Annotated in this window: 109 protein-coding genes, 1 tRNA gene and 1 pseudogene (2 of these 111 cut by a window edge); 87 read left to right on the plus strand and 24 right to left on the minus strand. The window is 68.1% G+C overall.

Translation table 11 applies throughout. The features are described 5' to 3' along the window. Both thrS and AB0E56_RS10740 read left to right on the plus strand, forming a co-directional pair. Positions 1-1,409: the 3' portion of a threonine--tRNA ligase gene (thrS, locus tag AB0E56_RS10735; protein ID WP_359800042.1), read on the plus strand. The gene continues 517 nt to the left of window position 1, outside the view; 1,409 of the gene's 1,926 nt are visible here — the last part of the coding sequence; its start codon lies beyond the left edge, outside the window; it ends in the stop codon at positions 1,407-1,409. Further along, on the plus strand, positions 1,406-1,969 hold the full coding sequence (locus AB0E56_RS10740; protein WP_359798794.1) for an HIT domain-containing protein: 564 nt from the start codon (positions 1,406-1,408) through the stop codon (positions 1,967-1,969). Before thrS ends, AB0E56_RS10740 begins: the two co-directional genes overlap by 4 nt. A 1-nt stretch (position 1,970) precedes the next feature. Here AB0E56_RS10740 and pdxY read toward each other — a convergent pair whose 3' ends face one another. Together pdxY and AB0E56_RS10750 are read right to left on the minus strand one after the other, a co-directional pair. After that, positions 1,971-2,822: a pyridoxal kinase PdxY gene (gene pdxY / locus AB0E56_RS10745; protein WP_359798796.1), complete on the minus strand. Its 852-nt coding sequence runs from the start codon at positions 2,820-2,822 to the stop codon at positions 1,971-1,973. 45 nt (positions 2,823-2,867) lie between these two features. Continuing rightward, entirely contained in the window at positions 2,868-4,175 is a 1,308-nt protein-coding gene (locus AB0E56_RS10750) for an aminotransferase class I/II-fold pyridoxal phosphate-dependent enzyme (protein ID WP_359798798.1), read from the minus strand. Positions 4,176-4,266: 91 nt separating this feature from the next. Here AB0E56_RS10750 and pdxS point away from each other — a divergent pair, with 91 nt between their 5' ends. Both pdxS and pdxT read left to right on the plus strand, forming a co-directional pair. Continuing rightward, complete coding sequence (pdxS, locus tag AB0E56_RS10755) at positions 4,267-5,157, plus strand: pyridoxal 5'-phosphate synthase lyase subunit PdxS (RefSeq protein WP_359798800.1); 891 nt, start codon at positions 4,267-4,269, stop codon at positions 5,155-5,157. Continuing rightward, entirely contained in the window at positions 5,147-5,758 is a 612-nt protein-coding gene (gene pdxT, locus AB0E56_RS10760; protein WP_359798802.1) for a pyridoxal 5'-phosphate synthase glutaminase subunit PdxT, read from the plus strand. The genes pdxS and pdxT overlap by 11 nt, the downstream gene beginning before the upstream one ends. Before the next feature lie 45 nt (positions 5,759-5,803). On the opposite strand, the gene AB0E56_RS10765 is transcribed toward pdxT, so the two are convergent. Together AB0E56_RS10765 and AB0E56_RS10770 are read right to left on the minus strand one after the other, a co-directional pair. Beyond that, positions 5,804-7,147 carry an FtsX-like permease family protein gene (locus AB0E56_RS10765; RefSeq protein WP_359798804.1) on the minus strand — a complete coding sequence of 448 codons (1,344 nt, stop codon included), beginning with the start codon at positions 7,145-7,147 and terminating at the stop codon, positions 5,804-5,806. Further along, complete coding sequence (locus AB0E56_RS10770) at positions 7,144-7,884, minus strand: ABC transporter ATP-binding protein (protein ID WP_359798806.1); 741 nt, start codon at positions 7,882-7,884, stop codon at positions 7,144-7,146. Before AB0E56_RS10770 ends, AB0E56_RS10765 begins: the two co-directional genes overlap by 4 nt. Positions 7,885-8,008: 124 nt before the next feature. On the opposite strand from AB0E56_RS10770, the gene AB0E56_RS10775 reads away from it, so the two are divergent. Then, entirely contained in the window at positions 8,009-9,289 is a 1,281-nt protein-coding gene (locus tag AB0E56_RS10775; protein ID WP_359798808.1) for a sensor histidine kinase, read from the plus strand. Continuing rightward, positions 9,270-9,932, plus strand: coding sequence for a response regulator transcription factor (locus AB0E56_RS10780; protein WP_359798810.1), 663 nt, complete (start codon positions 9,270-9,272; stop codon positions 9,930-9,932). Before AB0E56_RS10775 ends, AB0E56_RS10780 begins: the two co-directional genes overlap by 20 nt. On the opposite strand, the gene AB0E56_RS10785 is transcribed toward AB0E56_RS10780, so the two are convergent. Together AB0E56_RS10785 and AB0E56_RS10790 are read right to left on the minus strand one after the other, a co-directional pair. Then, positions 9,908-10,861 (minus strand): aminoglycoside phosphotransferase family protein, encoded by a 954-nt coding sequence (locus tag AB0E56_RS10785; RefSeq protein WP_359798812.1) that lies wholly within the window; start codon positions 10,859-10,861, stop codon positions 9,908-9,910. The genes AB0E56_RS10780 and AB0E56_RS10785 overlap by 25 nt on opposite strands. 89 nt (positions 10,862-10,950) lie before the next feature. Beyond that, positions 10,951-12,342, minus strand: a complete 1,392-nt coding sequence (locus AB0E56_RS10790) for an aminotransferase class V-fold PLP-dependent enzyme (protein WP_359798814.1) — start codon at positions 12,340-12,342, stop codon at positions 10,951-10,953. Positions 12,343-12,482: 140 nt separating this feature from the next. On the opposite strand from AB0E56_RS10790, the gene AB0E56_RS10795 reads away from it, so the two are divergent. From AB0E56_RS10795 to AB0E56_RS10830, 8 genes are all read left to right on the plus strand, one after another. After that, on the plus strand, positions 12,483-13,244 hold the full coding sequence (locus AB0E56_RS10795; protein ID WP_359800044.1) for a YebC/PmpR family DNA-binding transcriptional regulator: 762 nt from the start codon (positions 12,483-12,485) through the stop codon (positions 13,242-13,244). Positions 13,245-13,289: 45 nt separating this feature from the next. After that, a complete protein-coding gene (gene ruvC, locus AB0E56_RS10800) occupies positions 13,290-13,874 on the plus strand; it encodes a crossover junction endodeoxyribonuclease RuvC (protein WP_359798816.1) in 585 nt (194 codons plus the stop codon). Between the two features lie 9 nt (positions 13,875-13,883). Continuing rightward, the gene (gene ruvA, locus AB0E56_RS10805) at positions 13,884-14,504 is read left to right on the plus strand and encodes a Holliday junction branch migration protein RuvA (RefSeq protein ID WP_359798818.1); all 621 of its coding nucleotides are present in this window, start codon (positions 13,884-13,886) and stop codon (positions 14,502-14,504) included. Beyond that, the gene (gene ruvB, locus AB0E56_RS10810; protein ID WP_359798820.1) at positions 14,497-15,522 is read left to right on the plus strand and encodes a Holliday junction branch migration DNA helicase RuvB; all 1,026 of its coding nucleotides are present in this window, start codon (positions 14,497-14,499) and stop codon (positions 15,520-15,522) included. Before ruvA ends, ruvB begins: the two co-directional genes overlap by 8 nt. Positions 15,523-15,599: 77 nt before the next feature. Then, the gene (locus AB0E56_RS10815; RefSeq protein WP_359800045.1) at positions 15,600-16,010 is read left to right on the plus strand and encodes a preprotein translocase subunit YajC; all 411 of its coding nucleotides are present in this window, start codon (positions 15,600-15,602) and stop codon (positions 16,008-16,010) included. A 55-nt stretch (positions 16,011-16,065) separates the two neighbouring features. Continuing rightward, the gene (gene secD / locus AB0E56_RS10820) at positions 16,066-17,814 is read left to right on the plus strand and encodes a protein translocase subunit SecD (RefSeq protein WP_359798822.1); all 1,749 of its coding nucleotides are present in this window, start codon (positions 16,066-16,068) and stop codon (positions 17,812-17,814) included. Next, a complete protein-coding gene (secF, locus tag AB0E56_RS10825; protein ID WP_359798824.1) occupies positions 17,814-18,803 on the plus strand; it encodes a protein translocase subunit SecF in 990 nt (329 codons plus the stop codon). Before secD ends, secF begins: the two co-directional genes overlap by 1 nt. Positions 18,804-18,870: 67 nt before the next feature. After that, positions 18,871-21,123, plus strand: coding sequence for a bifunctional (p)ppGpp synthetase/guanosine-3',5'-bis(diphosphate) 3'-pyrophosphohydrolase (locus tag AB0E56_RS10830; protein ID WP_359798826.1), 2,253 nt, complete (start codon positions 18,871-18,873; stop codon positions 21,121-21,123). Here AB0E56_RS10830 and AB0E56_RS10835 read toward each other — a convergent pair. Next, positions 21,110-21,661 carry a type IV toxin-antitoxin system AbiEi family antitoxin gene (locus tag AB0E56_RS10835; protein ID WP_359798828.1) on the minus strand — a complete coding sequence of 184 codons (552 nt, stop codon included), beginning with the start codon at positions 21,659-21,661 and terminating at the stop codon, positions 21,110-21,112. The genes AB0E56_RS10830 and AB0E56_RS10835 overlap by 14 nt on opposite strands. Before the next feature lie 63 nt (positions 21,662-21,724). Then, complete coding sequence (locus AB0E56_RS10840) at positions 21,725-23,077, minus strand: DUF349 domain-containing protein (protein ID WP_359798830.1); 1,353 nt, start codon at positions 23,075-23,077, stop codon at positions 21,725-21,727. A gap of 211 nt (positions 23,078-23,288) precedes the next feature. Here AB0E56_RS10840 and nirB point away from each other — a divergent pair, with 211 nt between their 5' ends. Genes nirB through AB0E56_RS10865 form a run of 5 tightly spaced genes read left to right on the plus strand, consistent with a single transcriptional unit; the run spans position 23,289 to position 29,260 of the window. Next, positions 23,289-25,868: a nitrite reductase large subunit NirB gene (gene nirB / locus AB0E56_RS10845; protein ID WP_359798832.1), complete on the plus strand. Its 2,580-nt coding sequence runs from the start codon at positions 23,289-23,291 to the stop codon at positions 25,866-25,868. Further along, a complete protein-coding gene (nirD, locus tag AB0E56_RS10850) occupies positions 25,865-26,227 on the plus strand; it encodes a nitrite reductase small subunit NirD (protein WP_359798834.1) in 363 nt (120 codons plus the stop codon). Before nirB ends, nirD begins: the two co-directional genes overlap by 4 nt. After that, positions 26,224-27,459 carry a uroporphyrinogen-III C-methyltransferase gene (gene cobA, locus AB0E56_RS10855; RefSeq protein ID WP_359798836.1) on the plus strand — a complete coding sequence of 412 codons (1,236 nt, stop codon included), beginning with the start codon at positions 26,224-26,226 and terminating at the stop codon, positions 27,457-27,459. Before nirD ends, cobA begins: the two co-directional genes overlap by 4 nt. Beyond that, positions 27,456-28,586: a uroporphyrinogen-III synthase gene (locus AB0E56_RS10860; protein WP_359798838.1), complete on the plus strand. Its 1,131-nt coding sequence runs from the start codon at positions 27,456-27,458 to the stop codon at positions 28,584-28,586. The genes cobA and AB0E56_RS10860 overlap by 4 nt, the downstream gene beginning before the upstream one ends. After that, positions 28,583-29,260 carry a CbiX/SirB N-terminal domain-containing protein gene (locus tag AB0E56_RS10865; RefSeq protein ID WP_359798840.1) on the plus strand — a complete coding sequence of 226 codons (678 nt, stop codon included), beginning with the start codon at positions 28,583-28,585 and terminating at the stop codon, positions 29,258-29,260. Before AB0E56_RS10860 ends, AB0E56_RS10865 begins: the two co-directional genes overlap by 4 nt. An 82-nt stretch (positions 29,261-29,342) precedes the next feature. On the opposite strand, the gene AB0E56_RS10870 is transcribed toward AB0E56_RS10865, so the two are convergent. Then, complete coding sequence (locus tag AB0E56_RS10870) at positions 29,343-30,266, minus strand: formate/nitrite transporter family protein (protein ID WP_359798842.1); 924 nt, start codon at positions 30,264-30,266, stop codon at positions 29,343-29,345. Positions 30,267-30,505: 239 nt separating this feature from the next. On the opposite strand from AB0E56_RS10870, the gene AB0E56_RS10875 reads away from it, so the two are divergent. Beyond that, positions 30,506-31,747: an FAD-dependent oxidoreductase gene (locus AB0E56_RS10875; protein WP_359798844.1), complete on the plus strand. Its 1,242-nt coding sequence runs from the start codon at positions 30,506-30,508 to the stop codon at positions 31,745-31,747. A gap of 18 nt (positions 31,748-31,765) precedes the next feature. Here AB0E56_RS10875 and AB0E56_RS10880 read toward each other — a convergent pair whose 3' ends face one another. After that, on the minus strand, positions 31,766-32,074 hold the full coding sequence (locus AB0E56_RS10880) for a hypothetical protein (protein ID WP_359798846.1): 309 nt from the start codon (positions 32,072-32,074) through the stop codon (positions 31,766-31,768). 105 nt (positions 32,075-32,179) lie between these two features. Between AB0E56_RS10880 and AB0E56_RS10885 the strand changes: the two genes are divergently transcribed. From AB0E56_RS10885 to aroQ, 11 genes are all read left to right on the plus strand, one after another. Further along, positions 32,180-33,565: a replication-associated recombination protein A gene (locus tag AB0E56_RS10885; RefSeq protein ID WP_359798848.1), complete on the plus strand. Its 1,386-nt coding sequence runs from the start codon at positions 32,180-32,182 to the stop codon at positions 33,563-33,565. A gap of 181 nt (positions 33,566-33,746) precedes the next feature. Further along, on the plus strand, positions 33,747-34,376 hold the full coding sequence (rpsD, locus tag AB0E56_RS10890) for a 30S ribosomal protein S4 (protein WP_183150062.1): 630 nt from the start codon (positions 33,747-33,749) through the stop codon (positions 34,374-34,376). 111 nt (positions 34,377-34,487) lie between these two features. Next, complete coding sequence (locus AB0E56_RS10895; protein ID WP_017202147.1) at positions 34,488-34,676, plus strand: hypothetical protein; 189 nt, start codon at positions 34,488-34,490, stop codon at positions 34,674-34,676. Between the two features lie 53 nt (positions 34,677-34,729). Beyond that, positions 34,730-37,390, plus strand: a complete 2,661-nt coding sequence (alaS, locus tag AB0E56_RS10900; RefSeq protein WP_359798851.1) for an alanine--tRNA ligase — start codon at positions 34,730-34,732, stop codon at positions 37,388-37,390. Further along, positions 37,387-37,860: a Holliday junction resolvase RuvX gene (gene ruvX / locus AB0E56_RS10905; protein WP_359798853.1), complete on the plus strand. Its 474-nt coding sequence runs from the start codon at positions 37,387-37,389 to the stop codon at positions 37,858-37,860. Before alaS ends, ruvX begins: the two co-directional genes overlap by 4 nt. A 2-nt stretch (positions 37,861-37,862) precedes the next feature. Further along, positions 37,863-39,350 carry an endolytic transglycosylase MltG gene (gene mltG, locus AB0E56_RS10910; protein ID WP_359798855.1) on the plus strand — a complete coding sequence of 496 codons (1,488 nt, stop codon included), beginning with the start codon at positions 37,863-37,865 and terminating at the stop codon, positions 39,348-39,350. Between the two features lie 4 nt (positions 39,351-39,354). Further along, positions 39,355-40,167, plus strand: coding sequence for a shikimate dehydrogenase (locus AB0E56_RS10915; protein WP_359798857.1), 813 nt, complete (start codon positions 39,355-39,357; stop codon positions 40,165-40,167). Between the two features lie 60 nt (positions 40,168-40,227). Beyond that, the gene (gene aroC / locus AB0E56_RS10920; protein WP_359798859.1) at positions 40,228-41,457 is read left to right on the plus strand and encodes a chorismate synthase; all 1,230 of its coding nucleotides are present in this window, start codon (positions 40,228-40,230) and stop codon (positions 41,455-41,457) included. Next, positions 41,441-41,962 carry a shikimate kinase gene (locus AB0E56_RS10925; RefSeq protein WP_359798860.1) on the plus strand — a complete coding sequence of 174 codons (522 nt, stop codon included), beginning with the start codon at positions 41,441-41,443 and terminating at the stop codon, positions 41,960-41,962. The genes aroC and AB0E56_RS10925 overlap by 17 nt, the downstream gene beginning before the upstream one ends. Next, positions 41,959-43,047: a 3-dehydroquinate synthase gene (gene aroB, locus AB0E56_RS10930; RefSeq protein ID WP_359798862.1), complete on the plus strand. Its 1,089-nt coding sequence runs from the start codon at positions 41,959-41,961 to the stop codon at positions 43,045-43,047. Before AB0E56_RS10925 ends, aroB begins: the two co-directional genes overlap by 4 nt. Further along, positions 43,044-43,478: a type II 3-dehydroquinate dehydratase gene (gene aroQ, locus AB0E56_RS10935; RefSeq protein ID WP_359798864.1), complete on the plus strand. Its 435-nt coding sequence runs from the start codon at positions 43,044-43,046 to the stop codon at positions 43,476-43,478. The genes aroB and aroQ overlap by 4 nt, the downstream gene beginning before the upstream one ends. Positions 43,479-43,489: 11 nt before the next feature. On the opposite strand, the gene AB0E56_RS10940 is transcribed toward aroQ, so the two are convergent. Beyond that, positions 43,490-43,864, minus strand: a complete 375-nt coding sequence (locus tag AB0E56_RS10940) for a hypothetical protein (RefSeq protein WP_359798866.1) — start codon at positions 43,862-43,864, stop codon at positions 43,490-43,492. Positions 43,865-44,005: 141 nt separating this feature from the next. On the opposite strand from AB0E56_RS10940, the gene AB0E56_RS10945 reads away from it, so the two are divergent. The 35 genes from AB0E56_RS10945 to AB0E56_RS11115 all read left to right on the plus strand — a co-directional run bounded on the left by AB0E56_RS10945 (position 44,006) and on the right by AB0E56_RS11115 (position 82,457). After that, on the plus strand, positions 44,006-44,359 hold the full coding sequence (locus AB0E56_RS10945; protein WP_359798868.1) for a hypothetical protein: 354 nt from the start codon (positions 44,006-44,008) through the stop codon (positions 44,357-44,359). 112 nt (positions 44,360-44,471) lie between these two features. Next, on the plus strand, positions 44,472-45,032 hold the full coding sequence (gene efp / locus AB0E56_RS10950; RefSeq protein ID WP_359798870.1) for an elongation factor P: 561 nt from the start codon (positions 44,472-44,474) through the stop codon (positions 45,030-45,032). A gap of 3 nt (positions 45,033-45,035) precedes the next feature. Then, positions 45,036-45,446, plus strand: a complete 411-nt coding sequence (gene nusB, locus AB0E56_RS10955) for a transcription antitermination factor NusB (protein WP_359798872.1) — start codon at positions 45,036-45,038, stop codon at positions 45,444-45,446. Positions 45,447-45,492: 46 nt separating this feature from the next. After that, on the plus strand, positions 45,493-48,453 hold the full coding sequence (locus tag AB0E56_RS10960; protein ID WP_359798874.1) for an SNF2-related protein: 2,961 nt from the start codon (positions 45,493-45,495) through the stop codon (positions 48,451-48,453). A gap of 81 nt (positions 48,454-48,534) precedes the next feature. Then, complete coding sequence (locus AB0E56_RS10965) at positions 48,535-50,112, plus strand: Rieske 2Fe-2S domain-containing protein (protein ID WP_359798876.1); 1,578 nt, start codon at positions 48,535-48,537, stop codon at positions 50,110-50,112. A 38-nt stretch (positions 50,113-50,150) separates the two neighbouring features. Next, positions 50,151-50,408 carry a hypothetical protein gene (locus tag AB0E56_RS10970; RefSeq protein ID WP_359798878.1) on the plus strand — a complete coding sequence of 86 codons (258 nt, stop codon included), beginning with the start codon at positions 50,151-50,153 and terminating at the stop codon, positions 50,406-50,408. Then, positions 50,405-50,785, plus strand: a complete 381-nt coding sequence (locus AB0E56_RS10975) for a PIN domain-containing protein (RefSeq protein WP_359798880.1) — start codon at positions 50,405-50,407, stop codon at positions 50,783-50,785. The genes AB0E56_RS10970 and AB0E56_RS10975 overlap by 4 nt, the downstream gene beginning before the upstream one ends. Positions 50,786-50,854: 69 nt before the next feature. Beyond that, complete coding sequence (pyrR, locus tag AB0E56_RS10980) at positions 50,855-51,385, plus strand: bifunctional pyr operon transcriptional regulator/uracil phosphoribosyltransferase PyrR (RefSeq protein ID WP_359798882.1); 531 nt, start codon at positions 50,855-50,857, stop codon at positions 51,383-51,385. Then, positions 51,382-52,347: an aspartate carbamoyltransferase catalytic subunit gene (locus tag AB0E56_RS10985; protein ID WP_359798884.1), complete on the plus strand. Its 966-nt coding sequence runs from the start codon at positions 51,382-51,384 to the stop codon at positions 52,345-52,347. Before pyrR ends, AB0E56_RS10985 begins: the two co-directional genes overlap by 4 nt. Further along, entirely contained in the window at positions 52,344-53,648 is a 1,305-nt protein-coding gene (locus AB0E56_RS10990; protein WP_359798886.1) for a dihydroorotase, read from the plus strand. Before AB0E56_RS10985 ends, AB0E56_RS10990 begins: the two co-directional genes overlap by 4 nt. After that, positions 53,645-54,157, plus strand: coding sequence for a hypothetical protein (locus AB0E56_RS10995; RefSeq protein WP_359798888.1), 513 nt, complete (start codon positions 53,645-53,647; stop codon positions 54,155-54,157). Before AB0E56_RS10990 ends, AB0E56_RS10995 begins: the two co-directional genes overlap by 4 nt. Further along, positions 54,154-55,332, plus strand: a complete 1,179-nt coding sequence (carA, locus tag AB0E56_RS11000; protein WP_359798890.1) for a glutamine-hydrolyzing carbamoyl-phosphate synthase small subunit — start codon at positions 54,154-54,156, stop codon at positions 55,330-55,332. Before AB0E56_RS10995 ends, carA begins: the two co-directional genes overlap by 4 nt. Then, complete coding sequence (gene carB, locus AB0E56_RS11005) at positions 55,332-58,619, plus strand: carbamoyl-phosphate synthase large subunit (protein ID WP_359798892.1); 3,288 nt, start codon at positions 55,332-55,334, stop codon at positions 58,617-58,619. Before carA ends, carB begins: the two co-directional genes overlap by 1 nt. Then, positions 58,616-59,461 carry an orotidine-5'-phosphate decarboxylase gene (gene pyrF, locus AB0E56_RS11010; protein WP_359798894.1) on the plus strand — a complete coding sequence of 282 codons (846 nt, stop codon included), beginning with the start codon at positions 58,616-58,618 and terminating at the stop codon, positions 59,459-59,461. The genes carB and pyrF overlap by 4 nt, the downstream gene beginning before the upstream one ends. Next, complete coding sequence (gene gmk / locus AB0E56_RS11015) at positions 59,454-60,365, plus strand: guanylate kinase (protein ID WP_359798895.1); 912 nt, start codon at positions 59,454-59,456, stop codon at positions 60,363-60,365. Before pyrF ends, gmk begins: the two co-directional genes overlap by 8 nt. Positions 60,366-60,430: 65 nt before the next feature. After that, positions 60,431-60,685, plus strand: a complete 255-nt coding sequence (gene rpoZ / locus AB0E56_RS11020) for a DNA-directed RNA polymerase subunit omega (RefSeq protein ID WP_017204385.1) — start codon at positions 60,431-60,433, stop codon at positions 60,683-60,685. An 88-nt stretch (positions 60,686-60,773) separates the two neighbouring features. Continuing rightward, positions 60,774-61,967 (plus strand): methionine adenosyltransferase, encoded by a 1,194-nt coding sequence (gene metK / locus AB0E56_RS11025; RefSeq protein WP_183150044.1) that lies wholly within the window; start codon positions 60,774-60,776, stop codon positions 61,965-61,967. 16 nt (positions 61,968-61,983) lie between these two features. After that, positions 61,984-63,942 (plus strand): primosomal protein N', encoded by a 1,959-nt coding sequence (locus tag AB0E56_RS11030; protein ID WP_359798896.1) that lies wholly within the window; start codon positions 61,984-61,986, stop codon positions 63,940-63,942. Between the two features lie 19 nt (positions 63,943-63,961). After that, positions 63,962-64,882: a methionyl-tRNA formyltransferase gene (fmt, locus tag AB0E56_RS11035; RefSeq protein ID WP_359798898.1), complete on the plus strand. Its 921-nt coding sequence runs from the start codon at positions 63,962-63,964 to the stop codon at positions 64,880-64,882. After that, positions 64,879-66,375 carry a transcription antitermination factor NusB gene (locus AB0E56_RS11040; RefSeq protein WP_359798899.1) on the plus strand — a complete coding sequence of 499 codons (1,497 nt, stop codon included), beginning with the start codon at positions 64,879-64,881 and terminating at the stop codon, positions 66,373-66,375. Before fmt ends, AB0E56_RS11040 begins: the two co-directional genes overlap by 4 nt. A 4-nt stretch (positions 66,376-66,379) precedes the next feature. Beyond that, on the plus strand, positions 66,380-67,060 hold the full coding sequence (gene rpe, locus AB0E56_RS11045; protein ID WP_359798901.1) for a ribulose-phosphate 3-epimerase: 681 nt from the start codon (positions 66,380-66,382) through the stop codon (positions 67,058-67,060). Next, the gene (locus AB0E56_RS11050) at positions 67,057-67,320 is read left to right on the plus strand and encodes a phosphoribosyl-ATP diphosphatase (protein ID WP_183150042.1); all 264 of its coding nucleotides are present in this window, start codon (positions 67,057-67,059) and stop codon (positions 67,318-67,320) included. Before rpe ends, AB0E56_RS11050 begins: the two co-directional genes overlap by 4 nt. 38 nt (positions 67,321-67,358) lie before the next feature. Then, entirely contained in the window at positions 67,359-68,201 is an 843-nt protein-coding gene (gene hisG / locus AB0E56_RS11055; RefSeq protein ID WP_359798903.1) for an ATP phosphoribosyltransferase, read from the plus strand. Then, positions 68,201-68,962, plus strand: coding sequence for an imidazole glycerol phosphate synthase subunit HisF (gene hisF / locus AB0E56_RS11060; protein ID WP_359798905.1), 762 nt, complete (start codon positions 68,201-68,203; stop codon positions 68,960-68,962). Before hisG ends, hisF begins: the two co-directional genes overlap by 1 nt. After that, positions 68,959-69,318 carry a phosphoribosyl-AMP cyclohydrolase gene (gene hisI, locus AB0E56_RS11065; RefSeq protein WP_359798907.1) on the plus strand — a complete coding sequence of 120 codons (360 nt, stop codon included), beginning with the start codon at positions 68,959-68,961 and terminating at the stop codon, positions 69,316-69,318. Before hisF ends, hisI begins: the two co-directional genes overlap by 4 nt. Next, the gene (locus tag AB0E56_RS11070) at positions 69,315-69,902 is read left to right on the plus strand and encodes a Trp biosynthesis-associated membrane protein (protein WP_359798909.1); all 588 of its coding nucleotides are present in this window, start codon (positions 69,315-69,317) and stop codon (positions 69,900-69,902) included. The genes hisI and AB0E56_RS11070 overlap by 4 nt, the downstream gene beginning before the upstream one ends. Positions 69,903-69,949: 47 nt before the next feature. Beyond that, positions 69,950-70,180, plus strand: a complete 231-nt coding sequence (locus AB0E56_RS11075; protein ID WP_359798911.1) for an HGxxPAAW family protein — start codon at positions 69,950-69,952, stop codon at positions 70,178-70,180. Beyond that, complete coding sequence (trpC, locus tag AB0E56_RS11080) at positions 70,180-70,953, plus strand: indole-3-glycerol phosphate synthase TrpC (RefSeq protein ID WP_359798913.1); 774 nt, start codon at positions 70,180-70,182, stop codon at positions 70,951-70,953. The genes AB0E56_RS11075 and trpC overlap by 1 nt, the downstream gene beginning before the upstream one ends. Continuing rightward, on the plus strand, positions 70,953-72,221 hold the full coding sequence (gene trpB, locus AB0E56_RS11085) for a tryptophan synthase subunit beta (RefSeq protein ID WP_359800047.1): 1,269 nt from the start codon (positions 70,953-70,955) through the stop codon (positions 72,219-72,221). The genes trpC and trpB overlap by 1 nt, the downstream gene beginning before the upstream one ends. Next, entirely contained in the window at positions 72,218-73,021 is an 804-nt protein-coding gene (trpA, locus tag AB0E56_RS11090) for a tryptophan synthase subunit alpha (protein ID WP_359798915.1), read from the plus strand. The genes trpB and trpA overlap by 4 nt, the downstream gene beginning before the upstream one ends. Before the next feature lie 10 nt (positions 73,022-73,031). Beyond that, positions 73,032-74,057: a prolipoprotein diacylglyceryl transferase gene (lgt, locus tag AB0E56_RS11095; RefSeq protein ID WP_359798917.1), complete on the plus strand. Its 1,026-nt coding sequence runs from the start codon at positions 73,032-73,034 to the stop codon at positions 74,055-74,057. A gap of 145 nt (positions 74,058-74,202) precedes the next feature. Next, complete coding sequence (gltB, locus tag AB0E56_RS11100; protein WP_359800048.1) at positions 74,203-78,726, plus strand: glutamate synthase large subunit; 4,524 nt, start codon at positions 74,203-74,205, stop codon at positions 78,724-78,726. Beyond that, entirely contained in the window at positions 78,719-80,185 is a 1,467-nt protein-coding gene (locus tag AB0E56_RS11105; protein ID WP_359798919.1) for a glutamate synthase subunit beta, read from the plus strand. Before gltB ends, AB0E56_RS11105 begins: the two co-directional genes overlap by 8 nt. Positions 80,186-80,242: 57 nt before the next feature. Further along, complete coding sequence (gene pyk, locus AB0E56_RS11110; protein WP_359798921.1) at positions 80,243-81,691, plus strand: pyruvate kinase; 1,449 nt, start codon at positions 80,243-80,245, stop codon at positions 81,689-81,691. Between the two features lie 175 nt (positions 81,692-81,866). Continuing rightward, positions 81,867-82,457: an alpha/beta hydrolase gene (locus AB0E56_RS11115; protein ID WP_359798923.1), complete on the plus strand. Its 591-nt coding sequence runs from the start codon at positions 81,867-81,869 to the stop codon at positions 82,455-82,457. A 22-nt stretch (positions 82,458-82,479) separates the two neighbouring features. Here the strand turns inward: AB0E56_RS11115 and AB0E56_RS11120 are convergent. Continuing rightward, positions 82,480-82,562: transfer RNA gene (locus tag AB0E56_RS11120), tRNA-Leu, on the minus strand. Between the two features lie 99 nt (positions 82,563-82,661). Between AB0E56_RS11120 and AB0E56_RS11125 the strand changes: the two genes are divergently transcribed. Then, positions 82,662-83,282 carry a response regulator gene (locus AB0E56_RS11125; protein ID WP_017830602.1) on the plus strand — a complete coding sequence of 207 codons (621 nt, stop codon included), beginning with the start codon at positions 82,662-82,664 and terminating at the stop codon, positions 83,280-83,282. Further along, entirely contained in the window at positions 83,282-83,860 is a 579-nt protein-coding gene (locus tag AB0E56_RS11130; RefSeq protein ID WP_359798924.1) for a GNAT family protein, read from the plus strand. Before AB0E56_RS11125 ends, AB0E56_RS11130 begins: the two co-directional genes overlap by 1 nt. Here the strand turns inward: AB0E56_RS11130 and AB0E56_RS11135 are convergent. After that, positions 83,835-84,263 carry a hotdog fold thioesterase gene (locus tag AB0E56_RS11135; protein ID WP_359798925.1) on the minus strand — a complete coding sequence of 143 codons (429 nt, stop codon included), beginning with the start codon at positions 84,261-84,263 and terminating at the stop codon, positions 83,835-83,837. The genes AB0E56_RS11130 and AB0E56_RS11135 overlap by 26 nt on opposite strands. A 44-nt stretch (positions 84,264-84,307) precedes the next feature. Between AB0E56_RS11135 and polA the strand changes: the two genes are divergently transcribed. The 3 genes from polA to AB0E56_RS11150 all read left to right on the plus strand — a co-directional run bounded on the left by polA (position 84,308) and on the right by AB0E56_RS11150 (position 89,023). Beyond that, a complete protein-coding gene (polA, locus tag AB0E56_RS11140) occupies positions 84,308-86,941 on the plus strand; it encodes a DNA polymerase I (RefSeq protein ID WP_359798927.1) in 2,634 nt (877 codons plus the stop codon). Positions 86,942-86,981: 40 nt separating this feature from the next. Beyond that, the gene (locus tag AB0E56_RS11145) at positions 86,982-88,655 is read left to right on the plus strand and encodes a DUF885 domain-containing protein (protein ID WP_359798929.1); all 1,674 of its coding nucleotides are present in this window, start codon (positions 86,982-86,984) and stop codon (positions 88,653-88,655) included. Between the two features lie 158 nt (positions 88,656-88,813). Next, the gene (locus AB0E56_RS11150; protein WP_359798930.1) at positions 88,814-89,023 is read left to right on the plus strand and encodes a hypothetical protein; all 210 of its coding nucleotides are present in this window, start codon (positions 88,814-88,816) and stop codon (positions 89,021-89,023) included. 1,145 nt (positions 89,024-90,168) lie between these two features. Here the strand turns inward: AB0E56_RS11150 and AB0E56_RS11155 are convergent. From AB0E56_RS11155 to AB0E56_RS11165, 3 genes are all read right to left on the minus strand, one after another. Further along, positions 90,169-90,894 carry a hypothetical protein gene (locus tag AB0E56_RS11155; protein ID WP_359798932.1) on the minus strand — a complete coding sequence of 242 codons (726 nt, stop codon included), beginning with the start codon at positions 90,892-90,894 and terminating at the stop codon, positions 90,169-90,171. A gap of 159 nt (positions 90,895-91,053) precedes the next feature. Further along, positions 91,054-91,812 carry a TIGR02391 family protein gene (locus AB0E56_RS11160; protein WP_359798933.1) on the minus strand — a complete coding sequence of 253 codons (759 nt, stop codon included), beginning with the start codon at positions 91,810-91,812 and terminating at the stop codon, positions 91,054-91,056. 22 nt (positions 91,813-91,834) lie between these two features. Further along, positions 91,835-92,578: a hypothetical protein gene (locus tag AB0E56_RS11165; protein ID WP_359798934.1), complete on the minus strand. Its 744-nt coding sequence runs from the start codon at positions 92,576-92,578 to the stop codon at positions 91,835-91,837. 49 nt (positions 92,579-92,627) lie between these two features. Here AB0E56_RS11165 and AB0E56_RS11170 point away from each other — a divergent pair, with 49 nt between their 5' ends. The 3 genes from AB0E56_RS11170 (at position 92,628) to AB0E56_RS11180 (ending at position 95,698) form a co-directional block, all read left to right on the plus strand. Continuing rightward, the gene (locus AB0E56_RS11170) at positions 92,628-93,425 is read left to right on the plus strand and encodes a DUF4145 domain-containing protein (RefSeq protein ID WP_359798936.1); all 798 of its coding nucleotides are present in this window, start codon (positions 92,628-92,630) and stop codon (positions 93,423-93,425) included. Positions 93,426-94,174: 749 nt separating this feature from the next. Continuing rightward, positions 94,175-94,882 (plus strand): hypothetical protein, encoded by a 708-nt coding sequence (locus AB0E56_RS11175; RefSeq protein ID WP_359798938.1) that lies wholly within the window; start codon positions 94,175-94,177, stop codon positions 94,880-94,882. 354 nt (positions 94,883-95,236) lie between these two features. Next, positions 95,237-95,698, plus strand: a complete 462-nt coding sequence (locus tag AB0E56_RS11180) for a hypothetical protein (RefSeq protein WP_359798939.1) — start codon at positions 95,237-95,239, stop codon at positions 95,696-95,698. 18 nt (positions 95,699-95,716) lie between these two features. Here the strand turns inward: AB0E56_RS11180 and AB0E56_RS11185 are convergent, their stop codons facing one another. From AB0E56_RS11185 to AB0E56_RS11195, 3 genes are all read right to left on the minus strand, one after another. After that, positions 95,717-95,947 carry a hypothetical protein gene (locus AB0E56_RS11185; protein WP_359798941.1) on the minus strand — a complete coding sequence of 77 codons (231 nt, stop codon included), beginning with the start codon at positions 95,945-95,947 and terminating at the stop codon, positions 95,717-95,719. Between the two features lie 651 nt (positions 95,948-96,598). Continuing rightward, on the minus strand, positions 96,599-96,952 hold the full coding sequence (locus AB0E56_RS11190; protein ID WP_359798942.1) for a hypothetical protein: 354 nt from the start codon (positions 96,950-96,952) through the stop codon (positions 96,599-96,601). A 279-nt stretch (positions 96,953-97,231) separates the two neighbouring features. Continuing rightward, a complete protein-coding gene (locus AB0E56_RS11195; RefSeq protein WP_359800050.1) occupies positions 97,232-98,125 on the minus strand; it encodes a recombinase family protein in 894 nt (297 codons plus the stop codon). A 43-nt stretch (positions 98,126-98,168) separates the two neighbouring features. Here AB0E56_RS11195 and AB0E56_RS11200 point away from each other — a divergent pair. The 6 genes and pseudogenes from AB0E56_RS11200 to AB0E56_RS11225 all read left to right on the plus strand — a co-directional run. Next, positions 98,169-98,327: pseudogene (locus AB0E56_RS11200) on the plus strand (DUF885 family protein); the annotation flags it as partial. Between the two features lie 54 nt (positions 98,328-98,381). After that, entirely contained in the window at positions 98,382-99,416 is a 1,035-nt protein-coding gene (locus tag AB0E56_RS11205) for an LLM class flavin-dependent oxidoreductase (RefSeq protein WP_359798943.1), read from the plus strand. 46 nt (positions 99,417-99,462) lie between these two features. Beyond that, on the plus strand, positions 99,463-100,815 hold the full coding sequence (locus AB0E56_RS11210; RefSeq protein WP_359798945.1) for an MFS transporter: 1,353 nt from the start codon (positions 99,463-99,465) through the stop codon (positions 100,813-100,815). Positions 100,816-100,880: 65 nt separating this feature from the next. Continuing rightward, positions 100,881-101,636 (plus strand): SGNH/GDSL hydrolase family protein, encoded by a 756-nt coding sequence (locus tag AB0E56_RS11215; RefSeq protein ID WP_359798947.1) that lies wholly within the window; start codon positions 100,881-100,883, stop codon positions 101,634-101,636. A 19-nt stretch (positions 101,637-101,655) separates the two neighbouring features. Beyond that, positions 101,656-102,402: an SUMF1/EgtB/PvdO family nonheme iron enzyme gene (locus AB0E56_RS11220; protein WP_359798948.1), complete on the plus strand. Its 747-nt coding sequence runs from the start codon at positions 101,656-101,658 to the stop codon at positions 102,400-102,402. 48 nt (positions 102,403-102,450) lie between these two features. Further along, positions 102,451-103,263, plus strand: a complete 813-nt coding sequence (locus AB0E56_RS11225) for an arginase family protein (RefSeq protein ID WP_359798950.1) — start codon at positions 102,451-102,453, stop codon at positions 103,261-103,263. A gap of 24 nt (positions 103,264-103,287) precedes the next feature. Here the strand turns inward: AB0E56_RS11225 and AB0E56_RS11230 are convergent, their stop codons facing one another. Further along, positions 103,288-104,613, minus strand: a complete 1,326-nt coding sequence (locus AB0E56_RS11230) for an MFS transporter (protein ID WP_359798952.1) — start codon at positions 104,611-104,613, stop codon at positions 103,288-103,290. Positions 104,614-104,687: 74 nt separating this feature from the next. Between AB0E56_RS11230 and AB0E56_RS11235 the strand changes: the two genes are divergently transcribed. Together AB0E56_RS11235 and AB0E56_RS11240 are read left to right on the plus strand one after the other, a co-directional pair. Then, the gene (locus AB0E56_RS11235) at positions 104,688-105,056 is read left to right on the plus strand and encodes a VOC family protein (protein WP_359798954.1); all 369 of its coding nucleotides are present in this window, start codon (positions 104,688-104,690) and stop codon (positions 105,054-105,056) included. Positions 105,057-105,102: 46 nt separating this feature from the next. Further along, complete coding sequence (locus AB0E56_RS11240) at positions 105,103-105,672, plus strand: GNAT family N-acetyltransferase (RefSeq protein ID WP_359798956.1); 570 nt, start codon at positions 105,103-105,105, stop codon at positions 105,670-105,672. Positions 105,673-106,674: 1,002 nt separating this feature from the next. Here the strand turns inward: AB0E56_RS11240 and AB0E56_RS11245 are convergent. Genes AB0E56_RS11245 through AB0E56_RS11255 form a run of 3 tightly spaced genes read right to left on the minus strand, consistent with a single transcriptional unit; the run spans position 106,675 to position 109,871 of the window. Further along, complete coding sequence (locus AB0E56_RS11245) at positions 106,675-109,032, minus strand: excinuclease ABC subunit UvrA (protein ID WP_359798958.1); 2,358 nt, start codon at positions 109,030-109,032, stop codon at positions 106,675-106,677. A gap of 27 nt (positions 109,033-109,059) precedes the next feature. Then, positions 109,060-109,467, minus strand: coding sequence for a VOC family protein (locus tag AB0E56_RS11250; RefSeq protein WP_359798960.1), 408 nt, complete (start codon positions 109,465-109,467; stop codon positions 109,060-109,062). A 5-nt stretch (positions 109,468-109,472) separates the two neighbouring features. Further along, positions 109,473-109,871, minus strand: coding sequence for a helix-turn-helix transcriptional regulator (locus AB0E56_RS11255; RefSeq protein ID WP_359800052.1), 399 nt, complete (start codon positions 109,869-109,871; stop codon positions 109,473-109,475). A gap of 182 nt (positions 109,872-110,053) precedes the next feature. On the opposite strand from AB0E56_RS11255, the gene AB0E56_RS11260 reads away from it, so the two are divergent. Then, on the plus strand, positions 110,054-110,650 hold the full coding sequence (locus AB0E56_RS11260; RefSeq protein WP_359798962.1) for a DUF308 domain-containing protein: 597 nt from the start codon (positions 110,054-110,056) through the stop codon (positions 110,648-110,650). Positions 110,651-110,722: 72 nt separating this feature from the next. Here AB0E56_RS11260 and AB0E56_RS11265 read toward each other — a convergent pair whose 3' ends face one another. Next, positions 110,723-111,487, minus strand: a complete 765-nt coding sequence (locus AB0E56_RS11265; RefSeq protein ID WP_359798964.1) for an SDR family oxidoreductase — start codon at positions 111,485-111,487, stop codon at positions 110,723-110,725. 122 nt (positions 111,488-111,609) lie between these two features. On the opposite strand from AB0E56_RS11265, the gene AB0E56_RS11270 reads away from it, so the two are divergent. The 4 genes from AB0E56_RS11270 to AB0E56_RS11285 form a co-directional block, all read left to right on the plus strand. Then, entirely contained in the window at positions 111,610-112,083 is a 474-nt protein-coding gene (locus tag AB0E56_RS11270; RefSeq protein WP_183152688.1) for an NfeD family protein, read from the plus strand. An 11-nt stretch (positions 112,084-112,094) separates the two neighbouring features. Then, entirely contained in the window at positions 112,095-113,024 is a 930-nt protein-coding gene (locus AB0E56_RS11275; protein ID WP_359798966.1) for an SPFH domain-containing protein, read from the plus strand. Further along, complete coding sequence (locus AB0E56_RS11280) at positions 113,021-113,797, plus strand: glycerophosphodiester phosphodiesterase family protein (protein WP_359798968.1); 777 nt, start codon at positions 113,021-113,023, stop codon at positions 113,795-113,797. Before AB0E56_RS11275 ends, AB0E56_RS11280 begins: the two co-directional genes overlap by 4 nt. 123 nt (positions 113,798-113,920) lie before the next feature. Then, on the plus strand, positions 113,921-114,024 hold the 5' portion of the coding sequence (locus AB0E56_RS11285) for an RNA polymerase-binding protein RbpA (RefSeq protein ID WP_029263398.1). Its footprint extends 280 nt past the window's final position; 104 of the gene's 384 nt are visible here — the first part of the coding sequence; the start codon lies at positions 113,921-113,923; the stop codon falls past the right edge of the window.

Below are 114,024 nucleotides of genomic sequence, written 5' to 3' on the forward strand. Positions count from 1 at the left end.
ACGGGTGGGACCTCACCCGCATCGCCGCAGCATACTGGCGCGGGAGCGAGAAGAACCCGCAGCTGCAGCGCATCTACGGCACGGCCTGGCCGACCAAGGAGGAGCTCCGCGAGTACCAGCACCGCCTCGAGGAGGCCGCAAAGCGCGACCACCGGCGCCTGGGCAAGGAGCTCGACCTGTTCTCGTTCCCCGAGGAGATCGGCTCCGGTCTCTCGGTCTGGCACCCGCGCGGCGGCGTGATCCGCGGCGAGATGGAACAGCACGCCCGCAAGCGCCACATCGAGGGCGGGTACACCTACGTGTACACGCCGCACATCTCGAAGGAAGACCTGTTCCTCACCTCGAACCACCTCGTCACGTACAAGGAGGGCATGTTCCCGCCGATCGTGATGGACGAGGAGCGCGACGACGAGGGCAACATCACCAAGCAGGGCCAGGACTATTACCTGAAGCCGATGAACTGCCCGATGCACATCCTCATCTACAAGGAGCGCGCCCGGAGCTACCGCGACCTCCCGCTGCGGTTCGCCGAGAACGGCACGGTCTACCGCAACGAGCTCTCCGGTGCGCTGCACGGCCTCACCCGCGTGCGCGGCTTCACCCAGGACGACTCGCACCTGTTCGTGACGCCCGACCAGCTCGAGGCCGAGGTCGCCAAGGTCCTCGAGTTCATCCTGTCGATGCTGCGCGACTTCGGTCTGACCGACTTCGAGCTCGAGCTGTCGATGAAGGACGACGAGAAGTCGAAGTGGATCGGCTCCGACGAGTTCTGGGAGTCGTCGACCGATGCGCTGCGCCGCGTCGCGGTGGCCTCCGGCCTCAAGCTGACCGAGGTCCCCGGCGAGGCCGCTTTCTACGGCCCGAAGATCGACCTCAAGACGCGCGACGCGATCGGACGCACCTGGCAGCTCTCGACCGTGCAGGTCGACCCGAACCTGCCCGAGCGCTTCGACCTCGAGTTCATGGACAAGGACGGGCAGAAGAAGCGCCCGATCATGATCCACCGCGCCCTGTTCGGCTCGATCGAGCGGTTCTTCGCGATCCTGCTCGAGCACTACGCCGGCGACTTCCCGGTGTGGCTGTCTCCCGTCCAGGTCGTGGGCATCCCGGTCGCCGAGGATTTCGCCGACTACCTCGGCGACGTGATCGACACGCTCCGCTCACAGGGCGTGCGAGCCGAACTCGACACCTCGGACGACCGGATGCAGAAGAAGATCCGCACCCACACGACCGGCAAGGTGCCGCTGCTGCTGATCGCGGGGGAGAAGGACCGCGACGCGGGCACCGTCTCGTTCCGCTACCGCGACGGCTCACAGGAGAACGGCGTGCCGATCGCGGATGCCGTCGCCCGCATCCGGGCTGTGATCGACAGCCACGGACTCGTGCAGACAGCGGGGGATCTGGCGTGACCGACGGGGAGCAGCCGCTGGAAGACGCCGGGCGCCTCGCCGGCGTACCGGACCAGTTCCAGCGGCTGTGGACCCCGCATCGGATGGCGTACATCCAGGCCGGACCCGAGCCGCTGCGCGAGGAGTGCCCCTTCTGCGAGGCGCCGAAGTACCCGGACTCCGAGCGGCTCGTCGTGGCGCGAGGGAAGACCGCGTACGTGTTGTTGAACCTCTTCCCGTACAACTCGGGGCACCTGCTCGTGTGCCCCTACCGCCACATCGCCACATACGACCAGGCGACTGCCGAGGAGGTCGCCGAGATCGGCGCGCTGACGCAGACGGCGATGCGAGTGCTTCGAGAGGTGTCGCACTGCGACGGCTTCAACCTCGGCATGAACCAGGGCGCGGTGGCCGGTGCCGGCGTCGACGCCCATCTGCACCAGCACGTGGTTCCGCGGTGGTCGTCCGACGCCAACTTCTTCCCGATCATCGCCAAGACGAAGGCGCTCCCGCAGCTCCTCGGCGAGGTGCGGGACGCCGTCGCCGCGGCCTGGCCTCCGGCGGACGCGGCGACGACGTAGTTCAGCGCACCTGGCGGGCCGTGAACTGCATCCGCGGGTGGGCGTAGAACTCCTGCGCCTCGACGAGCTGCAGCTCTCGCGCCCCGGAGTCCAAGGTCGCCGTGAGCAGGTCGTACACACTCGATGCCGTGCGCTCGAGGGCGGTCTTCGCGCTCCCGGTCTCGACGTAGTGCGCGGTGAACAGCGCGGCGGTGACATCGCCCGACCCGTTCGCCTTCATCGGCAGGTGCGGCGTCTGCACGAGCCAGGCGCCCGTGTCGTCGGCGGCCAGCATCTCGATGGTGCCCTCTTCGCGGTCGGGGCGTTCGACGCTGGTCACGAGCACGGTGCGCGGACCCATCGCGTGAGCCAGATCGACCGATGCGAGGGTGCTCTCGAGGGTGTCGGGCTCGGTGTTGGTGAGGAACCCGAGTTCGAACTGGTTCGGCGTGATGATGTCGGCGACGGGGACGACGCGTTCGCGCAGCAGGACAGGAATCGCCGGGGCCACGAAGCAGCCGGACTTGGCATTGCCCATCACCGGGTCGCAGGCGTAGACCGCGTTCGGGTTGGCTGCCTTCACCCTGGCGACGGCATCGATGATCACATCGCCGATGCCCTCGCCGCCCTGATAGCCGCTGAGGACGGCGTCGATCTCGCCGAAGACGCCGCGCTCCTCGATGCCCGTGATGACCTCGCGCACATCGTCGGGAGCGATCATCGGTCCGCGCCAGGCGCCGTAGCCGGTGTGGTTGGAGAAGTTCACGGTGTAGACCGGGAGCACCTCCACGCCGATGCGCTGCAGCGGGAAGACGGCAGCCGAGTTGCCCACATGGCCGTGGGCGACGGCGGACTGGATGGAGAGGATCTTCATTCTCCGACTCTTTCGTTCAGGCGGACGAACGTCCGCGGCAGGTGGTCATCGTCCGGCGGCGACGAGGTCGGCGACCAGGGTCCCGGCGTCGTCGTCGGACAGATCGTGCACGGTGAGGCGCAGGTGATGCGAAGGTTCCGCACGCTCATCCAGGGCGAAGTCGTCACCGGTCCTGGCGAGCCATCCGCGCCGCATCAGCCGCTCAGCGACGATGCGTGCCGGTTGCGGGAGCCGTACCCACAGGCTCAGGCCGTCGGAGGCCGTGGCATCGATGCCTGCCGCCCGCAGCCGCTCTGCGAAGGCGGTGTTCCGCGCGGCGTAGTGGCTCGCCGCCGCGGCGACCTGCGACATGACCGACTCGTCGGTCAGCTGGGTGAGCGCGAGCCGCTGCAGCAGATGGCTCACCCACGTGGTGCCGGGGCTGAGACGCATCGCCAGGCGGTCGGCGGTCTCCGGGTCCGTCCCGGCGATCGCGAGGCACATGTCGGGCCCGAGGAACTTCGACACAGAGCGCACGAGGGCGTACCGGCGGTGATCGGGGCCGATGAGCGACTCGTAGGGTCGCTGCGACAGCACCGAGAAGTGGTCGTCCTCGATGATGAGCACATAGGGGTGATCGACCAGTAGCGCGCGGAGCTCCGCCGCGCGGGCGGGCGTGAGGCTCGAGCCGGTGGGGTTCTGTGCCCGGGGCGTGCAGATGATCGCGCGGACGCCGGCGTCCAGCGCCGCCCGCAGCCCCTCCACCGTCATCCCCTCGGCATCGACCGGAACAGGAACCGCGCGATACCCGCCGAGGCGCACGGTGTGGATGCTCGCGAGGAAGCACGGGTCCTCGAGCGCGACCGCGTCGTCCCGCATCAGCGCCTGTGCGAGAAGGCGCTCCACCGCATCGACCGCGCCGCTGGTGACCGTGATGCGGAAGTCGTCGTCGACCAGGTCGACCGACATCCACTCCCGCGCCCACTCCTCGAGCCCACGATCTATCACCGGTTCGCCGTAGAGGACGGGGCGGGAGGCGATCGTCATGAGCGCCGGCGCCGGATCGGGGATGAGACGCGGGTCGGGGTTGCCGGTGCCGATGTCTCGCAGCACCGTGTCAGGCGCATACCCTTCCTGGGCGACGGACCCGAGGCCGGCGACGACGGTTCCCGCACGTCCGCGAGAGACCACGAGCCCCGCCTGGGCGAGCTGCCGGTACGCCGCGACCGCGGTGTTGCGGTTCACGCCGAGAGTCGCGGCGAGCTCCCGCACCGGAGGCAGAACGCTCCCCGCTCGGAGGACGCCGCGGTCGTGCAGCGCACGCACGCTGTCGGCGATGTCCGACGCCGTGGTTCCGCTGATCTGGTCGCTCATGGTCCTCCTCGACGATTCTAAGTCGTTGCCGACAGTGTTATGTTTGACCTAGATCAAACCCGTTTTCGGATCATCCTGATAGGAGTTCCACATGACCGAGACCACCACCGGATCCTCGCGCGTCAAGCGCGGCCTCGCCGAGATGCTCAAGGGCGGCGTCATCATGGACGTCGTCACCGCGGAGCAGGCGAAGATCGCCGAAGACGCCGGCGCCGTCGCCGTGATGGCGCTCGAGCGCGTCCCCGCCGACATCCGCGCACAGGGCGGGGTCTCGCGGATGAGCGACCCCGACATGATCGACAGCATCATCGACGCGGTGTCGATTCCCGTGATGGCGAAGGCGCGTATCGGGCACTTCGTCGAGGCGCAGGTGCTGCAGGAGCTCGGCGTCGACTACATCGACGAGTCCGAGGTGCTCTCGCCGGCGGATTACGTGAACCACATCGACAAGTACGGTTTCACGGTGCCGTTCGTGTGCGGAGCCACCAACCTCGGCGAGGCTCTCCGGCGCATCAACGAGGGCGCGGCGATGATCCGGTCGAAGGGAGAGGCCGGCACCGGCGACGTGTCGGAGGCGATGAAGCACATCCGCAAGATCCGCGGTGAGATCGCGGCACTCACCGCTCTCCCCAAGGACGAGCTCTTCGTCGCGGCCAAGGAGCTGCAGGCGCCGTACGAGCTCGTGGCCGAGATCGCGGAGACCGGGAAGCTCCCCGTCGTGCTGTTCGTGGCGGGCGGTGTCGCCACTCCCGCGGATGCGGCGATGATGATGCAGCTCGGCGCCGATGGCGTGTTCGTCGGTTCGGGCATCTTCAAGTCGGGGAACCCTGCCGAGCGAGCGAAGGCGATCGTCAAGGCGACCACCTTCTACGACGATGCCAAGGTCATCGCCGAGGTCTCACGCGGACTCGGTGAGGCGATGGTCGGCATCAACGTCTCCGACCTCCCCGCTCCGCACCGCCTCGCCGAGCGTGGCTGGTAGTCCTCGCGTCGGAGTGCTCGCGCTGCAGGGCGACGTGCGCGAGCACGCCGCCCTGCTGTCCGGACTCGGCGCCGATGTCGCCCTGGTGCGCCGGCCCGAGGAGCTGCCGACCGTTGACGGGCTGGTGATTCCCGGCGGGGAGTCGAGCGTGATCGACAAGCTCTCCCGGACCTTCGGGATGCAGCGCCCCATCCGCGATGCGATCGGCTCTGGCCTGCCCGTCTACGGGACATGTGCGGGGATGATCCTGCTCGCCGACGCCGTGCTGGACGGCATAGACGGACAGGAGTCCTTCGGCGGGATGGACATCGACGTGCGCCGCAATGCCTTCGGGCGTCAGAACGATTCGTTCGAGACGGAGCTGGACGTCCCCGCCCTGGGCGCGCCGCCCGTGCATGCGACGTTCATCCGTGCCCCCGTCGTCGACCGTGTCGGTGCAGGCGTGCACGTCCTCGCCTCGCTGGCGGACGGGACCGTCGTCGCCGTCGAGCAGGGGGCCCTCCTCGGCACGAGCTTCCACCCCGAAGTCGACGGCGAGACCCGCTTCCATGAGCGCTTTCTCGACAGGGCCCGGGAGTTCCGGGCGGCACGGGAGGGGTAGGCCCTCCGGCTGCCGCGCTGTGCTCGGCGAGCCGCTCCGGTGGCATCACTCGACCGCGAGCGCGCGCGGCACCTCGGTGCGAAGCGCCGCGGCAGTGGGGAACACGGTGGCGGCGAGAAGCAGGAGCAGTCCGCCGCCGGAGATCAGGCCCATGGCGGGGAACGAGACGGCGGCGCCGGGCAGGTCGAGCGCATCGGCGATGAGGAACCCGCCGATGCCGGTGGCCGCGGCGCCCAGGATGACCGCTGTCACGGCGTAGGCCACGGCCTCCCAGACGGCGACGAGGAGGATGGTCGGCGGCGTGGAGCCGACCGCCTGGATCAGCGCGAACTCGCGTCCTCGGGCATGACTCGACATGAAGACCGTGGCGGCCGCGGCGACACCGGACAGGAGCAGCGGGCCGCCGAGCAGGATCACGACCCCCTCGGGGGCGAGGGAGAACCCGGCATCGCTTCCGGTGCGGGCGGCCTGCGCTGCGGCCGTCGTCTGCGCGGTCGTGTAGAGACCCCCGGCGAGGGCGATCGCCACCATGAGGGGACCTATCGCAGCGTTGGAGCGGCTGAGTCGATAGCGCGCCGAGTTCCTGGCCAGCAGCCATGTGGCGGACGCACGCGCGGGTATCGCCGCGGTCCATGCGCGCAGGACGAGCGGGAACAGGAGAGGTCCCGCGGCCGCGAAGACAGCAGCGATCAGCGGCGTCAGCAGCACGGCCTGCCCGGAGAACGTCGACATCGATGCGCCGCCGTCGAGATTCAGCGCGAGAGCCACCACTGCGCCGATCGTCGCGACGGTGAGAACGATCCGGAGCCAGCCCATGCGCACGCGTGGCGGCTCCGCATCACGCAACGCCTCGATCGGCGGTGTGCGGGCTGCGCGCCGCGCGCTGCGGAGTCCGCCGAGGAGCACGACGACGCCGATGGCGACGGTGACGATGAGGATGCTCACGCCGCCGAGATGCACGCTGGTCCCCTGCATGTCCGGCCACTCACGGAACACCCAGACGAACAGCGACGGGAAGACGGGGAGGGCGAGGAGGCATCCGACGAACGCGCCGACGAGTCCGACGATGCCGAGCTGGGCGAGGACGACGACGCCGACGAGAACCGGTCTCACTCCCACGAGCTGCCACAGCGCGTAGGTGCGGAGCTGGAGTGAGATCGTGAGGTTCGCTGCAGATCCGAGCACGACGAGAGCCGTGATGACGGTGAACATGATGACGGCGGACGCGGTGCTCGAGAGCCCCTCCTGCACGGCGCCCCCGTGGACGCTCCCGGTCTCCAGGAGGCCCGCCGTGATCGCCCCGACGAACCCGGTGGCGATGATGACGAAGAGGACGCCGAGCCACACTCGTGACTGCCGGACCAGATCGCTCAGGACGAGGCGGATCACGCGCCGGCCCCTGCCCTGCTCACGGAGTCGAAGACCTGTTCCGGTGTCGGGTGTCGCAGCTCGTCATGGATGGTCCCGTCGCGGAGCACGAGAACACGATCGGCGAGCGCGGCGGCCTCGAGGTCGTGCGTCACCATCACGACCGAACGCCCGTGCCCGGACGAGGCGCGCAGGAGTCGGAGCACGTCTGCGCCCGTGGCGGTGTCGAGCGACCCGGTGGGCTCGTCGGCGAAGACGATGTCCGGACGGAGGGCCAGCACGCGCGCGATGGCGACCCGTTGCTGCTGTCCACCGGAGAGCTGTCCTGGTCGATGGCCGCCTCTGTCCGTCAATCCGACATCGCTCAGGGCGCGGTCGACGTCCGGGCGCTGCACCTTGCGTCGGGCGAGCCGAGCGGGCAGGGCGACGTTCTCCCGTGCGCTCAGCGACGGGATCAGGTTGAAGGACTGGAACACGAAGCCGATGTGGCGACGGGGCAGGGCAGCCAATGCGCCGCGACGCAGAGCGGCGAGGTCCTGACCGGCGACACGGATGGTGCCGGAATCGTAGGACTCGAGACCGGACAGGCACGAGAGCAGGGTGGACTTGCCGGATCCGCTGGGTCCGACGATGCCGATCATCTCGCCGGGATGAACGTCCAGGGAGATGCCGCGCAGCACGGGCACCCGTGGCTGCCTCCTTCCGGCGCCGGGGAAGGTCTTGTGCAGGTTCGCGGCATGGATCAGTGGCTCGGTCACCTGCTCATTCCAGGGAATCCCCGCGATCCGTGCGAGGGAGTGGGGACGAGGATCCTGGTAGAGCTGGGTCTACTCTTCGTGGGAGATGAGCGCCGCAGAAGCGTCCGCTCCCTAGGGTGGAGGCATGGGGGCCGAGACCGTATGGCATGCGATGATGCGTGCGCCGTGGCGTTTCCTGCTCGGACGCTGGCCGTGGCGCGTGCTCCTCTACCTCGTGGCCAGTGCCGTGATCGGGGTGCTGCTCCTGCCCGTCCTGATCGTGTCAGTGCTGCTGGTGCCGCTGTGGGGAATCGTCATCGGCGCGATCGAGCGTCGTCGCACCCGGTGGCTCGGCTTTCCCGCCCAGGCCTCGGGGCACGTGCCGCTGGCACGGGAGCAACGACACATCTGGCTGGCGGTGCGGATGAGTGAAGGCGCGACCTGGCGCGAGGCGGCAGCTGTGCTCGTCGACCTGCTCATCGGCTGGGTCGTGCTGGCCGTCTTGTTCTTCGAGGGTCTCGGGGCGGTGCTCCTGGTCTACATCGCCGTCTCCGGTGCCCGCGGCCCCACGCGCATCAACCTCTTCGGCGACGCATGGGTGGTCGTCGCTCCCGACACCTGGTGGCCGGTCGTCCCGATCGGGCTGATCGCCGTCTGCGCGATCGCCTACGTCAACGCCGTGCTCGCCGCCGGGCAGGCGTCGCTCTTGCGCGGGCTCTGCAGCCCGCGGCAGCACGAGCTCGTCCGCAACATGGAACGTCTGATCCAGTCGCGCGTGACGCTCGTCGAGGCGTTCGAGACCGAACGGCGGCGCATCGAGCGCGATCTGCACGACGGTGTGCAACAGGAACTCGTCACGCTCGCCGCGCGGCTCGGCCTGGTGAGCCTCGAGCTCGACGACCTCGAAGCGCGAGGTGCAGACACACTGCCCGCTCGCGAGGCTCTCGAGGCCGCGCAGAGCCAGGCGGAGCAGGCGATGGGGACGCTTCGGGACACGGTGCGCGGCATCCATCCCGTCGTCCTCACGGACCATGGGCTTCGTGCCGCACTCGACGAGCTCGCCGACCGTGCCCCGGTGGCGTTGCGTCTCGAGGTCGACGTCGGCAGGCTTCCCGTCGCGGTCGAGACCGCCGCCTACTATCTGGTGACCGAGGCGATCAGCAACGCCGCCAAGCACAGCGTCGCGACGAGGGTCACCGTGCAGGCGCGGGTGGAGCTCGGTCTGCTGTCGATGGTCGTCACGGACGACGGGCACGGAGGTGCGGATGCGAACGGCGGCACCGGACTACGGGGCCTGCGCGAGCGCGCAGAGACACTCGGCGGGCGGTTCGCGGTGGTGAGTCCCGCCGGAGGACCGACGACCCTTCACATGATGCTGCCCCTGCTCACGGACGGAACGGTGCCGAATGCGATTGCTGCTCGCTGAGGACTCCGCGCTCTTGCGCGAAGCGCTGACCGCCCTGCTCGAGCGGCTCGGCCATACCGTCACGGCGACCGCGCAGTCGGCGCCCGGACTGCTCGAGGCTCTCGGCCGCGCGGCGGATGTCGGGGATCTGCCCGACATCGTGATCACCGACGTCCGCATGCCGCCGGGGAACAGCGACGACGGGCTCCGTGCCGCACTCCGCATCCGCGCCCGTCACCCGCATCAGCCGATCATGGTGCTCTCGCAGTACATCGCCGACACATACGCCCGCGAACTGCTCACTCTCCCGGAAGGCGCGATCGGGTACCTGCTCAAGGACCGGGTGAACCGGGTGCGCGACTTCGCCACCGCGCTCGAGAGCGTCGCCGCAGGGGGCACGGTCATCGACCCTGAAGTGGTGCGGCATCTCCTCGGTTCTTCGCGGCCGGGGCCGCTCGACACCCTCACGGTGCGAGAACGTGAAGTGCTCGCGCTCATGGCGGACGGTCAGTCGAACACCCAGATCGCGGCGACGCTCACCCTGACGGACGCCGCCGTGAGCAAGCACATCGGCAACGTCTTCATCAAGCTCGGCCTCGGGCCGGTCGAGGAGAACCGCCGGGTGCGAGCGGTGCTGACCTACCTCGACTCCGCACGTACCTGAGCCTGCGTCAGCAGGACGTCGAGCCAGCGCAGCGCGGGGAGCGCCTGTGCGCGCTGAAACGCCCGGAGTCCGGGGAGCTGAGGAATGTCCGGCTGTGCCTGCGCGTACCAGAGGAATGACGCGAACCCGGAGATGACTGCGATCATGTCTGCAGCGGGCGGAGCGCCGTGCTGCTCGAAGACCGGCCAGGCGTCCTCGCACGAGGGTCCGCCGGACGCCTCGATGCTCGGCAGCAGGCAGGGGAGGTCGACCCAGGGGGCGCCCCTGAGTGCATGCGGCCAGTCCAGGAGATGTGCTCGTCCGTCGTGCACGAGGATGTTGTCTGCGCGCACGTCGCCGTGCACGATCACCCCACCGCTGACGGCGTCGCCGAACCCGTGCTCGATCCGCAGCAACTCGGAGATCCGCGCCTGCAGCCCGTCGGGGAGAGCGTGGAACAGGGCCTCGTCCTCGGTGATGTCCCGCCAGCGCGTGAAGCCGGGGACCAGGGCGTCAACGGCATCGGGCATGCCGACGGGCGCGGAGGTCGAGGCGAGAACCCGCAGGCTCTCCGCGATGGCGTGGAGGTCATCGGCTACCCAGGGGCTTCCCGGGTGGCGACCGTCGAGGGCGGCGAGCACGAGCGCTGCGCCGACCGGTTCATCGACCGCCCTGAGCACCGTCGGAGCGATCTCCGAAGGCAGCACGGTGAGCACCTGCATCTCCGCCCTGAGGAAGGCGAGGGAGTCCGCGTGGCCGTCGTGCGCACAGGCCTTGACGAACGCCGTGCCCCTGGTCGTGGTGACCACGCCCGCATAGGCGGCGCTGAATCCGCTCTGGGCAGGAGCATCCCTGACGAAGCGGCCTCCGATCGCATCCACGACGCGGGCGCGGAGGAGGAGGGGGAGTGCGGACCACTCGGGTCGGAGTCGGTCGGCGCCTGCGTTCATGGTGTCGCTCCCTTCGCTCGCAGCGTCGCGGCCCCGGGCACGGGTTCCTCGACGCTAGCAGCACTCCGCGAACGGGCCGACCGGGGAGATCACGCTATGCGCTGTGCTGCCACGAGATCCCGGATGGCGTGCACCGTGCGGTCGACGTCGTCGGCGGTCGTCGCCCATGACGACATCGAGCATCGCAACGCCGCACGACCGCGCCACTCGGCGCCCGTGACCGCGGCTGTCCCTTCGTCCAGGACCGCCGCGCCGAGCGCACGGGTTCCTTCGTCGGAGTCGAGGGAGAACATGACCTGTGTGTACTCGACCTCGTTGAGCACTTCGACGGCGTCGATCGACGCGAGGCCGGCGGCCATCCGGAGGGCGTTCGCATGGAGTCGGTCCATCAACGCCGCGACGCCGGACCTGCCGAGGCTGCGAAGTGCCGCCCAGGCCGGAACACCCCGAGCCCGTCGCGACAACTCGGGGGTGACGTCCCACGGATCGAGACCCGAGTAGATCAGGTAGTCGCCGCCGGTGCGGAACGCGGCGATGGAGTCTGCGGGGTCGCGCACGATGGCCATGCCGCAGTCGTACGGGACGTTCAGTGTCTTGTGCGCATCGGTCGCCCAGGAGTCGGCGGCGGCGATCCCCTCGGTCAGGTGGCTCAAGGAGGGCGCTGCCGCCGCCCAGAGCCCGAATGCCCCGTCGATGTGCACCCAGGCGTCATGAATGTGCGCGATCACGGTGAGAGTGTCGAAGTCGTCGAACGCCCCTGTGTGCACCTCGCCGGCCTGCAGGCACACGATGAGCGGACCCGCGCCGTCGGCGAGTACGGACTCGAGCGCGTCGGCGCGCATCCGCCCCTGGTCGTCGGACGGGACCACGATCAGCTCGGAGCGTCCGATACCGAGGAAACGCGCCGCGCGGTCGATCGATCCATGACGGTCGGAGCCCACCACGAAGCGCACTCTGGGTGCGTCGCGCATCCCGCTCTCCGCGATGTCCCACCCGGCGCGGTCGAGCACGGCATGCCGGGCGGCGGCCAGACAGGTGAAGTTCGCGAGCTGACCGCCTGTGACGAATCCGACACTGGCCGTCGAGGGGAGGCCGAAGAGATCGAGCATCCACTGCCCTGCGATGCGCTCCATGGCGACCGTCGCGGGGGCCAGCAGGGACGACCCGGAGTTCTGGTCCCAGGTGGAGACGAGCCAGTCGGCGGCGAGTGCGGCAGGGTATGTCCCGCCGATGACGAAACCGAAGAACCGCCCGCCGGGGATGGCGACCAGTCCGGGATCGGCATTCTTCGCGATCTGCTCGATCACCTCGGCAGGGTCGGTGCCCGTCTCGGCGAGCGGCCCGCCGAATGCGGCGAGCATGTCATCGAGTGAGGCTCGAGGCCAGACCGGGCGCTCGTCGATGGAGTCGAGGAATCGCAGGGCTGCACGGTGGGCTGTCTCGAGTGCGCGTGCCCTGTCGTCAGGAGAGTCGCCGGTCATGTCTCAGGACTACACCTGCACGCGTCGTGGCACCAGGGGATGACCGCTCTCGCACGGCGCCATTCGGACGGCTGCGGCGATTCGATAGAATGGACGATGCCCTGGGCACGCTCCGGGGCGGATACGACGAGCGGAGACTTATGTCCGGGCATTCCAAGTGGGCGACCACGAAGCACAAGAAGGCCATCATCGACTCCAGGCGCGCCAAGTCCTGGGCCAAGCTCATCAAGAACATCGAGGTCGCGGCCAAGCTCGGCGGGCCTGATCTCGCGGGCAACCCGACTCTGTTCGATGCGGTGCAGAAGGCGAAGAAGACCTCGGTCCCCAAGGACAACATCGACCGCGCGGTCAAGCGCGGAGCGGGCATCGGCGGCGAGGCCGTCGAGTACCTCTCGATCATGTACGAGGGCTACGGGCCCAACGGGGTCGCGCTCATGATCGAGTGTCTGACCGACAACAAGAACCGTGCCGCCGCCGAGGTGCGCACCGCCCTCAGCCGCAACGGCGGCACCCTGGCCGACCCCGGCAGCGTCGCCTACAACTTCAGTCGCAAGGGCGTCATCGTCGTCGGCTCCGAGGGAACCACCGAAGACGACGTCATGATGGCAGCGCTCGAGGCCGGGGCCGAGGAGATCGAGCCGCACGCCGAGGGCTTCGAGATCATCACCGAGGCCACCGATCTCGTCGCCGTCCGTACGGCGCTGCAGGACGCGGGCATCGACTACGAGTCGGCGGACGTCGAGTTCGTCCCCAACCTCAAGGTCGAGATCGACGCCGACACCGCACGCAAGATCTTCCGGCTCATCGACGCGCTCGAAGACAGCGAGGACGTGCAGAACGTGTTCACCAACTTCGACCTCACCGCAGAGGTGCAGGCGGAGTTGGAGAACGACGACGCCTAGGCGCGCCGGACGGCACGCGTCGGCGCCGCGGCCTAGCCTGAGGGAATGAGCTCCTCTCTGCGCGTGCTCGGCATCGACCCGGGCCTCACCCGGTGCGGGGTCGGTGTGGTCGATGTCGACCGCTCGCGCCGCGGCACGCTGGTGCATGTCGGAGTGATCCGCTCGTCGCCCGATGCCGAGCCCGGCGAGCGCCTGGCCGTCGTCGCGGCCGGCATCCGCGCCGTGATCGCCGAGCATCGACCCGATGCCGTCGCGGTGGAGCGGGTGTTCGCCCAGCAGAACACCCATACGGTGATGGGCACCGCGCAGGCGAGCGGTGTCGCGCTGCTGATCGCCGCCGAATCGGGGCTCCCCGCGGCCACCCACACGCCGAGCGAGGTGAAGGCGGCGGTGACCGGGTACGGCGCGGCAGACAAGCGGCAGGTGCAGACGATGATCTCGCGGATCCTGCGGCTCGACGCCCTGCCGCAGCCCGCAGACGCCGCCGATGCTCTCGCCATCGCCCTGTGTCACGCGTGGCGTCGCGGAGGCCCGGCTGCGGCGGGGCAGGGGGCGTTGACCCCCGCCCAGCGAGCATGGGCGGATGCGGAGAAGCGTGTCGCTCGAACATATCTACGAGCGACACCGTAGGCTGGCCTGATGATCTCCTCACTGCACGGTGTCGTCCTGCATGCGACAGCCGATCAGGTCGTCATCGATGTGGGCGGGGTCGGATTCTCCGTCGCGGTCCCCGCCGATGTCGCGCACACGGCGACCGTGGGGGAGAAGATGCTCCTCCACACGAGCCTCATCGTCCGCGAGGACGCCCTGTCGCTATTCGGCTTCGCCGATCGGGGCGAGCTGGAGATCTTCGGTCTGCTGATCAGCGTCACCGGAGTGGGGCCGAAGTCGGCTCTCGGCGTGCTCTCACATCTGACCGCGGAACAGATCGCCGAGGCGGTGACGGCCGAGGACGACGCACCCTTCCGAAGGGTGTCGGGCATCGGCCCGAAGACAGCCAAGCTCATCGTCGTGCAGCTCGCGGGCAAGGTGCAGGCCCTCGCCGCCGCTCCGAAGCCCGCCGCGTCGGGCGGGACGGACGTCGTCACCCAGGTGGCGGCGGCCCTGATCGGTCTCGGCTGGTCGGAGAAGGTGGCCACCGACGCGGCCGTCCAGACCGCTGCCGATGCGACCGAGACCGAGCGCGCTTCGGTGGCATCGCTCCTCCGACGCACTCTCGCCCTGCTCGGACCGGCACAGGGGGGCCAAGCACGTGTCTGACCCGCTCGACGCCACGGAACCCTCCGACGAGACCGAACTCGCGATCGAGGGCGCACTGCGGCCGACCAGCCTCGGCGACTTCGTCGGTCAGCAGAAGGTGCGCGGCCAGCTGCAACTGCTGCTCGAGGCTGCGCGCATCCAGAGCCGGCCGGCCGACCACATCCTGCTCGCCGGTCCGCCCGGACTCGGGAAGACGACTCTCGCGATGATCGTGGCGCACGAGAGCGAGCGGCCGCTGCGGCTGTCGAGCGGACCCGCGATCCAGCATGCGGGCGACCTCGCGGCGCTGTTGTCGAGCCTGGTGCCCGGTGAAGTCCTCTTCATCGACGAGATCCATCGCATGGCCCGTTCCGCCGAGGAGATGCTCTATCTGGCGATGGAGGACTACCGGATCGACATCATGGTCGGCAAAGGGGCAGGGGCGACGAGCATCCCGCTCGAGCTCTCGCCCTTCACCCTGGTGGGTGCGACGACGCGCTCCGGCCTGCTGCCGAATCCCCTCCGCGACCGCTTCGGCTTCACAGGGCACCTCGAGTTCTACGAGGAGTCGGAACTCGAGCAGGTCATCGCCCGCTCCGCCGCTGTGCTCGGAGTCGATCTGCCGACCGACTCGCTCTCCGAGATCGCGCGGCGCTCACGGGGGACACCCCGGATCGCCAACCGACTGCTCCGCCGAGTGCGCGACTACGCCCTGGTGCACGGCGGGGGAGCCGCGGACATCGGCGACGTCCGTGCGGCACTCGAGCTGTACGACGTCGACGCCATCGGTCTCGACCGACTCGACCGAGCCGTCCTGGATGCGCTCGTCCGTCGTTTCCGGGGAGGCCCCGTGGGCTTGAGCACGCTCGCTGTCGCCGTCGGCGAAGAGGCGGAGACCGTGGAGAGCGTGGTCGAACCGTATCTCGTGCGCATCGGCTTCCTCGGTCGTACTCCGCGCGGACGTGTGGCGATGCCCGAGGCGTACGCCCATCTCGGTATTCCGCATCCGGACGGGATGCTTAAGTTGGATGACCTATAATCGCTGAAGACTTCCCGGTTATCTTCGCGCGCCCAAAGGCTGGAGCGTGCACCTGAGAAAGGCGCTACCTCATGCCCATGGAATTCCTGCTCTTCGGACTTCTCGCCGTCCTCCTCGTCTTCATGATCTTCAACACGCGTAAGCGGACGAAGCAGATGAAGGCAGAGCAGGAGGAGAAGGCGACCAAGACGGTGCCCGGCGCCAAGGTGCTCCTGCAGGGTGGCATCTACGGGACGATCGTCTCCTACGACCCCGAGGACCTCGACACGCCTGCCCTTGTCGAGATCGCTCCGGGGACGATCATCGACGTCCACAGCCAGGCCATCCTGCGCGTCGTCGAGCCCAAGGACGCGGTCGTCGAGTCGCCGGTCGACGCCACCGACGAGACCGTGCTCGACGAGCCCGAGCTCGACGAGTCGGTCGCTCCGGCCGTCGAGACCCCGGAGGAGACGCGCGCCCGTCTCGAGCGCGACGCCGACGACAAGTAACTCGCGGCCGACGCGGCCTCTTCGGATCTCCGTCCTTCCAGAAAGCTGAACACACGTGGCTTCATCCTCTCCCGTCCGTCACGCCTGGCGGGTCCTTCTCGGCCTGCTCCTCGTGACGGGCGTGCTCTTCGGCATCAACTCCCTGGGCGTGTACGTCTTCACCGACAGCGATGGGGCACCGGCGAGCTCCTGGACTCCTGAGCTCGCGCTGGACCTCCAGGGTGGGACGCAGATCGTCCTGAGCGCCGAGACGGAGGACGGAACGGCCCCGACGCAGGAGCAGCTCGACCAGGCCGCGGCTATCATCCGGCAGCGCGTGGATGCCTCGGGTGTGGCGGAAGCCGACATCACGACCGAGGGCGGACAGAACATCGTCGTCCAGATCCCCGGCGAGGCGGACGCGCAGACGCGTGAGCGCATCCAGGCCAGTGCACAGCTCGAGCTGCGGCCGGTTCTCTACACGGACGCCGCCGGCACCGAGTTCGTGGGCGAAGACGGGAACTCGACCCCGTTCCCGACTCCCGATCCTTCGCTCAACGCCACGCCGACGGCTGAGCCGACCGATGCGAGCGACCTGTCGTGGGTGACCGAGAAGCTCGCGGCCGAGTTCCAGGCCTACGACTGCGCGAACCCCGACAACGACCCGTCGCGGGAGCCGAAGGATCAGCCGGTCGTCGCCTGTTCGCCGGATGACGCGCAGAAGTTCCTGCTCGGCCCCACGGAGCTCGACGGCACCGCGATCACCGACGCCTCAGCCGGTCGCGACCAGAAGTCCGGCGCCTGGATCGTGCAGCTGACCATGAACGCCGAGGGTGGAGACGCGTTCGGCAAGGTCAGCACACGCCTGAACCAGAACCGCATCGACGGCCTGTCGCCCCGCGACCAGTTCGCGTTCGTCCTGGACGGCGACGTGATCAGCGCACCGCGCATGAACGGCGTGATCCTGGACGGCCGTCCCAGTATCTCGGGGAGCTTCACGCAGGAGACCGCGACCACCCTCGCCGATCAGCTGAAGTTCGGTGCTCTCCCGCTCAGCTTCACGGTGCAGAGCTCCGACACCATCTCCGCCACGCTCGGGACCCAGCAGCTCCAGATCGGCTTGATCGCAGGGCTCATCGGCCTCGCGCTCGTCGCGATCTACTCCCTCATCGTGTACCGCGCGCTGGGTTCGGTGATCATCGCCTCGATCGCGGTGATGGCCGTGCTGACGTACATCATCATCTGCATCCTCGCGTGGCGTATCGGCTTCCGCCTCTCGCTCGCCGGTGTCGCGGGTCTGATCGTGTCGATCGGGTTCACGGCGGACTCGTTCATCGTCTACTTCGAACGAATACGAGACGAGCTCCGCGACGGAAAGTCGATCACCGCCGCCGTGGAAGACGGCTGGGGCCGCGCGAAGCGCACCATCTACATCTCGAAGTCCATCAACATCCTCGCCGCGCTGGTGCTTTACATCCTCGCCGACGCCACGGTGAAGGGCTTCGCGTTCACGCTCGGTCTCACGACGCTCATCGACGTCTTCATCTTCGTGATCTTTACGCACCCGGTGATGCAACTGCTCGCGCGCACCCGGTTCTTCGGTGGGGGGCACAAGCTCTCCGGACTCGATCCCGAAGCGCTCGGCGCGGTCTACCGCAGCCGCTCTCAGTTCCGTGAGGTGGCCACGGCCTCCGCGGGACGCGGGGCGCGGAACGCACGTTCCCGCGGCGAGGCCGACCGCAGGCAGACCATCGCGGAACGCAAGCGTGCCGAAGCGCTCGCGGGCGACAAACCGAACAATGCCGGAAGTGAGGGAGACGCCTGATGCCTTCCATGAATGAGTTCGGCAACAACCTCTACTCGGGGAAGACCTCTTTCCCGTTCGTGGGCCGGCGCCGTCTGTGGTTCATCATCGCGATCGTCCTGGTCGTGGGATCCGCACTCGTGCCGCTCTTCCGCCCCGTCCAGTTCTCGATCGAGTTCACCGGCGGGTCGCAGTTCACCGTGCAGGCGCCGGACAGCGTCGACCAGGACACGGCGACCGAAGCGGTACAGTCCGTCGTTCCCGGTGCCGCCACCAAGGTCGTCGTCGTCAACGACACGGACATCCGCGTCCAGACCGACCAGATGAGCGCGGCCGAGACCCAGCAGGTCGCAGACGCACTCGCCGATGCCTACGGCGTCGAGCCGAGCGACGTCACGTCGTCCTTCATCGGCCCGGCCTGGGGCGAGAACGTCACCAAGCAGTCCCTGTGGGGCCTCGCGATCTTCCTGGCCCTCACCTTCCTCATCCTCGCGATCTACTTCCGCACCTGGAAGATGTCGGCGGCCGCGATCATCGGTCTCCTCGACGTCCTGGTGATCACCGTCGGCGTCTACGCACTGGCCGGCTTCGAGATCTCGCCGGCGGCGGTGATCGGCTTCCTGACGATCCTCGCGTACTCGCTTTACGACACCACCGTCGTGTTCGACAAGATTCGAGAGAACACGACGGAGGACGGGGAGAAGTCCGCGCGCCTCTTCGGCGAATCCGTGAACCTCGCGGTGAACCAGACCCTCGTGCGCTCCATCAACACGTCTGTCGTCGCGGCTCTCCCGGTCGGTGCGGTGCTCTTCATCGGCGCCTTCTGGCTCGGGGCGGAGTCGCTCACGGACATCTCGCTCTCGATCTTCGTCGGCATCCTGGTCGCGACCTATTCGACGCTGTTCGTCGCGGCGCCGCTGTACTCGCTGTTCCGCGAGAACGAGCCGCAGCTCAGGGAGCGGGACGCGCGTATCCGCGAGGCTCGCAGCCGGGCGTCCGTCGAAGCCTGAACGGCGTCCTGGGCGGGGCCTCGCCCTGCTCCACACGCGTAGGATGAACTGATCGGGAGGTGAGTTGATGGCGGAACCGCAGACGTCATCGCAGGGTTCGAGTCTGCGACGACTGGTTCCCCGCATCTTCTCCCGCGCGTCGAGGATCAACGACCTCGACAACCTGATCCGCACGGTCCGCGTCAACCACCCCAAAGGCGATTTCTCCGTCATCCAACGTGCGTACGCGGTGGCGAAGGAGAAGCACGAGGGTCAGAAGCGCCAGAGCGGCGAGCCGTACATCACGCACCCGCTCGCGGTCGCCCAGATCCTCGCAGAGCTCGGACTGGGCCCACGCGCCATCGCCGCGGCCCTGCTGCACGACACGGTCGAGGACACGGGGTACGCGCTCACCGATTTGACGGCGGAGTTCGGCGACGAAGTGGCGATGCTCGTCGACGGTGTGACCAAGCTCGACAAGGTCAAGTACGGCGAGAGCGCTCAGGCCGAGACCGTGCGCAAGATGATCGTCGCGATGTCGAAAGACATCCGGGTGCTGCTCATCAAGCTCGCCGACCGCCTGCACAACGCGCGGACCTGGGGCTTCGTCCCGCCGGAGAAGGCGGCGAAGAAGGCCAAGGAGACCCTCGAGATCTACGCCCCCCTGGCGAATCGTCTCGGTATCCAGGCGATCAAGTCGGAGCTCGAGGACCTCTCTTTCGCGGTGCTCCACCCGAAGATCTACAACGAGATCCACAGCCTCATCGCGCAACGCACTCCCCAGCGCGAGAAGTACCTGAACCAGGTGGTCGAGGAGATCGACGAGGATCTCCGGGATCTCCGCATCCGCGGCAAGGTCGTCGGCCGCCCGAAGCAGCTCTACTCCGTGTACCAGAAGATGGTCATCCGCGGCCGCGAGTTCGACGACATCTACGACCTGATCGGCATCCGCGTGCTCGTCGCCTCCGTGCGCGACTGCTACGCGGTGCTGGGCGCCATCCACGCACGGTGGACCCCGCTGCCCGGTCGCTTCAAAGACTACATCGCCACGCCGAAGTTCAACCTCTACCAGTCGCTGCACACCACGGTGATCGGCCCCGCGGGGCGCACGGTCGAGATCCAGATCCGCACGCACGAGATGCACCACCAGGCCGAGTACGGCGTCGCAGCGCACTGGATGTACAAGGAGCGCATGAACGGCGGCGGCAAGACCGAGGTGCGCGCCTCCGACACCGACATGGCGTGGCTCGCGCATATCTCCGACTGGCAGGCGGAGACCGCCGACCCGGGTGAGTTCCTCGACTCCCTCCGTTTCGAGATCGGCGCGAAAGAGGTCTACGTCTTCACTCCGAAGGGTCGGGTGATCGGACTCCCGTCCGGCGCGACGCCGGTGGACTTCGCCTATGCCGTGCACACCGAGATCGGCCATCGCACGATGGGCGCCAAGGTGAACGGCCGCCTGGTACCGCTCGAGTCGGAGCTCAAGAGCGGTGACGTGGTCGAGGTCTTCACCTCGAAGAATCCCGATGCCGGCCCCAGCCAGGACTGGCTCGGTTTCGTCGCCAGCACGCGCGCCCGCAACAAGATCCGCGGCTGGTTCACGAAGGAACGCCGGGAAGAGGCGATCGAGCAGGGCAAGGAGGCGATCGCCCGCGCGATGCGTCGCCAGAACCTGCCGCTGCAGCGCTTGATGAGCCAGGACTCGTTCGCCGAGGTGGCCAGGGGCCTCCACTACGAAGACGTCTCGGCGCTCTATGCCGCTGTCGGCGAAGGGCACGTCTCCACACAGTCCGTGCTGGAGAAGGTCACCGCACTCGTGGCTGCGAACGATCCATCGACCGGGGCCATCGATCTTCCCGGCAGCGTGCAGACCCGTGAGCCCCGTTCCGGGGACTCGGGTGTGCTGGTGCGTGGCGCCGACGACATCCTCGTCAAGCTCGCGAAATGCTGTACTCCCGTTCCCGGGGATCAGATCGTCGGGTTCGTCACGCGCGGCAGCGGGGTCTCCGTCCATCGGGCGGACTGCGTCAACGTCAAGGCCCTCAGCTCGGAACAGGACCGCTTCGTCGACGTCTCGTGGGCACCGACCACGAAGAGCGTGTTCCGCGTGCAGATCCAGGTCGAAGCGCTGGACCGCTCCGGCCTGCTCTCGGATGTCACGCGCGTGCTCAGCGAGCACCACGTCAACATCCTCTCGGCGACGGTCTCGACGACCGATGAGCGTCTGGCATTGAGCCGGTTCGTGTTCGAGATGGGCGATGCCGTGCATCTGGACCGTGTGCTCAATGCGGTGCGCAGGATCGACGCCGTGTACGACGTGTACCGCGTCACCTCCTCCTGAGCGAGACCCGCCGCAACGCCGACAGCCCGGCTCTGCTCCCCGGCACGCGCCGCACCTCGCGGAGGGCGTCCGCTGCAGCATCCGCGACACCGGGGAAGACGAGCGCGAGGCGGTCCATCCAGGCCAGAACACGGGGATCGCGATGCAGCGTCGTGGCGAGGTCGAGCATCGTGCGCACGGGGCGCGAGACCGCGACGCCGCCGATCATGGCGATGTCTGTCGCGGGGAGCACCGTGTCGTGGAAGACGAGTCGCGAGCTGGCGCCGAGGCGTATCCTGCGGTCCGTGCTGCGCTTGACGTGATGCACCGCTGGTGGTGCATCACCCGCACCGTGGACCCATGCCGCCGTCTGGTGGGACGCCGCGGTGCCGGAACGGATCAGTGCGGCGATGCTGCTCGCTCGGACGTCCGGTCCCTCCACCAGGTCGGCGGGGACGTAGGCGTCGCCCATCTCGACCACGTGTCCATCGATGCGCGCGGCGCTGAGTTCGCTCTGGCTCAATCGCTCGCCGGGGAGATAGAGGAACGCGGGGTGCATCACGCCAGTCTGGCGCAGCGCACCCCGCGTGCTCGGTGGTCGCGGAGACCTGTGGAGAAGTGATCAGCCGCCGAGGGCGCTCAGCCAGGCGCGACGGGCTTCGAGCGCGTCGGCCGCCGCCTTCGCGGCCTTCTCGTCTCCGGCCTTCTCGGCAGCGGCGACCTCGGCCTCGAGCTTCTCGATCGCCTCGAGAAGCTGCGAGCTCATGTCGTTCGCGCGCGCCTTGGTCTCCGGGTTGTTCCGCTTCCAGTCGACGTCTTCGCGGCCCTTCAGCGCCTGCTCGATCGCGCGGAGCTTGTCGTCGAGAGCACGCTCCTTCTCGCGCGGGAAGATGCGCCCGATCTCGTCCCACTGACGCTGGATCCGTGTCAGCAGCGCGCGAGCACGCTTGATGTCGGATTCGTCCGCGACGGCCTTGGCTTCCTCGAGAAGAGCCTGGCGTGCCTCGATCTTCGGAGCGGAGTCGGCCTCCTCAGCAGCAGCCTGTTCGGCGCGTGCCGCGTAGAGGGCGTCGCCGGCGGCCTTGAACCGTGCCCAGAGTGCGTCGTCCGCCTTCCGACCTGCGCGTCCGGCAGCCTTCCATTCGTCGAGAAGAGTGCGATAGGCGGGGATGCCGTCCGTGCCGCGAGGGGCCAGAGCCTCGGCGCGCTCGACGAGTCGCGTCTTCGCGTCCCTGGCGCTCTTGTGTGCGTCGTCGAGCTCCGAGTAGAACGCGCGCCGCTGCTTGTCGACGATGGATCGCGCGTCGCGGAACCGCTTCCAGAGCTGCTGCGAGATGCCCTTGGAGAGCCGGGGGCCGCCCTGCTGCTGGGCCTGCCAGGCGTCGAACAGCTCGCCGAGCTCGGCGGTGACCTGCTTCCACTGCACCTTGCTGAGGTCGCGCGCGGCGATGGCCTCGGCTTTCTCGACGAGAGCGGTGCGGTCGGCGATCGCCTTGTCGACCAGCTCCTTCGCCTGCTGCGCCTCCTGCTCGGTCGCTTCGGAGAGCGAGGCGGTGAGTGTGTTCAGACGCTCACGGAGGCCTGCGAGGTCACCGACGGCGGCGGCGTCGGTCGCCTCGTCGATGAGGTGCCCTGCCTGCTTCGCGAGGTCGCTCGCGGAGGCACCGCCCGACTGCTGACGCTGTTCCAGGGCGCGCACCTTGAAGGCGATGTCGTCGAACTTGCGCACGAAGTAGGCGAGTGCCTCTTCGGGCGTGCCATCCGGATACTGGCCGACGACACGCCAGGTCTCGCCTTCGCGGACCTCCACGGTGCCGTCGTCGGAGACGCGGCCCCATTCGGCGGACGTCGACGACGCGGCCGGAACCGGGGCGACGGGCGCGAGGGCAGCCGGGCTCGGCGCCTTTCTCGGCATCGGCACGGCCGGCGGTGCGGGGACGGGGGGAGTCGGCTTCGAGGGCTCGTTGGCAGACACGTGATTCTCCTTGCGCGGTCAGGCCGCGGGAGGCGGAAAGGACGAGGCTCAGCCTAGTACGCCCGACCGGAACCCGTCGGATCGTCTCGGTCGACGACCTCACAGGAGTGTTATCGAGTTGTGAGCAGAACGTTCCCGGCACGTAACACCGCCTCGACTTTCCGCGAAACACCGTGTCCCTAACGTCGACTCCACGGACAGAGGAGGGCGCATGGTCGTTCGCAGCAGAACTTCGTCGGATGTCGTGGTGGTCGGCGCCGGGATGGTGGCACATCGCTTCGTGGAGAGCCTCCTGCGCGGCGATCAGCCGGGTCCGACGGTCACCGTGATCGGGGAGGAGAAGCGCGCGCCGTACGACCGCGTCGGCCTGACGTCCTACTTCTCGGGCTCGAGTGCCGACGATCTCGCGCTCGACGGCCAGGTGCTCGCGGATGAGCGGGTGCGCTTCGTCGGCGACGACCGTGTCACCGCCATCGATCGGAGGGGCCGTGCGGTGCACACGCGCTCCGGGGCCGTCCACGGGTACGGGACGCTCGTGCTGGCGACCGGTTCCTCCGCGCTGAGACCCGCGGTCGACGGAGCCGAACTCCCGGGGTGCTTCGTCTACCGCACGCTCGACGACGTCACGGCGATCGGTGCCTTCGTCGCGCGGCGCTCCGCGGATCTCGGCCGTCCGCTGCGGGGAACCGTGATCGGTGGCGGACTCCTCGGGCTGGAGGCCGCTGGTGCTCTCCAGGGACTCGACGTCGAGTGCACCGTCGTGCAGTCGTCGGATCGGCTCATGTCCGCGCAGCTCGATCCCGCAGGTGGCGCGATCCTGCGACGTCTCATCGAGTCGAAGGGCATACAGGTGCGGACGGGATCGCGGACCACGCGGCTCGATCCGGACGCGTCCGGGCAGGTTGCGGCGTTGCAGTTCCAGGATGGCAGCATGCATTCCACCGACCTCGTGATCTTCACGGTCGGCGTCCGACCGCAGGATTCGCTCGCACGCGGCGCTCAGCTCGCGGTGCACCCGGCCGGTGGGGTGCTGATCGACTCCCGGTGCCGCACCGCTGACGAGCACATCCTCGCCATCGGCGAGGTCGCGAGCTTCGAGGGGCGCTCGGTCGGCCTCGTGGCACCCGGGTACGCGATGGCCGAGGTGGCGGCGATCCGACTGCTCGGCGGCGACGCGACCTTCCCGGGATACGACGACTCGGCGAAGCTCAAGCTCTCCGGCGTCGACGTCGCCAGCTTCGGCGATGCCATGGCGGTCACTCCGAGCGCGCTGGATGTCGTCTACACGGATCCGGTGCGTGGCGTCTACAAGAAGCTCGTCCTCTCGGATGACGCGAAGACGCTTCTCGGAGGCATCCTCGTCGGCGATGCATCGGCGTACGGGTCGTTGCGGCCGCTGCTCGGTGCACCGCTGGGTGCGGATCCCGCGGCGTACCTGATGCCCGAAGGCATCGGGATGCCGCCCGACGACGAACTTCCGGCGGCGGCGGTCGTGTGCTCGTGCTCGAACGTGACCGCAGGGCGCATCAGAGAGGCCATGCACGACGACGGGTGCACGGACGCCGCTGCCGTCAAGGCGTGCACCAAGGCCGGTGCCACGTGTGGATCCTGCATGTTCACGGTGAAGAAGATCGTCGGGCAGGAGCTGAGCAAGCTCGGACAGACGGCGTCGGACGCGCTCTGCGAGCACTTCTCGATGTCGCGTCGTCAGCTGTTCGACGCCGTGCGGGTCTCGGAACTCTCGACGTTCAGCGCGATCATCGCCCGTTTCGGCGTCGGCCGGGGCTGCGACGTCTGCAAGCCCGCCCTCGCCAGCATCCTCTCCGTGCTCGTGGGCGAGCATGTCCTCGACGGCGAGAACGCCGCTCTGCAGGACACCAATGACCACGTCATGGCGAACATGCAGAAAGACGGCACGTACTCGGTGGTGCCGCGGATGCCGGGCGGCGAGGTGACCCCGGCCGGTCTCATCGCGATCGGGAACATCGCCGAGACGTACGGGCTGTACACCAAGATCACGGGCGGTCAGCGGATCGACATGTTCGGTGCGCGCCTGGAACAGCTTCCGCAGATCTGGCAGCGGCTCGTCGACGCCGGTTTCGAGTCGGGCCAGGCGTACGGCAAGGCGCTGCGCACCGTGAAGTCATGCGTCGGCTCGACCTGGTGCCGATATGGAGTGCTCGACGCGGTCGGCATGGCGGTGCGTCTGGAGCTGCGCTATCGCGGCCTCCGCGCGCCGCACAAGCTCAAGGTGGGTGTCTCCGGGTGCGCGCGGGAGTGCGCGGAGGCGCGCTCCAAGGACGTCGGCGTGATCGCGACGGAGTCCGGGTGGAACATGTACGTCGGCGGCAACGGGGGATTCTCGCCGCGTCACGCCGAACTGCTGGCGTCCGACCTCGACGACGAGGGACTCATCCGCGCGATCGACCGCTTCTTCATGTACTACATCCGCACCGCCGATCGTCTGCAGCGCACGGCGGGCTGGTGCACGGAGCTGGAGGGCGGACTCGACGGCCTCCGCAGGGTGATCTTGGACGACGAACTCGGGATATGCGACGACCTCGACGCGGCGATGCGCACGCACGTCGACCGCTACGAGGACGAGTGGGCGGCGACGCTGCGTGATCCCGCCAAGCTCCGGCGATTCGAGTCCTTCGTGAACGCAGCGGACACCCCGGATCCGTCGCTCGGGTATGTGGCCGAGCGTGGGCAGGTCCGCCCGGCCACCGCACGGGAGCGCGCCACGGACACCGTGTTCGTCGCCGGCACGACACTGGAGGTGCGCCGGTGACGCTCGCGGCGGGGGCATCGACGCGGGTTCGGGTGTGCGCCCTGAGCGATCTGGAGGTCGAGCGGGGGAGGGCGGCTCTCTTCGGGGAGGTGCAGATCGCCCTCTTCCTGCTCGCCGACGGTTCCGTGCACGCTGTGTCGAACCTCGACCCGTACAGCGGCGCTCACGTGATGTCGCGCGGGATCGTGGGGACCAGAGGGGACGCTCCCACGGTGGCCTCACCCATGCACAAGCAGGTGTTCGATCTCCGATCCGGTGTGTGCATCGACACCCAGGGGAAGGACGCCGTTGCGCTCCGAGTCTGGGGCGTGAGCGTGACGGACGGACAGGTCGAGCTCGACATCGAGGAGAACCGATGACCCTCATGCTGGGAGTCGACCTCGACGGGCGCGATGTGCTGCTCGTGGGCGGAGGAGCGGTCGCGACCAGAAGGCTCAAGCGCTTCCTGCGCGAGGGCGCGCGGGTGCGGATCGTCGCGCCGGAACTGCACGAGGAGGCGCGCGCGCTCGTCGCGGACGAGGGACTGACCTGGCGGGCACGTCGGTTCCGCGGCTCGGATCTGTCCGGGGCATGGCTCGTGCACGTCGCCACCGGCGATCCCCACGTCGATCGCAGGATCGCGGAGCGCTGTGCGCGTCGACGAATCCTCTGCGTCAACGCCTCGGACGGTGTCCACGGGACGGCTCGGCTCACTGCGCAGGCCGAGCTCGGAGACGTCTCGATCGCCGTGACCAGCACCGTGGGCGCGGATCCCCGCCGTTCGCTGACCGTGCGCGATGCGATCGTCGACCTCGTCTCCGACGGCCGCCTGCCCCTCCGTCGCCGACGCGCACATCGCACCGGGCGGGTCGATCTGATCGGCGGTGGCCCTGGGCCCGTCGATCTGATGACGGTCCGTGCGCGGCGACTGATCGCCGAGGCGGACGTGCTCGTCGTCGACCGTCTGGGACCGGCTGCAGAGGTGATCGCCGGCCTCGACGCCGACGTGGAGGTGATCGACGTGGGGAAGCGTCCCGGTCGGCACCCGGTGCCGCAGGAGGAGATCAACCGCATCATCGTCGCTCGTGCCGTCGAGGGCAGACGAGTGGTTCGTCTGAAAGGCGGCGACCCCTTCGTGTTCGGCCGTGGAGGGGAGGAGGTGCGCGCCTGCCTGAGCGCGGGGATCGCGGTGGACGTGACCCCGGGGATATCGAGCGCGATCGCGGTTCCACAGGCTGCGGGCATCCCCGTGACGCATCGAGGAACGGCCGCGGCCTTCCACGTGGTGAACGGTCAGGGTGACATCGGCGATGGAACCCTCGCCGCACTGCGAGACGAGACGGTGACCACGGTCGTGCTGATGGGGGTCGCTTCGCTCCATCGGCTCGTCGCGGCCGCCCTCGCCAACGGTGTACCGGAGGACCGTCCGATCGCCTTCGTCGAGAGCGGTCATACGCCCCAACAGCGCACGACGCGCACCACGGTGGGTCGCGCCGTCGCCGATGCGCGCGCCGTGGGACTCCGCAATCCCGCGGTGATCGTGGTCGGGGAGGTCGCGATGGCCGGACTGCTGGTCCCGGCTCATGACACGATCGGAGCGATCCTGGCGTGACGAGTCCTGCTCGGCTCACCCCGGTCCTTGCCGGATGCACCATCGTCGTGGCTGCCGACCGGCGCGCAGGAGACCTCGTCTCCGCACTCGAGCGACGGGGAGGTCAGGCCTATCGTGCCCCGGCGCTGAGTATCGTCCCGAACGAAGACGACGACGTCCTCATCTCCCGCACTCACGAGCTCATCGCGGATCCCCCGGACATCGTGATCGTGACCACGGGGGTCGGTTTCCGCGGCTGGATCGACGCCGCGCACGAGAACGGTCTCGCCGAGGACCTCGCGATCGCCCTCTCCGGCGCCCAGTTCGTCGCGCGGGGGCCCAAGGCGCACGGCGCCATCCAGCAGGCGGGGTTCACGGCCGACTGGGTCGCGGAGTCCGAGACCTCGGCGGAAGTCGGCGAATATCTCGTCTCCGACGGGGTCGCCGGCCATCGCATCGCCATCCAACATCACGGTGCGGGTGCCGACGGACTCGACACCCTTCTCTCGAGCAGGGGCGCCGACGTCGTCAGCATCACGGTGTACCGCTGGGGTCCGCCCCCGGATCCGCAGATCGTGCGGAGGTCGGTGGTGCAGGCGGGGACAGGGGAGGTGGACGCGGTGCTGTTCACCTCTGCGCCGGGTGCCGCCGAGTGGGTGCGCGACGCCGTCCGAGCGGATTCGCTCGACGCGATCCGGCGCAGAGCATCATCCGGTCGCCTGCTTCTCGCTGCTGTGGGGCCGATCACGTCGGCACCGCTCGAGGAGGCGAGACTGCGCACGACACTCGCCGCCCGAGGCCGTCTCGGTTCGTTGGTGCGCTGTGTCGTCGACCACTACGCCTCCGGTACGGCCCCGCGACTGCGCACGGCGGTGGGGACGATGGAGATGCGAAGCCGCGGAGTGCTCCTCGACGGGACCTTCATCCCGCTCTCCCGGGCGGGCGCGAGCGTGCTGGGCGAACTCTTCGATGCGGCGGGCCGCGTGCTCTCCCGGGAACAGCTCTGCCTCGCGCTCCCGCGCGGGGGCGAGAGTGCGCACGCCGTGGAGATGGCGGTCGCCCGGTTGCGCGAAGCGCTCGGTGGCGCCGGCGCGATCCAGACGATCGTCAAGCGCGGATACCGGCTGACCGTGGAGGACGCCCGATGACCACACTCGTCGCCTGTTCGCATGGGACCGACTCGGCCGCCGGCCGTCGCACCGTGGCGGAGATCGTCGACCTCGTCCGTGCACGGGTGCCCGACACGAAGGTCGTCCAGGCGTTCGTCGATGTCCAGGAGCCGACGCTGGCCGCCGTCGTCGACCACGAGAGGTCGATGGACGACGTCGTCGTCGTGCCGCTGCTGCTCTCCGCCGGGTTCCATACCGCCGTCGACATCGATCGAGTGGTGCGCCCGCACGTCGAGGTGCGGCAGGGCGCGCCGCTGGGCGCGCATCCGCTCGTCGCGGAGGTGCTCGCCGCACGGCTGCACGCGAGCGTGTCCCACCGCTGGTTCCCCGGAGACCACGTGGTCCTCGCAGCAGCCGGCTCCCGCAACCCGGACGCGGTCGTCGATGTCGCCGCCGCCGCCACTCACCTCCGGCGGCTTATCCCGGCGCCGGTCACGATCGGCTACGCGTCAGCGATCGAACCTCGCATCACCGATGCGGTGCAGGCGGCACGCGACGATGGCGCGACGAGGGTGGTCGCCGCGAGCCACGTCCTCGCTCCCGGGTACTTCGCAGGACTCGTGGAGAAGTGTGGCGCCGATGTCGTCTCCGCACCGCTCGGCGTGGACCCCCGTATCGCAGACGTCGTGGTGGAGCGGTTCCGCTCCGCCTGACCGCTCTCGCTCTCCCAGCACGTCGTCGGCGCGTGAGGAGAGGGGCGGATGCCGGAGCATCCGCCCCTCTCGAGGGTCGTGGTCAGACGCGTGAGGTCTCGAACTCGGGCGTCGCGTCGGTGAGGGCGTCCGCCTCGGTGAGCGCGCCCTCGTCGGTGCTCGTCATCGGGTCGGGGCGTCGCCGCGATGCCGATGCCTGCCGCGTGCGCCGCGCCTTCGCCCTGCCGTGCGTGACGTAGATCGGGATGCCGACGAAGAGGAGACCACCGACGAGGTTGCCGACCACCGTCGGCAGCTCGTTCCACAGCAGATAGTCCCAGACGGTGAAGTCGGCGCCCATGAGCAGCCCGGACGGGAACAGGAACATGTTGACGATCGAGTGCTCGAAGCCCATGTAGAAGAACAGCATGATCGGAAGCCACATCGCGACGATCTTGCCGATCGTGCTGTCCGAGACCATCGCCAGCACGACTCCGGTCGAGACCATCCAGTTGCACAGCACGCCGCGGATGAACAGGGTCAGCATGCCCGCTGCGCCGTGGTCGGCGTAGCCCACGGTGCGCCCATGACCGATCTCGCTGATGGCCTCGCCCACGGCACTGGGTGCGGACGAGAAACCGTAGGTGAAGTACACGGCCATCAGGACCGCCACCAGGAACGCTCCGCCGAAGTTCCCCAGGAAGACCAGCCCCCAGTTGCGCAGGAGCGCACCGACCGTGGCTCCGGGGCGACGGTCGAGCACCGCGAGGGGCCCAAGGGTGAACACGCCCGTCAGCAGGTCGTAGCCCAGCAGATAGAGCATCACGAAGCCGACCGGGAAGAGCACGGCACCCAGAAGAGGCTGTCCGGTCTGCGTGGAGACGGTCACCGCGAACGCCGCGGCGATGGTGAGGAGCGCGGCACCCATCACGGAGCGGATGAGGGTGTCGCGGGTGGAGAGCTGGAGCTTGTAGGCGCCGGCGTCGACCATGCGTGTGGCGAGCTCGGCGGGCTTGATGTAGGACACAGGACCTCCAGGGGACGAGAGCGGGATGCTCGGCTGGATCGATACTGATCGCCCCGCGTTTCCGGTGATCGCGTGCGACGTTACGTCTGCGAAGCGATTCCCTCACTTCGCGGTTCTCGTCGTGTGAGATGCCGATGCCGATCGTTCACCGGCAGGAAACACATTCCGTGACATTCGGGAAACACGACGCGCATAGCGTCAGGGGTGACGGCGTGACCGCCGGTGAAAGGAGCTGCCCGATGTCGACCCGACCGTCACCCATCGAGATCGTCGTCGTCGGAGCGGGGATGGCGGCGCAGCGGTTCGTCACACGGCTGTTGGCGTCGGCGTCGGCGCGGGTGCGCGTCACGGTGATCGGGGATGAGAATCGCCCGCCCTATGACCGCACGCGGCTGCGTGAACTGTTCCTCGGCGCCGCGGCAGGCGATCTCCAGCTGCCGTGTCCGGCGTTCGAGGACGACCGGGTCACCGTGATCCTGGACGACCGTGTGCTGCGTATCGACCGTCGTGCGAGGTCCGTGCGCACGCGATCCCGTCGCGTGTACAGCTACGACGTGCTGGTCCTGGCGACGGGGGCGTACTCCGCCAGGGTCGCGGTCGAGGGGGCGGCCCTGCCCGGCTGCTTCTCGTATCGGACGATCGCCGACGTGAAGGATCTGCGGCGTTTCGTGCGGGCCCGCAGCGATGGACTCGGACGCTCGCTCCGCGGCGTGGTCGTCGGCGGTGGTCCCCTCGGGCTCGAAGCGGCGGGGGCGCTGCAGACGATGGGGATCGCCGCGACCGTCGTCCAGTATGCGGAGCGGCTGATGGATGCGCAGCTCGACGTGACGGCGGGAAGCATCGTGAAGCGGCATCTCCAGGCGCGGGGCATCGCCGTCCGCACGGCCACCAGGGTGACCAGGATCGACCCCGACGAGTCCGGAGCGGTCACGGCGATCGAGTTCCAGGACGGGTCGTTCCAGAGGGTGGACGTCGTGGTGTTCACGGTCGGGATGCGCGCCCGTGACGAGCTCGCCCGCAACGCCGACATCGAGGTCGACCCGCGCGGTGGTGTCGTGATCGACGAAGGATGCCGGACATCGGACGCCGCCGTGCTCGCGATCGGCGACGTCGCCTGTTTCGAGGGGCGTCGCGCGGGTCGGACAGGTGCGGCCTACGACATGGCGGAGGTCGCTGCGGAACGACTGCTCGGCGGCACGCGGTCGTTCACCGGATCTGATGAGTCCGCAGCGGCCACCGTGGCAGGGGTCGAGGTCGCCAGCTTCGGTGATGCGTTGACCCGGACGCCGGACGCCGTCGACGTGCTCTACGCCGATCCCGTGGCCGGCGTCTACCGGAAGCTGGTGCTGGCCGAGGACGCGCACACGCTGCTGGGCGGGATCCTGGTGGGCGACGCATCGGCATACGGCGCACTGCGTACGCTGGTCGGCGCCCGGCTGGAGGACGACCCCGCGTCCTACGTGCTTCCCGTTCGGGGGTAGGGCCTCCCGGTCGGTCGGCTATCCGGCCGGGGTCTGCGTGCTGTCGGGGATCGGTGTCTCGGTCGGCGTCGTGGAAGGGTCGACCGAGGGTGTCGGCTCCGGTTCCACGGTCGGCGAGGGGGTCGGCTCCGGCGCGGTCACCTGAGCGTGCACGACCTGGCTGCCGATCGCGGCGACGACGATGAGTCCGCCGACGATCGCGGCGACCGTGTTGTCGCGGACCCGACGTCGGATCTGCCCCTCATGCCATTCGGTGCGGGCGGTGTGCAGTCGCGCGCGCTCCGCCGAGGTGCGTGCCTGTGCGTTCTTCGAACCGCGTGCGGCCATGCCCTGGATCTCCCATCCCGACGCCGGTGCGCGACGTCGGGAGAGAGCCTACCGGGACCTCGCTGCGTTGCCCGAAGTGTCGGTGGCCGCCGGTAGCCTGGAGGGATGACGTCCCCTGCCGCGCTGCTCTCCGGGCAGACGCCTCTCGCCGTGCGCATGCGTCCGGTCTCTCTCGACGAGGTCGCGGGGCAGCGCCACCTCCTGCGCGCAGGTTCTCCCATCGTCGCCCTCGCCGATCCGGAGGCGAATTCGCCCGGTGCGGTGTCGATCATCCTCTGGGGTCCGCCCGGCACCGGGAAGACCACCCTCGCTCAGGCGATCGCCCGCTCGTCGGGGCGCCGGTTCGTCGAGCTCTCGGCGATCACCGCGGGGGTCAAAGACGTGCGAGAGGTGATGCAGGAGGCGATCACGCAGCGCGATCTGTACGGGCAGACCACGATCCTCTTCCTCGACGAGATCCACCGCTTCACGAAGGCACAGCAAGACGCGCTGCTCCCCGGCGTCGAGAACGGCTGGGTCATCCTCATCGCCGCGACAACGGAGAACCCGTCGTTCTCGGTGATCTCCCCGTTGCTGTCGCGCTCCCTGCTCCTGACGCTCCAGCCGCTCACCGACGACGACATCGGCGTGCTCGTCGACCGCGCGGTGTCGGATGCGCGCGGACTGAACGGCGCTGTCACGCTGAGTGACGAAGCGCGGGCGTCGCTGGTCCGCCTCGCCTCCGGTGATGCCAGGCGCGCGCTCACCGGGCTCGAGGCCGGGGCGGCGGTCGCCCTCTCGCATGCGTCCTCGGCCGAGCGCGACGCCGGTGAAGGCACGCGGGGCGACGTCGAGGACGGGCATGTCGCGGCCGCACCGGAGGTCTCGGCCGATGACATCGCGCAGGCGGTCGACAAGGCGCTGCTGCGCTACGACAGGCAGGGCGACGAGCACTACGACGTCATCAGCGCGTTCATCAAGTCGATCAGGGGCTCCGACCCGGATGCCGCGCTGCACTACCTCGCGCGCATGATCGAGGCGGGGGAGGACCCGCGCTTCATCGCGAGGCGTCTCGTGATCTCCGCTTCCGAAGACGTGGGGCTCGCCGACCCCCAAGCACTCGTCATCGCGGTCGCCGCCGCCGACGCGGTCGCGTTCATCGGCATGCCCGAGGGGCGCATCCCGCTCGCCGAGGCCACGGTCTACCTCGCGACCACGGCGAAGTCGAATGCCGCGTACGTCGGCATCGACGCGGCGATCGCAGACATCCGCGCCGGTGGCTTCGGGCGGGTCCCGCTGCACCTGCGTGACGCGCACTACCCGGGCGCGAAGCGACTGGGACACGGTCGTGGCTATCGCTACTCGCACGACAGCGAGTACGGCATCGTCCCGCAGCAGTACCTCCCGGACGAGCTCGACGGCAAGCACTACTACGAACCCAAGAACCTCGGCGCCGAGCGCGACATCGGCTCACGGCTCGAACGCATCCGCCGGATCCTCGGCGACCGCTGAGACCCCGACAGGCGCGCGAATCGCGATCTGTTAGACTTGAGCGGCTCGAAACCGAGTTTTCGGGCATCTCCTCGTTCACACCACACCTTGCTGGCGCCCCGGCGTGCGCTCCAAGGCAGAACGCGGACGATACGTCCGTGAGTCGTGAAAGACGCGACCACGTCATCGGAAGGATAACTTCGTGACCACGAAGTCCCAGGACCGCCGCAAGGTGCGTCTCAGCCGCGCCCTCGGCGTCGCTCTCACCCCGAAGGCCGCCCGCTACCTCGAGAAGCGTCCCTACGCTCCGGGTGAGCACGGCCGCACCAAGCGCAAGGCAGACAGCGACTACGCCGTCCGTCTGCGTGAGAAGCAGCGTCTGCGCGAGCAGTACGGCATCCGCGAGAAGCAGATGCGCAACACGTTCAACGAGGCCCGTCGTCACGACGGTCTGACCGGTGAGAACCTGGTCGAGCTGCTCGAGATGCGTCTCGACGCGCTCGTGCTGCGTTCGGGCTTCGCCCGCACCACCGCGCAGGCTCGCCAGCTCGTCGTGCACCGTCACATCCTCGTCGACGGCCAGCTCGTCGACCGCCCGTCGTTCCGCGTGAAGCCGGGTCAGCTCATCCACGTCAAGGCCAAGAGCGAGGGCACCGAGCCCTTCCAGGTGGCAGCAGCCGGCGGTCACGCCGAGGTCCTGCCCCCGGTTCCCGGCTACCTCGAGGTCGAGCTCGACAAGCTCCAGTCGCGTCTGGTTCGTCGTCCGAAGCGCGCCGAGGTCCCCGTGACCTGCGAAGTGCAGCTCGTCGTCGAGTACTACGCGGCTCGCTGATCCAGCGACCGAGAACACAGGCAGGAGGCGTCGGGGATTCCCGACGCCTCCTGTCGTTTCCGCATACGATGGAGGCACCGCGCCCTCGCGGGTAAAGGCAAGGATGGCGACATGAAGAACGTGCTGTGGTTCCTGATCGGCGTGATCGGCGGCTTCGTCGCGGCTCACTTCATGAACAAGGACCCTCGCGGCCACGACATCCTCGCCGAGGTCGATGCCAGGATCAACGGGTTCACCGCGATCCTCGGCGATGCCTACCGCGAGCAGGAGGCACGGCTCACGGAGCCGGGCGACAACTGAACCACCGCCGCGCTCCGGCGCGGCATCTTCACGCAAGGACACCCGGCACCCCTATGAAAACTGCGGAGATCGCGCAGCGTTACCTCGACTACTTCGAGAAGAACGACCACCTCATCGTCCCCTCGGCCTCTCTCGTCAGCGATGACCCGTCGTTGCTGTTCACGGTCGCCGGGATGGTGCCGATGATCCCGTATCTCACCGGCGTTGTGCCGGCACCGCATCCGCGCATCGCCGACGTGCAGAAGTGCATCCGCACCAACGACATCGAAGAGGTCGGTCGCACGGCCAGGCACGGCACGTTCTTCCAGATGCTCGGCAACTGGTCGTTCGGCGACTACTTCAAGGAAGGCGCGATCCGCTACGCCTGGGAGCTGCTCACGAGCTCCGAGTCCGACGGCGGTCTCGGCTTCGACGAGAAGGACCTCTGGGTCACCGTCTATGAGACCGACGACGAGGCCGAGGCGATCTGGCGCGACATCATCGGCCTGAAGCCCGAGCGCATCCAGCGCCTCGGACGTGCGGACAACTACTGGAACACGGGCCAGCCCGGTCCGGGTGGCCCCGACTCCGAGATCTTCTTCGACCGAGGTCCTGCGTACGGCAAGGACGGCGGTCCCGCGGTCGACGACTCCCGGTTCCTGGAGATCTGGAACCTCGTGTTCATGCAGGACTTCATCGAGAACATCCGCAGCAAGACGGAGTTCGACATCGTCGGCGAGCTGCCGATGAAGAACATCGACACCGGCATGGGTCTCGAGCGCGTCGCGTTCCTCAAGCAGGGCGTCGACAACATGTACGAGTCCGACCAGGTGCGTCCGGTGCTGGACCGTGCCATCGAGCTCTCCGGTCGCCGCTACGGGGCGGTGCATGAGGACGACGTCCGTTTCCGCGTCGTCGCCGACCACGTGCGCTCCTCGCTCATGCTGCTCTCCGACGGCGTGCGCCCCTCCAACGAGGGCCGCGGGTACATCCTCCGACGCCTGATGCGGCGCACCGTTCGCGCGATGCGACTTCTCGGTGTCGACGAGCCGGTGTTCCCTGAGCTGTTCGCCTCGTCGCGTGACGCCATGAAGTCGGCGTACCCGGTTCTCGAGAAGGACTGGTCGGTGCTGTCCGCGTCGGCGTTCGCGGAGGAGGAGACCTTCCGCCGCACGCTCGCCTCCGGGTCGACGATCCTCGACCTGGCACTCGACGAGACGAAGAACCGCGGCGGCAAGACCCTCAGCGGACCTGAGGCCTTCCTGCTGCACGACACCTACGGCTTCCCGATCGACCTCACCCTCGAGGTCGCAGAGGAGGCCGGCCTCGACGTCGACCGCGCGGCCTTCGACTCGCTCATGCAGGAGCAGCGGCAGCGTGCCAAGGACGACGCCCGCAACCGCAAGCGTCAGCTCGCCGACGTGTCGGTCTACCGTGACCTGCGCGCGCAGGGCGAGACCGGCTTCGACGGCTACACCGCGCTCGAGGTCGAGTCCCGCGTGATCGGGCTCCTCGTCGACGGTGTTCCGGTCCGCAGCGCATCCGAGGGGCAGATCGCCGAGGTCGTGCTCACCGAGACCACGCTCTACGCGGAGTCCGGTGGCCAGGTCGCCGACAAGGGCACCATCGTCGGACCCGGCTACGAGCTCGAGGTGCTCGACGTGCAGAAGCCGGTACCCGGATTGATCAGCCACACGGTCGAGGTCGTGCGCGGCAGCGTGGCGATCGACGACGTCGCGACGACGATCGTCGACGCCGCGAATCGCCGGGCGGCACGTCAAGCCCATTCCGCGACGCACCTGGTGCATGCGGCTCTGCGCGACACGCTCGGCCCGACCGCGACGCAGGCGGGCTCCCTGAACCGTGCCGGCTACATGCGCTTCGACTTCTCGTGGTCGCAGGCGCTGTCGGTCGACACCCGCAGCGAGATCGAGGACATCACCAACCGTGCGGTTCAGGACGCCCTCGAAGTGACCACGCGCATCGTGTCACTCGACGAGGCGAAGGAAGCCGGAGCCATGGCGCTGTTCGGCGAGAAGTACGGCGATGTCGTGCGCATGGTCGACATCGGCGGCCCGTGGTCGCGCGAACTCTGCGCCGGAACCCACGTGAGCACGAGCGCGGAGATCGGTCTGGTGAGCCTCGTCGGAGAGTCGTCCGTCGGAGCCTCGAACCGCCGCATCGAGGCTCTCGTCGGCGCGGACGCGTTCCGCGAGCTCGCCGCCGAGCGCGCGATCGTGTCGCAGCTCACGAGCTCCCTGAAGACCCCGCGCGAGCAGCTGCCGGAGCGGATCGCCGACCTCACCGCGAGCCTGAAGGCCGCGGAGAAGCGCATCGCGCAGTTCGAGGCGAAGGAGCGCGCCGGACAGGTGCCCGCCATCGTCCAGGCCGCGACGCGAGTCGGGCCGTTCCGTCTGGCGGCGCAGAGCCTGGGCGAGGTCGCGTCGGCAGACGACGTGCGCGATCTCGTGAACGGCGTCCGCGATCGTCTCGGATCCGACGCGGCGGTGGTCGCGCTCGGTGCTGTCGTCGGCGGGCGCCCGGTCGTCGTCGTGGCGACCAATGATGCAGCGCGGAGCGCCGGAGCGAAGGCCGGTGCGCTGGCGAAACGTGCCGCAGGTGTGCTCGGCGGCGGGGGAGGCGGCCGCGACGACGTCGCCCAGGGCGGTGGCTCCGACGCCGCGGCTCTGCCGGCTGCGTTGGACGCCATCGCGCAGGAGTTGCGCCTCGCGTGAGCGGCTTCCGCCGCGGGGTGCGGCTCGGCATCGATGTCGGCAGGGCGCGGGTCGGCGTCGCGCGCTGCGATCCCGACGGGATGCTCGCGGTTCCCGTGGAGACCGTGCCGCGTGATGAGGCGTCGATCGACCGCATCCTGCAGATAGCGCAAGAGTACGACCCGCTCGAGTTCGTGGTCGGATTGCCGGTGAACATGCAGGGCGCGGACACTCTCTCGACGACGGATGCGCGGGAGTTCGCTGCGGTTCTGCATCGGCGGAGCAGGGTTCCGGTGCGGCTGGTCGACGAGCGTCTGAGCACCGTGACGGCGCACGCGGCATTGCGCAGTTCCGGGAGATCTCAGAAGAAGTCTCGTAGCATTGTGGATCAGGTCGCCGCCGTGGTGCTTCTGCAGCAGGCGATCGACATGGAGAAGAGCACCGGAAACCCGGCCGGTGCCATGATCCCGTCCGACGAGGAGCCCGCCTGACGATGTCCGAACGTGACAGCGCTACCCCCCGGCACGACCCCGAATCGCGCTTGGGCGACCTGTTCGAGAATCTCCCGGAGCCGACCCGACAGATCCCGACCGTCGATAACAGCGCGCCTGCGCCTGGATCGCGCCGCGCCGCCCGCGAAGCAGCAGCGGGTGCGCCAGGTGCCGCACCTGAGCCGTCCCCGGTACCGGTGCGGGCCTCCGCCGACGGCGTTCTCCCCGCGGATGCCGGCGGCCCGTCGCCGATCCCGGTCCGTGCGTCCGCCGACGCTGCGGACACGCCGACCCGCGCCGTTCCCCGGATCCCGTCCGAGGCATCGGTCCCCGCAGCGGCTGTCGCGCCTGAACCTGTCATCGGCGGGGGATTGGACGACCTCTTCGCCCCGCACGACGACCACGTCGACACGACGCCGAAGAAGAAGCGCCGCAAGGGATGTCTGATCGCCCTGATCATCGTCCTTGCCATCCTCGGCGGCATCGCGGCCGCCGGGGTGTGGGTGGCGAACACCTACGGCGACAGGATCGCCGAGGTCATGGGATGGGGAGAGCCGAAGGACTGGGAGCCCGGACTCGCGACCGGTGAGGCGCTCGTCACGATCAAGAGCGGCGACACGGGTTCACCGGTCTCCACCGCCCTCTTCGAAGCGGGAGTGACGAAGACCGAGGACGTGTTCTACGACTACCTCGTCGACGAGAACATCGCCGTCACGTTCTACCCTGGCGTCTACCGGCTTCAGCAGAAGATGACGGCGGAGGCCGCTCTCGCGGCGCTGCGGGACGAGGGCAACAAGCTCGAGAACACGGTGTCGGTCGCCGAGGGCGGAACGGTCGTCTCGTCGCTGCCCGCGATGGCGGAGACACTCGGCATCCCCCTGGCGGACTTCGAGGCCGCGGTGCAGGATCCGTCGCAGTACGGAGTCGATGCACAGAACCTCGAGGGCTGGCTGTTCCCGGCCGTGTACACCTTCGATCCGGAGGTCACCGCGCCCCAGGTCATCCAGCGGATGGTCGACCGTACGCGCGAGTCCCTCGACGCGGCGGGTGTCCCGGCGGAGGATGCGGAGCGCATCCTGACGATCGCCTCCATCATCCAGCGGGAGGGTCGCCAGCAGGACTTCGACAAGGTCTCGCGTGTCATCCAGAACCGCCTCGACATCGACATGCTGCTGCAGATGGATTCGACCGCCCAGTACGGCTACGGGTCGCTCCACGAAGGTGTCGTGTCCAGCTCTGCTGAGGCGCTGGAGAGTGACAACGAGTGGAACACCTACAAGCGCAAGGGACTCCCGGCGACCCCGATCGCGAGCCCGAGCGACGCAGCCATCGATGCGGCCATGCATCCGGCGGACGGCCCGTGGATCTACTTCGTGACGATCAACCTGTCGACGGGGGAGACCCAGTTCTCCGAGACGCTCGCCGAGCACGAGCAGGGAGTCGAGAAGTGGCGTGAGTGGTGCCGCGCGAACCCGGACGGCGGATGCTGACGCCGTGACCCGCACTCGACTCGCGGTCTGGGGCGACCCGATCGCGCACTCCCGGTCGCCGCAGCTCCACGCGGCGGCGTACCGGGTGCTCGGGCTCGACTGGGAGTACGGGCGTCGTCAGGTGTCGGCACCGGATTTCGTGGCGGCACTCGGCGACCTCGACGACTCCTGGCGGGGCCTCTCGTTGACCATGCCTCTCAAGGAGGAGGCGTTCCGCGCATCGGCGACGGTCGATCGCCACGCCGAACTCACGGGGGCGGTCAACACGCTGCTGCTCGGCGACGCTCCCGCCGGGTTCAACACCGATGTCGGCGGTATCGTCGACGCGCTGGCCGAGGTCGAGGTCTCCGACGTGGGCTCCGTCCGCATCCTCGGGGCAGGTGCCACCGCGGCATCGGCGCTCGTGGCCGCATCCGAGCTCGGCGCGACGCATGTCGAGGTCCGGGCACGCCGACCCGAACGCGCGGCAGGTCTGCGCGCCCTCGGCGCACGCATCGGCGTGCCGGTGTCCGTGGGCTCTCTCGACGAGCACGCGACGAGGGTCGACCTCACCCTCGCGACTCTGCCCAGCGGAACCATCCTCCCCACCGACTCTGCGGAGGCACTGGCCGAGAACGGGGGAGCGCTCTTCGATGCCGCCTATTCGCCGTGGCCCTCGGCACTCGCGGCGCGATGGGGTGACGGCACCGTCGTGTCCGGGCTCGGGATGCTCCTGCATCAGGCCGTACGTCAGATCCGGATCTTCCATCACGGCGATCCTGCGACGGTGCTCTCGGATGAGGATGCGGTCGTCTCCGCCATGCGGGCGGCGCTCTGACCCGCAGCCCCCGACGAAACGCGGCGCAGCGGGCACCCCAACCCATGGGAGACTGGAGCAATGCTCCGCGTGCTCACGGCCGGCGAATCGCACGGCCCAGAACTCATCGCCGTCATGGAGGGTCTGCCCTCCGGCGTCCCGGTCTCGTCCGAGGCCATCCAGGCCGACCTCGCACGACGCAAGCTCGGCTACGGCCGCGGCTCGCGCATGAAGTTCGAGCAGGACGAGCTCACCATCTCCGGTGGCGTGCGTCATGGCAAGAGCCTGGGCAGCCCGATCGCGCTGCGCATCGGCAACACCGAGTGGCCGAAGTGGGTCGAGGTCATGAACCCCGAACCCGTCGAGCTGACCGACAAGTCGCGCGGGCGCAGCGCCCCGCTCACGCGTCCTCGTCCCGGGCACGCCGACCTCGTCGGGATGCAGAAGTACGACTTCGACGAGGCCCGTCCGATCCTCGAGCGCGCGAGCGCTCGGGAGACGGCCGCGCGCGTCGCTCTCGGTGCGATCGCCCGGTCGTTCCTCGAGGAGCTGGGCATCCGACTCGTCAGCCACACGCTGTCGATCGGTCCCGTCCAGGTGCCCGCCGGCTCACCGCTGCCGACGCCGGACGACGTCGAGGCCCTCGATGCCGATCCGTTGCGGTGCTTCGACCCCGCCACGTCCGCTCTGATGGTCGCCGAGGTGGATGACGCCAAGAAGGACGGTGACACGCTCGGCGGCATCGTCGAGGTGCTCGCCTACGGTCTCCCGCCTGGACTCGGATCGCACGTGCACTGGGACCGTCGTCTCGATGCACGGCTCGCGCAGGCGCTCATGAGCATCCAAGCCATCAAGGGAGTCGAAGTGGGCGACGGCTTCGAGACCACGCGACGCCGTGGCTCGGCCGCGCATGACGAGCTGTTCGCGACCACCGACGGCATCACCCGAGGCTCGGATCGCGCGGGCGGCACCGAGGGCGGGATGTCGACGGGGACCGTGCTGCGCGTCCGCGCAGGGATGAAGCCGATCGCCACCGTCCCGCACGCGCTGCGCACGATCGACATCGCGACGGGCGACGACGCGACAGCCCACCACCAGCGCTCCGACGTGTGCGCCGTTCCCGCTGCCGGTGTGGTCGCCGAGGCCATGGTGGCGGTCGAACTCGCGAACGCCGTGCTCGAGAAGTTCGGCAGCGACAGCATCCGCGAGACGCGACGCAACCTCCAGGGATACCTCGACGGCATCCCGGCGGAGCTGCGTACGACACCGGCGTCCGAGGCGGCGCTCATCGCGCATGACGAGCGCGACTGATCCGCTGACGCTGGTGCTGGTCGGCCCGATGGCCGCCGGCAAGACCAGCGTCGGTCGCCGCGTCGCGCGCCGGCTCGGCGTGGCCTTCATCGACACCGACAAGCGCATCGTGGCAGAGCACGGTCCCATCCCCGGCATCTTCGCGGAGCATGGGGAGGCCTACTTCCGCGACCTCGAGCGGGCGGCCGTGGCCGAGGCGCTCTCCGACGGCGGTGTGATCTCGTTGGGCGGGGGGGCAGTCACCCAGGCAGGCACCCGTGACCTGTTGAAGGATCATCCGGTCGTGTTCCTCACGGTCAGCCCTGAGGCGGTGGCCGACCGGCTGCGGGGCAGCAACCGCCCCCTGCTGGCCGGGGAAGAGGATCCGGTGGAGCGGTGGAAGAAGATCTTCGAGGACCGTCGGGGGTGGTACGCCGAGGTCGCCTCGACGACCTTCGACACCTCGCGTCGTCCGATGCAGAAGATCGCGGACGAGATCGTGGCATGGAGGAGAGAGCAGCGATGAGCACGACGACCATCAGCGTCACCGGGAACGACGCCTACGACATCACCATCGGGCGGGGAGTCCTCGACCGCGTATCGGCGGCCCTCGCGCCAGGAGTGCGCAAGATCCTGGTCGTGCACCCGCCGACTCTCGCCGCACGCGCGGCCGAACTCCGCGATCGGCTGCTCGCCGACACAGCAGAGGGACCGCGGGAGGTGCTGCTCGCCGAGATCCCCGACGCGGAGCAGGGGAAGCGCATCGAGGTCGCGGCATTCTGCTGGCAGGTGATGGGGCAGGCGGACTTCACGCGCAGCGATGCGGTGGTCGGTTACGGAGGCGGCGCGGTGACCGACCTCGCCGGGTTCGTCGCCGCGACCTGGCTTCGCGGCGTGCAGCTGGTCCAGGTGCCGACCACCGTGCTCGGCCTCGTCGACGCCGCGGTGGGCGGCAAGACGGGTGTGAACACGGCCGAGGGCAAGAACCTGGTCGGCGCGTTCTGGGCGCCGAGCGCCGTGATCGGCGACCTCGACGAGCTCGCCAGCCTCAGCCCGAACGAGGCGACGGCGGGCTTCGCCGAGGTCGTGAAGGCGGGGTTCATCTGGGCGCCCGAGATTCTCGACATCATCGAGGCCGATCCCGCCCGCGCGGTCGACACCACGACCGAGGAGTTCCGTCGCGCGGTGGAGCTCGCGATCGACATGAAGGCGAAGGTCGTCTCGGACGATTTCCGTGAGGCGGGTCTGCGCGAGATCCTCAACTACGGACACACGCTCGGCCACGCGATCGAACACGCGGAGCGGTACCGCTGGCGGCACGGTGCCGCGATCTCGGTGGGTATGCTCTACGCCGCCGAGCTGTCGCGTCTCGCCGGCCGACTGTCGGATGCCGCCGCGGAACGACACCGCACCGTCCTCGAGTCGCTGGGCCTTCCGACCTCATACCGGGCCGGCGCGTGGCCGCAGCTGCTGGCGACGATGCAGCGTGACAAGAAGAGCCGCGGCGGGATGCTGCGTTTCATCCTGCTCGACGACATCGCGAAGCCGACCGTGCTGCAGGCGCCCGATGAGTCGCTGCTCTTCGCCGCGTACCAGGAGGTCGGGGCGTGACACGTCGCATCCTGCTGGTGAACGGCCCGAACCTGAACCTGCTGGGCACGCGGGAGCCCGAGCTCTACGGCACGTCGACCCTCGCCGACGTCGAGCGCCTGACCGCCGACGCGGCAGCGGAGTTCGGCTTCGAAGTGCGCGCGGTGCAGAGCAACCACGAGGGCGTCCTGATCGATGCGATCCACGCGGCGCGCGGCGAGTGCGAAGCGATCGTGATCAATCCGGGCGGCCTCACCCACACCTCGGTCGTGCTTCGGGACGCGCTCACCGGGGTGTCACTCCCGTTCGCCGAGGTGCACATCTCGGACGTCTACGCGCGTGAGGAGTTCCGCCACCACTCGTACCTGCACGATGTAGCGGCGGTGCGGGTGATCGGACGAGGCGTCGCCGGGTACGCGGATGCGGTGCGGGAGTTGGTCGCGCAGCTCTGACGAGCCGCGGCTCACTCCGTCAGGGGGAGCCACACGATCATCACGCAGATCACCATCCCGAGAAGCGCGATCAGCGCCATCGCGAGGAAGCATCCCGCCATGGCGCGAAGGCGGGGCGGCCCGTCGCGGAGGGTCAACCGCAGCACCACCATCGCGACGAGACTGCACACCACGAGCGTCGCCGTCACGAGGGCGACGGACCCGGCCGGACCGCCATTCGTGACGATCGCGATCAACGGCACCAGACTGAGCGCGGCGAACAGAGAGCCCACGATGATCCAGATGGCGCCCGAGGACGACCGCAGGGCCGGCTGACTGGTCACCAGCGTGGGGTCCAGGCCCGAACCGTGCTCCGTCCTGCGCCTGCGTGCTGCCCTTCCCGACATGAGTGCACCTCCTCTGCGCCCAGGGTGAGCGTCGAAGAGCCGGACGTCAATGGGGTGTGTCGCGGCTGGAGGCGAGGGCTATGTTCCCCTGTGACGGCGCGTTCGCGGCCATCCGATGCCGGCGCGCAGAGAGGGGCACAGATGACCGTGCGACTGAACAAGGAGGCCCTCGCGCTCGCGCGCACGCTGGTGCGAGAAGGCGACGTGGTGCGGGACGAGCGGGACGACTGGAGCGAGCACGCACCGAGCACCGCGGAGGAGAACGCGTTCATCGAGAAACACGGCATGTCGGAGTACGCGAAGTGGCACCTCGCTGAGGACACCGCTGAGACCGAGGGCACGAAGGGCCGGCTGAAGTTCCCGTACGGAGACTTTCGCAGAGTCCACCGGTGCGCCGTGATCTCGGGGGAGAGCCGCGCCGGCCAGCACGATCACACGTCGATCGAGAAGGCGCTCCGCGACCTGCTCGCCGACATCGACGGCGATCAGTCCTGACCGCGCGGCGCGTCCACTCGAGTCCGCGCGTGCGGGGCCGAGCCGCTGATCCCGTAGAATCGACTGTCGGCTCCGCCCGACCCCGCAGACTCACGAACGGAACTCGCAGCGCATGGCATCTACCGCAGACATCAAGAACGGCGTCGTCCTCAGCATCGACGGGCAGCTCTGGAGCGTCATCGAGTTCCAGCACGTGAAGCCCGGCAAGGGCGGTGCGTTCGTGCGGACCAAGCTGAAGAACGTCGTGTCCGGCAAGGTCGTCGACCGCACCTACAACGCCGGCGCGAAGATCGAGATCGAGAACGTCGACCGGCGCGACTACACCTACCTGTACACCGACGGTGACGGCTACGTCTTCATGGACCAGACCGACTTCGACCAGATCACGGTGGGCGCCGCCACCGTCGGCGACGCGAAGAACTTCCTTCTCGAGAACCAGAACGTCACGATCGCCCTGAACAACGGCAACCCGCTGTACATCGACCTCCCGGCATCCGTGATCCTGGAGATCACCTACACCGAGCCCGGCCTGCAGGGCGACCGTTCGTCGGCCGGTACCAAGCCCGCGACCCTCGAGACCGGCTACGAGATCCAGGTGCCGCTGTTCGTCGAGGCCGGTACCAAGGTCAAGGTCGACACCCGCACGGGCGACTACCTCGGCCGCGAGAAGTAAGGCGTGAGCGCCCGGACGAAGGCGCGCAAGCGCGCTCTCGACATCCTGTTCTCGGCTGACGTGCGCGGGGACGACCTCGCGGTGACTCTGGCCGCCGAGGCGAAGCGCGCAGCGAGCGAGCCCGCTCGCGAGGCTTCGTGGCTGTACGCACGCGAGATCGTCGACGGCATCATCGACTCGCGCGACGAGATCGACGAGCAGATCACGACGCACAGCCGTGATTGGAAGCTGGAGCGGATGCCCGCGGTCGACCGCGCCCTGCTCCGCATCGCCGTCTGGGAGATCCTCTACAACGACGAGGTGCCGACCGCCGTCGCGATCGACGAAGCCGTGGAGCTCGCCAAGGAGTTCTCGACCGACGACTCCGGCGCGTTCGTGCACGGCGTCCTCGCGCGGGTGGCCCGAGCCGCCTGACCTTTCGACGCGCGGCAGTGTCGGCGGTGTCGGAGAGGATTGGTGCATGGCCCTCCCGCTCGATCCCTCCCGCTCCGAAGGCAATTCGGCCGGCGACTGGCGGTCGATCCTCGGGGGGCGACGCGAGGAGGCGCAGACGTCGCTCGCTCTCGGCATCGAGCTCCGGGTGCGCGATGGCAGCAGCGCGAATCCCTGGGCTTCGCGTCCTCCGCGCACGGCGACCGCTCGTGACGTCGCAAAAGGCACGGGAGAGATCCTGCTGGGGATCCGCCCGCTCGAGAAGAGCGCGGTGTCCGGCGCCTGGGTACAGGGCACGGCGACGTGGGATGCGGTGCGACGCTCCCCGACGCAGTACGGACGTGATCGCTCTCGATGGTTCGCCGACCTGCTCAGCATCGCGCGTGACACCCTCCTCTCCGGCACAGCGGGCGACTGGCTGGTCGCGGACCTGATCGAATCCGGCCTTCTGTGGGGGCATCTGCGTACTGGCGTGGAGATCGGCATCCCGCTGGTGGCCGCGCAGAAGAACACGACCGTCGAGCTCGCCGATCACGCCACGATCACGGCGACCGTGGGTCGGGGTGACGACGGCGGCCTCATGGTGCGCCCCGCGATCGCCATCGACGGCCGCGACGTCGACCCCGTCACCGTCCGGGCGATCGGTCACAGCGGTGTCTACGAGGTCGCGGTGCGCGGCACACGGCTTCGCGTGACCCTCGCCGAGGTGCCGATGACCGCACCGGTCCGTGCGCTGCTGGGCGGCCGGGGCGGCGTGGACGTGCCCTCGCAGGACGAGGCTGCGTTCTTGCGCGATGCCTACCCGCTGCTGGCACGGCGTATCGAGGTGCGCCCTGTCGGCCGCGTCGAGCTGCCGGTGCTGCCCCCGCCGAAAGCCGTGCTGGGTCTCTCGTTCCTCCGGGGCGATACCGTCAAGTACGCGTTCGAGTGGGAGTACCGCGGTTTCGGGCGCGTTCCCTTCACCTCGAGCGGGCATGCGGTGCGAGATCTCCCCGCAGAGCAGACAGTGCGCGATGCGCTCCAGTCCGTCTGGACGGAGCAACGGGGAGAGCCGCTCGCCGCAGCGGGCTCCTTCCACGACATCGAGGCCGCCGAGTTCACGACGCGTGTGGTCCCTGCGTTGGAAGCCGCGGGTGTCGAGGTCGCCGTCGCCGGACGGCGCAAGACCTACCATGAGCTCACGGGCGAACCGGAGATCACGGTCTCAACCGTCGAGAGTACCGATCCCGACTGGTTCGATCTCGGTGTCCTGGTGAAGATCGACGGGCGCACGATCCCGTTCGAGCCTCTGTTCACGGCTCTCAGCAAGGGGAGGAAGAAGCTGCTCCTGGTGGACGGCAGCTATTTCTCACTGAATCATCGGGCACTCGATCGGCTGCGGGAGCTGATCGACGAGTCGGGTGACCTCGACGAGTGGGAGACGGGTCCGCGGATCAGCCGCTATCAGACCGATCTCTGGGAGGAGTTCGAAGACCTCGCCGACGAGGCACTGCCCGCCGTGAGCTGGCGCGCGACCGCGGAGAGTCTGCGGAGTGCGACATCTGTGCCCGCTGTCCCGGTGCCGCGCGGGATCACCGCCGATCTCCGCCCGTATCAGCAGGACGGGCTGAACTGGCTCGCGTTCCTCTGGAGCCATCGTCTGGGCGGCATCCTCGCGGACGACATGGGTCTCGGAAAGACGCTCCAGCTTCTCGCCCTCATGATGCACGCCCGAGAGGCGGGGGAGAAGCGCCCGTTCCTCGTCGTGGTGCCGACGTCGGTGTTGGCCACCTGGCGGGACGAGGCCGCACGGTTCGCGCCGATGCTTCGCGTGCTGCTGCGCCCCAGTACCCAGGGGCCGCCGCTGGGCGGTGCCCTCGCCGACGTCGATGTCGTCATCACGAGCTACGCGGTCGCGCGCCTCGACGAGGTCGCATACGCCGGTGTCGAGTGGGCGGGGCTGATCCTCGACGAAGCGCAGTTCGTGAAGAACCCGGCGACCAAGCTGCACCGTGCGGTGGCCTCGTTCCGCGCCGATGTGACCTTCGCGGTCACCGGAACCCCGATGGAGAACAGCCTCAGCGAACTCTGGGCGCTGCTGAAGCTCACGGCGCCAGGGCTCTTCGCATCGGCGCGGAAGTTCCGCGAGCAGTACATCCAGCCGATCGAACAGGGCAAGGTACCCGAGAACGAGGAAGGCGGGCCATACCGCCGGCGTCGCCTGGAGCAGCTGCGCAGGCGCATCCGCCCACTGCTTCTGCGACGTACCAAGGAACACGTCGCTCCGGACCTCCCGGCCAAACAGGAGCAGCTCCTGGAGGTCGAACTGAGCTCCGCCCACCGGGCGCTCTATGAGACGGTGCTGCAGCGTGAGCGGCAGAAGGTGCTCGGCCTGCTGGAAGACCTCGACCGCAACCGGTTCATCGTTTTCCGGTCACTCACCTTGATGCGCATGCTCAGCCTTGCCCCAGCGCTCATCGACCCGGAAGACGCGAAGATCGGCTCGCGCAAGCTCGACGTGCTGCTCGAGCGTGTGATCGAGCTGCAGGCCGAGGGGCATCGGGCGCTCGTGTTCAGCCAGTTCACGTCCTTCCTCGACCTGGCGGCCTCGCGTCTGGACGCCGCGGGCATCCCTTACGCCCATCTGGACGGCTCGACTCGCCACCGCCAGAAGGTGGTCGACGGGTTCACCGCGGGCGAGCAGCCGGTGTTCCTGATCAGCTTGAAGGCCGGCGGATTCGGGCTCACACTGACCGAGGCGGACTACGTCTTCCTCCTCGATCCGTGGTGGAACCCGGCGGCAGAGGCACAGGCGATCGACCGCACGCACCGCATCGGGCAGGACAGCCAGGTGTTCGTGTATCGGATGATCGCGACCGGGACGATCGAGGAGAAGGTGCTCGACCTGCAACGCCGCAAGGCGCGCCTCTTCACCGCGGTGCTGGATGACGAGGCACTGTTCTCGCAGTCGCTCACCGCCGACGACATCCGCGGACTCTTCGACGGCTGACCCGATTACTCCCGGCCCGGTCGACGGGGCGCACAGGGAGCCCTCGGTACAATCGAACGGTTCACTTTCGGGAGGAATGCAATGCGGATCACGGGACTCGGCCACGCCGGGATGTTCATCGAGACGGCGGGCGGGAACATCATCTGCGACCCCGTCCTCGGGCCGTCGTTCTACGGATCGTGGTTCCCGTTCCCCGACAACAGGGGTCTCGACTGGGAGCGTCTCGGGCGCGAAGCCGACTTCCTGTGGATCTCGCACCGCCACCGCGATCACTTCGATCCGAAGCTCCTCGAACGGTACATCCGCAAGGACATCGAGGTGCTGCTTCCCGAGTACCCGACCGACGACCTCGAGCAGGACATCCGTGCTCTCGGCTACACGAACATCACCTACGCCCCGGCCGGCCAGGTGATCCAGCGCGGTGAGCTCAAGATGATGATCACGCCGCTGCGCGCGCCCAGCGACGGCCCGATCGGCGACTCCTCGCTGAGCGTCGACGACGGCACCGGATCGATCCTGAACCAGAACGACTCGCACCCGCTCGACCTCGAGAAGCTGCTCGACTTCGGCAAGCCCGACGCCTACTTCACGCAGGTCTCCGGTGCCATCTGGTGGCCCATGGTCTACGACCTGCCGCTCGATGCCAAGCAGAACTTCGCCCGCCTCAAGCGCGAGGCGCAGAACAAGCGAGCGATGTACTACATCGAGAAGGTGGACGCCCCGCACGTCTTCCCGATGGCCGGTCCGCCCATGTTCCTCCGCGATGAACTGTTCCAGTACAACGGGGTGGGCAAGAACGGCGAGTCGATCTTCACCGACCAGAAGCAGTTCCTCGCGCACATGAAGGAACTCGCCCCGCAGTACGACGGACAGCTCTTCATCCCCGGCACGGTCGTCACGGTCGACGGCGGCGCGGTCTCCACCGAGCAGACGCTGTACACCGAGGCCGAGATCGCGCACATATTCGACGAGAAGTGGGACTACCTCGAAGAGCAGCGTGCGACCCGGCAGCAGGAGATCCGCGACGAGGAGGCGACGCGCGCGGAGATCATCCCGCCCGCCGAGATGCTCGCTGCGATCAAGGAGTGGTGGGAGCCGCTGCTGAAGAAGTCGCGCACGATCCGTCTCGGCGTCGGAGGGCATGTCCGCTTCCGCATCGGAGACCTCGACATGGTCGTGGACTTCCCGCGGGCGAAGGTGCGTGAGTACGCCGGCGAGGAGTGCGTGTACTGGTACACCATTCCCGCCGACCTCGTCTCGACCAACATCCGCGATCACGAGATCGACTGGTCGAACTCGATCTTCCTCTCGATGCAGTTCTCGGTGGGGCGCAGCGGGAAGTTCAACGAGTTCCTCACGACGTTCCTCAAGTGCCTCTCCGTCGACCGCATCGAGTACGTCGAGAACTGGTACCAGGAGCAGACCGACCAGACCGAGGACGCCGAGATCGGGGACTGGGTGGTGCAACGCCGCTGCCCGCACCTGCGTGCCGACCTCACGAAGACCGGCAAGGTCGACGACGACGGCATCCTGACGTGCAGCATGCACGACTGGAAGTGGGACCTCAAGACCGGTCGGTGCCTGTCGACCGCCGGACACCCGATCCGCTCGTCCAAGATCGACGACGTCACCGACCCGGTGCTGCAGGAAGCCAGCTGACCTGTACCACCTCAGGGCGACGGTGGTACTCTGCTGACATGCCCACCGCATTGACCCGCATACAGGTCACGCAGACCGCGCAGCTTCGCGACGCCTTGGAGCTCGCGGCGCAGGAATGGCCCGGCATCCCGAAGTCCGAACTGGTCGCCAGACTCGCGAGTCTGGGTGCCGAGACCATCGCGGGGAGGCGCTCAGCCAAGCGGGCGGCGCGACGTGCTGCGCTGGAAGCGACGAGAGGCACCGTCGCCTACCCGCCGGGCTATCTGGAGGACCTTCGGAAGGACTGGCCGGAGTGATCGTCGTCGATGCCGGAGTGCTCATCGCGCATCTGTCCATCGATGACATCCACCAGGGGGCGGCGTTCGAGATCCTCGACACCGAGGAGGATCTGATGATCCATCCGTTGACGCTGGCGGAAGCTCTGGTGCACCCCGCACGCAACGGAACCGAGCTGGCCGACCTCGCGAAGATCGATTCCCTCGGGCTGATGCGACGAGAGGAACCCATCGACGAGCCCGTCCACATCGCGCGTCTTCGAGCGGCTTCCTCACTGAGACTGCCGGATTGCGCCGTCCTGGCGACAGCAGAAGCCTTCGGCGCCACGCTCGCCACCTTCGACCGTCGTCTGGCCGACGTCGCTCGTGCACGCGGGGTCGCTGTCGTCGGTGCATGAACGCTCCGATAGACTGACATCACAAGCAACCTTTAACACCGTCCTGTGAGGCGGAGAAGGGAGCGGCCGATGAGCATGCGCACTGTGCTGCACGAAGCCGACATCTCACGAGCGCTGACCCGTATCGCGCATGAGATCCTCGAGTCCAATCGAGGAGCCGAGAACCTCGTCCTGCTGGGAATTCCGACCCGCGGCGTCGCTCTCGCCCACCGCCTCGGTCTGCTGATCAGCGAGATCGCGCAGGAGTCCGTCCCGGTCGGAGCGCTCGATGTCACGCTGTTCCGCGATGACCTCGCCAAACACCCGACTCGTTCTCCGCAGCCCACCGAGATCCCCGTCGGGGGCATCGACGGCAAGACCGTCGTGCTCGTCGATGATGTGCTGTTCTCCGGCCGCAGCATCCGCGCCGCCCTCGATGCGATCCAGTCGATCGGTCGCCCCTCGGTCGTGCGCCTCGCGATCCTCGTCGACCGCGGGCACCGCGAGCTCCCCATCAGGCCCGACTTCGTGGGCAAGAACATCCCCTCCGCCCGCACCGAGCGGGTCAACGTGCGCCTCTTCGAGAACGACGGCGCCGAGGAGGTGACGATCGGCGAATGAGACACCTCCTCGACACCCGCACGCTCGACAGAGCGACGGCCCTGCGCATCCTCGACGTGGCGGAGGACATGTCCGACACCCAGTCGCGCGAGGTCAAGAAGCTTCCCACGCTGCGTGGCAAGACCGTCGTGAACCTCTTCTTCGAGGACTCCACCCGCACGCGCATCTCGTTCGAGGCCGCCGCGAAGCGACTCTCCGCCGACGTGATCAACTTCGCCGCGAAGGGCTCCAGCGTCTCGAAAGGCGAGAGCCTGAAAGACACCGCGCAGACGCTCGAGGCGATCGGCGCCGACGCCGTCGTGGTCCGCCATCCCGGCTCCGGCGCTCCGCAGACGCTCGCGACGAGCGGGTGGATCTCGGCCGGCGTCGTCAACGCCGGTGACGGCACCCACGAGCACCCGACGCAGGCTCTGCTCGACGCGTTCACGATCCGCAAGCGCCGGCTCGGCGCGGACAGCCGCGGTCGCGACCTGTCCGGACTGCGGGTCGTGATCGTGGGCGACGTCCTGCACTCGCGGGTCGCCCGCTCCAACGTCTGGCTGCTCACGACGCTCGGCGCCGAGGTCACTCTCGTCGCGCCGCCCACCCTGGTTCCGCAGAACGTGTCGCTCTGGCCGGTCCGCGTGGTCTACGACCTCGATGAGGCTCTGGCGGAGGATCCGGACGCGGTGATGATGTTGCGCATCCAGCTGGAACGGATGAGCGCGGCGTATTTCCCGACTGAGCGGGAGTATTCCCGGCGTTGGGGACTGGACGCCCGGCGCGTGGCCGCTCTGCCGACGGGTAGCATTGTGATGCACCCCGGGCCCATGAATCGGGGACTGGAGATCTCCTCGGAAGCCGCCGATTCCCCGCGCTCTACGGTGCTGGAACAGGTCACGAACGGGGTGTCCGTCCGCATGGCGGTGCTGTACCTGCTGTTGGCAGGAGAACGAGACGACGAACGAGGGGGAGACCTGTGAGCGAGACCCTCGTCATCACCGGTGCACAGCTGCTCGGTGCCGAGAGCGCCGACATCATCATCGAGGACGGCCTGATCACCGAGATGGGCGCCGGGCTCACCCGCTCGGGCGCCCGTGTCATCGACGCCGACGGACTCGTCGCGCTGCCGGGACTCGTCGATCTGCACACCCACCTGCGCGAGCCGGGCTACGAGGCGTCCGAGACGATCCTCACCGGCACCAGGGCCGCGGCGGCCGGGGGCTTCACGGCCGTCTTCGCGATGCCGAACACCTCACCCGTCGCCGACACCGCCGGGGTGGTCGAGCAGGAGCTGGCCCTCGGTGAAGCCGCCGGGTACGCCACCGTGCAGCCGATCGGCGCGGTGACGGTCGGACAGAAGGGCGAGCGTCTCGCCGAACTCGGAGCCATGGCCACCTCGCGTGCGAAGGTGCGCGTCTTCAGCGACGACGGCTTCTGCGTGTTCGACCCGCTCATCATGCGTCGCGCCCTGGAGTACGTGAAGTCCTTCGGCGGTGTCATCGCCCAGCACGCGCAGGACCCTCGGCTCACCGAGGGCGCGCAGATGAACGAGGGCACGGTCTCCGCCGAACTCGGTCTCACCGGATGGCCTGCGGTCGCCGAGGAGTCGATCATCGCCCGTGACGTGCTGCTCGCCGAGCACGTCGGATCCCGGCTGCACGTCTGCCACCTCTCCACCGCTGGATCGGTGGACATCATCCGCTGGGCCAAGAAGCGCGGCATCGACGTCACCGCCGAGGTCACCCCGCACCACCTCCTGCTGACGGACGAACTCGTCCGCGGGTACGACGCGCGCTACAAGGTGAACCCTCCTCTGCGTCGTGAGGAAGACGTCCTCGCCGTGCGCGAGGGCCTCGCCGACGGCACGATCGACATCGTCGCGACCGACCACGCGCCGCACCCCAGCGAGCACAAGGCGTGCGAATGGCAGGCCGCGGCGAACGGCATGGTCGGCCTCGAGAGCGCACTGCGGGTGGTCCATCAGTCGATGGTGCAGACCGGTCTGCTGGAGTGGACGGACGTCGCGCGCGTGATGAGCGCCACGCCGGCACGGATCGGACGGCTCGCCGGGCACGGCACACCCCTGGAGGTCGGACAGCCGGCGCAGCTCTCCCTGTACGACGCCTCGATCGACGGGGTGTTCACCGAGGCGGACCTGCACGGTCGCAGCGTGAACTCGCCCTACCTCGGCCGTGCTCTTCCCGGACGCGTGGAGTACACGATCCACGGCGGCATCGTCACGGTGGACGGCGGCAGCGTCGTCGAGGAGCTTCGCGCATGAGCGCTCGCGACCTCGCCGTCGCGATCACGATCGCGGTCGCTCTGCTGGTGCTGCTGGCGATGTTCGTCGCCTGGCGACGACGAATCCGCCGCGACTCCGTGTTCACGGCCCCGCTCGGGGTCCCGGAGCACGCGGAGGTGTCCCGCCGCGACGAGGTGCTGTACGTGTCGACGACACGACACGACCAGCCTCTCGAACGTCTCGCGGTCTCGCCTCTCGCGTACCGGGCCCGCGGGGAGCTCGCGCTCACGGATCGCGGCTTCGCGCTCTGCCTCGACGGCGCGCCGACGGTCTTCCTCTCGAAGGACAGGCTCAAAGCGGTCGACCGCGCCACGGTCACCATCGACCGCGTCGTCGAGTCCGGCGGCCTGGTGCGCATCGCCTGGAGCGTCGACGACGACACCGTCGTGGACAGCTATCTGCGCCTCACCACCGGCGACCCCAAGAATCTCATCTCCGACATGCAGCGGCTCGTCCCCGCCGCCCCCGACACAGGAGCAACGTCATGACACTCTCTCCCTCCTCCGGACACGCCCTCGCGGCCCGGCTGCCCGACCCTGCCGTCCTCGTCCTGGAAGACGGCACCCGCCATGCGGGACACGCCTACGGCGCCCGCGGTCGCACCCTGGGCGAAGTCGTCTTCGCCACCGGCATGTCCGGATACCAGGAGACCATCACCGATCCCTCGTACGCGGGACAGATCGTCCTGCAGACGGCGCCGCACATCGGCAACACGGGGATGAACGATGAAGACGCCGAATCCCGCCGCATCTGGGTCGCCGGCTACATCGTCCGCGACCCTTCGCGAGTCGTCTCGAACTGGCGGGCGAACGCGTCCCTCGACGAGGTGCTCGTCGAGGACGGCGTCGTCGGCATCAGCGGCATCGACACGCGGGCGATCACCCGTCACATCCGTTCGGCCGGCTCCATGCGGGGCGGGATCTTCTCCGGTCCCGACGCGGCGCTCGACGCCGATGAGCAGCTGCGTATCGTCCGCGAAGCGCCGGAGATGGCCGGTCAGAACCTGTCGGCCGAGGTGTCGGTCGACGTGGCGACGGTCACGACGGCGATGGGGGAGCGGATCGGCAACCTCGCCGTGCTCGACCTCGGGGTGAAGCAGGCGACGATCGACAACCTCGCCGCCCGGGGCTTCGAGGTGCACGTCCTTCCGCAGGACGTCACGATCGATGAGATCCGGGCGATCGACCCGGTCGCGGTGTTCTACTCGAACGGCCCGGGAGACCCCGCGGCATCGGGTGACCACGTCGAGCTGCTGCGCTCGGTCCTCGACGAGGGACTGCCGTTCTTCGGCATCTGCTTCGGGAATCAGCTGCTCGGACGCGCGCTGGGACTCGGCACGTACAAGCTGCCCTTCGGACACCGCGGCATCAACCAGCCCGTGCTCGACAAGCAGACCGGCAAGGTGGAGATCACCGCGCACAACCACGGCTTCGCGGTCGAGGCCCCGCTCGAGGGATCGTTCGACAGCCCGCACGGGTACGGCAAGGTCGAGGTCAGCCACGTCGGCCTCAACGACAACGTCGTTGAGGGCCTGCGCGCCCTCGACATCCCGGCGTTCTCGGTCCAGTACCACCCCGAAGCGGCTGCGGGCCCGCACGACGCCAACTACCTCTTCGACAGGTTCCGCGACCTGGTCATCGCAAGCCAGAAGGACTCCAAGTAATGCCCAAGCGCGACGACATCAACTCCGTCCTCGTCATCGGCTCCGGCCCGATCGTCATCGGTCAGGCCTGCGAGTTCGATTACTCCGGCACCCAGGCGTGCCGCGTGCTGCGCGAGGAGGGCGTCAGGGTCATCCTGGTCAACTCCAACCCGGCGACCATCATGACCGATCCCGACTTCGCCGATGCGACGTACATCGAGCCCATCACGTGGCAGGTCATCGAGACGATCATCGCCAAGGAGCGCCCGGACGCGATTCTGCCGACTCTCGGCGGCCAGACCGCCCTGAACGCCGCGATCGAGCTGCACAACCACGGCATCCTCGAGAAGTACGACGTCGAGCTCATCGGCGCGAACTTCGAGGCGATCAACAAGGGCGAGGATCGTCAGATCTTCAAGCAGCTGGTGCTCGACGCCGGTGCGGACGTGGCGGACTCCCGCATCGCTCACACGATGGACGAGGTCCTGGCGGCCGCCGACGAGCTCGGCTACCCGCTGGTGGTCCGTCCGAGCTTCACGATGGGCGGCCTCGGCTCCGGGTTCGCCTACGACGAGAGCGACCTGCGTCGCATCGCCGGCGCCGGACTGCGCGACTCGCCCACCACCGAGGTGCTCCTGGAGGAGTCCATCCTCGGGTGGAAGGAGTACGAGCTCGAGCTCATGCGCGACACGGCCGACAACACGGTGGTCGTCTGCTCCATCGAGAACGTCGACCCGGTCGGCGTGCACACCGGCGACTCGATCACGGTCGCCCCTGCGCTGACCCTCACGGACCGCGAGTACCAGAAGATGCGCGACATCGGCATCGACATCATCCGTGCCGTCGGCGTCGACACCGGTGGCTGCAACATCCAATTCGCGGTGGATCCGTCCAACGGACGCATCATCGTGATCGAGATGAACCCGCGCGTCTCGCGGTCCAGCGCCCTCGCCTCGAAGGCCACCGGATTCCCGATCGCCAAGCTCGCAGCCAAGCTGGCCCTCGGCTACCGTCTCGACGAGATCCCGAACGACATCACGGGCGTGACGCCGGCGAGCTTCGAGCCGACTCTCGACTACGTGGTCGTCAAGGTCCCGCGCTTCGCCTTCGAGAAGTTCCCGGCAGCCGATGCCACCCTGACCACCACCATGAAGTCGGTGGGCGAGGCCATGGCGATCGGCCGCAACTACGCGACCGCGCTGCAGAAGGCGCTCCGCTCGCTGGAGAAGCGCGGGTCGAGCTTCCACTGGGGCACCGAGGACCGGTCCGTGGAGGAGCTGCTCGAGATCTCGAAGACCCCGACCGACGGCCGCATCGTGACTCTGCAGCAGGCGCTGCGCAAGGGAGCCACGGTCGAGCAGGCGTTCGAGGCGACGGCGATCGACCCGTGGTTCCTCGACCAGATCGTGTTGATCAATGAGGTCGCCGAGATCGTCCGCACAGCCCCCGAGCTCGACTCCGCGACGCTCCGCTACGCCAAGGAGCACGGCTTCTCGGACGCGCAGCTCGCTCAGCTCCGCGGCACCACCGAAGACGAGGTGCGCGGCGTCCGCCACGGCCTCGGCATCCGTCCGGTCTACAAGACGGTCGACACCTGTGCGGGCGAGTTCCCGGCCCTGACGCCGTACCACTACTCGAGCTACGACTTCGAGACCGAGGTGGCCCCCTCCGACCGCACCAAGGTCGTGATCATCGGCTCCGGCCCGAACCGCATCGGTCAGGGCGTCGAGTTCGACTACTCGTGTGTGCACGCCTCGTTCGCGCTGTCGGACGCCGGCTTCGAGACCGTGATGGTCAACTGCAACCCGGAGACCGTGTCGACCGACTACGACACCTCCGACCGCCTGTACTTCGAGCCGCTGACGCTCGAAGACGTGCTGGAGGTCCTCGACGCGGAGGCTGCGAGCGGCACGATCCTCGGTGTCGTGTGCCAGCTCGGCGGCCAGACCCCGCTCGGACTCGCCAAGGGCATCGAGGCGGCCGGGTACACGGTGCTCGGGACCAGCCCCGAGGCGATCGACCTGGCCGAAGAGCGTGAACTGTTCTCGCGCCTGCTCGATGACGCCGGCCTGGTCGCACCCCGCAACGGCACGGCGATCGACGTCGAGGGGGCCGTGCGCATCGCCGAGGAGATCGGCTACCCGGTCCTCGTGCGCCCGAGCTTCGTCCTCGGTGGCCGCGGCATGGAGATCGTGTACGACACGGCGTCGCTCCGCGACTACTTCGTGCGCACCGCCGGCGAAGTCGTGATCGAAGAGGGCAAGCCGCTCCTGGTCGACCGCTTCCTCGACGACGCGATCGAGCTCGACGTGGATGCGCTCTACGACGGCACCGACCTGTTCATCGGCGGTGTCATGGAGCACCTCGAGGAGGCGGGCATCCACTCGGGCGACTCCAGCTGCACGCTGCCCCCGGTGTCGCTGGGCCGCACCGACGTCGACCGTGTGCGCGAGGCCACGCTCGCCATCGCGGAGGGCGTCGGCGTGCGCGGGCTGCTCAACGTGCAGTTCGCCATCAGCGCCGGTGTGCTCTACGTGATCGAGGCGAACCCGCGGGCGAGCCGTACTGTTCCCTTCGTGTCGAAGGCCCTCGGCATCCCGATGGCGAAGGCAGCGAGCCGCGTGATGACCGGTTCCACGATCGCCGAGCTTCGCGCCGAGGGCATGCTGCCGGAGCAGGACGGCTCGCGCGTGCCTATGGACGCACCGGTCTCGGTCAAGGAGGCGGTGCTCCCGTTCAAGCGGTTCCGCACCGCCGACGGCAAGACGGTCGACTCGGTTCTCGGCCCGGAGATGCGCTCGACCGGCGAGGTCATGGGCATCGACCGCGACTTCCCGACCGCGTTCGCGAAGAGCCAGGCGGCGGCGTACGGTGGCATGCCGACCTCGGGGACCGTGTTCATCTCGGTCGCCGACTCCGACAAGCGCGCCGTCATCCTCCCCGCGCACCGGTTGCAGCAGCTGGGCTTCACGATCGTGGCGACCGAGGGCACCGCCGAGATCCTCGCGCGCAACGGCATCGCCGTCACCGTCGTCGAGAAGTACAGCGAGACGCAGGAGTCCGGGGCGAAGAACATCGTGGACCTCATCAACGAGGGAGAGATCGACATCGTCGTGAACACCCCGTCGGGTGGGGCTGCCCGCGCGGACGGCTACGAGATCCGCGCCGCAGCAGTGGCAGCCGACAAGGCGCTGTTCACCACCATGGCGGTGCTCGGCGCTGCCGTGAGCGGCATGGACGCGGCGCACGAGGGCTTCCAGGTCAAGAGCCTCCAGGAGTACGCCCTGGAGCGGAAGGCGGCACTGTGAGCGAAAGCTTCGGCGAGCGGGTCCGTTCCGCGCTTCACGCGCGGGGCCCGCTCTGCGTCGGCATCGACCCGCATGCGGCGCTCCTCGACTCCTGGGGACTGAGCGGGGATGCGCGCGGCGTCAGGGAGTTCGGACTGCGCACCGTGGAGGCGGCGGCGGGGCGCGTGTCGATCGTGAAACCTCAGGTGTCGTTCTTCGAGAGGTTCGGGTCGCAGGGCATCGCGGCACTCGAAGACGTCCTGGCCGCCGCTCGAGCTGCCGGCCTGCTCGTGATCGCCGATGCCAAACGCGGCGACATCGGCTCGACGATGGATGACTATGCTCGCGCGTGGCTCACGCCGGGGTCCTCCTTGGAAGCCGACGCGCTCACGGTGAATCCGTTCCTCGGAGTGGGAGCCTTGGACGGCGCCTTCGCTCTCGCGGCGCAGCACGGCAAGGGCCTCTTCGTGCTCGCTGCGACCAGCAACCCCGAGGCGGCGGCACTTCAGCGCTCGACGAACCTCGCGGGCGCGACCGTTTCCGCGTCGATCATGTCCGAGGTGTCCGCACGCAACGCCGAGGCGAGTCTTGCAGGGGAGTGGGGGAGCTTCGGCTTCGTCATCGGCGCGACGGTGGCCTGGGACGAGGCGGGCATCTCCTCGTTCACGCCCCAAGCCCCGATCCTCGCGCCGGGCTTCGGTGCGCAGGGCGCCACTCCCGCCGATCTCCGGCCCCGCTTCGGTGCCATGGCCGATGCGGTGATCGCGAGTGAGAGTCGCAGCATCCTGTCCGCCGGTCCCGGCGACCTTGCAGACGTCGTCGCCGCTCGTGCTGCCGAGTACCTCGAGGTGGCAGGTGTCTGACGCGCAGCGGACAGTGCCGGAGGTCGACAGAGCCGCGGCCGCGCGCCGTGCCGTCGAACGTCGCCGCGCCAGGGCGTCGGTCAAACGCGATCTGACCACGCGGGTCGTGACACCCCAGACCGTGCTGCACCGCGCCACCGCGGACGCCGATTCGGTCGAAGGCTCGATGCGGATCACCGACTTCCTGCTCGCACTCCCGGCCATCGGTGCGGGCAAGCGCGACCGTGTGCTGGAAGAGCTCCACATCTCGCCGGTCAAGAGGCTCGGCGGTCTCGGTGCACGTCAACGCCGTGTCCTCGAGGAGTGGCTCGACACGCGGTTCCCGGTTCCGACCCCGCGCGGCGCCAGAAGCCGACTGCTGGTCCTCGCCGGTCCCACCGCAGTGGGCAAAGGCACGGTGGCGGCGCACATCCGCGAGCACAACCCGGAGATCCACCTCTCGGTCTCGGCGACGACACGTCCGCCGCGCCCGGGAGAGGTCGACGGTGTGCACTACTACTTCGTCGACGACGCGGAGTTCGACCGGCTGATCGCCGAGGATGAACTGCTCGAGTACGCGGTGGTGCACAACCGCTCGCGCTACGGCACGCCGAGGGCCCCGATCGACGCAGCGCTGGCGGCGGGCAAGACCGTCCTGCTCGAGATCGACCTGCAGGGGGCACGCCAGGTGCGGGCAGCGGAACCCGCCGCGACGCTCATCTTCCTGTTGCCGCCGAGCTGGGACGAACTGGTGCATCGCCTCGTCGGCCGCGGCACCGAAGAGGCCGAGGAGCGGGCTCGTCGGCTACGCACCGCGAAGGTCGAACTCGCCGCCCAGAACGAGTTCGACCACCTCATCGTGAACGAGGACGTCGCCACTGCGGCTCGCGAGGTCGTAGAATTGTCTTCAAGCTCTGCGCGCTGAGCGTCTTCGCGCGCCTTTTGCACCGTCTTCGCGACGATCCCGTCGCCTGATCAGGAGGTCTCACCATGGCCGGACACAACAACGGCATCATCGATCCCCCCATCGACAACCTGCTCGACCGCGTCGACTCGAAGTACGAGCTCGTGATCTACGCCGCCAAGCGCGCACGCCAGATCAACGACTACTACTCCGACCTGCACGAGGGCAACCTCTTCGACAACGTCGGGCCTCTCGTCGACTCCTCCGTCGAGGACAAGCCGCTCACCATCGCGCTGCACGAGATCAACGAGGACAAGCTCCGCCTCCGTCACGCGGAGTGATATTCGAGACTGCGCCTCCCGTGCTGTCGGAGGCGCAGTCCAGAATGGGTTCACACCCCCTCCCTGTCCGTCCCGTTCTGGAGTATCGATGAGCGCCCTGCGTCTGTTCACGTCCGAGTCCGTCACCGAAGGGCACCCGGACAAGATCTGCGACCAGATCTCGGACAGCATCCTCGACGGACTCATCGCAAAAGACCGTGGTTCTCGCGTCGCCGTCGAGACGCTCGTCACGACCGGACTCGTCCACGTCGCCGGTGAGATCCGCACCGAGGCGTACGTCGACATCCCCACGATCGTGCGACAGGTCGTGAACGGCATCGGCTACACGTCGAGCGAGACCGGCTTCGACGGCGACTCCTGCGGCGTCAGCGTCTCGGTGGGGGAGCAGTCGACCGACATCGCGCATGGTGTCGACAGCGCTCAGGAGCATCGCGACGGCTCGTCGGTCGACCCGCTCGACGGCCTCGGCGCCGGAGATCAGGGCATCATGTTCGGGTTCGCGACCAACGAGACCCCGCAGCTGATGCCGATGGCCGCCTGGACGGCCCATCGCCTCGCGGAGCGCCTCACGGAGGTGCGTCGCAGCGGAGAACTCCCGTTCCTGCGTCCCGACGGCAAGACGCAGGTGACACTCGGGTACGACGGCTTCACACCGAAGACCGTCGATGCCGTCGTGCTCTCCACCCAGCACCACCCCGACATCTCGCAGGAAGACCTGCAGGCGCAGGTGCGTCGACACGTGATCGACCCCGTGCTGGCGACCACGGGCCTCGACCTCGACGATGTGACGTTCTACATCAACCCCGCCGGCCCGTTCGTCACCGGGGGTCCCAAGGGCGACGCGGGTCTCACCGGCCGCAAGATCATCATCGACACCTACGGGGGAGCTGCTCGCCACGGCGGCGGCGCTTTCAGCGGCAAGGACCCCTCCAAGGTCGACCGCTCCGGCGCCTATGCCACGCGATGGGTGGCGAAGAACGCGGTCGCCGCGGGTCTGGCCGACCGTCTGGAGGTGCAGGTCGCCTACGCGATCGGCGTCGCACGTCCGGTCGGTCTCTACGTCGAGACCTTCGGCACCGGAAAGGTCTCGGACGAGGCCATCACACGCGCGATCGACGAGGTGTTCGACCTCCGCCCCCAGGCGATCATCGAACAGCTCGACCTCCTGCGTCCCATCTACGCTCAGACCGCGGCGTACGGGCACTTCGGTCGCGAACTCCCCGACTTCACCTGGGAGCGCACCGACCGCGCTGAAGAGCTGCGCCGCGCTGCCGGTCTCTGATGGGGCTGCGGTCCTGATGCCTCCGGAGAGCCGGCGCATCGCGCGCGTGCTCCTCGATTCCCCCCTGCCCCAGCTCGATCGTCTCTTCGACTACGCGCTTCCGGCGGAGCTGGGTGATGTTCCGCGAGGTGTGCGGGTGCGGGTGCCGCTGCGCACCGCGGGGCGGGTGATCGACGGCTACGTCGTCGACGTCGACACGGAAGACGACGCGGAACGTCCGTTGTCCGAGGTGGAGACCGTCGTATCGACCGTGCCCGTGCTGCCGGAGCGCCTGCACACGCTTGCTCGGCGCGTCGCCGATCGTGCGGCCGGGTCGGCGTCCGACGTCCTCCGGCTCGTGATCCCCAAGCGGCAGGTGCGCGTCGAGAAGGCTTGGACGGCCGACTCCCCGGACGTCCGGCCCACGGCCGAGGCACTCGCCCAGGCGGAACAGATCGTCGCGGTGTACGATGGGCTCGCCGGCGTCCTCGACGAGGCCGGGCGTGCAGCGGTGGAGGCGGTGCCCCGGCTCGACGACGGAGTGCAGGGATGGGCGCGGCTGCTCGCGGCGTCGGCGGCGCGGATGCTCGCGGCCGGGAAGTCGTCGATCCTCGTGGTCCCCGACCACCGAGACCTCGACCGGCTGCTGGCAGCCCTGGAAGCGCTCGTCCCCGCCGAGGCGGTCGTGCGGCACGACTCCCGCCAGACGAACCCGGACCGGTATCGGGCGTTCCTGCGGACCCTCGAGGACGCGCCGTGCATCGTGGTGGGTAACCGCTCCGCGGTCTACGCGCCCGTCGTCGCCGGACTCGTCGCGATCTGGGACGACGGTGATCCGCTGCTCGGGGAACCGCTGTCGCCGTACGTCAACGCGCGCGATGCCGCCCTGCTGCGCCAGGAGCTGGAAGGGTCGGCGCTGCTGTTCACGGGTCATACCAGGACGACGGACGTGGAGCGTCTGGTCGTGCTCGGTTGGCTCCAGGATGTGCGGGCGGAACGGCGGGTGCTGCCGCGAGTCGTCCTGAGCACGCCGCAGGAGATGGAGCAGCCGACCGCCCAGCGTATGCCGTCATCCGCGTTCCTCGCGGCGCGTGATGCCGCGGCGGAGGGACCGGTCCTGGTCCAGGTCTCGCGTCCCGGTTTCTCCCCATCGCTCGTGTGTGCGCAATGCCGGGCGCCGGCGCGCTGCGCCCATTGCGGAGGACCACTGGGGGCACGGCATCGCGGTGCGGTGCCGGTGTGCGGCTGGTGCGGCCGGGGCGCGAGCGCTTGGGTGTGCCCCGCATGCGCATCCACGAAGGTGCGGCTGGCGTCATCGGGGAGCGAGCGGACGGCCGACGAACTCGGTCGTGCGTTCCCCGGAGTGCGGGTGATCGTCGCGGACAGTGCGCACCCCGTCGAGCGTGTCGCCGACAAACCCGCCCTCGTGGTCGCGACGCGCGGGGCCGAACCGATCGCCGATGGCGGCTACCGCGCCGTCGTGCTCCTCGACGGGCCACGCATGCTCCAGGCACCCGACCTGCGGGTGGCGGAGTCGTGCCTGCGCTGGTGGTCCAATGCGGCGGCTCTCGCCGCCCCCGGGGCGCCCATCCACCTCGTCGGCGTGAACGGCGCTGCCGCGAAGGCCCTCGCCACGTGGAACCAGGCCGCTCATGCGCGCACTGAACTGGAGAGTCGGGCGCCTCTGCACATGCCGCCGACGACACGTGTCGCCCTCGTGCAGGGATCGGTCGCCGCCGTCGGGCGTGCTCTCGCCGGGCTCACCGAACTCGCCCTGCCCGCCGACGCGGTTCTCGGTCCCGTCCCTGTCGAGTCCGATGAGGTGCCTCCCCGCGTGCGGGCACTCGTCCGGTTCGACTACGGCTCGGGCGCCCGCGTGGCCACCGCACTGCGCGCCGCCGTCGTGGCCGAGGCCGTGAGCGGTCGCCGCGGCCGCGGTCGTACGACCAAGAGCACGCTCTCGGTCCGCCTCGATATCCTCGATCCAGAGCTCTGACCCTTCCGGAGAACCTTCCATGCGCCTCGTCTTCGCCGGCACACCCGCTGCTGCCGTGCCCACCCTCCGCCGTCTCGCGACCTCACACGAGATCGCGGCCGTCGTCACGCGGCCCGATGCCCCCCTCGGTCGCAAGCGCGTCCTGACCCCGTCGCCCGTGGCCCAGGCCGCCGACGACCTCGGTCTTCCGCTCATCAAGACCGCACGGCTCGACGATGCGGTGACCGAGCAGATCTCCGCGCTGGAGCCGGAGCTGGGTGTGATCGTCGCGTACGGCGGACTGGTCCGCGAACCGCTGCTGTCGGCGCCGGCCCTCGGATGGATCAACCTCCACTTCTCGCTCCTTCCCGCGTGGCGGGGTGCCGCCCCGGTGCAGCGCGCCCTGATCGCCGGCGACGAGGTGCTCGGCGCGAGTGTCTTCCAGCTCGTCGCGGAACTCGATGCCGGCGACGTGTTCGCCACGCGCTCCGTCCAGGTTCCGACGACCGCGACGGCGGGTGAGGCGCTCGAGCTGCTCGCGGCCGACGGTGCCGACCTCACGGTCGAGGTCGTCGACGCCATCGCGGCTGGCACGGCGGTCGCGATCCCGCAGAGCGGGGAGCCGACCTTCGCCGCCAAGCTCACCCACGCGGATGGGCTTCTCGACTGGACGCAGCCCCTCGACGCGGTGTTCGCGCGTTTCCGCGGTGTGACGCCCGAGCCCGGTGCGCACACGACGGTCGGGGGACTCTCGCTCAAGGTGCTCGAAGCCGCTCCGACCGCAGACGCGGAATCGCTGGCGCCCGGTCACTTCCGCGGGACGAGAACCGCACTCCAGATCGGCACCGGATCGGGGCCGCTCGCGGTCACCCGGGTGCAGCCGGCGGGGCGCGGTGCGATGAACGCCGTCGACTGGTGGCGGGGCCAACGTGGCGGCGAAGAGCTGAGGGCGGGGTCATGAGCGACGCAGGGCGGAATCGGCGGTCCCCGCAGTCCCAGGGCCGACGGCCGGACGGCAGAGGCTCCGGTGAGCGGCGTCGCGACGCGCAGCGCGGACCGACGCGGACGGTGCAGCCCGCGCGTCTCGTCGCGTTCGATGTCCTTCGCGCCGTGGCGGCTACCGACGCATATGCCAACCTCGTGCTCCCGCCGGCGATCGCCGAAGCACGCCTGACGGCTCAGGACGCCGCGCTCGCGACCGAACTCACGTACGGGACCCTGCGGCGGCTGGGCACGTACGACGCGATCATCGCGGCAGCCGCCGACCGTCCGACCGACAGCATCGATCCGGCGGTGCTCGACGCCCTCCGCCTCGCCGTGCACCAGCTGCTCGCGACGCGCGTGGCGCCGCACGCCGCGGTGAACGAGTCCGTGAACCTCGTGGCCACCGTCTCCGGTCGCGGCGCTGCGAGCTTCGCGAACGCCGTGCTCCGGAGGATCACTCGGGAATCGGGCACGGCCTGGCAGGAGCGCATCGAGGAGCAGGCACGGTCCGACGACGAAAGGCTCGCGCTGCGATCAGCGCACCCGGTATGGGTGATCAGGGCTCTGCGCCGAGCGCTGGCGGCCGAGGGGCGCGTCGACGAGCTCGACGCGCTGCTCGAAGCGGACAACGCGTCGCCGGATGTCACCCTCGTCGCACTGCCCGGGCTCGCAGAGCCGGGGGAGCCGCGTCTCCCGTACGCTCCGACCGCCTTCGCGTCGCCCGGCGGAGACCCCCGTGGTCCGGTCGAGGCATCCGGCGGCACGATCCGGGTGCAGGACGAGGGGTCCCAGCTCGTCGCGCTCGCGCTGGCGGGTGCGCGGCCGATCGCGGAGGGCGAGCGCTGGCTCGACCTCTGCGCCGGCCCCGGGGGCAAGACCGCTCTGCTGGCGGCGATCGCTCACGAGAACGACGTGCAGCTCGAGGCGAACGAGGTCGTCCCCGTCCGTGCACGACTCGTGCGCAAGGCACTGCGCGCCGTACCGGGCGAGGTGGTCGTGCACGAGCAGGACGGACGAGCTCTTGCCGCGTCTCGGCCGGGGGAGTTCGACCGCATCCTGGTCGACGCCCCGTGCACGGGGCTCGGTGCACTGCGCCGCCGTCCGGAAGCCCGCTGGCGGAAGACACCAGCCGACGTCGCGGAGCTGGTGCCGCTGCAGGTCGAGCTGCTCTCGGCGGCACTCGACGCTCTCGCTCCCGGCGGCATCGTCGCCTATGTGACGTGCTCGCCGCATCTCGCCGAGACCACGGGGGTCGTGCAGGAGGTGCTGCGCACCCGGTCCGACATCGTCGAACTCGACGCACGCGCGGCCGTCGAGGATGTCGCCCGCTCTCCGATCGACCTCGCCGCCGACGGTCGCCGAGGAACGGGGAGCGCGCAGCTCTGGCCGCACCGGCACGGCACTGACGCGATGTTCCTCGCGCTCCTGAAGCGCCCCGCAGCCGCAGACACCTCAGGTAAGGAAGACTAGGACCGTGGAACTGCCCCCCGCCCCGCGCATCAACCCCAGCATCCTCGCCGCAGACTTCGTGAACATGCAGGCGGAGCTCTCCCGCATCGCGACGGCGGACTTCGCGCACGTCGACGTGATGGACAACCACTTCGTGCCGAATCTGACCTTCGGCACGCAGATGGTCGAGCGGATCCAGGCCACCAGTCCGGTGCCGCTCGACGTGCATCTGATGATCACGGAGCCCGAGCGGTGGGCCCCGGACTACGCCGAGATCGGCGCGGCGAGCGTCACCTTCCATCTCGAAGCGGCGGCAGACCCGGTCTCGCTCGCCAGACGGCTTCGCGACATCGGCGCGAGGGCGGGAGTCGCCGTCAAGCCCGCAACACCGGTGGAGGGCCTGTACCAGGTGCTCGACGAGTTCGATCAGATCCTCGTGATGACGGTAGAGCCTGGCTTCGGCGGACAGGGATTCATGCCCGAGACGATGCCCAAGTTGCGCGCTCTCGCCGAAGAGGCCAGACGCCGAGGTTCGCAGGTCTGGCTCCAGGTCGACGGCGGGATCTCGGACCGCACGATCGCGATGGCAGCCGAGGCGGGGGCCGACACCTTCGTCGCGGGATCCGCGGTGTACGGCGCCGATGATGTCGAGGCGGCCGTCTCCCGGCTGAGAGACCTCGCCAGAGCCGCTAGCCTGGAACCGTGAAGACTTTCGACGAGCTGTTCGCCGAGCTCCGTGTCAAGGCCGAGTCCCGCCCTGAGGGATCTGGGACGGTCGCCGAGCTCGACGCCGGTGTGCACACCATCGGCAAGAAGATCGTCGAAGAGGCGGCCGAGGTGTGGATGGCCGCGGAGTACGAATCCGACGAGGCGGCCGCGGAGGAGATCTCACAGCTGCTCTATCACCTCCAGGTGATGATGCTCGCGAAGGGACTCACCCTGCAGGACGTCTACCGACATCTGTGATGCGCTCCGTTCCGATCTCCTCGAACTGAAAGCCATCCATGCTGCGCATCGCTGTTCCCAACAAGGGCTCGCTCTCCGAGACCGCCGCCGACATGCTCGCCGAAGCGGGCTACGCCGGCCGCCGCGACCCGAAGACCCTTCATGTGGTCGACGCCGAGAACGACGTCGAGTTCTTCTTCCTCCGCCCCAAGGACATCGCGACCTATGTCGGTTCCGGGGCGATCGATGTCGGGATCACCGGTCGTGACCTGCTCCTCGACGCCCGGATGCCGGGCGCCAGGGAGATCGAGGCGCTCGGCTTCGCCGGATCGACCTTCCGGTTCGCCGCCCCCACCGGCCGGTACAGCGACGTGCAGGAGCTGGACGGACTCCGCATCGCGACCTCGTACCCGGGTCTCGTCGACGCGTTCCTCGATCAACGGGGCATCGCCGTCGACCTGGTGCCCCTCGATGGCGCGGTCGAATCCGCGGTCCAGCTCGGGGTCGCCGACGCCGTGGCGGATGTCGTGGAGACCGGCACGACTCTGCGCCAGGCGGGGCTCGAGGTGTTCGGGCCCGTGATCCTGGAGTCGGAGGCGGTGCTCATCGCCGGTCCCGCGGACGCCGAAGGGGCCGAGACGCTGCTGCGCCGTCTGCGCGGGGTCATGGTCGCTCGACGTTACGTGATGATCGACTACGACCTCCCGGTCGCTCTCCTCGACGACGCGGTGAAGATCGCGGGAGGCGTGGAATCGCCGACCGTGTCGCCGCTGCGCGACCCGGAATGGGTCGCCGTCCGCGTCATGGTGGCCCGGTCGCGGGTGAATCCGGTCATGGACGCGCTGTACGCGCTCGGCGCTCGTGCCATCCTGGTCACGGCGATTCACAACGCGAGGCTCTGATGACGCTCGCCAGTCGTGTCATCCCGTGTCTGGACGTGGCCGAGGGCCGCGTCGTCAAGGGAGTGAACTTCGAGAACCTGCGCGACATGGGAGACCCTGTCGAGCTCGCCAGGCACTATGCGGCGCAGGGCGCCGACGAGATCACGTTCCTCGATGTGACCGCGACGGTGGATGCCCGAGCCACGACGTACGACGTCGTCCAGCGCACGGCGGAGCAGGTCTTCGTGCCCCTGACGGTGGGCGGGGGAGTGCGCAGCGTCGACGACGTCGCGCGGCTGCTCTCGGTCGGGGCCGACAAGGTCGGCGTGAACTCCGCGGCGATAGCACGCCCTGAGCTCATCGGCGAGATCGCCGACCGTTTCGGAGCACAGGTGCTCGTGTTGTCGCTCGATGTGAAGCGCGCCACCGACACGCCTTCCGGATTCGTCGTCACGACGCACGGTGGCCGAACGCAGACGACGCTCGATGCCCTCGCGTGGGCCCGAGAGGCCGTGGATCGGGGTGCCGGTGAGCTGCTGGTGAACTCGATCGATGCCGACGGCACCAGGGACGGCTTCGACCTCGAGCTCGTCCGCCTCATGCGCGAGGTCGCATCCGTACCGGTGATCGCCTCCGGTGGCGCAGGCCGGGTGGAGGACTTCGCCCCGGCCATCCACGCGGGCGCGGATGCCGTCCTCGCGGCGAGCGTGTTCCACACCGGCGCGCTCACGGTCGGCGACGTCAAAGATGCGCTGCGAGAAGAAGGAGTGGTGGTCAGATGACGTCCGTGGATGAGCGCATCGCACAGGTGGCCTTCAACGCGGACGGTCTCGCGCCGGTGATCGTGCAGCAGTGGGACACGCATGAGGTGCTGATGCTCGCATGGGTGGACGCCGAGGCTCTTCGGCGCACGTTGACCTCTGGACGGGCGACCTACTGGTCGCGGTCCCGCCAGGAGTACTGGCGCAAGGGCGACACCTCGGGCCACATCCAGGTGGTGCACGAGGCGCGCCTCGACTGCGACGGCGACGCGATCCTGCTCCTCGTGGCGCAGACCGGTCCGGCGTGCCACACCGGGACCAGGACGTGCTTCGACACGACCGACCTCGAGGCCGTGGCAGGGACGGACCTGACGTGACCTTCGCGCAGCGCGGCCGGTCCCTCTCGGTCTCCGGGTTCCTCCTCGCCGGGGCGATCGGGATCATCTCCTCGACGCAGACGTGGTTGACGGTCGAACGCATCGATGCGGGCGAGGACATCCTGGTGCCCGGCGCCTCGGCCCTCGTCCTGCTCGCCCCCCTCAGCCTGGCGGTCCTCGCACTCGGCGCCGCGCTGGCGATCGCGGGCAAGGCCGTGCGCCTCGTGTTCGGTGTGCTCGCCGCGGTGACCGCCGTGTTCCTCGGCTGGTCGACGCTCCAGCTGCTGCTGGCTGAACCGTTCGACGCCATCGCGGCCACAGTGACCGAGGTCACCGGTCTCGCGGGGGGCCGAGCGGTGCATGAGGTCGTGGCGAGCATCGTCCCTTCCGCGTGGCCGTACATCGCTCTCGTCGGGTGGGTGATCCTGTTCGCCGCGTCGCTCGTCGTCCTGACGACGTGGCGAGGATGGAAAGCCGGCGGACGTCGCTACCGTACCGACCCCGTGGATGTCGCCCATGATGGTCCCGTCGACGCCGTCGATTCCTGGGACGAGTTGTCGCGCGGAACCGATCCGACGCGCTGACCCCGATAGACTGATCCAGAACCGCACGTCGTCCCCCGGAGGAGAACATGACCAACCCGATCGCCGATCCCGGCCACGGACACTCACCTGCCGCCTGGACTGCCGTCGTGATCATGCTGGTCGGCTTCACCGCCGGCACCGTCGCGTTCTGCTTCGAGCAGCCCGCGCTCGTCTGGGCCTCTGTCGCCCTCATCCCGATCGGCGCGATCGTCGGTTGGGCGCTGTCCAAGGCCGGCTACGGCGTGAAGGGTCCGAAGTACGCTCCGAAGGCGCACTAATGGTCCTCGCCGACCTGACGGCCGGCGCTGTCGCAGACGCAGAGCGTCGCGCTCTGTCGCGTCCGCTCGCCGACGTCGAACGCGCAGCGCTGGAGCGTCCGGCAGCGAAGGATGCGCTCTCGTTCCTCGCGCCCGCCGATCGCGTCAAGATCATCGCCGAGGTCAAGCGCGCGAGTCCTTCACGCGGTGCGCTCGCAGAGATCCCGGACCCGGCGCTCCAGGCGTCCCTGTACGAAACCGGTGGCGCATCGGCGATCAGCGTGCTCACCGAGGAGCGTCGCTTCGGCGGCAGTCTCGCCGATCTCGAGGCCGTCACCGCGAAGGTCTCCCTTCCCGTGCTGCGCAAGGACTTCATCGCCACGCGCTATCAAGTGCTCGAAGCGCGCGCCGCCGGTGCCGACCTCGTGCTGCTGATCGTCGCCGGACTCGAGCCCGATGTGCTCCGTGACCTCTTCGGTTTCATCACCGAACTCGGCATGACACCGCTCGTCGAGACGCATTCCGCGGAGGAGCTCGAGGCGGCGATCGACCTCGGTGCGCCGCTCATCGGTGTGAACGCGCGGGATCTGAAGACCTTGGAGCTCGACCGCGACCTCTTCGGGCGGCTCGTGGAACGGATCCCGGACTCCGCCGTGAAGATCGCGGAGTCCGCAGTGCTGACCCCGGCCGACGTCGTGCATTACCGCTCGGCCGGCGCCGATGTCGTCCTCATCGGCGAGGCGCTCGTGACCGGAGACCCGGTCGCCACCCTCACACGTTTCCTGGAGGCATGATGAGTCTGCGTGCGCAGCACGGCCCCTTCTTCGGCGAGTTCGGCGGGCGCTTCATGCCCGAGTCGCTGATCGCCGCGATCGACGAGCTGACCGTGGCGTACGAGGCCGCGATCGAGGACCCGGAGTTCCGGAACGAGCTCGCGCAACTGCTGCACTCCTACGCCGGGCGACCGTCTCCGATCACCGAGGTGCCGCGGTTCGCCGAACACGCGGGGGGCGCGCGCGTCTTCCTCAAGCGCGAGGATCTGAACCACACCGGCTCCCACAAGATCAACAACGTGCTGGGGCAGGCTCTGCTGACCAAGCGCCTCGGGAAGACCCGCGTGATCGCCGAGACGGGTGCAGGGCAGCACGGCGTCGCCACCGCGACGGCGGCCGCGCTGTTCGGCCTGGACTGCACGATCTACATGGGCGAGGTCGACACCGAGCGGCAGGCGCTCAACGTCGCCCGCATGCGCCTGTTGGGTGCCGAGGTCATCCCCGTGACCTCGGGCTCGCGCACGCTGAAGGACGCCATCAACGACGCCTATCGCGACTGGGTGGCGTCGGTCGAGACGACCAACTACATCTTCGGCACCGCCGCCGGACCGCATCCGTTCCCGGCGATGGTCCGTGATTTCCAGAAGATCATCGGCGAAGAGGCGCGCGCCCAGCTGCTCGACGAGGCGGGTCGGCTTCCCGACGCGGTCGTCGCGTGCGTCGGCGGCGGGTCCAACGCGATCGGCATGTTCGACGCGTTCCTCGACGACGACGACGTCAAGCTCTACGGCGTGGAGGCCGCGGGAGACGGCGTCGACACCGAGAAGCATGCCGCCTCGATCGAACGCGGCCGTCCCGGCGTGCTGCACGGCGCGAAGACCTACGTGCTGCAGGACGAAGACGGGCAGACGGTCGAATCGCATTCGATCTCCGCGGGCCTCGACTATCCCGGCGTCGGTCCCGAGCACTCCTGGCTCGCAGACATCGGGCGTGCCGAGTACATCCCCGCCACGGATGACGAGGCCATGCAGGCTCTGCGCCTGCTCAGCCGCACCGAGGGGATCATCCCGGCCATCGAGTCGGCACACGCCCTCGCCGGCGCGCTGCGGCTCGGACGGGAACTCGGTCCCGACGGGCTGATCGCGGTCTGCCTCTCCGGGCGCGGCGACAAGGACATGGACACCGCCGCCCGCTACTTCCAGCTGTACGACGAGGCCGCTCTGGCGCACGACAGCTCGGCAGAGAGTGACGACGAGGAAGCGGCATCGAAGGGGGAGCCTCAGCTATGAGCCGTGTCGAACAGGCGATCCAGAAGGCTCACGACGCCGGTCGCAGCGCGTTCGTCGGCTACCTCCCCGTGGGGTTCCCCGATCTCGACACCAGCATCCAGGCAGCCATCGCGCTTGCCGAGAACGGCGTCGACATCATCGAACTGGGTCCGCCGTACAGCGACCCGGTGATGGACGGCGCGATCATCCAGGAGGCGACGACCAAGGCACTCGCCGCCGGGTTCCGGATGGCCGATCTGTTCACCGCGATCCGTGCGATCACGGCCGCGACCGATGTTCCCGTGCTCGTCATGACGTATTGGAACCCGGTCATGCAGTACGGCGTCGATCGCTATGCGGACGATCTGCTCGCCGCAGGCGGCGCCGGGCTCATCACACCCGACATCACGCCGGAGGCCGCGGGGGAGTGGATCGCCGCCAGTGAGCGCACGGGCCTCGATCGCGTGTTCCTCGCGGCACCGACCTCGTCGGACGAGCGGCTCGACCTGGTCGTGAAGTCGTCCACCGGCTTCGTCTACACCGTCTCGACGATGGGGATCACCGGGGAGCGGGCGGAACTCGACCGTGCTGCGCGGACCCTCGTCGGTCGGCTGCGCGCCCACGGAGCTCGTCGGGCGTGCGTGGGCATCGGCATCTCGACCGCCGAGCAGATCGCCGGAGTCTCCGAGTACGCGGATGGCGCGATCGTCGGCACCGCACTCGTCCGCGCCCTCCGTGACGGCGGCGTCCCCGCCCTCGCCGAGGTCACCCGAAACCTGGCTGCCGGCACCGCGTCGGCGCGCCCCGAGACCGACAACTAGAATCGCACTCATGTCCCTCGCGTTCCCCAGCACCTTCACGAGCGTGCTCGCCAGCATCCCGAGCCCCCCGGTGTCCTACTTCGACCTCGGGCCGGTACGCATCCACTTCTACGCGCTGTGCATCATTGCCGGCATCATCGCCGCCACGCTGCTGACCAACCGTCGCATCACCAAGCGCGGTGCGGAGCCGTGGGTCGTGATCGACATTTCGATCCTGGCGGTGCCGCTCGCGATCATCGGCGCCCGTATCTTCCATGTGCTCACCCACCCGAACTTCTACTTCGGTGAGGGCAAGAACACCTGGAACCCCTTCGAGCCGGGTTCGGTGTGGGCCATCTGGGAGGGCGGCATCGCGATCTTCGGTGCGCTCATCGGAGGTGCCATCGGCGCCTACCTCGGCTGCCGCTGGACCGGGATCCGCTTCTGGACGTTCGCGGATGCTCTGGCGCCGGGCCTCCTGCTCGCTCAGGCCATGGGGCGGTTCGGGAACTGGTTCAACCACGAGCTGTTCGGTCTTCCCACCGATCTTCCTTGGGGACTCGAGATCGAGTCGACGAACTCGGCCTTCCCTCCCGGTCTGCCGGAGGGGACGCTCTTCCACCCGACGTTCCTCTACGAGGTGATCTGGAACGGGCTCGGCGTGCTGGTGCTGCTGTGGCTCGGTCGGAAGCTCTTCTTCCAGTGGGGCCGCCTGTTCGCGATCTACCTCATCTGGTACAGCGCAGGACGCATCCTCTGGGAGTCGATCCGCATCGACCCGAGCGAGATCATCCTGGGCCTGCGCAGCAACGTGTGGGCGGCCATCCTCGGCGTGGTCGTCGGTCTGGTCATACTGGTCGTGCAGACGCGCCGTCACCCCGGCCTCGAGCCCTCGCCGTACCAGCCGGGTCGCGAGAAGACCGACGCCGACGCTGATGTACAATCGCAGAACAATCCCTCTGACTTCGTGGACGTGAGCGAGCCTCCGACCGAGGAAGTCACCGTGGGAGCCACTGCCACAAGCACCGCTCCCACGAGCGAGGACGGCTCCCGATAACGACGCCACCTCGTGGCGGGAGAACCATTGCACTGAACGAGCGGGCCGACGTTGTCCCCGGGTTTCACTGAAGATCTGAGGACGGTAACTGGTGTACTTCCAGCCACCCTACGGCGCGTCCGGCGCCTACCCCCCGAAGCAGGGCATGTACAACCCGGCGTTCGAGAAGGACGCCTGCGGCCTCGCCATGGTCGCGACCCTGCGCGGCGAAGCCGGGCACGACATCATCGCGTTGGCCCTCGAGGCCCTGCGCAACCTGGAGCACCGCGGGGCCATCGGCTCCGACGCGGGCACCGGGGACGGCGCCGGCATCCTGACGCAGATGCCCGATGCGTTCCTCCGCGCTGTCGCCGGCTTCGAACTGCCGCCCGTGGGGGAGTACGCCGCAGGACTGGCGTTCCTGCCTCGCGATTCGAGCGAGCGTCGCCAGCAGAAGGCCGGGATCGAGAAGATCGCCCGTTCCGAGGGGCTTCGCGTCCTCGGCTGGCGCGAGGTCCCCACAGCGAACGAGAACCTCGGCAAGCTCGCCGACGAGGCACGGCCCGCGTTCGAGCAGCTGTTCGTGAGCGCGGGTGGCGCGACCCACGCCGACGCGCCGCTCACGGGCATCGCCCTCGATCGCGTCGCCTACCGGCTGCGCAAGCGCGCAGGTCATGAGCTCGGCGCCTACTTCGTCTCCCTGTCCGCCCGGACCCTGGGCTACAAGGGCATGGTCACGACGCTCCAGCTGGAGCCGTTCTATCCCGACCTGCAGGACGAGCGCTTCGCCTCCGAGCTCGCGGTCGTGCACTCCCGCTACTCGACGAACACGTTCCCCTCCTGGCCTCTGGCGCAGCCGCTGCGCATGCTCGCCCACAACGGCGAGATCAACACCGTCGGCGGCAACCGCAACTGGATGCGCGCGCGCCAGTCGCAGCTCGAGTCCGAACTGCTCGGCGACATCGCGCCGCTGCTTCCGATCTGCACCGACGGCGCCAGCGACTCCGCCTCGTTCGACGAGGTCCTCGAGCTGCTGACCCTGACCGGGCGGAGTCTGCCCCACGCCATCATGATGATGGTGCCAGAGGCCTACGAGAAGCAGTCCGACATCACGCCGGAGCTGCGCTCGTTCTACGAATACCACTCGAACCAGATGGAGCCGTGGGACGGACCGGCCGCGCTCATCTTCACCGACGGAACCCTGGTGGGTGCGACCCTCGACCGCAACGGACTGCGTCCAGGGCGCTGGACCGAGACGACCGATGGTCTGGTCGTGATCGGCTCCGAGACCGGCGTGCTGCACTTCGAGCCGGAGCGCATCAAGCGCCGTGGCCGTCTGCAGCCGGGCAAGATGTTCCTGGTCGACACCTCGCAGCGTCGCATCGTCGAGGACAGCGAGATCAAACGCGACCTCTCCACGATGCACCCGTGGCAGGAGTGGCTGGATGCCGGTGCCGTGCGTCTCGCGGAGCTCCCCGAGCGCGAGCACATCGTGCACCCTCCGGCATCGATCACCCGGCGCCAGCGCACCTTCGGCTACACGGAGGAGGAGGTCCGCATCCTCCTCACCCCGATGGGGCAGACCGGAGTCGAGCCGCTCGGCGCCATGGGTTCCGACACCCCGATTGCCGTGCTCAGCAAGCGTCCACGTCTGCTGTTCGACTACTTCACGCAGCAGTTCGCCCAGGTCACGAACCCTCCGCTCGACTCGATCCGTGAAGAGGTCGTCACGAGCCTCAAGCTGGGCCTCGGGCCGGAGAGCAACCTCCTGTCGTGGGGTCCTGAGCACACGCGCACCGTCTCGCTCGACTTCCCCGTCATCGACAACGACGAGCTGGCCAAGATCCGGCACATCGACAAGGCCATGCCCGGACGATGGAGCGCCACGATCCGCGGCCTGTACCATTTCGACGCGGGCCCTCAGACGCTCCAGGACCGTCTCACGGAGATGTGCGCCGAGGTGGATGATGCCATCGAGAACGGCGCCGAGTTCATCATCCTGTCCGACCGCGATTCGAACAAGGACCTGACGCCGATCCCGTCGCTGCTCATGGTCTCGGCGATCCACCACCACCTCATCCGCCGCGAGAACCGGATGAAGGTCGGGCTCATCGTCGAGGCGGGCGATGTGCGCGAGGTGCACCACGTGGCGACGCTCATCGGCTACGGCGCCTCCGCCGTCAACCCGTATCTCGCGATGGAGACGGTCGAGCACCTCGTGCGCACCGGCTTCATCACCGGAATCACGACCGAGAAGGCCGTCAAGAACCTGATCTACGCGCTCGGCAAGGGCGTGCTCAAGATCATGTCGAAGATGGGCATCTCCACGGTGTCGTCGTATGCGGGTGCCCAGGTGTTCGAGGCGATCGGCCTCAGCCAGGAGTTCATCGACGCGTACTTCACCCGTACGGAGTCGAAGCTCGGCGGTATCGGCATCGAGGAGATCTTCGCCGAGAACCAGGCGCGTCATGACTACGCCTATCCCGAGGATGCGGCTGCGCGCGCGCATGAGCGTCTGTGGACGGGTGGTGAGTACCAGTGGCGTCGCGACGGCTCCCCGCACCTGTTCAACCCGGAGACGGTGTTCAAGCTGCAGCACTCGACCCGCACGCGCCGCTACGACATCTTCCGCGAGTACACGAAGCTCGTCGACGACCAGGCCGCGGAGCTGAAGACCCTGCGCGGACTGTTCCAGCTGCGCACCGGCACCCGAAAGCCCGTGCCGTTGGACGAGGTCGAACCCGTGTCGGCGATCGTCAAGCGGTTCTCCACCGGAGCCATGAGCTACGGCTCGATCTCCCGCGAGGCGCACGAGACCCTCGCCGTCGCGATGAACAGCATCGGCGGCAAGTCGAACACGGGTGAGGGCGGCGAGGACCCCGACCGGCTGGTCGACCCCGAGCGTCGCAGCGCCATCAAGCAGGTGGCCTCGGGACGCTTCGGGGTGACGAGCCTGTACCTCACCGAGGCGGACGACATCCAGATCAAGCTCGCTCAGGGCGCGAAGCCTGGCGAGGGAGGGCAGCTGCCCCCCACGAAGGTCTATCCGTGGGTCGCCCGTACCCGGCACGCCACGGCGGGCGTAGGCCTCATCTCGCCGCCGCCGCACCACGACATCTACTCGATCGAAGACCTCAAGCAGCTCATCTTCGACCTGAAGCGTGCGAACCCCGAGGCGCGCATCCACACCAAGCTGGTGAGCCAGTCCGGTATCGGTGCGGTCTCCGCGGGCGTGGCGAAGGCGCTCAGCGACGTGATCCTGGTGTCCGGCCACGACGGCGGCACGGGCGCGAGTCCGTTGAACTCGCTCAAGCACGCCGGAACGCCGTGGGAGCTCGGTCTCGCCGAGACGCAGCAGACGCTCATGCTCAACGGCATGCGCGACCGCGTCGTCGTCCAGGTCGACGGTCAGTTGAAGACCGGCCGGGACGTCATCATCGGCGCGCTGCTGGGCGCCGAGGAGTTCGGCTTCGCGACCGCGCCCCTCGTCGTCAGTGGTTGCATCATGATGCGCGTCTGCCACCTCGACACCTGCCCCGTGGGCGTCGCGACGCAGAACCCCGTCCTGCGCGACCGCTTCACCGGCAAGCCGGAGTTCGTCGTGAACTTCATGGAGTTCATCGCCGAGGAGGTGCGCGAGCTGCTGTCCGAGCTCGGCTACCGTTCCCTCGACGAGATCATCGGACGGGCCGACCTCATCGAGGTCGACGCCGCGGTCGAGCACTGGAAGGCCGAGGGACTCGACCTCAGCCCCGTCCTCGAGGGCCCTGCCTTCCCTGCCGGCGAAGCCCGCCGCCACGCACGCGCCCAAGACCACGAACTCGACAAGCACTTCGACGTCCAACTGATCGACATCGCCAAGAACGCACTGCTCAATGCGGAACCCGTGGTCGTGGAACTCCCGATTGCGAACACCGAGCGCGCGGTCGGCACGATGCTCGGCCACCAGGTGACCTCTAGGCATGGCGCCACGGGTCTCCCGGAGGGGACGATCGATGTCACGCTGCACGGGACCGCAGGACAGTCTCTCGGGGCCTTCCTGCCACCGGGCATCGTCCTGCGGCTCGAAGGCGACGCGAATGACTATGTCGGCAAGGGCCTCTCGGGCGGCGACATCACGATCCGGCCGCCTCGCGGCTCGTCGATCGCACCGCACGAGAACGTCATCGCCGGCAACGTGATCGGCTACGGCGCGACATCGGGCACGATGTTCATCTCGGGCGTCGTGGGCGAGCGATTCCTCGTACGCAATTCGGGCGCCACCGCGGTCGTCGAGGGTGTGGGCGACCACGCTCTCGAGTACATGACCGGAGGTCTGGCCGTGATCCTCGGCTCGACCGGACGCAACTTCGGCGCGGGGATGTCCGGGGGAGTGGCGTATGTCCACGCTCTCGACTCTGCCAAGGTGAACGCGCAGTCGCTGGGCGGCGGCGAGCTGCGTCTCGAGCCCCTCGACCGGGCAGACCTCGAGGTGCTGCGCAGCCTGCTCGTCGCGCACGTCGAACGCACGGCATCGCCGCGAGCCTCCGCTCTCCTGGAGAGCTTCGAGGAGAGTGCGTCGGAGTTCGTGAAGGTGCTTCCTCGGGACTTCGCCGCCGTGCGGAGCATGCGCGAGGAGGCACTGGCCGAGGGGATAGACCCCGACGGCGACATCGTGTGGAACCGCATCCTGGAGGTGACCGGTGGCTGATCCCAAAGGCTTTCTGAAGGTGACCGAGCGGGAACTTCCCGCACGACGTCCGGTGCCGGTGCGCATCATGGACTGGAAAGAGGTCTACGAGCCCGGCGACAAGGCGGTTCTCCGTCGCCAGGCCGGCCGCTGCATGGACTGTGGTGTGCCGTTCTGCCATCAGGGCTGCCCCCTGGGCAACCTGATCCCGGAGTGGAACGACCTCACCTGGCGGGGCGAGGGCCGCGCCGCCATCGAGCGTCTGCACGCCACGAACAACTTCCCGGAGTTCACCGGTCGTCTCTGCCCGGCACCGTGTGAGAGCTCATGCGTGCTCGGCATCAACCAGCCCGCGGTCACGATCAAGCAGATCGAGGTCTCGATCATCGACGAGGCGTTCGCGAAGGGCTGGGTCGAGCCGGAGCCGCCGGAGCGTCTGACCGGCAAGACCGTCGCCGTCGTCGGATCGGGCCCTGCCGGTCTCGCTGCCGCCCAGCAGCTCACGCGCGCAGGGCACACGGTCGCCGTGTTCGAGCGCGACGACCGGATCGGCGGTCTGCTCCGCTACGGCATCCCCGACTTCAAGATGGAGAAGACGCAGCTCGAGTCGCGCCTTCGCCAGATGCAGGAGGAGGGCACCCGGTTCCGCGCCGGTGTGGAGATCGGCAAGGACATCTCCTGGCCCGACCTGCGCGCCCGCTACGACGCGGTCGTGATCGCCACCGGCGCGACTGTTCCGCGTGACCTTGCGATCCCCGGACGTGACCTCGACGGCGTGCACTTCGCGATGGAGTACCTCGTCGAGTCCAATCACGCGGTCGCCGGCGACAAGGTCACCGACCAGATCAGCGCCGAGGGCAAGCACGTCATCGTCATCGGCGGCGGCGACACCGGTGCGGACTGCATCGGCACGGCACACCGCCAGGGGGCGCTCAGCGTCACGAACCTCGCGATCGGCAAGCAGCCCGGCGACACCCGCCCCGACCACCAGCCGTGGCCGATGATGCCGACGATCTTCGAGGTGTCCTCCGCGCACGAAGAGGGTGGCGAGAGGGTCTTCCTCGCGTCCACCGTCGAGTTCCTCGGGAACGAGGTCGGCGAGGTCCGCGCGCTGCGCGTCGCCGAGACCGAGTACGTCGACGGACGTCGTGTTCCCAAGAGCGGCACCGAGCGCGAGATCCCCGCCGATCTGATCCTCATCGCGATGGGCTTCACCGGACCGGAGCAGGACGGATACACCGAGGAGACCCTTCCGCAGGTGAGCGACCGCGGAGCGTTCCGCCGCGATTCCTCGTACGAGTCCACCGTCCCCGGTGTGTTCGTCGCCGGTGACGCCGGCCGCGGACAGTCGCTCATCGTGTGGGCCATCGCCGAAGGTCGGGCCGCCGCGGCGAACGTCGACCGGTACCTGATGGGAACGACCGTGCTCCCCGAGCCCGTGCGCCCGAGCGATGTCGCGATCGGACTCCAGCCCGCGTAGGCTGAGGCCGGCACCGTCGCCTGATCTACATCCCCCACTTCTACCCTGGAGCAATCTTTGAGACGCGCGAAAATCGTCGCCACCCTGGGCCCCGCCACCTCCACCTATGAGACGGTGCGCGCACTGATCGATGCGGGGGTGGATGTCGCCCGCCTGAACCTCAGCCACGGCGACTACTCCGTGCACGAGAACAACTACGCCAACGTGCGTCGTGCGGCCGAGGATGCCGGCCGCGCCGTCGCGATCCTCGTCGACCTGCAGGGCCCGAAGATCCGCCTCGGCAAGTTCGAGGGCGGACCGTACGAGCTCGCCAAGGGCGACATCTTCAAGATCACCACCGAAGACATCCTCGGCAACAAGGAGATCTCGGGAACCACGTTCAAGGGCCTCCCGCACGATGTGAAGCCCGGGGACTTCCTGCTCATCGACGACGGCAAGGTCCGCGTCGAGGTGGTCGAGACCGACGGCGTCACCGTCACCACCAAGGTGATCGTCGCGGGCGCCGTGTCCAACAACAAGGGCATCAACCTCCCGGGTGTCGCGGTGAACGTGCCTGCTCTGAGCGAGAAGGACGAGGACGACCTGCGCTGGGGTCTCCGCATCGGCGCCGACCTGATCGCGCTCTCCTTCGTGCGGAACGCCGCCGACGTGACCCGCGTGCACGAGATCATGGCCGAGGAGGGCGTCAAGGTACCCGTCATCGCCAAGGTCGAGAAGCCGCAGGCGGTCGACGCGCTCGAGGAGATCGTGGATGCCTTCGACGCGATCATGGTCGCTCGTGGCGACCTCGGTGTGGAGCTGCCGCTCGAAGCCGTGCCGATCGTGCAGAAGCGCGCCGTGGAGCTGGCCCGCCGCAACGCGAAGCCTGTCATCGTCGCGACGCAGATGCTCGAGTCCATGATCAACAGCCCCGTCCCGACGCGCGCCGAGACCTCGGATGTCGCCAACGCCGTGCTCGATGGGGCCGATGCGGTCATGCTGTCCGGCGAGACGAGTGTGGGCGACTACCCGGTCGTGGTCGTCGAGACCATGGCCCGCATCATCGAATCGACCGAGGAGCACGGGCTGGAGCGCATCGCGCCGCTCACGACCAAGCCCCGTACCCAGGGCGGTGCGATCACCCTCGCCGCGCTCGAGGTCGCCGAGTTCGTCGATGCGAAGTTCCTCTGCGTCTTCACGCAGTCGGGCGACTCCGCGCGTCGCCTGTCGCGTCTGCGGTCGCGCATCCCGATGATCGCGTTCACCCCTGAGCCGGGTATCCGTCGTCGTATGGCGCTCACCTGGGGTATCCGCTCGACGCTCGTCGACATGGTGCAGCACACCGACCTGATGTATCACCAGGTCGACGAGTATCTGCTCGGCAACGGTCTGGCAGAGGAAGGGGACAAGGTCGTCGTGATCTCGGGTTCCCCTCCCGGGATCATCGGCTCGACGAACGACCTTCGTGTGCACAAGGTCGGTGACGCGATCCGCGGTGCAGCACCGATCTACAAGGCGGGCGTCTGACGCACAGCATTCAGAGGGGGTGGGACTTCGGTCTCGCCCCCTCTGCCGTGTGGTCCGGTAGCTTTTGTCTCATGAGCCGAAGCCGTCTGTCGGGGAGCGCGTCATCGGAGCGCTGAGGAAAGCCGGCTGGTGGGTCGCCGATTATGCGTACGCCGGTTACTGGCAGGTGCGCGCGATGTTCGACCGCACCGACCCCGCGGCCTTCGCGTCGGGGAGCTCAGCGCACATCGTCGTGCTGCCCGGGGTGTACGAGACGTGGAAGTTCATGCAGCCCCTCGTGGAGCAGATACACGCGAGGGGGCACGCCGTCCACATCGTCGACACGCTTCATCGGAACGAGCGCCCGGTGGCAGAAATCGCCGCCTCCGTCGCGGAGTTCCTGCAGCGACGCGAGCTCACCGACGTGATCCTCGTCGCGCACAGCAAGGGCGGGCTCGCCGGCAAGCTCGTCATGACCGGCCATGCAGGAGAGAGGGTGCGTTCGATGCTCGCGATCGCGACACCGTTCGGCGGCTCTCGCTACGCCCGGCTGATGCTGTCGCGCACCCTGCGCGCGTTCTCACCGGAAGATCCCTCGATCGTGGACATGGCCCGACAGCTCACGGTCAACGAGCGGATCGTGTCGATCTACGCCGAGTTCGATCCCCACATCCCGGAAGGCAGCGAGCTGGCCGGTGCGAAGAACGTGCGACTCGAGACAGGCGGGCACTTCCGGATCCTCGCGCACCCTCGCGTCCTGGCCGAGCTCGCCGTCCTGGCGGAGTGATCGTCGGTCGTCGATATCTGTGTGCCGGCGGTGGGACTCGAACCCACACGCCCTTTCGGACAAAGCATTTTGAGTGCTCCGCGTCTGCCATTCCGCCACGCCGGCTCGTGTGTCGCGTCTACGACTTTAGCGCAGGCGGGAGGCTTGCTCCTCCGCACCGAGCCCCTACAGCCCGCTCACGGACCACTCCACTAGGATGGACGTGTGACAGAGCAAGAAGAGCAGGCCGAGCAGCCCACGTCATCCGCCCCGCGCCGCGTCGTCGTCGCCGAGGATGAGTCGCTGATCCGCCTCGACATCGTCGAGATCCTTCGCGACAACGGCTTCGATGTCGTCGGTGAGGCCGGTGACGGAGAGACGGCGGTGGCGCTGGCGACCGAGCTGCGGCCCGACCTCGTGATCATGGATGTCAAGATGCCTCAGCTCGACGGCATCAGCGCCGCGGAGAAGCTGCACAAGGGCAACATCGCACCCGTCGTCCTCCTCACGGCGTTCAGCCAGAAGGAACTCGTCGAGCGCGCGAGCGAGGCGGGCGCGCTGGCGTACGTCGTGAAGCCGTTCACGCCGAACGACCTCCTTCCCGCCATCGAGATCGCGCTGGCCCGCCACGAGCAGATCATCACGCTCGAGGCCGAGGTCGCCGACATGGTCGAGCGCTTCGAGACCCGCAAGCTCGTCGACCGCGCCAAGGGCCTGCTCAACGAGAAGATGGGCCTGAGCGAGCCCGAGGCGTTCCGATGGATCCAGAAGGCGTCGATGGATCGGCGCTTGACGATGCAGGACGTCGCCAAGGCGATCATCGAACAGCTCGCTCCCAAGAAGTAATGGCGTCGGCCGGGATGCTCCGGCTCGACACCGAGCACATCCTGCGGCCAGTCCGCCTGGGTGACGGTGCCGCACTCTCGCGTGCGTACCTTGCGAATCGCGAACACCTCGCACCGTGGGAACCCATCCGCTCCGAAGGGTTCTTCACCGTCGCATCCCAGGAGCAGCACGCGCAGCAGTGCGTCGATGACGCCGCGGCAGGACGGAGCCTCCGATTCGTGATCGAGTCGGAGGACGGCGAGATCCGCGGCAGGATGAACCTCAACAACATCGTGCGCGGCGCCTTCTGGAGCGCGGACCTCGGCTACTGGATCGATGCCTCACGCCTGCGTAGGGGCCTCGCGAGTCGTGCCGTCGGGCTGATCGCCGCGTACGCGCGCGATGAACTGCGCCTGCATCGCCTGCAGGCCGCGACGCTGCTGCACAACCTCGGCTCTCAGCACGTGCTGCTCGGCAACGGCTTCGAGCGGATCGGACTCGCCCCGAAGTACCTGCTGATCGCGGGGGAGTGGCAGGACCACCTGCTGTTCCAGCGGCTGCTCGAGGTGCCGGTCAGCTCCCCGAGGGAAGGTCCTTGATCATGTTCGTGATCCGGATCGTCGAGCAGCGACGCCCCTGATCGTCCGTCACCACGATCTCGTGCACCGTGATGCTCCGCCCGAGGTGGACCGGGGTGCATACGCCGGTCACGACTCCCGACGTCGCCGACCGGGTGTGCGTCGCGTTGATGTCGACACCGACCGCGAGTCGACCGGCGCCCGCGTGCAGATTGGCTGCCATCGACCCGAGGGACTCGCCGAGCACGACGTACGCTCCGCCGTGCATGAGGCCCACGGGCTGGGTGTTGCCCTCGACAGGCATGGTCGCCACGCAGCGATCCACGCCGAACTCGACGAACTCCATGCCCATCTTCTCGGCGAGAGCGCCCATACCGCGGGCTGTGGCCCACTCGAGCCCTTCACTCGTCGCGACGTCGCTCATGATCCTCCTCAGCGGGTGTCTGTCGTCCTCGTTAGGCTGACAGGGTGACGGACTCCGCAAAGCCTACCCTCATGGTCGTCGACGGCCACTCACTCGCCTACCGTGCTTTCTTCGCCCTCCCGGTCGAGAACTTCACGACCAAAGACAACCAGCACACGAACGCCATCTACGGCTTCCTCTCGATGCTGGTGAACCTCATCAAGGCCGAGCAGCCCACGCACATGGCGATCGCCTTCGACACCTCTCGCCATTCGTTCCGCACCGACGAGTACCCGGAGTACAAGGCGACGCGCTCGGAGACCCCGCAGGAGTTCCGGGGGCAGATCCCGCTGCTCCAGGACTGCCTCGCCGCGATGTCGATCCCCGTTCTCACGAAAGAGGGGATCGAGGCCGACGACATCCTCGCGACCCTCGCGGGTCAGGGAGCCGAGCTCGGCTATGACGTCCTCGTCGTCTCAGGAGACCGCGACACGATCCAGCTCGTCAACGACGATGTCACGCTGCTCTACCCGTCGGTCCAAGGTGTCTCCCAGCTCAAGCGCTATGACCCCGTCACCGTGCAGGAGCGCTACGGGGTCCGACCCGAGCAGTATCCCGACATCGCTGCACTCGTGGGCGAGACCAGCGACAACCTCCCCGGCGTGCCGAAGGTCGGGGAGAAGACCGCGGTCAAGTGGCTGACCCAGTTCGGTTCCCTCGACGAGCTGATCGCGCGCGCCGATGAGATCAAGGGAGTGGTCGGCGGCAACCTCCGCGACCACATCGACGACGTGCGACGCAATCGCAAACTCAACCGTCTGCTCACCGACGTCGAGTTGCCGGTGGGACCGGCCGATCTCGCCGTCACACCGATCGACGCACAGGCGGTGCGCGACATCTTCGCCCGCCTCGAGTTCCGCACCCTGCTGCCCCGGGTGTTCGAGGCCGTCGGAGCAGGCGAGGTGGCGGACGACCCCGCGTCCGTCGTCGTGCTGCCCACGCCCGTCGAGGTCTCGGCGACCGATCTCGCCACCTGGGCGGCCGCGCAGGACGGCGACGTCGCGATCCGACTCGCGACGCAGGGCGGCGCCCCGGTACGCATCGGCGCCGCGACGGCGAGCGAGCTGCGCGAGTCCGATTGGACGGATGGTGCAGCCGACGCACTGCGCGGATGGCTCGAGTCCAATGCGCCGAAGGTGCTGCACGACGCGAAGCCGCAGGTGAAGGCACTGATCCGTCAGGGCATCCGCCTCCGTGGCCTCGCGTATGACACGAGCCTCGCCGGATGGCTGCTGCGCCCGAGCTTCCCCGACAAGACTCTCGCCGATCTCGTCGAGCGGTATCTGGGCGAGAAACTGCCGGAGGCCGACCCGTCGCAGCTCGTTCCGGAGACCGAGGGTGCGACGCCCTCACAAGAGGCATGGTTCGCGCTTCGGGTCGCGGACGCCCTCCGTGAAGACATCCCCGAATCGGTCGCCGGGGTGCTCGTCGACATCGAGCTGCCGACGCTGCTCACCCTCGCCGACATGGAGGTCGCCGGCGTGGCTGTCTCCCACGACGTGCTCTCCACCTTCTCGAGCGAGCTCGCGACCCGTGCCGAGGGACTGGCACAGGAGGCGTTCTCGGTCGTGGGCCGCGAGTTCAACCTCGGCTCACCCAAGCAGCTGCAGGAGGTGCTGTTCGAAGACCTCCAGCTGCCGAAGACCCGAAAGACGAAGACCGGCTATTCGACGGATGCCGCCGTGCTCGCGGATCTGCAGGAGAGCCATCCGCATCCGTTCCTGAGCCTGCTGCTGCAGCACCGCGAAGCGACCAAGCTCCGTCAGATCATCGAATCGCTCGACACGGCCATCGGGGCCGATCACCGTGTGCACACGACATACGTCCAGACAGGGAGTCAGACCGGGCGGTTGTCGAGCACCGATCCGAACCTGCAGAACATCCCGGTGCGCACCGAGGAGTCCCGCCGCATCCGCAGCGCGTTCGAGGTCGGCGAGGGATACGAGGCGCTCCTCACGGCCGACTACTCGCAGATCGAGATGCGCATCATGGCGCACCTCTCGGGCGATGAAGGGCTGATCGAGGCTTTCAACAGCGGCGAGGATCTGCATCGCTTCGTCGGCGCGCGCGTCTTCGGCGTCGATCCGAGCGAGGTCACGCCCGCGATGCGCACCAAGGTCAAAGCGATGTCGTACGGCCTGGTGTACGGGCTGTCCGCGTTCGGGCTGTCGAAGCAGCTGCGCATCGAGCAATCCGAGGCGAAGCAGCTGATGGTGGAATACTTCGCGAGATTCGGTGCCGTCCGCGACTACCTCCGCGCGTCCGTCATGAAGGCCAAGGAGGTCGGGTACACCGAGACCATCTTTGGCCGCCGTCGACCGTTCCCCGACCTCGCGAGCCCCAACCGCGTGCTGCGCGAGAACGCCGAACGCGCCGCCCTCAACGCGCCGATCCAAGGCAGTGCGGCCGACATCATGAAGATCGCACTGCTGCACATCCATGACGACCTGCACACGGAGGGTCTCGCTTCTCGGGTGCTGCTGCAGATCCACGACGAACTCGTGGTCGAGGTCGCTCCGGGGGAGTGGGATGCCACGGAGCGCATCGTGCGCGCCCGGATGGGTGATGCCGCCGAGCTCTCTGTTCCGCTCGACGTGCAGGTCGGGCGCGGTCGGGATTGGAACGAGGCCGCGCACTGAGCGCCGGTGCGGCGAGGGGTCGGGGATTAGGCTGAAGGGTATGACTTCAGCTCCCCGCACTCCCTCCGCCATCGACGCCGTCGCCGATGAATGGGTCGACACGATCGCGGTTCTGGCGCCCACGCTCGGCACCTACATCGGCCGCGACGAGGTCAACGATCGGTTCGGCGACCTCAGCCCCGCCGGGCATGACGAGATCGCTGCGGCGACCCGTGCGACTCTCGACAAGCTGTCGGCGCTGGAACCAGCCGACGCGATCGACGAGGTGACGAAGACCGACCTGAGTTCCGAGCTCCGTCTGGATCTGGAGTTCCACGAGGCGAAGTGGCATCTGCGTGACCTGAACGTGATCGCTTCGGCGCCGCAGGATGTGCGCTCTGCGTTCGACCTCATGCCGACGGCGACCGTCGACGACTGGGACGTGATCGCCACACGTCTCGCGGCCGTTCCCGCGGCACTTCGCGGATACGTCGAGACGCTCCGCACCGGTATCGCCGAGGGCATCACTCCTGCCCGTCGTCAGGTCACCGAGGTGGCGCTCCAGATCGACCGCTACACCGCGGACGACGGTTTCTTCGCGGCGTTCGTCGCGCATGCCGACCCCGACGAGGGCCAGCTCCCCGCGTCCCTCGCTCGGACACTGGCAGACAACTCCGCGGCCGCACGGGTCGCCTACGACGAGCTGCGTCGGTTCCTCGCCGAGGAGCTGGCGCCCGTCGCCGGCGAGGTCGACGCGGTGGGACGTGAGCTCTACGCGTTGAACTCCCGCCGATTCCTCGGGGCGACGATTGATCTCGACGAGACCTACGAGTGGGGGCGCGAGGAACTCGATCGCATGGTGGCGGAGCAGACCGCGATCGCGAACGAGATCCTCCCTGGCGCGTCGGTGGAGGAGGCGGTCGCCCATCTGGAGGCCGATCCTTCACGCAAGCTCGTCGGCACCGACGCGCTCCAGAAGTGGATGCAGGAGACCAGCGATCGGGCGGTCGCCGAACTCGCCGCGTCGCACTTCGACATCCCGGAGGCGATTCGGACCATCGAGTGCATGATCGCCCCCACGCAGGAGGGTGGGATCTACTACACGGGCCCGACCGATGATTTCTCACGCCCCGGCCGGATGTGGTGGTCGGTCCCGGAGGGCGTGACGGAGTTCGACACGTGGCGGGAGCTGACGACCGTCTATCACGAGGGCGTACCGGGACACCACCTGCAGATCGCCCAGGCCGTGTACAACCGGGCCGAACTCAACTCCTGGCGTCGACTGCTTGCCGGCACGTCGGGTCACGCCGAGGGCTGGGCGCTCTACGCCGAGCGTCTGATGGAGCATCTCGGGTACCTCGACGATCCCGCCGACCGCCTCGGCATGCTCGACGGTCAGCGGATGCGTGCCGCCAGAGTGGTGCTCGACATCGGCGTGCACCTCGGCAAGCCGCGCCTCGACGGCACCAGCGTGTGGGATGCCGAGTACGCGCTCGAGTTCATGCGCCGCAATGTCAACATGTCGGATCAGTTCGTACAGTTCGAGGTCAACCGCTACCTCGGCTGGCCCGGTCAGGCGCCGTCGTACAAGGTCGGCCAGCGCATCTGGCAAAACATAAAGTCTGAGTACGCGGCAAGTCAGGGCGCGGACTACTCGGAGAAGGCGTTCCACAAGAAGGCGCTAGACCTCGGCGGCGTCGGGCTGGATACGCTCCAATCGGCCATGCTGCGCTGAGAATTGCGGTTGGCATGCGGCCCCCGTCTCACTTGAGGCGGGGGCCTTTGCGCGCCCAGATGCGCATGTGGACGTGCGCGTGGAACCTGCGGGAAGTGGGCGTTAGTCGTTAAGGTCGGTCGCGGCGGCTCGATGGTCGAGCGCCAGAAGGAGGCGACATGTCGGAGACGATCGCGACGTACCGGGCCCTCCTGAGGGACTACGGCGTCGAGCTGATGGGCGAGGCTATGGGCTGGTGGGCGGCGGGGCTCGACGCCGAACGCCGGGCGGCGGTCGACGAGACCATCGAGTGTGCCGGGGACATCGCCGAGGCCGTACTCGATCTGCTGCTCGTGGGCCCCGCCCTAGGGGGGGATGAACGACGATGACTTCGGGGTGGTGGCGGCGCTGGTCGAGGCGCTCGCGGCGGCAGAGGAGCCGCTCGCGACCGCGGCCTAGGAGAGCGCTGGAGGGCGTCTGACATGTCGAAGATGCCAGAGACCCCTGGGCGCCATCCTAGGCGCTGGAGCGGCCTCCCAGGCGTCGTGCCGGGACGGCGAAAAGGCCCCCAGCTCGCTCGATTTCTCGGGCGGCTGGGGCCCCTTGATGTGCGTGGTCAGTCGGCGTTGAACGGGTCCGGTGTGATGTCGGCGACACCATGCACTGGGCAATTCCACGCCAGCGCTAGGGAGTCGCCGGAGAGGCGCTCCGGGACCCGGGGCACGCCGCACGTCGGGCAGTCGCGCCCCGCCGTCGAAGCCGTCATTCATCGCTTACGCCGCCTCAAACGCTCGGTCGACAACACGCGCGTCCTATGTGGTCTGTGCTCTATGACCTGGGGATGGTTCGGGTCTAGTGCGCGCACCATACGCACTACGCCTCTTGACCTGCGTGTCGTACCGTCGCCTAGCTTGATCTCGATGTGCCAACTGTGATCTAGCGCACCGTGGCCCTGCATGGCGGCGGCGAGGCGAGCGGCGTCAATATCAGCGACGAAGCTGTGAGCGGGTTTAAGTTCGGCTGGAAGGCTCGCCGACCGATCGTGTACGTAGTTGGTGAGCCCCCACGACATGCGCGAGTCGGCTGCGGAACGTAGGCCAATGCTCACCAGTTCACAGGCAGCACGTCCCTTGTTGACGACGGTGATCTGCAAGACCGGCGGGTCGTCATCCGTTATGCGAAGTTCACCCCGCGGATGAGGGCGAGGGCCGTTTCGCGACCACTGGAAGGCCTGCCAGGCAAGAGACACCAGCGACAGCACGATTGCGATGCCTGACAACGCTATTTCCATGAGGCCTCTCCGTCGCGACCAACCTTAGGAGGCAAGCGTATCGTTGAGGTCCCACAGAGGGGGGAGCTCATCGGCTACGCCTCTCGTTGTTGGCGGTGATGCGCGGGTGCCGCACTCGGCACAGAAGCCGTTGACCTCGGCGACGTGTTCGTCGTCGTTCGGACAAGAGATGAACGAGGGGGACTGATCGGCCTCAGCGGACATGGCGTACCTCCAAAGCTCCCGTCGCGGTGACGGGTGAACCTATTGGTTGCCTTTGGCTGGTGCCTTCGCTCTGTTGGTCGGTGTTCTCAGGGTACTAAATCCGGCGGAGATGGCCGCGGAGACCTGTGTCCGGGCATACCGGTGGGAGGGGGTTGGAGGTTCCCCCGGGGGGCAGAGGCGGCGGCTGAGGTGAGCCAGCACCTCGGCCCGCGTCGCGATGACCTTAGGCGGGTTCACAGAGATGATCTGAGCGATGAGCGGCTCGCCACCGTCGAGTACCTTGGCGAGTGCCGCGGCCTTCTGCTTGTTGTAGTGGTCGATAATCTTGCCGCCGACGTGGATGGCTACGGCGTTGGCGTCGTAAGGGTTGTCCGGCTCGCGGACGAGTTCGGCAGGGCCGAGACGGGCCTTGGTCTCATAGTGGCTAGCGCCGCGAACGGTCGCGCCCCAGATGCCGAGGCTGCGGAGCTGGCGGGCCTTGACGTTGACTAGCTTGCCTGTCGTGTCCTCGGTGAGCCACAGTTCGCCGCGGTAGCGAGAGAGGTGGAGTGGCGGGAGGCCATCGGGGCGCGGCACGAGTAGCTCGGCCTGTCGGTCGGCAGGTAGGTAGGGGCTTTCGTAGCCCTCGGGCGGCCCCTGAGGACGTTCGACCCGTACGGAGATGGTGATGTGTCGGGGCTGAGGGTCGGCGGTGCTCTCGGGCGGAGCTGGGCGGGCCTCTGTGCCCAAGCCGAACGCTGCTCGGAGTGTGTCGAGAAGGCCCATGCGGTCATCCTAGGAGCGCGTGGGCCGGGCATCGATGCCCGGTGACTGGCTGCAACGCCAGAAAGCCCCCGTCTCGGATGCGAGCGGGGACCTATCGCCGGCGGCGTTCAGTTGCAGGCCGGGCTGTCGCGCCAGACGAGACCAAACGCGAAGAACGGCCTATTGAGGGTCTAGGAGTGGCGTGTGGCTTTCTACTGTGTCTGCGTGGGGAGCTGGATCAACCGAGACAACCTCGGCGCGGTCGATCCACCGGCTCAATAGGCTAAACCCGGCGAGCGCTTCCAGCGCCTCGGTCTCGCTCAGCCCGTGAGCTTCCTCGGTCACGTGATTGACGGGGTTGCGCACGGCCGCGTAAAGGCCTTGACCAAGGGCACTTGCCCCAAGGTGTACGTCCTTGAAGAGGTCAGGGTTAGCGTGGTCGGTGAGCCTCAGCCGGGGATGTCCTGGCGTAGGCTCGCCAAGCCCGAAGACCTGTTGGAGTAGTTTGCTCTCTCCGACTCTGTGGTTGCCCACCTTGCCTTGCGTCCGTGAGTTGACGTTTACCGAGGCCGCCCACACCGCGGCGCGATGGTTGCCGCTGCGCCAGTGTGCCTCCGCTGCCTCCCATACCCACGGATGCAGCCGATCAGCCTCGATGAACGGGCCCGGGTCCGTCAGGCCGAGTTTTTCCCGGACCGCGACCCCGTCCGTCAGTTCCCACAGCAGCCGTTCGGCATGTTCGGGGTTGATCCAGCGGCGGCCCTCTCCATAAACGGCGATGGAGATGGCCTCTACGACATGCTCGGCCGCAGTTATCTCTGACTTTTCGCCTACCTTGCGCGTCTTGCGGTTTGAGGTTTGCTCACTGGGAGGCAGAGCGACCCGCTCGTTCAAGTGCAGGTAGTGGCGAAGCTGCTCGATTGCCCAGGCGACGTCCATGCGAGCAGGCTAGCGGTTGTGCTCATCCGGCGGGCGGTGGTTCGGCCTCGGCGGGGTTGCCCTCATCGAGGTACTGGAGCAGGGCAAGGCCCCGCGCGGACGCGCGGGGCTGGACCATGCCCCCTTGCGCCATGAAGGTGCGGAGCTGTGCGGAGGCGAGCCCGCGGCCCTCCAGGTCGTCTAGTGCCGCCTCTATCGAGACAGAGAACGTCATGTCGTGGTAATTGAGCGCGGCCTCCAGAGCGACTCCCGGGCTGCTGCCTAGACCGCTGTTCTCGTAGACGTGCGCGAGGTCGTGCGCGTCAAGCCATGCCCGAGGATCGGCGAAGAACGCTAGGAGCCAGATGTGGAGGTCCTCCAGCTCGATAATGAGGCGGAGGAAATCGGCGCGCTCGGCTCGGGGCGGTGCGCTGGGATCGAGCGCGGAGACAGCGGCGCGGGCGAGGCGCCGTCTCTTGGTGTGGCTGGCCGTCTCGGCGGCCTCGCGCTGTACACGGGCGAGCGTGGCGAGGAACTCGTCCGAGTTGACCACATCCGCGAGCGTAAGGGCGGTGTCGGAGCGTTCAGCGAGCTGCTGGAGTGCACTGACGACGCCGATATCGAACTCGTGGCGGCGTTCGCGCTCCCGCGCCGCCAAGGCGTGGTCCAGCGCGCGCCCGGCGAGCGGACCGAGGATGGGGATTGCGTCCAGCGCCATGCCGCCGACTGCCGCGAGGGTGTCCTCGGAGGGGTCATGCGGCGGGATGAGGTCGGCGAGGTCGGTCATACGCCGAGATTAGCCGCGTCGCAGGGACGCGTGTGGCTATGCTCGCGCTATGACTTCACAGAGCGATCCGGCGGAGGACCTCGGAGCTTGGGACCAAGCAGCACAGTCAGGTGTGTGTCCTCATTGCGGCAAAGTGGCGCACCAGGTGTTGGCTACGCCCCGGATACTGGTGGACACCGGGTCAGAGAGCGAGGCGTACGCTCTGGTTGATGAAGAGGGGTGGTTCGTCGCGCAGGGCGCATCGGTGACGGAGGCAGATTGGCGACGCCACACCGAACAGGGAGAGATGTGGACGCCGCATCTGCCGGACGCTGTGTGGCAAACCGCGCTGTGCGCGGCCTGTCAGCGGCTCTCACTGTGGAGGCAAGGAGTGCTGATTTTCCCTCGGGTGACTCGCGGAGCCGTGGCGGCGCACCCAGATATGCCGGAGACGGCGGCAGCGCTCTTCAATGAGGCATCCTCAGTACTCGCCGGGTCTCGGCGCGCTGCTGCGGCGCTGGGCCGGGCCTCGCTTGAGGCCCTACTCAAGGCTGTTGACCAGAACCCCGCTCGTCGCGACTTGAACACTCGGATCGGCGAGCTGCACGGCCAGATCAATACGTCGCTCTGGCAGGTTCTGACGGCGCTTCGCGTTGTGGGCAATGACGCACTGCATAGCGAGGATGGCGACCTGGTTGCGTTGTACCTCAGCGACGATGCTGGGGAGCTTGCGGAGATGTTTCTGGCCGCGATCAACGAGCTGGTAGAGGAACTGGTCACGCGCCCAAAGCGGTCGGCTGAGATATACGCGATGCTGCCGGAGAGCAAGCGGCAAGCGGCCGAGCGTGCTGGTGCTCAGCGAGAGTAGGCCGATGCACCTAGTCGGGACGGGGCATGGCGTGTAAACGCCGAAAAGGCCCCGTCCGAGGGATGAGCTGGAGCGGGGCCTTGGGATCGCGCGAGGTCTGCGTGAGCGTGTCCACCACCGGGGCCTCGACGAGAAGCGCGATGCGGAGGCTGTGCGGGGAGGGTCGACCGGACGCGCCCCGGCCCGTCCCAGGGCGGGGAGGCGCGTCCGTGGTGACTTAGTAGCGGAGGCCCGCCCACGCCTCGACGGCGGCGGTCAGCTCGGCGGCGGTGGCTTGGGCGTGGGCGGTGATGTCGGCGGCCGTGGCCTCGCCAGAGATGACGGCGGTGCGAACGCGGAGACGTCGGCCAGGACGTCGCGGTGTGCTCTGTTGGGCGGCGCACGCCTCCAGCGGGGCGGCGGTCGTTCTCCACGGCGGACGGCGCGGCCGGGGCGTCGTACTGGACAGCCTCGGCATGGGCGATTGCGTCGGCGAGGGCGATGACAGCCTCACCTATGAGACGGATCGCGGCGGCGGTCGTCGGGGTCGTGCTGACGATCACCGGGGGTGCCTCTCGACAGAGGGGCCTGTCAGCCGATTCCCGCGACGATGCGGTAGCCGTTGACAGCGTCGTACTCGACGTGCGTGGCGGGAATGATGGATGACTCGCCGGGGGTGAAATCGAGGGATCTCATGAGCGCTGGCTGTGCCGGGGTATTGGACATCGGGGTCTTTCTGGGGTGGGCGAACACGCCCCTAGGATCGGGGCATGGGGAGCGATGAGTTCGCGGCTGCGATAGCGGGAAACGCGATCGCGGGCGTTGCCGTGTGGATAGTCACGGGCGCGCTGGTGTGGGCGGTCGGGCTCGTGCGGGCACGGCGGCGGCGACGTCGCGAGATTATTGCGCTGGTGAACAGAGCACACGCGATCGCGCACAGCGCGGTGAGTATTGGGCTATATGACCAATCTTGGATCGCAGGATCAGATGCTCCGCTGCGAGAGGCGAAGGCACGGTACGACGACCTCACCGCGCAAGCTCTGAACCTGTTCGAACCGAGAGAAACAGACGTCGCGTTCTGGTGCGCCGTGGAGTTGTACGCCGGGTGGCTGTCGCCGCTCGAAGAGCTGGAACGGCGGGGCGTGCCGCGGAAGAAACCGAAGGGCGGCGGTACGCTCGTCAGCTTTGACTCTTTGGACTGGGGATGGGTCTTGCCTCGTGCGGAGCTGCTGGCTGACTGGGCGAACGTCCTTTGGCCTTGGGACGTGGGAAGCGCCCGCGGACCTGAGTACGCAACGCGATACACGGCGGGCGATCGGTCGCGACATGGCTTAGTTGCTCCGAACTCGGACGATAGCGGCGACATGCTTAGGGCCTACGCCAACCTTGTGCGCCCGCCGAGGTGGCAGCCCTCAAAGCGCCGGGCGCGACAGCTCAAAAGGATGTTCCCAAATGAGGCCGCCGAGTGCTCTTTCTAGGGCGCTATGGAGACTGCTCCCAGAAGGACGCTTAGAGGCAACTTTTCACAACGTCGCGCGGCGTGTCGTGGGCGGCTAGAAGGCCCTTTTTGTGGCGGCGGTCCAGGAGGTCCGCGCGCGGAAAGCCGTGTCAGCCATGGGCGGGCCTCCTTTCGTGCGTGTAAACGGGGTCTTGAAAACGGGGCCCCATGCGCATTGATTGGGAGACGCTATGCCGCACCGGGCTTGGAGATGACCCCGCCAGGTTGAATTGAGATCGGCTCGGCGGCGAAGGCTCATCTGCAGGGCGGGGGGGACCGGGGCCTGCGGTCAGTGCGTGCGACTACGTGGTCGTGTGGTCTCTAGAGTTGGGCCATGGAAGCGGGAGATGCGATCGCAGTTTGGGCGCTCGTCGCGAGCGTGGTGCTCGGTGGAGGCTCATTGGCTGTTGCGATCATCGCCGAGCGCCGCGCCAGTCGGGTAGAGCGTCGGCAAGACGCGGCGGGTATCGACTGGAAGTTGTTCGTAGAACCCGCACTCGCCAGGCTGACGATCACCAATCGCGGTCTGGACGACGCTCGAGATGTGAGCGTGTCGGCGGAGATGTACGGCGTCGCATGCTCGGCCCGATCTGAGTTTGTCAAGGCGATGGGTGGGGCGATCAGCGTGGATTTCCCTGCCGTGCTTCCAGCGTTCGACGTGAAGCGGGCGCAGTTTGACGCTGAGGGCGTGCACGTTGCCGTCACTCTCGATGTCGTCGCCAACGTGAAGTGGCGCATGACGGGCCGCGCGTGGCATCACAGACAGCTCAAGGGCAGGGCCGAGCACTGGGTCTAACGCGGGTCGCTGGCCGGATCAGCGACCGCGTGCCGAGCGCGCCGCTGTGAGCGCAGCGTCCAGTTCGTCTGCGCGAGATGCGTACGCCTTCTCGGAATCGCCGGACACGAGGCCGATAACCGGCTCCAGATGGGGGAGGCGGCGCAGGGTGCGCTCGCGCCAGAGTTCGCGCTGGGTTGCGGCGAGTGCGATGCGCGCTGTCTGGGCTGCGTGCTGCGCGGCGGGAAGGTCGTCGATGGCGGTGGTCATGCTGTGTCTCCTAGAGCGGTGTGGGTGTCCGCCCTCGCGCGGCGCGTGGCTGGGCGAGGGCGGACAGGTTAGGTGTCAGCGTCCGGGCGGTCGCGGACACGGCGACGGCGGTCGGGGCGCGATGGAGCGCGGGAGACGGCGATGGCGGGGCCCCGGCGTCAGGGAGTGTCGTAGTGCTGCTCTTTCCTACACTTCCTATTCCTCTCTAGAGGGAGAGAGACTCGAAGGCGGATTAGGAAGTGTAGGAAGATGCAGCACTCCAGCACTGGCCGCTCCGGCGACCCCTCCGGCGTCGTCCGGCGACCCGTTCGGGGTGGGACGGAGGCTCTCAGAGGGTCCAGGGGAGCATCGAACGGCGCTCAGACGCCGGAGCTAGCGCGCGCGAGAACGAGAACAGGACGCTCAGCGGGTGTGGGGCGGCGCTACCAACCCATCGTGATTGCGATAGCGACCTCTCGGTCGTTCGCCCACTGCGCGCGGATCGCGTCGGCTGCCTCGGGGGTAGGCGCTCCGGCGCAGTGTCGCCGGAGGAACTCCTCGCGGCGCTCGCGCTGGGTGTGCTCCGTGAGGTCGGCGGGTGCGTCGGCGAACGCGTGCGGGCCCGATGCCCGCTCGGGGAGGCTGCGCGAGTCGCCGGTTATGGGGGAGAGCCTAGGCGGACTCGACGACGTCGCGCTTGCGCCGGGGGCCGGAGCTGTTGCCCTCGTCGGCGAGAGTCCAGTCTTCGGCGTCCGGGCCGAGGTGGGTGGCTACTAGATGCCAGACCTTGATGCGTTCTGCGCCGCGGCCAGGTTCAACGTGAACGGTGAGTAGCTGCTGGAGGGCATCGCGCTGGCGTTCCAGGTCCATGGCCTCGATCGCTTCCACAACCTGGCGGAGGACCTCACGGATGACGCGGGTGGGGCCCATCGGGACGCTGGAGGCGAGGATCAGCTCGCGGGCCATCTCTGCCAGGGCGACGGAGGCCGCCCTGGAGGCCCTGGCAGCATCCAGGGCGGCCTCCACCTCCAGGCGCTCTCGCGGAGTTCCAAGAGGCGCTCGCGGGCAGCTTGCGGAGAGAGCAGCCCCTCGTCCTCCTTGGCGGCGGTTGCCTTGGCGGCACGTTGGTTGCGCTCTAGCCGCTCGATGAGCGGGGCCACGCTGGGGGAGTCGTCGCCGCGGAGCGCTGCGGGGTCCGTCGTCAGGAGTGCCAGGGCCATCTCCTCGCGGAGGCGGGCGTTCAAGGTGGCGACCTTGATGTTGGCGTGCTTGGCCCAGTCGGGTCGATGTAGCGGCTGGAGTTGTTCAGCGTCTTGATCTGACAGGTGTAGTAACCGGCGTGGTTGCGGAGCGTGTTGGGACAGTTGGGGACACCACGGGCGACGAAGCCGCTGGCCAGGTGCTTGCGCCCGGGGCCGGGGGAGTACGGCGCTTCTCATCCAAGAGGATCGCGCGGACCTCGTCGTACAGCTCGGGGGAGACGATGGGCGTGATCTTGTCGGAGGGCAACGCCGCCCCGTCGATGTGCAGAAGTCCGGCGTAGGAGGGGTTCAGGAGCATGTACCGAACGCGGGAGTTTTCCCACCCCGCGCCGGTGCCACCGGGGACCTCCTCGCGCCGGAGGTCGGCGACCATGGAGCGGGTGGACGCACCGGAGTGGACGGCCTCGAAGCATCGGCGGACCACGGCGGCCTCCTCGGCGCGCGGGGTCATGCCGTCGGACTCGTAGCCGTAGCGTCGTCGTCCGGCGTGAGGGACGCCGTCCTGGGTGCGCTGGTCGTTGGCGCGGGGTTGGCGTGCGGCCTTGCGGTCAATCTCTGATCTAGCGACGGCGGCTTTCATCCGGGCGAAGAGTTGGCCGCCATCGGTGCTGAGATCGGCCTCCCCGTTCGTCGTGACGATGGCCAGTCCCTTGTCCGTGGCTGCGTCGATCCAGTCCTCTAGCTGGCGGGGCTGGCGCGTGAGGTGGTCCAGGTCGTAGCACACGATGGCCTCGAACTTGCCCGCGTGATAGTCGGCCACCATGCGGTCGTAGGCGGGTCGCCGCACGTTGCGCTTGGATGCGCTGATGGAGTTGTCCTGGTACGGGTCACCAGCCTTGACCCACCCGCCCTGCGCGATGAGCTTGAGGACATCCTCTAGCTGGCGCTCCACAGCTCGCTCTTCTCCGGTCTTCTCCTCGGAGATGCGAAGGTAGATAGTGGCGCTTAGGTGCCGTCGCGGTAGGGGCGGTGTTCGTGTGTCTTATCGTAAGTTGCGCCAGCGTATCTGGGAACAGGTGCGCGATGGGGTGCGTGCCGCCGAGGGCGAGGCGTTCTCGTTCAAGGCGTTCCACAAGCGCGCGCTCGACCTGGGTGGCGTGGGGCTCGACACCCTCCGTACCGCGTTGCTCCCGCGCTGAGGGGAATGCGCGGCGCGCCACCGGTGTTCATTCACCTGAATAGGAAGGGATGATATGAGCATCGAACTCGGGTTGGACACTTTCGGCGACATCACCCGCGATGCGGATGGAGAGCTTCTCACCGGAGCCCAGACCATCCGGAACATCGTGGCGCAGGCGGAACTGGCCGACACCGTCGGCGTGGACTTCTTCGGCGTGGGGGAGCACCACCGCTCCGAGTTCGCCGTCTCCGCCCCGGAGATGGTGCTCGCGGCGATCGCGGCGCGAACCGAGCACATCCGCCTCGGAACCGCGGTGACCGTCCTGTCGTCAGACGACCCGGTGCGGGTGTTCGAGCGCTTCTCGACGCTCGACGCGCTCTCGAACGGACGCGCCGAGGTCGTGCTCGGTCGCGGCTCCTTCATCGAATCCTTCCCCTTGTTCGGCTACGACCTCCGCGACTACGACGCGCTCTTCGAGCAGAAGCTGGAGCTCTTCGTCGAGCTGCTCAAGGAGGAACCCGTCACGTGGTCCGGCACGATGCGCGCGTCTCTCGAGAACGCGAACGTCTTCCCGAAGACCGAGAAGGGGCTGCGCACCTGGGTGGGAGTCGGCGGGAGTCCTGAATCCGTCGTACGGGTGGCCCGTCATGGTCTCGGCTTGATGCTCGCGATCATCGGCGGCCCGGCGCATCGGTTCAAGCCGTTCGTCGACCTCTATCACCGCTCGGTGGCGTCTTTCGGAACGACCTCTCACCCCGTCTCCGTGCACTCACCGGGGCACATCGCCGCGACGGACGAGGAAGCGTGGGAGGCCGCGTACTCGGGCTTCGAGGCGATGAACAACACCATCGGGCGGGAACGCGGTTGGCCCGCATACAGTCGCGCACGGTTCCAGAACGACGTGGGACCGGAGGGTGCCATCTACGCCGGCTCTCCGGAGCGGGTCGCGACGAAGATCGCGGACACGATCACCACGCTCGGGCTTGGGCGCTTCGACCTGAAGTACGCCACCGGAACCCTGTCGCACGAGTCGATGATGCGCAGCGTCGAGCTGTACGGCACCGAGGTCATCCCGCGCGTGCGGAAGATCCTCGCCGAGCGCGACTGACGTCATCCGACGCGGGGCGGTTCGCCGCGGCTCTACGATGAAGAGCATGGCCAACACCGCCCTGCCGAGCCGTTCTTCGCTCGCCGAGCGCCTTGACGTCCTGCCTTTCACGCGTCGACACCTCCGTCTGCTCACCGGTTCTGGGCTCGGCTGGGCGCTGGATGCGATGGACGTCGGGCTCATCTCGTTCATCCTCGCGGCGCTGACGCAGCAATGGGGTCTGACCAAGGGGGAAGCCGGCTGGATCGCGTCCGTCGGGTTCCTCGGCATGGCGATCGGAGCCACCCTCGGCGGACTCCTCGCCGACCGCTTCGGGCGCCGGCAGGTGTTCGCGATCACCTTGCTCGTATACGGCGTCGCGACCGGTGCGAGCGCCCTCGTCGGGGGCCTCGCCATGCTCCTGCTGCTGAGGTTCTTCGTCGGTCTGGGGCTGGGCGCGGAGCTCCCGGTCGCATCGACGTATGTCAGCGAGTTCGCTCCCTCACGCATCCGCGGGCGGCTGATCGTGATCCTCGAAGCCTTCTGGGCGCTCGGGTGGACAGCAGCCGCCCTGATCGGGTTCCTCGTCATCCCGGCATCCGACGACGGATGGCGCTGGGCGTTCGCGCTCGGGGCCATCCCCGCCGTCTATGCGATGTTCGTCCGGTGGGGTATGCCCGAGTCCCCGCGATGGCTCGCCTCTCGGGGACGTATCGCCGAAGCCGACCGCATCGTGTCGGCATTCGAAGCGGATGCTGGTGCCGTGTCCGGCCCCGCGATCCGGAAGGAACCGGCGTCACGCGCCATCGCAGCCACGACCAGGGCGCGCCTGGCCACGCTGTGGAATCCGGAGTTCCGGGTGCGGACGCTGTGCCTGTGGTTGGTGTGGCTCGGAGTGAATTTCGCGTACTACGGCGCGTTCATCTGGATCCCCAGCATCCTCGTCGACGCCGGCTTCGACCTGGTCACATCGTTCGGCTACACACTGATCATCACGCTGGCGCAGCTGCCGGGCTACGCTGTCGCGGCGTGGCTGATCGAAGTGTGGGGAAGGCGGCTGACACTGTCCGTCTTCCTGGTCGGGTCTGCCGTGTCGGCGGTGTTCTTCGGCACCGCTGACACGGAGGGGGCGATCATCGCTGCAGGAATGGCGCTGTCCTTCTTCAACCTCGGCGCCTGGGGCGCGCTCTATGCCGTGACACCGGAGATCTATCCCACATCGTTGCGCGGGACAGGGGCCGGGTGGGCGGCCGGCGTTGGCAGGATCGCCTCGATCATCGCGCCTCTCTCCGTTCCTGTGATGCTGGTCGCGGGCGGAGCACCCCTCCTGTTCGCCGTGTTCGGGTTCTGCTTCGTCGGCGCTGCGGCCGCGGCGTGGGGTCTGGTCGACCGGGGCGGCGTCGCGCTCGACGATCGCTGAACCGCAGCCTCGGATGCGCGCTGCTGAGGCGACCTCCCCGGCGCCGGCAGCAATAGGCTGGGACGATGGCAGATGTGCGTTTCGTGGCGATCGGCGATTCCTTCACCGAGGGAGTCGGTGACGTCCTTCCCAACGGACAGGAGCGCGGCTGGGCCGACATCGCGGCTCAGGGTTGGGCTGATGCGGCCGGGCACGGGATCCAGTACGCGAACCTCGCAATCCGTGGCAAGCTCGCCTGGCCCATCGTCGAGCAACAACTCGAACCCGCCCTCGCGCTGCGACCGACGCACCTCTCCTTCAACGGCGGGGGCAACGACATGCTCCGGCCGCGCACCGATGTCGAGCACATCGCCGACGCCTTCAGCCGCGTTCTGCGACGCTGCGACGAAGAGGGTGTGACCATGATCCTCCTCTCGGGGGCCAATCCGAGCGGTCAGCTCCCGATGGGCAACCTCGTCCAGCGCAGGGGCGACCTCCTCTCGGACGCCGTGCTGCGCCGGATCGAGGACCGTCCTGACGTCGTCCGTGCCCTCAACTGGCCCGACCGCGAGCTTTCTCGAGGGGCGTACTGGGCAGACGATCGCCTGCACATGAACGCGGCCGGCCATCACCGGGTGGCGGCGCATGTGCTGCACGCCCTCGGCTTCGAGCCTCCGGAGACCTGGTGGGCGCCGAGCGACCGTCTCGGCGGGGGACCCTCGGGACTCGCGTACTACCGCGAGTTCGTCGGGCCCTGGGTACGACGTCGTGTGACACGCACGTCCTCCGGTGACGGCCGCTCCGCGAAGTACCCGACCTGGGTCGAGCGAGTGCCCTCGTGAGCGCCGCCCTCTTCTCCGCATGACCGACGTCGAGCTGGCCCGCATACCGGCAGGGACGATCACACTTCGTGACGCACGCCGGGGCGAGCAGCGCGACGTGGTCCTGGAGTCGTTCGAGATCGGCGTGTACCCGGTCACCGAAGAGCAGCTCGCAGAGGTTCTCGGTGTGCCGGCGCGCCATCCACGTCGCCCGGCTGCCGACCTCAGTTGGCTGCGCGCCGTGCATCTGAGCAATGCCGTATCCGAGTGGGAAGGGCTGGATCCGGTCTACCGGTTCGACGGCGAAGAAGTGAGCTGGGATACGACGGCGGACGGCTATCGCCTTCCCACCGAAGCGGAGTGGGAGTTCGCGTGCCGCGCAGGCTCGACCGGTCCGCACTACGCGCCCCTCGCGGATGCGGGCTGGACCGGCGCGGACGGCGTGTCGTCCCCTCAGGACATCGGCGGCAAGCTGCCGAACCTCCACGGCCTCTTCGACACGCTCGGCAACGTCTGGGAGTGGTGCTGGGACCTCCTGGACCCCGCCCGCTACGACGACTACCGCGTGTTCCGCGGAGGGGGTTTCGCCGATGACGCATGGAGCGTTCGGGCGTCGGTTCGCCGTGGGGGAGCGCCCCGCATGCACCATGAGGACCTCGGCGTCCGGCTCGCCCGCGGTGCGTTCGACACCCCGGGCGAGGCGCAGGGCTGGTCGGCGCGTGCCGATCGGGAGCGCGCCATGCAGGACGGCCCGTTGCCCATCGGGTGGACGCCACGGCGTCGCTGACCAGCCGCCGTTTTGGACCGGGGGACCCTCGAATGACAGGCTGGAGAGATGTCCGCTCCGTACTCGCTCATCATCTCTCAAGGCCGCGTCGCCGACCGTACCGACGGTGCCCTCGTCGGTGCGCGTCGAGTCGGTGAGGCGGTCTCCTCGTTGCTCGACCTGGAACCCGAGGTCATCGGCAGTCCGACGCCCAGCAGAGTCGATGACTGGTCGGCCGCGCTCCCGGAGGCGCAGGAGACGTTGACCGGTCTCCGCCGTGCGGTGCGTGGGGCGATCCAGGCGGGTGCGACACCCCTGTTGATCACGAACACCTGCGCGGCGAGTCTCGGCACGCTGCCGACCGTCGCGGAACAGCACCCGGATGCCGTCGTGCTGTGGATCGATGCCCATGGAGACTTCAACACGCCGGCGACCACGGAGTCGGGGTACCTCGGCGGCATGGTTCTCGCCGCCGCCTGTGGACTCTGGGACAGCGGGCACGGCGCGGGGCTCGACCCGACCAAGGTGGTCGTCGTCGGCGGTCGCGACATCGATCCGGCAGAGGCCGAACTGCTGGCTGGTGCAGGCGTCACGGTCCTCGCACCGGGGGAGAGCACGCCCGAACGCGTCCTCGAACTGATCGCCGGCCGTCCGGCGTGGATCCACGTCGATTGGGATGTGCTCGAGCCCGGCTATATCCCCGCGGCCTATCGCGTGGGTGGCGGACTCCTCCCGCACGACATCGCTGCGATCTTCGCCGCCCTGCCGCAGGCCTCGGTGCGCGGGGTGGAGCTCGCCGAGTTCGAGGCCGGAGACCCCGAGGTCCCTGAGCGGGTGAGCGTCGAGCTGATCGTCGAGACGCTGCAGCACCTGCTCAGCTGACACCGCGCGGCGCTGGATCGACACTCAGCGCCGGCGCTCGGGGTCCAGGCCCATGCGGATACGCGTGCGCTTGCGCTCGATCAGGATGAAGATCGTGCCGACGATCCAGAGGGGGATCGGCATGAGGAACGCGACCCGGAACGCGTCGAGCGTATAGGTCTCCGGTGTGCCGGCGCCCTGCAGGTCGAGCGCGAGCCCGATCAGGAAGATGGCGATGAGGGCCGCGATGAAGCCGCCGGCATTCGTGACGCCGGTCGCGGTGCTCAATCGGTGGCTGGGATTGTGGGTCCTCGCGTGATCGAACGCGATCATCGAGGCGGGGCCGCCGGTCGCGAGTGCGATCGCCAGGATGTAGAGGAGCCAGATCGGCGCCGGGGAGGGGAGCGCGATCACGGCGATCCAGGCGGACAGCTGCAGCCCGACGGCGGGGAGGACCAGCGCGAGGGAGCGGTAGTTGGGCAGCCGTCGGGAGAGGTCGCCGATGACGGGCCCCAGAAGCATGCCGGCAACGACATATACAGAGATGATGCCCGCCGCATGAGCGGTGTCGAGCCCCTGTGCTGCGGTGAGGAAGGGCATTCCCCACAGCAGCACGAACGCGGTTCCGGCAAACGGCGTGGTGAAGTGCGACCAGAACGCCAGACGTGTGCCCGGGTGCGCCCATGCCGCGCGGATGCCCACACCGGTGTCGATCGCCGAGGTGACGACGCGGACGACACCGGTGTCCGTGTTCACGGTGACGTCGGCGCCGCGTTCGGCCGGGTGATTGCGGATGACCAGCGCAACGAGGATCGTGAACAGGACGCCGAGCCCGGCGATGCTCCCGAACGTGATGGTCCACGACGTCGCGTGCAGGAGTGCCGCGAGCGGAACGAGCGCGATCAATTGGCCGGCCTGGCCGATGATTCCGGTGAACTGCACCATGAGCGGCCCGCGCTGCGCGGGGAACCACGTCGCGACGAGACGCAGCACAGCAGGGAAGATCGCCGCATCCCCGGCGCCGAGGAGTATACGAGCGAAGATCGCGATTCCGATGCTGGGGGAGAGGGCCATCGTTAACTGACCGGCGGCCATGAGCAGCATGCCGATGGTCATGATCGGACGAGAGCCGTAACGATCGAGGAGTACTCCGACCGGGATCTGCATCCCGCCGTAGACGGCGAGCTGCACCACGGCGAACAGCGCCAAGGTGGACGCGTCAGCCTGGAACCTGTCGGCCGCCTCCACGCCGACGGCGCCGAGCGAGGTCCGGTTGGTGATCGCGAGCACATAGGCCGCGACGCCCACCGACCAGATCACCCATGCGCGCCTTCCCGGAGTCGAGACGGGGGAGCGGGAGACCTGCGGCACGTCTCAACGCTACTCCTGCGAAGGGCGCTGCTCCGCCCGCGCACGATGTCGGTGGCGAGGACTACCGTGACGCCATGACCAGCACACCGCTTCACCATTCACTCGACTATGTCGAACTCGTCGTCACAGACCTCGGCACCGCGAAGAGTTTCTTCGCCGACGCGTTCGGGTGGGCGTTCAAGGACTACGGCCCCGGTTACGCAGGGATCCTCTCGCCGCGCGGCGACGGCAGCGAGGTCGGTGGCCTCATGCTTGCGGAGGAGCCGAGACCCGCGGGCGGACCACTCGTCCTTCTCTATTCCGACGACCTCGACACCACCAGAGACGCGATCACCGCGGCCGGCGGCGCGATCCTTCAAGAGCCGTACGCTTTCCCGGGCGGGCGCCGTCTGCATTTCTCCGACCCGAGCGGGAACGAGCTCGGGGTCTGGTCCGTGAGCTGACTCAGCGCCTGTTCCTGTTGCTTGGCGCCACTGCGACAATACGAGGGTGACTCTCACCCCCGCGATGCCACGACTGCAGACGCCTCGACTGGTCCTGCGGAGACAGACGATGGAGGATGCGCCGGTCTTCCGCCGAATGTGGACGGAACGGGATGAACGGGTGCCCGCCCACCGACGGCTCGACGCCGAGGGCCATCCCGATGTGCAGGAGATCGCCGCGCACATCACCGCGGCGGGGGAGTCATGGCTCCAGACCGCCCAGCTCGTATCGACCGGCGAGGCGATCGGGTATTGCGGCCTCGTCTTCGGCGGCGCGGGTGTGGGCGATGAGCCCGAGCTGGCATTCGAGTTCCTGCGGGCCGTGCACAACAACGGCTTCGCGACGGAAGCCGCCGAGGCCGTGCTGAGATGGACCGACGAGCTCGGTCACCGGCGCGTGTGGGCCGGAGTCTGGGAGTGGAACCTCGCATCCCGAAGGGTGCTCGAGAAGCTCGGATTCGAGGAGTCGGGGGAGGAGCGCCCACCCTCGGAGCACGGACGCAACCTTCTGACCGTGCGGAGGAACCCCGATTCGCCGCTGTCCGCCCGCTCCCACCGCCACCGGCGCGACGTATGACTGCACCCGACGCGACGACGTGCGAGAGTTCAACGCGCCCGCGGTTCGCTGGGCGTCGTTCGGCCGTAGTCCAGATCGGGGCCGTGGTCCTCTTGCTCAGCGCCTGCTCGTCAGACGCACCTCTCATCTCGGAAACGGACGCTCCGCTGGAAACGGTCCAGGATGTGTGCGAGGTTTCGGACCCTTCGGCTCTTCCACCCCTGACTTTGAGCGACATCGAGGGGGCTGATGACACAGGGTTCCGTGCCTGCGTGCAAGGGAGTCGTCATTCAGTGGATATCAGCAGTGAATGGTTCCCATTGATCGCGGTCGACGGAATCGAGCTGCCTGCCCAGATTCGGCTCGGAATCGACTCTCCGGGCCCAGCGGATTGCTTCTTGTCGGCTCCCGACGTGGTCGTCCTGGAAATGGAGCACAAGCTGTATCGCGCACGATCGGTGACGTGCAACCAGAATGGATAGCGCGTGAGTCGTGCTACCTCGCAGACTGAGGCCCACTCGTTTCTGTGGGCCAGTGGCCGCAGCTCTGGGGGAGACCAGCGGAAAAGAAGAGACTCACGAACTGACATAATGTGCATTATCGGATATCCCGGAACCGCGCTGGTTCCGGGGCCGGTGCCACAATCAGAGCACGACAGGCGGTTCCTCCTCCATCACGCCGTGCTGCCTTCTGTGGGCGCGACCAGGACACGCGACTGACTTGACGGCGTATGAAGACAGCGTCCTGGCGTTGCTCGCTGACCACGGTGCGACCGTCTTGCATCGCGTGGTGACGATCCAGGACGCCAGCGCAGCCGACGATCGGCCGGACGAGGTCCAGACGTACAGTTTTCCGAATCAGGCGGCGCTGGATGCGTATCCGTCCGATCCGCCTCGCCGGGATCGATCAGCCGAGCGGGATCGTGTGATCGCACGCACGGTGTGGTTCCCAGTCGATCGGCACGGCGACTGACGGGTCCCGGCGCCGTGCGCCCACCCTCACCGCACCCCGCTGTCTGCGCTCCTACGCGCCGACGTAGGCTGCGAGGTGCTCCCCCGTCAGTGTCGATTTTTGGGATACCAAATCGGCTGGCACGCCTTCGAAGACCACCCTCCCGCCGTCGTGGCCGGCCCCGGGACCGATGTCGATGATCCAATCGGCGTGCGCCATGACCGCCTGGTGATGCTCGATCACGATCACGGTCTTCCCGGAATCGACGAGACGATCCAGCAGACCGAGGATCTTGTCCACGTCGGCGAGGTGGAGCCCTGTGGTCGGCTCATCGAGCACGTAGACATCCCCCTTCTCCCCCATCTGGATGGCCAGCTTGATGCGCTGGCGCTCACCGCCGGAGAGCGTCGACAGCGGCTGTCCGAGTGACAGGTACCCGAGCCCCACATCCTCCATGCGCCCGAGGATCGCCGCAGCCGCGGGGAGCTTGGCCTCACCGTCTCCGAAGAACACCCGGGCCTCCGACACTGACAGATCGAGCACTTGCGTGATGTCCTTAGCCGCAAGCTTGTACTCGAGGACACTCGCTTGGAAGCGCTTACCGCCGCAGTCCTCGCACGGGGTCTCGATCGTGTCCATGAAGCCGAGCTCGGTGATGATCACACCAGCACCCTTGCAGGAGGGACAAGCGCCCTCCGAGTTGGCGCTGAACAGGGCCGGCTTAACCCCGTTGGCCTTCGCGAACGCCTTCCGGATCGGCTCGAGGAGCCCCGTGTACGTCGCGGGATTGCTTCGGCGGGAGCCCTTGATCGCTGCCTGGTCGATCGCGACGACACCCTCGCGCTTCGACACCGATCCGTGGATGAGAGAGCTCTTCCCGGACCCTGCGACCCCGGTCACCACGGTCAGCACCCCCGTCGGAATGTCGACGTCGACGTCCTGCAGGTTGTTCGCCGAGGCCCCTCGCACCTCGATGCGCCCCGTCCCCGCGCGCACGTCGTCCTTGAGCTGCGCACGGTCATCGAGGTGATCGCCGGTCTTCGTGCCGCTGGCCTTCAAGCCTTCGACGGACCCTTCGAAGCAGATCTCACCGCCGCCGCTGCCCGCCCCTGGGCCGAGATCGATGACGTGGTCTCCGATCGCGATGGTCTCCGGCTTGTGCTCGACCACCAAGACCGTGTTGCCCTTGTCGCGCAGCTGCAGCAGCAGCCCGTTCATCCTCTGGATGTCATGCGGGTGCAGTCCGATGGTCGGCTCGTCGAACACGTAGGTCACGTCGGTCAACGATGATCCGAGATGACGCAACATCTTGATCCGCTGCGCCTCTCCCCCGGACAGGGTTCCCGACGGGCGCTCCAAGCTCAGATAGCCGAGGCCGAGCGTGACGAACGCATCCAGGTTGGCACTGAGCGCCTGCAGAAGAGGTCCTGCCCCTGGGAGATCGAGGCCGCGCACCCAGTTTGCGAGGTCGGTGACCTGCATCCGACACGCGTCGGCGATGCTCACACCGTCGATCTTGGAAGAGCGCGCCCCCTCGGTCAGCCGCGTCCCGTCGCACTCGGGACACACCGCGAAGGTGGCCACCCGCTCGACGAAGGCACGGATGTGCGGCTGCAACGCGTCGAGATCCTTCGACAGCATCGACTTGGTGATCTTCGGGATCAGACCCTCGTAGGTCATGTTGATCCCCGAGATCTTCACCTTGGTCACCTCGCCGTACAGGAAGAGGTGGCGTTGCTTCTCCGTGAACTCCGAGACAGGTTTGTCCGCCGGGTAAAACCCTGACTGCGAGAAGCCCTTCACCATCCAGCCGTCGGCGGTGTAGCCGGGGACCATGATGGCTCCCTCGTCGAGCGACTTCGACTCGTCGACGATCTGCGCCAGGTCGAGGTCGGAGACCGCTCCCCTCCCCTCGCAGCGCGGGCACATGCCGCCGAGGTAGATCGCGTCCTTGACGATCTTCTTCTCACCACCCGGGCCCGTCATGACGCCGCTCGCCCGTTGCGTGGGGATGTTGAACGAGAACGCCGTCGGGCCGCCGATGTACGGCTGCCCCAGCTTGCTGAACAGGATGCGCAGCATGGCGTTGGCATCCGTGACGGTCCCCACGGTCGATCGGGGGTTGGCGCCGAGCCGCTCCTGGTCGACGATGATCGCCGTGGTGAGTCCCTCGAGGACGTCGACGTCCGGCCGCGGTACAGACGGCATGAAGCCCTGCACGAAAGCGCTGTACGTCTCGTCGATCATCCGCCGGGACTCGGCCGCGATCGTGTCGAAGACGAGCGAGCTCTTGCCCGAGCCGGACACTCCCGTGAACACCGTCAGACGCCGCTTCGGTATGTCGACGCTGACGTCCTTCAGATTGTTCTCGCGCGCGCCCTGCACGCGGATCATGTCGTGGGTGTCAGCGGGGTGCGCGTCGACGGTCATGGTGTCCTTCGATGTCTCGGGTGAGGCTCAGGCCTGGTTGATACGGAGCAGGTTGCCCGCGGGGTCTCGGAAAGCGCAGTCACGCACCCCGTATGGCTGATCCATCGGCTCTTGGACGACGTCAGCTCCGCCTTCGACGAGGCGATCGAAGAGTTCGTCGACGTCGTCGCTCGCCAGCGTGAGCGCCCCGTAGCTGCCCTTGGCGATCAGCTCGAGGATCGTCTGGCGCTCGAGGTCGGTGATGCCGGGATCCGTCGCCGGCGGATGCAGGACGATCGATGTCTCCGGTTGCCCTTGTGGACCCACCGTGAGCCACCGGAGGCCGTCATAGCCGACATCGTTGCGCACCTCGAAGCCGAGGGTGTCTCGGTAGAAGGCGAGGGCAGCTTCGGCGTCGGTGTGTGGCAGGAAGGCGTAATGGATGCTGATCTTCATGATGTTCACGTTAGGTGCGCGTCGGTGCGCGGTGCTTCTCGATTCCTGATCGGTCTGGTGACTTGCTTGGCCTGGAACGCCGGGATCCCCTCGACATTCGCGGCGCGTTCACGGTACACGCTGGGTGCGACACCGACCAGCTCCGAGAATCTCGTGCTGAAGGTTCCGAGCGAGGAGCACCCGACTTCGAAGCAGACTTCCGTCACAGAGAGGTCCCCTCTTCGCAGCAGGGCCATCGCGCGCTCGATCCTTCGCGTCATCAGATAGGAGTACGGCGACTCGCCGTACGCGTCGCGGAAACGCCGGCTCAGGTGGCCGGCTGACATGTGCACGCCGCGCGCCAGCGCCTCCACGTCGAGTGGCTTGGCGTACTCACGGTCGATGCGGTCCCTGACCCTGCGCATGACCACGAGTTCGCGCAGGCGGGAGTCGTCCGGGTCTGTCACGACTCGATCCTGCCATGTCGTCGCGTGTCCGCACGTGTCCTCGAGAAACGCGGGCGAAGACTCCTCCCCATCCCGGGCCACGAGGGCGCTACCCTGAGGGGGCATCCTCACAGGATCTTTTCAGAAAGGGGTCCCCAACCATGTCTGAACCAGTCAACGAAGCCAAGTCCCTGTTCAAGTCGATCCGCGTCACGCTCGCCGTCGCGGGCGTACTGGCGCTCCTCGCGGGAATCGTCCTCCTCGTGTGGCCGGTGAAATCCGCCGTCATCGTGACGGCGATCTTCGCGTCATATCTGGTGATCGCCGGTCTCGTCTACATCGGTCTCGGTATCTTCTCCAGCGCCAAAGGCGGATGGGCCCGCGTCGGTCACATCGTCCTCGGGCTGCTCTATGTCGTCGCCGGCGTCATAGCCTTCTTCAATCTCAACGCCGCGGCGGCCACGCTCGCATTCGTCGTCGTGATCTTCATCGGCGTCAGCTGGATCGTCGACGGCGTGGTCGCCCTGACGCTTCTCGGCAGCGACGGCTCTCGCGTGTGGACAGTGCTCTACGCGATCCTCAGCATCATCGCGGGAATCATCGTGCTGTTCTCGCCGATCATCGCCGGATTCGCGTTCTGGCTGCTGCTGGGTATCTCGCTGGTCGTGCTCGGGATCATCCAGATCGTCCGCGCGATCACGATCGGCAAGGACGAGAAGGCGTACGTCTCGGCCGTCCAGGGTGGCGCCGCGAGCTGACCTCAGCATCGACGAAGAGTATCGGCCCCGTCCCGCATCGCGCGAGACGGGGCCGATTCTTCGTTACGGCGCCTACTCCGCGGCGAATGCGCTCACATCTCCGACGAGACGGGTGTTGTCGGAAGGCACCGGATCGACGGCGGCCTTGGCCACCTCTGCCGCGAACTCGGAGACGTTGTAGAGCTTTCCCGCAGACTCGCGACGTTCGGCGATCGCGCCGGGATTCGCCCGCTCGAGCAGGGTGGCTGTGATGGTGCCTTCGATCATGTCGCCGGAGACGACGGTGAATCCGATCCCCTTCTCCGCCAGCCCGGGGATGAGCTCCCGCAAGGCGTCCTCCCCCGCGCGCTTCGAGAGAGCGACCGGCTCGTACTCGGGCATCGTCGGCGTGGTGCGGATGAAGTGCGCCTGGTGGCTCGTCACGAACACGACGCGTGCACCATCGCCGAGCAGCGGGGTCGCGGCGTTCAGGACGTTGAGCTGCGCATCGCGATTCAGGGTGAGGGCGTAGTCCTCGGCCATGCCCGACTCCATCCCGCCCGATGCGTTCAGCACCAGGACGTCGAGGCGTCCGTACTCCGCACGGATCGCGTCGAACATCTCGGCAACGGAAGCGGGATCGGTGAGGTCTGCACCCACGACCAGCGCGCGACGACCGAGCTCACGCAGCTGCGTGGCGAGCTTCTCCGCCCGAGGCGCCTTGTTCCGGTAGTTGATCACGACGTCGGCGCCGGCCTCAGCGAGGTAGCGGACGGTGTCGGCGCCGATCCCCCGCGATGAACCGGTGACAAGGGCGACCTTGCCGTCGAGGGATCCTGCGGGAAGAACGTCGGTCACGGTGACTCCTCATGATGCGTGAAAAAGCCGTGATAGCACGGCACTCTCACACTACCAATCACGCGTCGGGGCACCACGATCAGCGCCGTCCTGCGTGATACGTTGACCACAAAGGAGGCCGCATGGACAACTTCGCGACATTCGTCACGTTCATCGACCAATGGGCTTGGATCGGCTGGCTGGTCCTGATCGCCGTCTTCCTCGTCATCGAGATGCTCTCGCTCGACTTCACGTTCCTCATGCTCAGCTTCGGCAGCGTCGTCGGGCTCGTGACCGATCTCCTCGGCGTGCCGGTATGGGTGCAGGTCATCATCGCCGCGGCTGCGGCCGCCCTGTTCATCCTCTTCCTCCGTCCGCCGCTCATCAGACGGCTCCATCGCGGCGAGGATCCGACGAAGTCCAACGTCGATGCCCTCCTCGATCTGAGAGGGATCGCCTTGAGCGAGATCACGCAGATCTCTGGACAGGCCAAGCTCGCCAACGGGGACACCTGGACGGCGCGCAGCTCGACCCCCGTTCCCATCCCCGCAGGCGCGCCGATCGCCGTGAGCGTGATCAACGGCGCGACCGCCATCGTCCGTCCCGTCAACGACTAGGAGTGCCACCCATGAACGATGCCTCGTTCATCCCCGCTGCGATCGGATGGATCCTCGCGATCGCGGTGCTCATCTTCGTGGTGGTCACCGTCGCGCGTGCGATCCGGATCATCCCGCAGGCCACTGCGGGCGTGGTCGAGCGTCTCGGTCGCTACCACAAGACGCTCACCCCCGGACTGAACCTGCTGGTGCCGTTCATCGACCGCCTGCGGCCGCTGATCGACATGCGCGAGCAGGTCGTGTCGTTCCCTCCGCAGCCTGTCATCACGGAGGACAACCTCGTCGTGTCGATCGACACTGTGGTGTACTTCCAGGTCACCGACGCGCGCGCCGCGACGTACGAGATCGCGAACTACCTCGGCGCCGTGGAACAGCTCACCACCACCACGCTGCGAAACGTCGTGGGTGGGCTCAACCTCGAAGAAGCGCTGACGAGCCGCGACAACATCAACGGTCAGCTCCGCGTGGTGCTCGATGAGGCGACCGGCAAGTGGGGAATCCGCGTCGGTCGGGTCGAGCTCAAGGCCATCGACCCGCCCATCTCCATCCAGGATTCGATGGAGAAGCAGATGCGAGCCGAACGTGATCGTCGCGCCGCGATCCTCACCGCCGAAGGCACCAAGCAGTCCGCGATCCTCGAGGCCGAGGGCGCTCGTCAGGCGGAGATCCTCCGCGCCGAGGGAGACAAGCAGGCTGCGGTCCTTCGCGCGCAGGGTGAGGCGGAGGCGATCCAGAACGTCTTCAGCGCCATCCACCAGGGTGAACCCGACGACAAGCTCCTCGCGTACCAGTACCTTCAGATGCTCCCGAAGATCAGCGAAGGGCAGTCCAACAAGCTGTGGATCATCCCGAGCGAGCTGACGGAGGCTCTCAAGGGCATCGGCAGCGCCTTCACGCCCAAGCCCGGCCAAGGCCCGACGAACACGCTGCCGGGCGCGTGACGCACCCGTACTTCTCCAAGGCACGGCACCCCCGAGTCCTCGCCCACCGCGGTCTGATCACTGCGGCGGGCGAGGACTCCGGCGTCTGGGAGAATTCGGCGGCAGCGTTCGGGGCTGCGCACGCCGCCGGAGCTGAGTTCATCGAGACCGACTGTCAGGTGACGGCGGACGGTGACGTCGTGCTGTTCCACGACGCCACGCTCCAACGCCTCACCGGCGACGCCCGTGCCGTTCGCGAGGTCGGCACGCGGGAGCTCCGCGCGACGTTCGCCGACCACGGAGGTCTGCTCACGGTCGCGGAGGCCCTCGCGTCGTTCCCAGAGGTCAGATTCAACATCGATGTGAAGACCCCCGCCGCCGCCGAGCCGCTCGGTCCGATACTCGCTGAGCACACGCACCGCGTCCTCATCACCAGCTTCTCCGATGCCAACCGCCGTGCGACCCTCGACGCTGTACGCAGATCAGGCGCTTCGCTCCGGCCTGCCACCTCCGGTGGCAGCCGCACGATCGCCGCGCTGCGAGCGTATTCGGCTCTGCACCTCTCCCCCGCGGGCATCCTCCGGGAGATCGATGCGCTGCAGATCCCCGAACGCCACTCGGGCATCAGAGTGCTCACTCCTGCCCTCGTGCGCGCCGCGCACCGTTTCGGGGTCGAGATCCACGTCTGGACCGTGAATGATCCGGACGACATGCACCGACTCGTGGGATCCGGTGTGGACGGGATCGTCACCGATCGCGCCGACGTCGCGCTGCGCGCCTTCCCCGCCCTCTGACGCCGACGCGCCCCATAACCTCCGGCGCTGGGATTCCGCTGTGAATTCCGCCGAGAAGCCGCCCGCGTGGATGAAGCGCACAGGCTGGAGCGTTATACCTGACAGCGACGAGAGGACCACAAAATGGCAGATCGCAGCCTGCGCGGCATCCGACTCGGCGCCCAGAGCCTACAGAGCGAAGAGGGCGTCGTTTTCATGGAGCGCCGTGAGACCACCTACACCTGTGA

The organism is Microbacterium sp. NPDC028030 (assembly GCF_040637855.1).
GTDB lineage: Bacteria > Actinomycetota > Actinomycetes > Actinomycetales > Microbacteriaceae > Microbacterium.

What these genes read in the sequence shown, in the direction of transcription:
- pdxY (WP_359798796.1), bottom strand. Translation starts at nt 2,822, where the DNA reads ATGAAGATCCTCTCCATCCAGTCCGCCGTCGCCCACGGCCATGTGGGC.
- AB0E56_RS10750 (WP_359798798.1), bottom strand. Translation starts at nt 4,175, where the DNA reads ATGAGCGACCAGATCAGCGGAACCACGGCGTCGGACATCGCCGACAGC.
- pdxS (WP_359798800.1), top strand. Translation starts at nt 4,267, where the DNA reads ATGACCGAGACCACCACCGGATCCTCGCGCGTCAAGCGCGGCCTCGCC.
- AB0E56_RS10775 (WP_359798808.1), top strand. Translation starts at nt 8,009, where the DNA reads ATGGGGGCCGAGACCGTATGGCATGCGATGATGCGTGCGCCGTGGCGT.
- AB0E56_RS10780 (WP_359798810.1), top strand. Translation starts at nt 9,270, where the DNA reads ATGCGATTGCTGCTCGCTGAGGACTCCGCGCTCTTGCGCGAAGCGCTG.
- AB0E56_RS10785 (WP_359798812.1), bottom strand. Translation starts at nt 10,861, where the DNA reads ATGAACGCAGGCGCCGACCGACTCCGACCCGAGTGGTCCGCACTCCCC.
- AB0E56_RS10790 (WP_359798814.1), bottom strand. Translation starts at nt 12,342, where the DNA reads ATGACCGGCGACTCTCCTGACGACAGGGCACGCGCACTCGAGACAGCC.
- AB0E56_RS10795 (WP_359800044.1), top strand. Translation starts at nt 12,483, where the DNA reads ATGTCCGGGCATTCCAAGTGGGCGACCACGAAGCACAAGAAGGCCATC.
- ruvC (WP_359798816.1), top strand. Translation starts at nt 13,290, where the DNA reads ATGAGCTCCTCTCTGCGCGTGCTCGGCATCGACCCGGGCCTCACCCGG.
- ruvA (WP_359798818.1), top strand. Translation starts at nt 13,884, where the DNA reads ATGATCTCCTCACTGCACGGTGTCGTCCTGCATGCGACAGCCGATCAG.
- AB0E56_RS10815 (WP_359800045.1), top strand. Translation starts at nt 15,600, where the DNA reads ATGGAATTCCTGCTCTTCGGACTTCTCGCCGTCCTCCTCGTCTTCATG.
- secF (WP_359798824.1), top strand. Translation starts at nt 17,814, where the DNA reads ATGCCTTCCATGAATGAGTTCGGCAACAACCTCTACTCGGGGAAGACC.
- AB0E56_RS10830 (WP_359798826.1), top strand. Translation starts at nt 18,871, where the DNA reads ATGGCGGAACCGCAGACGTCATCGCAGGGTTCGAGTCTGCGACGACTG.
- AB0E56_RS10835 (WP_359798828.1), bottom strand. Translation starts at nt 21,661, where the DNA reads ATGCACCCCGCGTTCCTCTATCTCCCCGGCGAGCGATTGAGCCAGAGC.
- nirB (WP_359798832.1), top strand. Translation starts at nt 23,289, where the DNA reads ATGGTCGTTCGCAGCAGAACTTCGTCGGATGTCGTGGTGGTCGGCGCC.
- cobA (WP_359798836.1), top strand. Translation starts at nt 26,224, where the DNA reads ATGACCCTCATGCTGGGAGTCGACCTCGACGGGCGCGATGTGCTGCTC.
- AB0E56_RS10865 (WP_359798840.1), top strand. Translation starts at nt 28,583, where the DNA reads ATGACCACACTCGTCGCCTGTTCGCATGGGACCGACTCGGCCGCCGGC.
- AB0E56_RS10875 (WP_359798844.1), top strand. Translation starts at nt 30,506, where the DNA reads ATGTCGACCCGACCGTCACCCATCGAGATCGTCGTCGTCGGAGCGGGG.
- AB0E56_RS10880 (WP_359798846.1), bottom strand. Translation starts at nt 32,074, where the DNA reads ATGGCCGCACGCGGTTCGAAGAACGCACAGGCACGCACCTCGGCGGAG.
- AB0E56_RS10885 (WP_359798848.1), top strand. Translation starts at nt 32,180, where the DNA reads ATGACGTCCCCTGCCGCGCTGCTCTCCGGGCAGACGCCTCTCGCCGTG.
- AB0E56_RS10895 (WP_017202147.1), top strand. Translation starts at nt 34,488, where the DNA reads ATGAAGAACGTGCTGTGGTTCCTGATCGGCGTGATCGGCGGCTTCGTC.
- alaS (WP_359798851.1), top strand. Translation starts at nt 34,730, where the DNA reads ATGAAAACTGCGGAGATCGCGCAGCGTTACCTCGACTACTTCGAGAAG.
- mltG (WP_359798855.1), top strand. Translation starts at nt 37,863, where the DNA reads ATGTCCGAACGTGACAGCGCTACCCCCCGGCACGACCCCGAATCGCGC.
- aroC (WP_359798859.1), top strand. Translation starts at nt 40,228, where the DNA reads ATGCTCCGCGTGCTCACGGCCGGCGAATCGCACGGCCCAGAACTCATC.
- AB0E56_RS10925 (WP_359798860.1), top strand. Translation starts at nt 41,441, where the DNA reads ATGACGAGCGCGACTGATCCGCTGACGCTGGTGCTGGTCGGCCCGATG.
- aroB (WP_359798862.1), top strand. Translation starts at nt 41,959, where the DNA reads ATGAGCACGACGACCATCAGCGTCACCGGGAACGACGCCTACGACATC.
- AB0E56_RS10940 (WP_359798866.1), bottom strand. Translation starts at nt 43,864, where the DNA reads ATGTCGGGAAGGGCAGCACGCAGGCGCAGGACGGAGCACGGTTCGGGC.
- AB0E56_RS10945 (WP_359798868.1), top strand. Translation starts at nt 44,006, where the DNA reads ATGACCGTGCGACTGAACAAGGAGGCCCTCGCGCTCGCGCGCACGCTG.
- efp (WP_359798870.1), top strand. Translation starts at nt 44,472, where the DNA reads ATGGCATCTACCGCAGACATCAAGAACGGCGTCGTCCTCAGCATCGAC.
- AB0E56_RS10960 (WP_359798874.1), top strand. Translation starts at nt 45,493, where the DNA reads ATGGCCCTCCCGCTCGATCCCTCCCGCTCCGAAGGCAATTCGGCCGGC.
- AB0E56_RS10965 (WP_359798876.1), top strand. Translation starts at nt 48,535, where the DNA reads ATGCGGATCACGGGACTCGGCCACGCCGGGATGTTCATCGAGACGGCG.
- AB0E56_RS10970 (WP_359798878.1), top strand. Translation starts at nt 50,151, where the DNA reads ATGCCCACCGCATTGACCCGCATACAGGTCACGCAGACCGCGCAGCTT.
- pyrR (WP_359798882.1), top strand. Translation starts at nt 50,855, where the DNA reads ATGAGCATGCGCACTGTGCTGCACGAAGCCGACATCTCACGAGCGCTG.
- AB0E56_RS10985 (WP_359798884.1), top strand. Translation starts at nt 51,382, where the DNA reads ATGAGACACCTCCTCGACACCCGCACGCTCGACAGAGCGACGGCCCTG.
- AB0E56_RS10995 (WP_359798888.1), top strand. Translation starts at nt 53,645, where the DNA reads ATGAGCGCTCGCGACCTCGCCGTCGCGATCACGATCGCGGTCGCTCTG.
- carA (WP_359798890.1), top strand. Translation starts at nt 54,154, where the DNA reads ATGACACTCTCTCCCTCCTCCGGACACGCCCTCGCGGCCCGGCTGCCC.
- carB (WP_359798892.1), top strand. Translation starts at nt 55,332, where the DNA reads ATGCCCAAGCGCGACGACATCAACTCCGTCCTCGTCATCGGCTCCGGC.
- rpoZ (WP_017204385.1), top strand. Translation starts at nt 60,431, where the DNA reads ATGGCCGGACACAACAACGGCATCATCGATCCCCCCATCGACAACCTG.
- metK (WP_183150044.1), top strand. Translation starts at nt 60,774, where the DNA reads ATGAGCGCCCTGCGTCTGTTCACGTCCGAGTCCGTCACCGAAGGGCAC.
- AB0E56_RS11030 (WP_359798896.1), top strand. Translation starts at nt 61,984, where the DNA reads ATGCCTCCGGAGAGCCGGCGCATCGCGCGCGTGCTCCTCGATTCCCCC.
- fmt (WP_359798898.1), top strand. Translation starts at nt 63,962, where the DNA reads ATGCGCCTCGTCTTCGCCGGCACACCCGCTGCTGCCGTGCCCACCCTC.
- AB0E56_RS11040 (WP_359798899.1), top strand. Translation starts at nt 64,879, where the DNA reads ATGAGCGACGCAGGGCGGAATCGGCGGTCCCCGCAGTCCCAGGGCCGA.
- hisG (WP_359798903.1), top strand. Translation starts at nt 67,359, where the DNA reads ATGCTGCGCATCGCTGTTCCCAACAAGGGCTCGCTCTCCGAGACCGCC.
- hisF (WP_359798905.1), top strand. Translation starts at nt 68,201, where the DNA reads ATGACGCTCGCCAGTCGTGTCATCCCGTGTCTGGACGTGGCCGAGGGC.
- hisI (WP_359798907.1), top strand. Translation starts at nt 68,959, where the DNA reads ATGACGTCCGTGGATGAGCGCATCGCACAGGTGGCCTTCAACGCGGAC.
- AB0E56_RS11075 (WP_359798911.1), top strand. Translation starts at nt 69,950, where the DNA reads ATGACCAACCCGATCGCCGATCCCGGCCACGGACACTCACCTGCCGCC.
- trpC (WP_359798913.1), top strand. Translation starts at nt 70,180, where the DNA reads ATGGTCCTCGCCGACCTGACGGCCGGCGCTGTCGCAGACGCAGAGCGT.
- trpB (WP_359800047.1), top strand. Translation starts at nt 70,953, where the DNA reads ATGAGTCTGCGTGCGCAGCACGGCCCCTTCTTCGGCGAGTTCGGCGGG.
- trpA (WP_359798915.1), top strand. Translation starts at nt 72,218, where the DNA reads ATGAGCCGTGTCGAACAGGCGATCCAGAAGGCTCACGACGCCGGTCGC.
- lgt (WP_359798917.1), top strand. Translation starts at nt 73,032, where the DNA reads ATGTCCCTCGCGTTCCCCAGCACCTTCACGAGCGTGCTCGCCAGCATC.
- gltB (WP_359800048.1), top strand. Translation starts at nt 74,203, where the DNA reads ATGTACAACCCGGCGTTCGAGAAGGACGCCTGCGGCCTCGCCATGGTC.
- AB0E56_RS11115 (WP_359798923.1), top strand. Translation starts at nt 81,867, where the DNA reads ATGTTCGACCGCACCGACCCCGCGGCCTTCGCGTCGGGGAGCTCAGCG.
- AB0E56_RS11130 (WP_359798924.1), top strand. Translation starts at nt 83,282, where the DNA reads ATGGCGTCGGCCGGGATGCTCCGGCTCGACACCGAGCACATCCTGCGG.
- AB0E56_RS11135 (WP_359798925.1), bottom strand. Translation starts at nt 84,263, where the DNA reads ATGAGCGACGTCGCGACGAGTGAAGGGCTCGAGTGGGCCACAGCCCGC.
- AB0E56_RS11145 (WP_359798929.1), top strand. Translation starts at nt 86,982, where the DNA reads ATGACTTCAGCTCCCCGCACTCCCTCCGCCATCGACGCCGTCGCCGAT.
- AB0E56_RS11150 (WP_359798930.1), top strand. Translation starts at nt 88,814, where the DNA reads ATGTCGGAGACGATCGCGACGTACCGGGCCCTCCTGAGGGACTACGGC.
- AB0E56_RS11155 (WP_359798932.1), bottom strand. Translation starts at nt 90,894, where the DNA reads ATGGGCCTTCTCGACACACTCCGAGCAGCGTTCGGCTTGGGCACAGAG.
- AB0E56_RS11160 (WP_359798933.1), bottom strand. Translation starts at nt 91,812, where the DNA reads ATGGACGTCGCCTGGGCAATCGAGCAGCTTCGCCACTACCTGCACTTG.
- AB0E56_RS11165 (WP_359798934.1), bottom strand. Translation starts at nt 92,578, where the DNA reads ATGACCGACCTCGCCGACCTCATCCCGCCGCATGACCCCTCCGAGGAC.
- AB0E56_RS11170 (WP_359798936.1), top strand. Translation starts at nt 92,628, where the DNA reads ATGACTTCACAGAGCGATCCGGCGGAGGACCTCGGAGCTTGGGACCAA.
- AB0E56_RS11175 (WP_359798938.1), top strand. Translation starts at nt 94,175, where the DNA reads ATGGGGAGCGATGAGTTCGCGGCTGCGATAGCGGGAAACGCGATCGCG.
- AB0E56_RS11180 (WP_359798939.1), top strand. Translation starts at nt 95,237, where the DNA reads ATGGAAGCGGGAGATGCGATCGCAGTTTGGGCGCTCGTCGCGAGCGTG.
- AB0E56_RS11185 (WP_359798941.1), bottom strand. Translation starts at nt 95,947, where the DNA reads ATGACCACCGCCATCGACGACCTTCCCGCCGCGCAGCACGCAGCCCAG.
- AB0E56_RS11205 (WP_359798943.1), top strand. Translation starts at nt 98,382, where the DNA reads ATGAGCATCGAACTCGGGTTGGACACTTTCGGCGACATCACCCGCGAT.
- AB0E56_RS11210 (WP_359798945.1), top strand. Translation starts at nt 99,463, where the DNA reads ATGGCCAACACCGCCCTGCCGAGCCGTTCTTCGCTCGCCGAGCGCCTT.
- AB0E56_RS11215 (WP_359798947.1), top strand. Translation starts at nt 100,881, where the DNA reads ATGGCAGATGTGCGTTTCGTGGCGATCGGCGATTCCTTCACCGAGGGA.
- AB0E56_RS11220 (WP_359798948.1), top strand. Translation starts at nt 101,656, where the DNA reads ATGACCGACGTCGAGCTGGCCCGCATACCGGCAGGGACGATCACACTT.
- AB0E56_RS11225 (WP_359798950.1), top strand. Translation starts at nt 102,451, where the DNA reads ATGTCCGCTCCGTACTCGCTCATCATCTCTCAAGGCCGCGTCGCCGAC.
- AB0E56_RS11235 (WP_359798954.1), top strand. Translation starts at nt 104,688, where the DNA reads ATGACCAGCACACCGCTTCACCATTCACTCGACTATGTCGAACTCGTC.
- AB0E56_RS11245 (WP_359798958.1), bottom strand. Translation starts at nt 109,032, where the DNA reads ATGACCGTCGACGCGCACCCCGCTGACACCCACGACATGATCCGCGTG.
- AB0E56_RS11250 (WP_359798960.1), bottom strand. Translation starts at nt 109,467, where the DNA reads ATGAAGATCAGCATCCATTACGCCTTCCTGCCACACACCGACGCCGAA.
- AB0E56_RS11255 (WP_359800052.1), bottom strand. Translation starts at nt 109,871, where the DNA reads ATGCGCAGGGTCAGGGACCGCATCGACCGTGAGTACGCCAAGCCACTC.
- AB0E56_RS11260 (WP_359798962.1), top strand. Translation starts at nt 110,054, where the DNA reads ATGTCTGAACCAGTCAACGAAGCCAAGTCCCTGTTCAAGTCGATCCGC.
- AB0E56_RS11270 (WP_183152688.1), top strand. Translation starts at nt 111,610, where the DNA reads ATGGACAACTTCGCGACATTCGTCACGTTCATCGACCAATGGGCTTGG.
- AB0E56_RS11275 (WP_359798966.1), top strand. Translation starts at nt 112,095, where the DNA reads ATGAACGATGCCTCGTTCATCCCCGCTGCGATCGGATGGATCCTCGCG.